Source organism: Rhodococcus sp. 2H158, assembly GCF_053764755.1.
The window spans coordinates 112,431-225,363 of record NZ_JBSNCE010000008.1; the positions used below are offsets into that span (position 1 = coordinate 112,431).

At 70.9% G+C, this 112,933-nt stretch carries 99 protein-coding genes, 1 rRNA gene, 4 pseudogenes and 1 riboswitch (1 of these 105 running past the window's edge); of the genes and pseudogenes, 43 read left to right on the forward strand and 61 right to left on the reverse strand.

What is annotated here, in order from left to right; genetic code table 11:
* Together ACWPOB_RS09880 and ACWPOB_RS09885 are read left to right on the forward strand one after the other, a co-directional pair.
* On the forward strand, positions 1-1,315 hold the 3' portion of the coding sequence (locus tag ACWPOB_RS09880; protein ID WP_455400696.1) for an acetoacetate--CoA ligase. Its footprint begins 674 nt before the window's first position; the window shows 1,315 of its 1,989 coding nt (coding positions 675-1,989); its start codon lies beyond the left edge, outside the window; it ends in the stop codon at positions 1,313-1,315.
* Positions 1,316-1,323: 8 nt separating this feature from the next.
* The gene (locus tag ACWPOB_RS09885; RefSeq protein WP_100055848.1) at positions 1,324-1,950 is read left to right on the forward strand and encodes a malonic semialdehyde reductase; all 627 of its coding nucleotides are present in this window, start codon (positions 1,324-1,326) and stop codon (positions 1,948-1,950) included.
* Between the two features lie 11 nt (positions 1,951-1,961).
* Here ACWPOB_RS09885 and ACWPOB_RS09890 read toward each other — a convergent pair whose 3' ends face one another.
* On the reverse strand, positions 1,962-2,438 hold the full coding sequence (locus tag ACWPOB_RS09890; protein WP_100055860.1) for an Lrp/AsnC family transcriptional regulator: 477 nt from the start codon (positions 2,436-2,438) through the stop codon (positions 1,962-1,964).
* A 268-nt stretch (positions 2,439-2,706) separates the two neighbouring features.
* Here ACWPOB_RS09890 and ACWPOB_RS09895 point away from each other — a divergent pair, with 268 nt between their 5' ends.
* The 5 genes and pseudogenes from ACWPOB_RS09895 to ACWPOB_RS09915 all read left to right on the forward strand — a co-directional run.
* Positions 2,707-5,058 (forward strand): transketolase-like TK C-terminal-containing protein, encoded by a 2,352-nt coding sequence (locus ACWPOB_RS09895; protein ID WP_455400697.1) that lies wholly within the window; start codon positions 2,707-2,709, stop codon positions 5,056-5,058.
* Positions 5,059-5,098: 40 nt separating this feature from the next.
* Entirely contained in the window at positions 5,099-6,238 is a 1,140-nt protein-coding gene (locus ACWPOB_RS09900) for a 2-oxo acid dehydrogenase subunit E2 (protein WP_455400698.1), read from the forward strand.
* Between the two features lie 32 nt (positions 6,239-6,270).
* The gene (locus tag ACWPOB_RS09905) at positions 6,271-6,567 is read left to right on the forward strand and encodes a DUF3263 domain-containing protein (RefSeq protein ID WP_455400699.1); all 297 of its coding nucleotides are present in this window, start codon (positions 6,271-6,273) and stop codon (positions 6,565-6,567) included.
* Positions 6,568-6,578: 11 nt separating this feature from the next.
* Positions 6,579-8,411, forward strand: a complete 1,833-nt coding sequence (locus ACWPOB_RS09910) for an acetolactate synthase large subunit (protein ID WP_455400758.1) — start codon at positions 6,579-6,581, stop codon at positions 8,409-8,411.
* Positions 8,412-8,488: 77 nt separating this feature from the next.
* Positions 8,489-8,821: pseudogene (locus ACWPOB_RS09915) on the forward strand (ATP dependent DNA ligase); the annotation flags it as partial.
* Positions 8,822-9,568: 747 nt separating this feature from the next.
* On the opposite strand, the gene ACWPOB_RS09920 reads toward ACWPOB_RS09915, so the two are convergent.
* On the reverse strand, positions 9,569-10,285 hold the full coding sequence (locus ACWPOB_RS09920) for a MerR family transcriptional regulator (RefSeq protein WP_455400700.1): 717 nt from the start codon (positions 10,283-10,285) through the stop codon (positions 9,569-9,571).
* 112 nt (positions 10,286-10,397) lie between these two features.
* Between ACWPOB_RS09920 and ACWPOB_RS09925 the strand changes: the two genes are divergently transcribed.
* Positions 10,398-11,615: an erythromycin esterase family protein gene (locus ACWPOB_RS09925; RefSeq protein ID WP_455400701.1), complete on the forward strand. Its 1,218-nt coding sequence runs from the start codon at positions 10,398-10,400 to the stop codon at positions 11,613-11,615.
* Positions 11,616-11,809: 194 nt separating this feature from the next.
* Here the strand turns inward: ACWPOB_RS09925 and ACWPOB_RS09930 are convergent, their stop codons facing one another.
* The 4 genes and pseudogenes from ACWPOB_RS09930 to ACWPOB_RS09945 form a co-directional block, all read right to left on the reverse strand.
* Positions 11,810-12,181, reverse strand: coding sequence for a COG4315 family predicted lipoprotein (locus ACWPOB_RS09930; protein WP_455400702.1), 372 nt, complete (start codon positions 12,179-12,181; stop codon positions 11,810-11,812).
* Between the two features lie 134 nt (positions 12,182-12,315).
* Entirely contained in the window at positions 12,316-13,062 is a 747-nt protein-coding gene (locus ACWPOB_RS09935; RefSeq protein WP_455400703.1) for a flavodoxin family protein, read from the reverse strand.
* A 205-nt stretch (positions 13,063-13,267) separates the two neighbouring features.
* The gene (locus tag ACWPOB_RS09940) at positions 13,268-13,558 is read right to left on the reverse strand and encodes a hypothetical protein (RefSeq protein WP_455400704.1); all 291 of its coding nucleotides are present in this window, start codon (positions 13,556-13,558) and stop codon (positions 13,268-13,270) included.
* Positions 13,559-14,000: 442 nt separating this feature from the next.
* Positions 14,001-15,239 (reverse strand): annotated as a pseudogene (locus ACWPOB_RS09945) (apiosidase-like domain-containing protein); the annotation flags it as partial.
* 275 nt (positions 15,240-15,514) lie between these two features.
* Between ACWPOB_RS09945 and ACWPOB_RS09950 the strand changes: the two are divergent.
* The 6 genes from ACWPOB_RS09950 to ACWPOB_RS09975 all read left to right on the forward strand — a co-directional run bounded on the left by ACWPOB_RS09950 (position 15,515) and on the right by ACWPOB_RS09975 (position 20,699).
* Positions 15,515-15,751, forward strand: coding sequence for a hypothetical protein (locus ACWPOB_RS09950; RefSeq protein WP_100057792.1), 237 nt, complete (start codon positions 15,515-15,517; stop codon positions 15,749-15,751).
* Between the two features lie 102 nt (positions 15,752-15,853).
* Positions 15,854-17,419, forward strand: coding sequence for an FAD-dependent oxidoreductase (locus ACWPOB_RS09955; protein ID WP_455400705.1), 1,566 nt, complete (start codon positions 15,854-15,856; stop codon positions 17,417-17,419).
* Complete coding sequence (locus tag ACWPOB_RS09960) at positions 17,416-18,453, forward strand: DUF5914 domain-containing protein (RefSeq protein ID WP_455400706.1); 1,038 nt, start codon at positions 17,416-17,418, stop codon at positions 18,451-18,453. Before ACWPOB_RS09955 ends, ACWPOB_RS09960 begins: the two co-directional genes overlap by 4 nt.
* Before the next feature lie 105 nt (positions 18,454-18,558).
* The gene (locus ACWPOB_RS09965; protein ID WP_455400707.1) at positions 18,559-19,632 is read left to right on the forward strand and encodes a patatin-like phospholipase family protein; all 1,074 of its coding nucleotides are present in this window, start codon (positions 18,559-18,561) and stop codon (positions 19,630-19,632) included.
* A gap of 111 nt (positions 19,633-19,743) precedes the next feature.
* Positions 19,744-20,091 (forward strand): hypothetical protein, encoded by a 348-nt coding sequence (locus ACWPOB_RS09970; protein WP_455400708.1) that lies wholly within the window; start codon positions 19,744-19,746, stop codon positions 20,089-20,091.
* A 206-nt stretch (positions 20,092-20,297) separates the two neighbouring features.
* Positions 20,298-20,699 (forward strand): TIGR02611 family protein, encoded by a 402-nt coding sequence (locus ACWPOB_RS09975; protein ID WP_455400709.1) that lies wholly within the window; start codon positions 20,298-20,300, stop codon positions 20,697-20,699.
* Positions 20,700-20,714: 15 nt separating this feature from the next.
* Here ACWPOB_RS09975 and otsB (ACWPOB_RS09980) read toward each other — a convergent pair whose 3' ends face one another.
* Together otsB (ACWPOB_RS09980) and ACWPOB_RS09985 are read right to left on the reverse strand one after the other, a co-directional pair.
* A complete protein-coding gene (gene otsB / locus ACWPOB_RS09980) occupies positions 20,715-24,674 on the reverse strand; it encodes a trehalose-phosphatase (protein ID WP_455400710.1) in 3,960 nt (1,319 codons plus the stop codon).
* A 337-nt stretch (positions 24,675-25,011) separates the two neighbouring features.
* On the reverse strand, positions 25,012-26,619 hold the full coding sequence (locus ACWPOB_RS09985) for an SLC13 family permease (protein ID WP_072634247.1): 1,608 nt from the start codon (positions 26,617-26,619) through the stop codon (positions 25,012-25,014).
* 132 nt (positions 26,620-26,751) lie between these two features.
* On the opposite strand from ACWPOB_RS09985, the pseudogene ACWPOB_RS09990 reads away from it, so the two are divergent.
* Positions 26,752-26,946, forward strand: a pseudogene (locus tag ACWPOB_RS09990) (pyruvate kinase alpha/beta domain-containing protein); the annotation flags it as partial.
* A gap of 117 nt (positions 26,947-27,063) precedes the next feature.
* On the opposite strand, the gene ACWPOB_RS09995 reads toward ACWPOB_RS09990, so the two are convergent.
* The 10 genes from ACWPOB_RS09995 to ACWPOB_RS10040 form a co-directional block, all read right to left on the reverse strand.
* The gene (locus ACWPOB_RS09995; RefSeq protein WP_010594538.1) at positions 27,064-27,867 is read right to left on the reverse strand and encodes an ABC transporter permease; all 804 of its coding nucleotides are present in this window, start codon (positions 27,865-27,867) and stop codon (positions 27,064-27,066) included.
* Positions 27,864-28,847, reverse strand: coding sequence for an ATP-binding cassette domain-containing protein (locus tag ACWPOB_RS10000; protein ID WP_100056971.1), 984 nt, complete (start codon positions 28,845-28,847; stop codon positions 27,864-27,866). Before ACWPOB_RS10000 ends, ACWPOB_RS09995 begins: the two co-directional genes overlap by 4 nt.
* Positions 28,848-28,924: 77 nt before the next feature.
* Entirely contained in the window at positions 28,925-29,743 is an 819-nt protein-coding gene (locus tag ACWPOB_RS10005) for an SDR family oxidoreductase (protein ID WP_455400711.1), read from the reverse strand.
* A gap of 58 nt (positions 29,744-29,801) precedes the next feature.
* On the reverse strand, positions 29,802-30,521 hold the full coding sequence (locus ACWPOB_RS10010; protein WP_455400712.1) for a TetR/AcrR family transcriptional regulator: 720 nt from the start codon (positions 30,519-30,521) through the stop codon (positions 29,802-29,804).
* A gap of 81 nt (positions 30,522-30,602) precedes the next feature.
* The gene (locus ACWPOB_RS10015; RefSeq protein WP_455400713.1) at positions 30,603-31,775 is read right to left on the reverse strand and encodes a lipid-transfer protein; all 1,173 of its coding nucleotides are present in this window, start codon (positions 31,773-31,775) and stop codon (positions 30,603-30,605) included.
* Entirely contained in the window at positions 31,772-32,179 is a 408-nt protein-coding gene (locus ACWPOB_RS10020; RefSeq protein WP_455400714.1) for a MaoC family dehydratase, read from the reverse strand. The genes ACWPOB_RS10015 and ACWPOB_RS10020 overlap by 4 nt, the downstream gene beginning before the upstream one ends.
* Positions 32,176-33,213: a bifunctional MaoC family dehydratase N-terminal/OB-fold nucleic acid binding domain-containing protein gene (locus ACWPOB_RS10025; protein WP_455400715.1), complete on the reverse strand. Its 1,038-nt coding sequence runs from the start codon at positions 33,211-33,213 to the stop codon at positions 32,176-32,178. Before ACWPOB_RS10025 ends, ACWPOB_RS10020 begins: the two co-directional genes overlap by 4 nt.
* A gap of 14 nt (positions 33,214-33,227) precedes the next feature.
* Positions 33,228-34,379: an acyl-CoA dehydrogenase family protein gene (locus ACWPOB_RS10030; RefSeq protein WP_100058210.1), complete on the reverse strand. Its 1,152-nt coding sequence runs from the start codon at positions 34,377-34,379 to the stop codon at positions 33,228-33,230.
* Positions 34,364-35,422: an acyl-CoA dehydrogenase family protein gene (locus tag ACWPOB_RS10035; protein WP_455400716.1), complete on the reverse strand. Its 1,059-nt coding sequence runs from the start codon at positions 35,420-35,422 to the stop codon at positions 34,364-34,366. Before ACWPOB_RS10035 ends, ACWPOB_RS10030 begins: the two co-directional genes overlap by 16 nt.
* Before the next feature lie 65 nt (positions 35,423-35,487).
* A complete protein-coding gene (locus tag ACWPOB_RS10040; RefSeq protein WP_455400717.1) occupies positions 35,488-37,632 on the reverse strand; it encodes an acyl-CoA dehydrogenase family protein in 2,145 nt (714 codons plus the stop codon).
* A gap of 92 nt (positions 37,633-37,724) precedes the next feature.
* Here ACWPOB_RS10040 and kstR point away from each other — a divergent pair, with 92 nt between their 5' ends.
* Positions 37,725-38,387 carry a cholesterol catabolism transcriptional regulator KstR gene (gene kstR / locus ACWPOB_RS10045; RefSeq protein ID WP_100057622.1) on the forward strand — a complete coding sequence of 221 codons (663 nt, stop codon included), beginning with the start codon at positions 37,725-37,727 and terminating at the stop codon, positions 38,385-38,387.
* Positions 38,388-38,481: 94 nt separating this feature from the next.
* A complete protein-coding gene (gene otsB / locus ACWPOB_RS10050) occupies positions 38,482-41,079 on the forward strand; it encodes a trehalose-phosphatase (protein WP_455400718.1) in 2,598 nt (865 codons plus the stop codon).
* Here the strand turns inward: otsB (ACWPOB_RS10050) and ACWPOB_RS10055 are convergent.
* The gene (locus ACWPOB_RS10055) at positions 41,067-42,176 is read right to left on the reverse strand and encodes a LacI family DNA-binding transcriptional regulator (protein ID WP_100057620.1); all 1,110 of its coding nucleotides are present in this window, start codon (positions 42,174-42,176) and stop codon (positions 41,067-41,069) included. The genes otsB (ACWPOB_RS10050) and ACWPOB_RS10055 overlap by 13 nt on opposite strands.
* 156 nt (positions 42,177-42,332) lie before the next feature.
* Between ACWPOB_RS10055 and ACWPOB_RS10060 the strand changes: the two genes are divergently transcribed.
* From ACWPOB_RS10060 to ACWPOB_RS10075, 4 genes are all read left to right on the forward strand, one after another.
* The gene (locus tag ACWPOB_RS10060; protein WP_455400719.1) at positions 42,333-43,373 is read left to right on the forward strand and encodes a metal ABC transporter solute-binding protein, Zn/Mn family; all 1,041 of its coding nucleotides are present in this window, start codon (positions 42,333-42,335) and stop codon (positions 43,371-43,373) included.
* A gap of 135 nt (positions 43,374-43,508) precedes the next feature.
* Positions 43,509-44,321 (forward strand): metal ABC transporter ATP-binding protein, encoded by an 813-nt coding sequence (locus tag ACWPOB_RS10065; RefSeq protein WP_202917110.1) that lies wholly within the window; start codon positions 43,509-43,511, stop codon positions 44,319-44,321.
* Positions 44,318-45,232 (forward strand): metal ABC transporter permease, encoded by a 915-nt coding sequence (locus tag ACWPOB_RS10070; protein ID WP_455400720.1) that lies wholly within the window; start codon positions 44,318-44,320, stop codon positions 45,230-45,232. The genes ACWPOB_RS10065 and ACWPOB_RS10070 overlap by 4 nt, the downstream gene beginning before the upstream one ends.
* Positions 45,233-45,284: 52 nt before the next feature.
* Positions 45,285-48,941 (forward strand): hydantoinase B/oxoprolinase family protein, encoded by a 3,657-nt coding sequence (locus tag ACWPOB_RS10075; RefSeq protein ID WP_455400721.1) that lies wholly within the window; start codon positions 45,285-45,287, stop codon positions 48,939-48,941.
* Here ACWPOB_RS10075 and ACWPOB_RS10080 read toward each other — a convergent pair.
* On the reverse strand, positions 48,929-50,194 hold the full coding sequence (locus ACWPOB_RS10080; RefSeq protein WP_455400722.1) for an MFS transporter: 1,266 nt from the start codon (positions 50,192-50,194) through the stop codon (positions 48,929-48,931). The genes ACWPOB_RS10075 and ACWPOB_RS10080 overlap by 13 nt on opposite strands.
* 266 nt (positions 50,195-50,460) lie before the next feature.
* Between ACWPOB_RS10080 and ACWPOB_RS10085 the strand changes: the two genes are divergently transcribed.
* Entirely contained in the window at positions 50,461-50,892 is a 432-nt protein-coding gene (locus ACWPOB_RS10085) for an STAS domain-containing protein (protein ID WP_100058514.1), read from the forward strand.
* Positions 50,893-50,941: 49 nt separating this feature from the next.
* Positions 50,942-51,811, forward strand: coding sequence for a 5-oxoprolinase subunit C family protein (locus ACWPOB_RS10090; protein WP_455400723.1), 870 nt, complete (start codon positions 50,942-50,944; stop codon positions 51,809-51,811).
* 12 nt (positions 51,812-51,823) lie between these two features.
* On the opposite strand, the gene ACWPOB_RS10095 is transcribed toward ACWPOB_RS10090, so the two are convergent.
* The 6 genes from ACWPOB_RS10095 to carD all read right to left on the reverse strand — a co-directional run bounded on the left by ACWPOB_RS10095 (position 51,824) and on the right by carD (position 56,507).
* On the reverse strand, positions 51,824-52,309 hold the full coding sequence (locus ACWPOB_RS10095; protein WP_455400724.1) for a hypothetical protein: 486 nt from the start codon (positions 52,307-52,309) through the stop codon (positions 51,824-51,826).
* Positions 52,310-52,453: 144 nt separating this feature from the next.
* Positions 52,454-53,416, reverse strand: coding sequence for a 23S rRNA (guanosine(2251)-2'-O)-methyltransferase RlmB (rlmB, locus tag ACWPOB_RS10100; RefSeq protein WP_455400725.1), 963 nt, complete (start codon positions 53,414-53,416; stop codon positions 52,454-52,456).
* The gene (gene cysS, locus ACWPOB_RS10105; RefSeq protein WP_029540772.1) at positions 53,416-54,810 is read right to left on the reverse strand and encodes a cysteine--tRNA ligase; all 1,395 of its coding nucleotides are present in this window, start codon (positions 54,808-54,810) and stop codon (positions 53,416-53,418) included. The genes rlmB and cysS overlap by 1 nt, the downstream gene beginning before the upstream one ends.
* A gap of 11 nt (positions 54,811-54,821) precedes the next feature.
* The gene (gene ispF / locus ACWPOB_RS10110; RefSeq protein WP_455400726.1) at positions 54,822-55,298 is read right to left on the reverse strand and encodes a 2-C-methyl-D-erythritol 2,4-cyclodiphosphate synthase; all 477 of its coding nucleotides are present in this window, start codon (positions 55,296-55,298) and stop codon (positions 54,822-54,824) included.
* Entirely contained in the window at positions 55,299-55,991 is a 693-nt protein-coding gene (gene ispD, locus ACWPOB_RS10115) for a 2-C-methyl-D-erythritol 4-phosphate cytidylyltransferase (RefSeq protein ID WP_100058143.1), read from the reverse strand.
* A gap of 27 nt (positions 55,992-56,018) precedes the next feature.
* Positions 56,019-56,507: an RNA polymerase-binding transcription factor CarD gene (gene carD / locus ACWPOB_RS10120; RefSeq protein WP_003935974.1), complete on the reverse strand. Its 489-nt coding sequence runs from the start codon at positions 56,505-56,507 to the stop codon at positions 56,019-56,021.
* 287 nt (positions 56,508-56,794) lie between these two features.
* On the opposite strand from carD, the gene ACWPOB_RS10125 reads away from it, so the two are divergent.
* From ACWPOB_RS10125 to dinB, 3 genes are all read left to right on the forward strand, one after another.
* Complete coding sequence (locus tag ACWPOB_RS10125) at positions 56,795-57,433, forward strand: copper chaperone PCu(A)C (protein WP_100058144.1); 639 nt, start codon at positions 56,795-56,797, stop codon at positions 57,431-57,433.
* A gap of 92 nt (positions 57,434-57,525) precedes the next feature.
* The gene (gene radA, locus ACWPOB_RS10130) at positions 57,526-58,944 is read left to right on the forward strand and encodes a DNA repair protein RadA (protein WP_455400727.1); all 1,419 of its coding nucleotides are present in this window, start codon (positions 57,526-57,528) and stop codon (positions 58,942-58,944) included.
* A 25-nt stretch (positions 58,945-58,969) separates the two neighbouring features.
* Positions 58,970-60,217, forward strand: a complete 1,248-nt coding sequence (gene dinB / locus ACWPOB_RS10135) for a DNA polymerase IV (protein WP_455400728.1) — start codon at positions 58,970-58,972, stop codon at positions 60,215-60,217.
* Between the two features lie 9 nt (positions 60,218-60,226).
* On the opposite strand, the gene ACWPOB_RS10140 is transcribed toward dinB, so the two are convergent.
* Positions 60,227-60,787 carry a PaaI family thioesterase gene (locus ACWPOB_RS10140; RefSeq protein WP_100058175.1) on the reverse strand — a complete coding sequence of 187 codons (561 nt, stop codon included), beginning with the start codon at positions 60,785-60,787 and terminating at the stop codon, positions 60,227-60,229.
* A 97-nt stretch (positions 60,788-60,884) separates the two neighbouring features.
* Between ACWPOB_RS10140 and disA the strand changes: the two genes are divergently transcribed.
* Positions 60,885-61,970: a DNA integrity scanning diadenylate cyclase DisA gene (gene disA, locus ACWPOB_RS10145; protein WP_006947908.1), complete on the forward strand. Its 1,086-nt coding sequence runs from the start codon at positions 60,885-60,887 to the stop codon at positions 61,968-61,970.
* A gap of 36 nt (positions 61,971-62,006) precedes the next feature.
* Here disA and ACWPOB_RS10150 read toward each other — a convergent pair whose 3' ends face one another.
* On the reverse strand, positions 62,007-62,768 hold the full coding sequence (locus ACWPOB_RS10150; protein ID WP_455400729.1) for a hypothetical protein: 762 nt from the start codon (positions 62,766-62,768) through the stop codon (positions 62,007-62,009).
* A gap of 58 nt (positions 62,769-62,826) precedes the next feature.
* The gene (locus tag ACWPOB_RS10155; protein ID WP_100058177.1) at positions 62,827-63,453 is read right to left on the reverse strand and encodes a carbonic anhydrase; all 627 of its coding nucleotides are present in this window, start codon (positions 63,451-63,453) and stop codon (positions 62,827-62,829) included.
* A 95-nt stretch (positions 63,454-63,548) separates the two neighbouring features.
* Between ACWPOB_RS10155 and ACWPOB_RS10160 the strand changes: the two genes are divergently transcribed.
* Entirely contained in the window at positions 63,549-64,439 is an 891-nt protein-coding gene (locus ACWPOB_RS10160; RefSeq protein WP_455400730.1) for an A/G-specific adenine glycosylase, read from the forward strand.
* Here the strand turns inward: ACWPOB_RS10160 and ACWPOB_RS10165 are convergent, their stop codons facing one another.
* Positions 64,440-65,180: an alpha/beta fold hydrolase gene (locus tag ACWPOB_RS10165; RefSeq protein WP_100058864.1), complete on the reverse strand. Its 741-nt coding sequence runs from the start codon at positions 65,178-65,180 to the stop codon at positions 64,440-64,442.
* A gap of 32 nt (positions 65,181-65,212) precedes the next feature.
* On the opposite strand from ACWPOB_RS10165, the gene ACWPOB_RS10170 reads away from it, so the two are divergent.
* Positions 65,213-65,539, forward strand: a complete 327-nt coding sequence (locus tag ACWPOB_RS10170; RefSeq protein ID WP_006947900.1) for an antibiotic biosynthesis monooxygenase family protein — start codon at positions 65,213-65,215, stop codon at positions 65,537-65,539.
* Positions 65,540-65,549: 10 nt separating this feature from the next.
* A complete protein-coding gene (locus ACWPOB_RS10175) occupies positions 65,550-66,053 on the forward strand; it encodes a DUF1990 family protein (protein ID WP_100058866.1) in 504 nt (167 codons plus the stop codon).
* A 79-nt stretch (positions 66,054-66,132) separates the two neighbouring features.
* On the opposite strand, the gene ACWPOB_RS10180 is transcribed toward ACWPOB_RS10175, so the two are convergent.
* A complete protein-coding gene (locus ACWPOB_RS10180; protein ID WP_006947898.1) occupies positions 66,133-66,573 on the reverse strand; it encodes an OsmC family protein in 441 nt (146 codons plus the stop codon).
* Between the two features lie 110 nt (positions 66,574-66,683).
* Between ACWPOB_RS10180 and ACWPOB_RS10185 the strand changes: the two genes are divergently transcribed.
* Both ACWPOB_RS10185 and ACWPOB_RS10190 read left to right on the forward strand, forming a co-directional pair.
* Positions 66,684-67,301 (forward strand): YrhK family protein, encoded by a 618-nt coding sequence (locus ACWPOB_RS10185; protein ID WP_100059172.1) that lies wholly within the window; start codon positions 66,684-66,686, stop codon positions 67,299-67,301.
* A gap of 48 nt (positions 67,302-67,349) precedes the next feature.
* Complete coding sequence (locus ACWPOB_RS10190; protein ID WP_455400731.1) at positions 67,350-70,208, forward strand: ATP-binding protein; 2,859 nt, start codon at positions 67,350-67,352, stop codon at positions 70,206-70,208.
* Positions 70,209-70,232: 24 nt separating this feature from the next.
* On the opposite strand, the gene ACWPOB_RS10195 is transcribed toward ACWPOB_RS10190, so the two are convergent.
* Positions 70,233-71,432, reverse strand: a complete 1,200-nt coding sequence (locus ACWPOB_RS10195; RefSeq protein ID WP_455400732.1) for an acyl-CoA dehydrogenase family protein — start codon at positions 71,430-71,432, stop codon at positions 70,233-70,235.
* Between the two features lie 106 nt (positions 71,433-71,538).
* Between ACWPOB_RS10195 and ACWPOB_RS10200 the strand changes: the two genes are divergently transcribed.
* Entirely contained in the window at positions 71,539-72,303 is a 765-nt protein-coding gene (locus ACWPOB_RS10200; RefSeq protein WP_455400733.1) for a PIG-L deacetylase family protein, read from the forward strand.
* Positions 72,304-72,312: 9 nt separating this feature from the next.
* Here the strand turns inward: ACWPOB_RS10200 and ACWPOB_RS10205 are convergent, their stop codons facing one another.
* Complete coding sequence (locus tag ACWPOB_RS10205) at positions 72,313-73,260, reverse strand: helix-turn-helix transcriptional regulator (protein ID WP_455400734.1); 948 nt, start codon at positions 73,258-73,260, stop codon at positions 72,313-72,315.
* Between the two features lie 93 nt (positions 73,261-73,353).
* Here ACWPOB_RS10205 and ACWPOB_RS10210 point away from each other — a divergent pair, with 93 nt between their 5' ends.
* Positions 73,354-73,947 (forward strand): TIGR03086 family metal-binding protein, encoded by a 594-nt coding sequence (locus tag ACWPOB_RS10210; RefSeq protein WP_455400735.1) that lies wholly within the window; start codon positions 73,354-73,356, stop codon positions 73,945-73,947.
* 70 nt (positions 73,948-74,017) lie between these two features.
* Here the strand turns inward: ACWPOB_RS10210 and ACWPOB_RS10215 are convergent, their stop codons facing one another.
* The 16 genes from ACWPOB_RS10215 to ftsH all read right to left on the reverse strand — a co-directional run bounded on the left by ACWPOB_RS10215 (position 74,018) and on the right by ftsH (position 90,555).
* Positions 74,018-76,543 (reverse strand): ATP-dependent Clp protease ATP-binding subunit, encoded by a 2,526-nt coding sequence (locus tag ACWPOB_RS10215; RefSeq protein WP_100057516.1) that lies wholly within the window; start codon positions 76,541-76,543, stop codon positions 74,018-74,020.
* Between the two features lie 256 nt (positions 76,544-76,799).
* Positions 76,800-78,230: a phospholipase D-like domain-containing protein gene (locus ACWPOB_RS10220; protein ID WP_100057517.1), complete on the reverse strand. Its 1,431-nt coding sequence runs from the start codon at positions 78,228-78,230 to the stop codon at positions 76,800-76,802.
* A gap of 290 nt (positions 78,231-78,520) precedes the next feature.
* Positions 78,521-78,877 (reverse strand): histone-like nucleoid-structuring protein Lsr2, encoded by a 357-nt coding sequence (locus ACWPOB_RS10225; RefSeq protein ID WP_006930387.1) that lies wholly within the window; start codon positions 78,875-78,877, stop codon positions 78,521-78,523.
* A 102-nt stretch (positions 78,878-78,979) separates the two neighbouring features.
* A complete protein-coding gene (gene lysS, locus ACWPOB_RS10230) occupies positions 78,980-80,488 on the reverse strand; it encodes a lysine--tRNA ligase (protein ID WP_455400736.1) in 1,509 nt (502 codons plus the stop codon).
* A gap of 82 nt (positions 80,489-80,570) precedes the next feature.
* Entirely contained in the window at positions 80,571-81,014 is a 444-nt protein-coding gene (locus ACWPOB_RS10235) for a rhodanese-like domain-containing protein (RefSeq protein ID WP_455400737.1), read from the reverse strand.
* A gap of 87 nt (positions 81,015-81,101) precedes the next feature.
* Positions 81,102-81,944 (reverse strand): type III pantothenate kinase, encoded by an 843-nt coding sequence (locus ACWPOB_RS10240; RefSeq protein WP_006930394.1) that lies wholly within the window; start codon positions 81,942-81,944, stop codon positions 81,102-81,104.
* Positions 81,945-81,946: 2 nt separating this feature from the next.
* A complete protein-coding gene (panD, locus tag ACWPOB_RS10245) occupies positions 81,947-82,384 on the reverse strand; it encodes an aspartate 1-decarboxylase (protein ID WP_029540720.1) in 438 nt (145 codons plus the stop codon).
* Positions 82,385-82,416: 32 nt separating this feature from the next.
* Positions 82,417-83,358, reverse strand: a complete 942-nt coding sequence (gene panC, locus ACWPOB_RS10250; RefSeq protein ID WP_455400738.1) for a pantoate--beta-alanine ligase — start codon at positions 83,356-83,358, stop codon at positions 82,417-82,419.
* Complete coding sequence (locus ACWPOB_RS10255) at positions 83,351-84,286, reverse strand: Rossmann-like and DUF2520 domain-containing protein (RefSeq protein ID WP_455400739.1); 936 nt, start codon at positions 84,284-84,286, stop codon at positions 83,351-83,353. The genes panC and ACWPOB_RS10255 overlap by 8 nt, the downstream gene beginning before the upstream one ends.
* Before the next feature lie 129 nt (positions 84,287-84,415).
* Positions 84,416-85,294: a DUF6779 domain-containing protein gene (locus ACWPOB_RS10260; RefSeq protein ID WP_455400740.1), complete on the reverse strand. Its 879-nt coding sequence runs from the start codon at positions 85,292-85,294 to the stop codon at positions 84,416-84,418.
* Positions 85,295-85,361: 67 nt separating this feature from the next.
* Entirely contained in the window at positions 85,362-85,826 is a 465-nt protein-coding gene (locus tag ACWPOB_RS10265; RefSeq protein ID WP_037200442.1) for a DUF3180 domain-containing protein, read from the reverse strand.
* Complete coding sequence (gene folK, locus ACWPOB_RS10270; RefSeq protein ID WP_100058552.1) at positions 85,826-86,350, reverse strand: 2-amino-4-hydroxy-6-hydroxymethyldihydropteridine diphosphokinase; 525 nt, start codon at positions 86,348-86,350, stop codon at positions 85,826-85,828. The genes ACWPOB_RS10265 and folK overlap by 1 nt, the downstream gene beginning before the upstream one ends.
* The gene (gene folB, locus ACWPOB_RS10275) at positions 86,347-86,715 is read right to left on the reverse strand and encodes a dihydroneopterin aldolase (RefSeq protein WP_100058551.1); all 369 of its coding nucleotides are present in this window, start codon (positions 86,713-86,715) and stop codon (positions 86,347-86,349) included. The genes folK and folB overlap by 4 nt, the downstream gene beginning before the upstream one ends.
* Positions 86,712-87,533 carry a dihydropteroate synthase gene (folP, locus tag ACWPOB_RS10280; protein ID WP_100058555.1) on the reverse strand — a complete coding sequence of 274 codons (822 nt, stop codon included), beginning with the start codon at positions 87,531-87,533 and terminating at the stop codon, positions 86,712-86,714. Before folP ends, folB begins: the two co-directional genes overlap by 4 nt.
* A 32-nt stretch (positions 87,534-87,565) precedes the next feature.
* Positions 87,566-88,213, reverse strand: a complete 648-nt coding sequence (gene folE, locus ACWPOB_RS10285) for a GTP cyclohydrolase I FolE (protein ID WP_100058554.1) — start codon at positions 88,211-88,213, stop codon at positions 87,566-87,568.
* Positions 88,214-88,251: 38 nt separating this feature from the next.
* Entirely contained in the window at positions 88,252-90,555 is a 2,304-nt protein-coding gene (gene ftsH / locus ACWPOB_RS10290) for an ATP-dependent zinc metalloprotease FtsH (protein ID WP_455400741.1), read from the reverse strand.
* 224 nt (positions 90,556-90,779) lie between these two features.
* On the opposite strand from ftsH, the gene ACWPOB_RS10295 reads away from it, so the two are divergent.
* The gene (locus tag ACWPOB_RS10295) at positions 90,780-92,900 is read left to right on the forward strand and encodes a protein kinase domain-containing protein (protein ID WP_455400742.1); all 2,121 of its coding nucleotides are present in this window, start codon (positions 90,780-90,782) and stop codon (positions 92,898-92,900) included.
* Here the strand turns inward: ACWPOB_RS10295 and hpt are convergent.
* Genes hpt through dacB form a run of 4 tightly spaced genes read right to left on the reverse strand, consistent with a single transcriptional unit; the run spans position 92,888 to position 96,901 of the window.
* Positions 92,888-93,442 (reverse strand): hypoxanthine phosphoribosyltransferase, encoded by a 555-nt coding sequence (gene hpt, locus ACWPOB_RS10300; RefSeq protein ID WP_100058254.1) that lies wholly within the window; start codon positions 93,440-93,442, stop codon positions 92,888-92,890. The genes ACWPOB_RS10295 and hpt overlap by 13 nt on opposite strands.
* 20 nt (positions 93,443-93,462) lie before the next feature.
* Entirely contained in the window at positions 93,463-94,461 is a 999-nt protein-coding gene (tilS, locus tag ACWPOB_RS10305; protein ID WP_455400743.1) for a tRNA lysidine(34) synthetase TilS, read from the reverse strand.
* 2 nt (positions 94,462-94,463) lie between these two features.
* Positions 94,464-95,504: a zinc-dependent metalloprotease gene (locus ACWPOB_RS10310; protein ID WP_455400744.1), complete on the reverse strand. Its 1,041-nt coding sequence runs from the start codon at positions 95,502-95,504 to the stop codon at positions 94,464-94,466.
* A complete protein-coding gene (gene dacB / locus ACWPOB_RS10315) occupies positions 95,495-96,901 on the reverse strand; it encodes a D-alanyl-D-alanine carboxypeptidase/D-alanyl-D-alanine endopeptidase (RefSeq protein WP_455400745.1) in 1,407 nt (468 codons plus the stop codon). The genes ACWPOB_RS10310 and dacB overlap by 10 nt, the downstream gene beginning before the upstream one ends.
* A 170-nt stretch (positions 96,902-97,071) precedes the next feature.
* On the opposite strand from dacB, the gene ACWPOB_RS10320 reads away from it, so the two are divergent.
* Positions 97,072-97,563, forward strand: a complete 492-nt coding sequence (locus tag ACWPOB_RS10320) for an inorganic diphosphatase (protein WP_003938269.1) — start codon at positions 97,072-97,074, stop codon at positions 97,561-97,563.
* Between the two features lie 54 nt (positions 97,564-97,617).
* Here ACWPOB_RS10320 and ACWPOB_RS10325 read toward each other — a convergent pair whose 3' ends face one another.
* Together ACWPOB_RS10325 and ACWPOB_RS10330 are read right to left on the reverse strand one after the other, a co-directional pair.
* A complete protein-coding gene (locus ACWPOB_RS10325; RefSeq protein WP_455400746.1) occupies positions 97,618-98,727 on the reverse strand; it encodes an SRPBCC family protein in 1,110 nt (369 codons plus the stop codon).
* Positions 98,728-98,738: 11 nt separating this feature from the next.
* Positions 98,739-99,569, reverse strand: coding sequence for a crotonase/enoyl-CoA hydratase family protein (locus ACWPOB_RS10330; RefSeq protein ID WP_455400747.1), 831 nt, complete (start codon positions 99,567-99,569; stop codon positions 98,739-98,741).
* 147 nt (positions 99,570-99,716) lie between these two features.
* Here ACWPOB_RS10330 and ACWPOB_RS10335 point away from each other — a divergent pair, with 147 nt between their 5' ends.
* Both ACWPOB_RS10335 and ACWPOB_RS10340 read left to right on the forward strand, forming a co-directional pair.
* A complete protein-coding gene (locus tag ACWPOB_RS10335; protein ID WP_455400748.1) occupies positions 99,717-100,238 on the forward strand; it encodes a 2-oxo-4-hydroxy-4-carboxy-5-ureidoimidazoline decarboxylase in 522 nt (173 codons plus the stop codon).
* A gap of 65 nt (positions 100,239-100,303) precedes the next feature.
* Positions 100,304-100,777 carry a YbaK/EbsC family protein gene (locus tag ACWPOB_RS10340; protein WP_100058348.1) on the forward strand — a complete coding sequence of 158 codons (474 nt, stop codon included), beginning with the start codon at positions 100,304-100,306 and terminating at the stop codon, positions 100,775-100,777.
* 55 nt (positions 100,778-100,832) lie between these two features.
* Here the strand turns inward: ACWPOB_RS10340 and ACWPOB_RS10345 are convergent, their stop codons facing one another.
* A complete protein-coding gene (locus tag ACWPOB_RS10345; RefSeq protein ID WP_455400749.1) occupies positions 100,833-102,152 on the reverse strand; it encodes an aminotransferase class V-fold PLP-dependent enzyme in 1,320 nt (439 codons plus the stop codon).
* A gap of 66 nt (positions 102,153-102,218) precedes the next feature.
* Positions 102,219-102,334: riboswitch (SAM riboswitch) on the reverse strand.
* 248 nt (positions 102,335-102,582) lie between these two features.
* Between ACWPOB_RS10345 and ACWPOB_RS10350 the strand changes: the two genes are divergently transcribed.
* Entirely contained in the window at positions 102,583-106,497 is a 3,915-nt protein-coding gene (locus ACWPOB_RS10350; protein WP_455400750.1) for a Pls/PosA family non-ribosomal peptide synthetase, read from the forward strand.
* The gene (locus ACWPOB_RS10355; RefSeq protein WP_455400751.1) at positions 106,494-107,855 is read left to right on the forward strand and encodes a M1 family metallopeptidase; all 1,362 of its coding nucleotides are present in this window, start codon (positions 106,494-106,496) and stop codon (positions 107,853-107,855) included. The genes ACWPOB_RS10350 and ACWPOB_RS10355 overlap by 4 nt, the downstream gene beginning before the upstream one ends.
* A 4-nt stretch (positions 107,856-107,859) precedes the next feature.
* On the opposite strand, the gene ACWPOB_RS10360 is transcribed toward ACWPOB_RS10355, so the two are convergent.
* From ACWPOB_RS10360 to ACWPOB_RS10370, 3 genes and pseudogenes are all read right to left on the reverse strand, one after another.
* The gene (locus ACWPOB_RS10360; RefSeq protein ID WP_455400759.1) at positions 107,860-109,041 is read right to left on the reverse strand and encodes an MFS transporter; all 1,182 of its coding nucleotides are present in this window, start codon (positions 109,039-109,041) and stop codon (positions 107,860-107,862) included.
* Between the two features lie 83 nt (positions 109,042-109,124).
* Positions 109,125-109,766 (reverse strand): GntR family transcriptional regulator, encoded by a 642-nt coding sequence (locus tag ACWPOB_RS10365; protein WP_100058515.1) that lies wholly within the window; start codon positions 109,764-109,766, stop codon positions 109,125-109,127.
* Between the two features lie 56 nt (positions 109,767-109,822).
* Positions 109,823-109,987: pseudogene (locus ACWPOB_RS10370) on the reverse strand (transposase); the annotation flags it as partial.
* 213 nt (positions 109,988-110,200) lie between these two features.
* On the opposite strand from ACWPOB_RS10370, the gene ACWPOB_RS10375 reads away from it, so the two are divergent.
* The gene (locus tag ACWPOB_RS10375) at positions 110,201-110,542 is read left to right on the forward strand and encodes a YciI family protein (RefSeq protein WP_056627301.1); all 342 of its coding nucleotides are present in this window, start codon (positions 110,201-110,203) and stop codon (positions 110,540-110,542) included.
* Between the two features lie 352 nt (positions 110,543-110,894).
* Positions 110,895-111,320: a hypothetical protein gene (locus ACWPOB_RS10380; RefSeq protein WP_455400752.1), complete on the forward strand. Its 426-nt coding sequence runs from the start codon at positions 110,895-110,897 to the stop codon at positions 111,318-111,320.
* A gap of 106 nt (positions 111,321-111,426) precedes the next feature.
* Here the strand turns inward: ACWPOB_RS10380 and ACWPOB_RS10385 are convergent, their stop codons facing one another.
* Complete coding sequence (locus tag ACWPOB_RS10385) at positions 111,427-112,059, reverse strand: dihydrofolate reductase family protein (RefSeq protein ID WP_455400753.1); 633 nt, start codon at positions 112,057-112,059, stop codon at positions 111,427-111,429.
* Between ACWPOB_RS10385 and ACWPOB_RS10390 the strand changes: the two genes are divergently transcribed.
* On the forward strand, positions 112,040-112,507 hold the full coding sequence (locus tag ACWPOB_RS10390) for a hypothetical protein (protein ID WP_455400754.1): 468 nt from the start codon (positions 112,040-112,042) through the stop codon (positions 112,505-112,507). The two genes, ACWPOB_RS10385 and ACWPOB_RS10390, sit on opposite strands and share 20 nt — an antisense overlap.
* Positions 112,508-112,813: 306 nt before the next feature.
* On the opposite strand, the gene rrf is transcribed toward ACWPOB_RS10390, so the two are convergent.
* A 5S ribosomal RNA gene (rrf, locus tag ACWPOB_RS10395) occupies positions 112,814-112,930 on the reverse strand.
* Between the last annotated feature and the right edge of the window lie 3 nt (positions 112,931-112,933).

A 112,933-nucleotide genomic window follows, 5' to 3' on the forward strand; every position in this document is an offset into this window, starting at 1 on the left:
CACCGTCATGGTCCGCAACCTCGACAGCACGACACCGCTTCCCGACGGTGTCCTCGATTTCGCCGAGCTGATCACCGGTGACGCCGAGCCCCGGTACGAGCAGGTGCCGTTCGACCATCCCCTGTGGATTCTCTACAGCTCCGGCACCACCGGACTGCCCAAGGGCATCGTGCACTCCCACGGCGGCATCCTGCTCGAATCCCTCAAGGCCAACGCCCTGCACTACGACCTCGGCCCCACCGATCGGGTGTTCATCGCCGCCAGCACCGCGTGGGTGGTGTGGAACATGCTCGTCGACGCCATGGTCACCGGCGCGACCATCGTCACCTACGACGGCAGCCCCACCGCCGACGGCCCGGACACCCTGTTCCGTATCTGCGGTAAGGAACGCGTCACCCGCTTCGGCACCGGAGCCGCCTACCTGACCCTGTGCGAAAAGGCCGGCGCCACTCCCGGTGCGGACGTCGATCTGAGTTCGCTGCGGTCGATCATGAGCACCGGCTCCCCACTGCCCGACTCCACCTGGACCTGGGTCTATCAGGCGGTCAAGTCCGATGTGCACCTCGGTTCCGACAGCGGAGGGACGGATGTGGCTACCGCGTTCGTCGGGGCCAATCCCCTCCAGCCGGTGTACACGGGCGAGCTGCAGGGACCGTGCCTGGGAGTCGCAGTCGAAGCCTGGAATGCCGACGGACACCCGGTCACCGACGAAGTCGGGGAAATGGTCATCACCGCGCCGATGCCGTCGATGCCGATCTACTTCTGGAACGACCCCGACGGTCACCGCTACCACGACGCGTACTTCGACACCTTCCCCGGAGTGTGGCGGCACGGCGACTGGATCACCATCACCGACCACGGCAGCTGCCGGATCCACGGCCGCTCCGATTCGACCATCAACCGCGGCGGCGTGCGGATGGGCTCGGCCGACATCTACCAGGCCATCGAAGCCCTCCCCGAGATCGCCGACGCCCTGGTCATCGGCGCCGAACTCCCCGACGGCGGCTACCACATGCCCCTGTTCGTCGTGCTCCACGACGGTCACGACCTCGACGACGCACTGGTGGACAAGATCCGCACCACCATCCGCACCGAGGTTTCACCGCGACACGTTCCCGACGAGATCGTTGACGTCCCCGCCGTACCCATGACCCGCACCGGCAAACGCCTCGAGGTGCCGATCAAGAAGCTCATCCAAGGGGCCCCGCCGGAAAGTGCACTGAACCGGGCCACCGTCGCCGATACCGATGCCCTGGACTGGTACATCGACTACGCCAATGCCTTTCACCGCTCTCGCCAGACACAGGATCAGTGAGGACTGTCGTGACCGACACCGTAGAGAACCCTGCACCCCACCGGCTCGCGCCTGTCGAAGAACGGGCGCTCGATGTGTTGTTCACCTCGGCGCGGACTGCTAACACCTTCGCGCCCATCCCGGTGTCCGACGAGCACCTGACCGAGATCTGGGAGTTGGCGCGGTGGGCACCGACAGGGGCGAACACCCAACCGCTGCGAATAGTTTTCGTTCGCACGGAATCCGGGCGCGATCGGCTGGTCACCCACATGAACGACGGCAACAAGGCCAAGACCGCTTCGGCTCCGGCCGCGGCGATCCTGGCCGTCGACACCCGGTTCCACGACCATATGGGCACCCTGCTGCCGTTCAAGCCCGAACTCGGGCAGCTCTACGAATCGAACGAGGCAGTCCGGTCGGCCACCGCCCAACTGAACGCGGCGCTGCAGGCCGGCTACTTCATCCTCGCCGTCCGTGCCCGCGGTCTGGCGGCCGGGCCGATGAGCGGGTTCGACGCCGCCGCACTCGATGCCGACTTCTTCCCCGACGGGCAGTGGCGGTCGCTGCTGGTCGTCAACATCGGACATCCGGGTGAGAACCCGTGGTTCGAGCGGCTTCCGCGCCTCGAGCACACCACGTGCCTCCGCTGGGAGTGATCGTGAGTTGCTTACTCCGCAAGCGTGTCGAGCAGTGGTCGGACCCGGTAGTCCACCATCTCGCGCATCACCAGGGCCGTGGTGGTGCGTTTGACGCCCTTGATGTTCAGGATGTCCCCGGCGACGCGATACAGATCGTCCGCGTCCCGGGCCGCGACGTGCACGAGCAGGTCGGCGACGCCGCTGAGGCCGTGCACTTCCAGAACTTCGGGTATCGCGTCGAGCGCGGCCCCGACCCGGTCGAGTTTGCGCTGGGTGACGTTGGTGAGCACGTACGCCTGCAGCGGATAACCGAGCACGGCCGGGTCGATCCGGCGTTCGAACGAGCGCAGCGCTCCGGCATCGTCGAGCTTGCTCAAACGTGCTTGAACGGTGTTGCGGGACAAACCTGTTCGATCAGCCACGGCCATGACGGTGGCACGCGGGTCCTTCGACAGGGCGGTCAGGATTCGCGCGTCGATTCGGTCGGCTCGGTGTGTGCTTGGCAAAGTGCCAACCTCGCTTTCGTCCACACCCTCCAGCGGGGTGCATAGTGCTCAATTTTCGGTTCCAGTATTGCGCAAACAGTCGTGCACTGGTGGACTGTTGTCACACCCCGCAGGTCGGGCAAGCCTCCCCAGACACAATCCGGTTGGCATCCCCATTCCTTCGCCGCTCGGCCGCTTCTCATCCGTCGTCGGCCGAGCCGGCTCCCCTCGGCACCTGATGCAGTAGCCCTGCCCGGTTCCGCGTTGTTGTCTTCCAAGGAGAATTCCGATGTCCCAGCCTGTATCCCTCGACTCCGTGACCTCACACCCCACCGGCCACATCGGAGCGTCCGAGGACCTCGCCCCCCTCGAGGCGATCCGGCAGCGGGTGCTGTGGCTGTCGACCTCGATGATCCACCACGCGAACCGGGTTCGCCCCAACCCCACCGGCCTGAAAGTCGGTGGCCATCAAGCGTCCTGCGCGTCGATGGTCTCGATCATGACCACCCTGTGGTTCGAGCACCTGCGTCCGGGGGATCGGGTGTCGGTCAAGCCGCATGCCTCGCCGGTGCTGCACAGCATCAACTACCTGCTCGGTGAACTGGACGAGAAGTACCTGACCACCCTGCGCGAGTTCGGTGGCCTGCAGTCCTACCCGAGCCGGTCGAAGGACCCGGACACGGTCGACTACTCCACCGGGTCGGTCGGGATCGGCGCCACCGCCCCGATCTGGGGTGCGATGGCCCGCCGCTACGTCGACACCCACCTGGGCGACACCGGTCGGGGCCGGCAGTACTCGCTGGTCGGCGACGCCGAACTCGACGAGGGCGCGGTCTGGGAGGCCATCCTCGATCCCGGCATCGCCGACCTCGGTGAGGTGGTGTGGATCGTCGATTTGAACCGCCAGTCCCTGGACCGGGTGGTGCCCAACATCGCCGCCCGCCGCCTGGAGAAGATGTTCGACGCCGCCGGCTGGCAGGTCCTCACCGTCAAATTCGGGCGGCTGCTCGAATCACTGTTCACCCGTCCCGGCGGGGATGCGCTGCGCACCCGGATCCTGGACATGCCGAATCCGGAATACCAGCGGCTGCTGCGCTGCACCGCCGCCGAGGTCCGGCACCGGCTGCCCGGCGACGGCCCCGGCAGCACGCGGATCGCCGAGTTGATCGCCACGCTCGACGATGCGACGCTCACCGCCGCGGTCCGCAACCTCGGCGGGCACGACCTGGCCGCCCTCTCGCAGGCGTACCGGCAGATCGACGACACCCGCCCCACGGTGATCATCGCCTACACCATCAAGGGCTACGGCCTGCCCACCGAAGGGCATCCGCAGAACCACTCCGCGCTGCTGACCGTCGACGAATACCACCAGCTCGCCGACACGTTGGGGATGGACCCGAACCACCCGTGGGGTCGATTCGCCGACGACAGTCCGGCGGGCCGGCTGTGCCAGAGCACCGCCGACCGGCTGCGGCGCGAACCCGTTCCGACGGTGCCGGAGCTGACGATTCCCACCGACATCGGCCGCACCCCCAAGGGCACCGCCACCACCCAGGCCGCACTCGGCCGGGTACTGCTGGACCTGACTCGTGAATCCCCGGATGCGGCCCAGCGGGTGGTCACCGTCAGTCCCGACGTCAGCTCGACCACCAACCTCGGCGGCTGGGTGAACAAGGTCGGGGTGTGGTCGGCGGCCGAGCGGCACAACTGGTTCGCCGACGACGCCGAAACGATCATGCACTGGAACGAGCGGCCCACCGGGCAGCACATGGAACTCGGCATCGCCGAAACCAACCTGGTCGGGCTGATCGGCGAACTCGGCGCCACCTGGAGCCGCTGGGGCCAGCCGCTGCTGCCCATCGGGGTGCTCTACGACCCGTTCGTCGAACGCGCCCTCGAGCCGTGGTCGTACGGCATCTACGCCGGCGGACAGTCCATCCTCGTCGGCACCCCCTCCGGGGTCACCCTCGCCGCCGAAGGCGGTGCGCACCAGTCGATCAAGACCCCCTCGATCGGTCTCGAACAACCCGGCTGCATCAGCTACGAACCGGCCTTCGCCCTCGACGTCGAATGGACCCTGCTCGCCTCGCTCGCCCGGCTCGGCCGCCCCGACGGCACCTCGGCGTATCTGCGGCTCTCGACCCGCCCGGTGGATCAGACCCTCGCCGCCGTGCCCACCGACCCGGCCGCGCGCGAACGCCGCCGCCGGCAGGTCGTCGCCGGTGGCTATCCGATCCGGCGCCGGGACAACGCCCAGGTGACGATCGTGGCGATGGGCGCGATGATCACCGAGGCGCTCGCCGCCGCCGACCGGCTCGAGGCCTCCGGGGTGCCGGCGGACGTGCTGTGCATCACCAGCCCCGGATTGCTGTTCGAGGCCTGGCAGGCCCGCCAGGGCCGAGGCTCGGGTGCGAGCTGGATCCTCGATCAGCTCTTCCCCACAGATCGGGCCACCCCGATGGTCACCGTCCTCGACGGCCACCCGCACACCCTGGCCTTCCTCGCCGGCATCAACCAGGTGCGCAGCACCTGCCTCGGGGTATCCCGGTTCGGGCAGGTCGGCGGGCTCGACGATGTCTACCGCTATCACGGTATCGATACCGACAGCATCGTCGCCGCTGCCCTCGACATCCTCCCCTGACCGGCCACCGTTCGCGCATCACCAGAAGCCGAGAGACCCCATGACCACCGAACAACTCACCGGTACCACTGTGCGCATGCCGGCCCTCGGGGAAAGCGTCGACGAGGGCATCGTCACCCGCTGGCTCAAACAACCCGGCGACCACGTCGCCGCCGAAGAACCCCTACTCGAAGTCGCCACCGACAAGGTCGACACCGAAATCCCTTCCCCCCTCACCGGTGTCCTGCAGCACATCCTCGCCGAGGAGAACGACGTCGTCGCCGTCGGCGCCGAGCTCGCCGTCATCGCGGACCCCGGTTCCGGTTCGGTGACCGTGACTCCTGTTCCTCCTGTAACGGCACCGGCTGTGGATCCGACACCCTCTGCCGCAGCAGTGCCTCCGGTTCCGGTGACGACCGCCCCTTCCCGTCCGTCGTCACCGGAACCGGCCGACCCGGTTGCTGCACCCCACGCTCCCACTTCGGGCGGCATCGTCGTGGAGAAACTACCCCGGATCCGGCGGACGATCGCCCACAGGATGGTCGAATCCCTCCAGATCGCAGCGCAATTGACGTCGGTGGTGGAAGTCGATGTCACCGCGATCGCGGCTTTGCGGGCGGCGCACAAGGATGCCTTTCACGCGCGGACCGGTATCAAGCTCTCGTTCCTACCGTTCTTCGCCAAAGCCGCCGTCGCAGCGTTGGCGCAGCACCGCGTGCTCAACGCCTCGCTCGACACGGAGGTCACCGAAGTGACCTACCATGAGCACTGCCATCTCGGTATGGCTGTCGACAGCGAACGCGGGTTGATGGTGCCGGTCATCCGCGACGCCCACCGGATGAGCATCGAACAGCTCGCCCGGGCCATCGCCGACAAGGCCGAACGTGTCCGCACCGGCACGATCTCCCCGGACGAGTTATCCGGCGGCACATTCACCCTCACCAACACCGGTAGCCGCGGGGCTCTGTTCGACACCCCGATCATCAACCAACCCCAGACCGGAATCCTCGGCACCGGCGCCGTCGTCGAACGACTCGTCCCCACCCGCCAGGACGGACAGTTGCGCATCGACGTCCGCTCGATGGCCTATCTGTCGCTGAGCTACGACCATCGCATCGTCGACGGCGCCGACGCGGCCCGCTTCCTCACCGCCGTCAAGAACACCCTCGAACACGGATTCACCGCAGCCGACCTGCCGTGACACCCTGGCGCCTCCGCCGGAGAGGAGAAACGATGACACCCGACGAACGGGCCATGGTCGACTTCGCGCTCCGCTGGTCTCCCTTCGGCGACGGAGACGAATACATCCTTCCCCAGTTCGGCCTGACCCCCACGGCGTTCTATCGCCGTGTGTTCGCCCTCGCCACGACCTCCACCGACGAGATCGACACTGCGACAAGTTCGTTGCTCCGCGACATCTGCACCTCCAAGCTGCCCCGGCCGACGCGACGTCCACACACCGCTCCGACGAACACGGCGAACCGATCCGACCGTCCTCCCCTCCGGGCGACTGCAGAAAGACTCCCGTGAACCTACCCACCATGCTCGTCCCGACCGCGCCGGCCGACGCCGCCCCGGCACGACCTGCAGAAACAGCTGCCCGCACGCTCCCGAACCCGTCCTCCGCGCCGGTCCCGGTCACCGGTGCCCAATCGGTGGTGCGGTCCCTGGAAGCGCTCGATGTCGAGATCGTCTTCGGCATCCCGGGCGGGGCGATCCTCCCGGTCTACGACCCTCTGCTCGACTCCCCGCAGGTCCGGCACGTCCTGGTGCGGCACGAACAAGGCGCCGGTCACGCCGCCACCGGCTACGCCCAAGCCACCGGCAAGGTCGGGGTGTGCATGGCCACCTCCGGGCCCGGAGCGACGAACCTGGTCACCGCGCTGGCCGACGCCCAGATGGACTCGGTGCCCGTCGTGGCGATCACCGGACAGGTCGGACGCCCCCTCATCGGCACCGACGCCTTCCAGGAAGTCGACATCTGCGGCATCACCATGCCGATCACCAAACACAACATGCTCGTCACCGAGCCGTCCGAGATCCCGAAAGCCCTCGCCGACGCCTTCCACATCGCCTCCACCGGACGGCCCGGCGTGGTGCTGGTCGACATCCCCAAGGACGTCCTGCAAGCCCGCACCACCTTCACCTGGCCCCCGGAACGCAATCTGCCCGGATACCGCGTCGTCACCCGGCCCCATCCCAAACAGGTCCGGGCCGCCGCCGATCTGATCGCCGCAGCCGAACGCCCCGTGCTCTACGTCGGCGGGGGAGTCATCAAAGCCGACGCAGCAGCAGAGCTTCGCGAACTCGTCGCACTGACCGGCATTCCCGTCGTGACCACGCTCATGGCCCGCGGAGCCTTCCCCGACAGCCACCGGTTGCACTACGGCATGCCCGGCATGCACGGCACCGTCGCCGCCGTGGCCGCCCTGCAACGCAGCGACCTGTTGATCGCACTCGGTGCCCGTTTCGACGACCGGGTCACCGGCGACCCGACATCCTTCGCCCCGCACGCGCGTGTCATCCACGTCGATATCGACCCGGCGGAGATCGGCAAGAACCGACACGCGGACGTACCGGTCGTCGGAGACTGCAAGAACGTCATCAGCGCTCTGAACGATCAGATCCGTGCCGACAGAACTGGTTGTTCGGCAACAGATCTCGACTACTGGCACGACGAACTCGACCGGATACGCGAGAGTTACCCGCTCGGCTACACCCGCCCGCCCACCGGCGCTCTCGCACCCGAACGGGTCATCGAGGCAATCGGCCGAGCCGCCGGCCCGGACGCGATCTACGTCGCCGGTGTCGGACAACACCAGATGTGGGCGGCGCACTTCATCACCTACGACCAGCCCCGCACCTGGCTCAACTCCGGGGGCCTGGGCACCATGGGCTACGCGGTCCCCGCCGCCCTCGGCGCCAAACTCGGCACACCCGACCGCGAAGTCTGGGCGATCGACGGCGACGGCTGCTTCCAGATGACCAACCAGGAACTCGCTACCGCCGCCATCGAAGGCGTCCCCCTCAAAGTCGCCGTCATCAACAACGGCAACCTCGGCATGGTCCGGCAACTGCAGCACGTCCACTACCAGGGCCGCTATTCGAACGTCGACCTCGCCACCCACACCCGGCGCATCCCCGACTTCGTCCTGCTCGCCGAAGCACTCGGCTGCGTCGCTCTGCGCTGCGAACGCGAAGACGACCTCGAGGCCACCATCGCCCGGGCACAAGCCATCACCGATCGACCCGTCGTCATCGACTTCATCGTCGACGACACCGCCCTTGTCTGGCCGATGATCGCAGCCGGCGCCAGCAACGAACACCTCATGCTCGCCGACGGAATCCGGCCCCTGTTCGGAGAGTCCGACTGACGAGCCTCGCACGAGAATAGGAACAGCCGCTCCGCGCGTACCCTTTCGACAGGTTCCAACATTTCGACCTACCGACACCGGGCACCGGCATGCACCGCGCGACTGTCGGCTCCCTCGTCCTCGGCGCCCACGACGACGACGGCCGTCTCGTCCACATCGGCAACCTCGGCACCGGCTTCACCACCGCCGGCCGGCGCTCCCTGTGGGAGCGGCTCGACGCACTCGAGCGGCCCAGCGATCCGTTCGACGTGACGCCTCCGACGCCCGTCGTCCGGGCCGCCCGATGGGCCGAGCCGGTGCTGGTCGGGGACGTCGAGTATCGCGAGTTCACCGGCGGCAGTCTGCGCCACCCGAGTTGGAAGGGTCTGCGGCCGGACAGCGAGCCGGACGAGGTAAAGTCGCCGAAATAGGACTGGATGCAACATTGCTGAGGTTGACGAGGCCCCCGGTTCGGCGCGACGGGTTCTGGCACGCAACGTCGTGCACTTGGCACGCTGGGCAGACTGTGATCGAGGCGATGCTGGAGGGACGGGCGCGTGAGCAGCGTGCACGGTTTCTGCATGAGAACGGCACGATCCGCCCGCAATTGCGGCTCGCACGGAATTGTATCCGTGACAATGGAATCCGGACGATACGGAGGCAGAGGCATGGGCAGGTCATATGCGCTCGGGCGAGACGCCGGTGATGCTGTCGACGCTGCGGAACCACGCGATCGGGATCGGGCTGTTCTGAAAGTATCTGCTCGATCCGCCCTACGGGTGGATCGAGGGATGTCGGCGGCGGGAGCTGGGCACGCCCACGCCTCGACCACCGCGATCTACAGCGGCGCGTCCGAGACCTATCTCAATCGGCTGCCGCAGAACGCTTTACGTCATCGACTCGGCCAGAGGCGGAGCGAGGACAGAGCCTCCGGAAGATGGGTCACCGGCGGCATCCACGCCAGCGAATGGCCGACCGGCGCGTGGTCCCGCAAGGCAGTCGCGTACTCGACGAGCACCGAGCCGCTCGTCCCGACGCCGTCCACACACCCGATCCTGGTCTTTCCCGCCGCGTTCAGCCGCGTCGCCCACGAGCTCGCAAGCGCGTTCACCGGGGCGCGCGGTGTAGTTCCTGGGCAGCATTGCGCGGATGGTCCCAGGATCCGGCCCTTGCCCTCACTACGTCGTCGGCCACCCCTGCTGTGTCCGATCGAGCATGGTGAGGTAGGTATCGAGCTGGGCCGCGCCGGCGAGAAGGTTGCGGCTGCGCGTGGTCAGCCGGTCCTGCCAGGAGCCGAGGAAGGCGGTCAACGCGTCCGCCCCGCCCGCCGTGCGCAGCGACTCGAGGAACCGGGTGACCTGGGACAGCGGGTAGCCGCCCTGGCGCAGTTGCCGTGCGATCTCGGCGTCGCGCACGCAGTCCGGTCCGTATTCGCGATAGCCCGTTGCCCGGTCGCGGTCGGGGCGCAGGATGCCCTGGGTCTCCCAGGTGCGCAGCGTGGCCGGGTGCACGCCGAGTCGGCGGGCGAGTTCGCCCACGGTCAGCGGTCGACCGCGGACAGCAGTCGGTGCCGTGGTGGACAGGGCGCCCAGGGCCGTTGCGACCTCGGTGCGGGTGCCGCGTTCGGCGAGCAGCGCGACGTGCGCGGCGTCGATCAGCCGGTAGGCGGACTCGGTGTCGCCGCGGTGGACTGCGCGCATGATGTCCGTTGCCTGCTGGTGTCCGTGGCCACCGCGCAACGCGAGGAAGGCGCGTAGAGCCTGCGCGTGCAGGGTCGTGTAGCGCCGGTAGCCGGTCTCGCTGCGCTCGGCCGGCGGGAGGATGCCCGCGTCGTCGTAGTTGCGGATCGCCTGTGCGGACAACCCGTGTTCCCGGGCGAGGTCGATGGGTCGCAACGTGCACCTCCGATTGAGGCTTCCACCTCCGGATTCCTGGTCGGAATCGCGGAAGTTTCACTTGATTCTTCAACGATATCGTCGAGGGCAGTTCCTTCCGAAAGGGGTGTTCATGTCTACTGCCGCAGCACTGCGTGGAATCGGCCGCCAACTCGACGACCCGGCAAGCCTGGGCCGCGCCCTCGACGAACTGCTCGCCACGCGGACCGAACCGCCGACCCTGCTCGCACTCGGCGAGCCGACCCACGGGATCGAGGCGTTCCCGTTACTGCGCAACGAACTCCTCGGTCACCTCGTCGAACGGGGGTACCGGTCGATCGTGCTGGAGACCGATGTCTTTGCCGCGTCCGTCGTCGACGACTACGTGACCGGGGGAACGGCGGAGATCGACACGGTGCTCGCGACCGGGTTCAGCCACGGGTTCGGCGCCGTGCCGGGCAACCGCGAACTCGTCGAATGGCTCCGCGCCCACAATGCCGGCCGCGCGCCGCAGGATCGGGTTCGCTTCCACGGCTTCGACGCGCCGTTGGAGTTCGCCGGTGCGCCGAGCCCGCGACGCGCACTGTCCTCGGCCAACGACTACCTGCCCGCGGCGCTGCGGCCCGCATCGGTCCGCGACCTCGACGCGCTGCTCGGCGAGGACGCGGACTGGACGAACCAGGCGGCCATGTTCGACCCGGCAGCGTCCATCGGCGACTCCGATCGCGCTCGCGCCCTGCGCATCGTCGCCGACGACCTCGCCAGCGCGCTGCGCCGCGCGGCACCCGGCCTGCGCCCCGCCGACCCGACCGGCTACGACCACGCCGTCGCGCACGCGCGCACCGCCCAGGGCCTGCTGCGCTATCACGCCGCCATGGCCAGTCCCGCACCCGATCGCATCGCGACCTTGCTCAGCCTGCGCTCCGAGATGATGGCCGAGAACCTGCTCGCGATCGTCGCCCAGGAGCAGCGACGCGGGCCGAGCCTGGTGTTCGCGCACAACGTTCACCTCCAGCGTGCGCAGTCCCACATGCCGGTCGGCGAGGACGAGGTGAGCTGGGGAAGCGCCGGCGCGCTCGTCGGGCTCACCCTCGGCGAGCGCTATGTGTTCCTGGCCTCCGACGCCAACCCCGCCAGCGATCCGGGCACCCTCCAAGGCGTGTTGGCCGAGGCGACCACCCGCCGCGCCCTGTTCCCGGCACCGGCCCTGCGCGCCGCGCTTGCCCCGTCGATCGGCACGGGCGAACCGCTCGTGCCCGGCCACATCCCGCTGGGCCCGGCAGACCTGGACGGCGCCGACGCGGTCATATTCGTCGCCGACACCGACGGAAGACGGCATCAGTACTGGTAGCCGCACTCGACGCGGAGGCTACGGTCCGCGGAAGCCCCTCACCGAACGAGGACCGTCGCGCGAGATACGCTGCGCCACAAGGCATCTTTCGCTCATCCCGATATCGCGGGTTCGAATGGTTCGCATCCGCCACTCCTGGTACCCGCTCACGTTCGCTCGGGCGACGGTAGAACACCACCGGACGGTCACCCCGGTCACGGGAGTGGCACGCCGGCCTCGTCTATCGCCAGCCACAGGCCGCCGAACTCCTCGACCTTGTGGCACAGCACCTGTCCGGGCTCCTCGTCGGCATAGAAGTACAGCGGGTGCCCGGCGTAGGTGACCTGGGTGGTCCCGTCGGAGCGCGACGTGGTGCCCAGCAGCCCCTGGTCGGCGTCTCCGGCCGCGACGGGAGCACCGACGGTGAGCACCGGCGGCCACGCCACGGCACAGTCGCCGTAGCAATCGGGGACCGTGCTTGCCTCCCGGTCGAAGATGTAGATCGCCTGGTCCCTCCGGTCGAAGAGCATTTCACCGATGGGGCCGTTCGCCGTGGTGATCACCGTCGGCTCTCCGGCCGTGGTCACCGCAGGTTCCGACGCCGGGACGACATCGTAGGAGCTCTCGCCCGTCGCCCCACAGCCTGTGGCTACGAGCACCGCGAGCGGGAGGACCGCGCACCACACAGCCCTCGGGCCACGCTCGCCGATCTGCGCCGGCATCACCGATGCTCGGGGTTCTCGAACGACGGATGACACCCGGCGTCCCACAGCGATCGTTGGTTGCCACCCACGGGAAAGCCACCGGCTCGCACGAGTAGTGCGGCGGTGTGCATGAGGTTGTAGGTCATGAACGTGGTGTTGCGATTGGTGAAGTCGTTCTCCGGGCCGCCCGACCCCGGATCGAGGTACGAGGGACCCGGGCCGGCCTCCCCTATCCAGCCGGCGTCGGCCTGCGGCGGGATCACGTATCCGAGGTGCTGGAGGCTGTAGAGGATGTTCATCGCGCAGTGCTTGACGCCGTCCTCGTTGCCGGTGATCAGGCAACCGCCCGCGCGGCCGTAGTACGCGTACTGGCCGTGCTCGTTGAGCAGCGAGGAACAGCCGTAGAGACGTTCGACGACCTTCTTGGTGACCGACGAATTGTCACCCAGCCAGATGGGCCCGGCGATGACGAGGATGTGCGCGGCGAGGATCCGGTCGAACAACTGCGGCCATTCGTCGCTCGGCCATCCGTGCTCCGTCATGTCGGGATACACGCCCGTCGCGATGTCGTGGTCGACGGCCCGGATCTGGTCCACCGTGACGCCTTCGCGTTCCATCAACGCCACACTGCGATCGATCAACCCCTGCGTGTTGCTGGTCTCGGGCGACCGTTTGAGCGTGCAGTTGACGAACATGGCGCGCAGTCCCTCGAACTGCGGCGGTCCGCCCGCGCCCTGCGACTCCTCGAACACCGGTTCGGTCATGGGTCCTCCCATACGAGATCCGCACGCCTACGATAGGCCGCGACGACGCCCCGCGGAGGCGGTTCCGTGTCCTCTCTGCTGCCGGAGACCTCCGGTAACGTTCGGAACATCGTTGCCGGGGAAGGGATCGGCACCCGTGACCGACGAACTCGCGCAGCGAGGACGCGTCGTGAGCGTGCGACTCGAACCCGCCGGGGACCGAGCGTCAGGCCGCCTGTGCGACCTCGGCTTGGACGTCCGTGGCCACCAGGACCGACTTCTGCTTCTCCGGCTGCGTGACCGCGGAGCGCGAGGGCGCACCGCAGTTCCCCGTGGCCCGGCACAGCAGGTGCGTGGCCGCGCAGAACGCCCCGCCGAGTGCCGCCCACAGGAGCGAACCGAACATCCACATCCCCACCACGGCCACGGCCAGCACCAGCATGCCGTCCAGCACGAAAGCCACCACGGGGTGCGCGACCAGGGGCTCGTCGTTGCCGCCCTGTCGTTCCGTCTCCATACGCCCGTCTCCTTCCCTGCCGACTCCGTATCCGATACCCAGCCCGGACGGAATTCACACCCTCGGTGCACGAACAGGGGACGAGAGGAGCACCGCGACGATCCGGATACGCGTTCGACCGGCGAAATCGTTTTGTGATGCGATACATATAAGTGCATAATGTGAGAGCGATCACACTGTGGTACGGCAGGGGGTACATCAGTGGTCCATACATGCGAGGGTCGGCACCGGTTACGGACCGATATCGACGACGACGCCGGCGAGTCCTACTCGCGTCTCCGGCACACGTCCGGCACGGCGGCAGGTGCGTGCGTGGTGGCGGCAGCCATGGCGGTCGCCGTCACCGGTTCGGTGCTTCTCGGGCTGGCAGTCGCAGCGTCCGTTCTGGTGGCCGTAGCCATCGCCGCCATCATGATCTGACGCGCCGACCCGGCCTCCCCGTTCACGCCTCGACCACCAGGAGCCAATCCTGGTCGCCGTCGACGTTCGTCCCCGGGGTGGCCACGTTTCCGTCCCGATCGATCTCCGCCGGCAGCGAAGACGCGGCGGCATCGGCGGGATCGATCCAGCCGAGTGTCGCGCCCGGCGGAATCAGCGCACGGTCGAGCCGGATCGTGCGCTGCGTCGGCACATAGACGACGGCGAGCGAGCCGTCCGGGGTGCGTGCAGCGGTGACGTAGTCGTCGGCCAGGACGTCCACCATCTCGTCGTCCGCCGATCGGGTGCCTCGCCCGTCGAGGACGAACGGCTCGTCGACGTCCGGCACCAACTGCCACCAGGCCCACGACGCCCACAGATCGCGAATGGCCTCGAGCTGCGTGACGGCGGGTGTGTCGAGGCGCGATTCCCAGCCGTCTCGGAACTCCCAGTCGTCGGAGCCACGAAACTCCCCCGGTGATCCGGAGGTCAACGCCCACAGAGCTTGGCGCCGAAGGGTCTCGTCGGTTGTCGGCGCCGTGTCGGGCTGGTTGTTCTCGCCCTCGTAGTTTCCCTCCGAGAAGACGGCGGGACGCGGGTCCCTGGCGCCCGCCGGTCGCTCGTAACCGTCCAGTACTGCCCTGTACGTCGGCAGATATGTGTAGACGAAGTTCCAGTCCACCAACGGTTCCCAGAAGGGGTTGTCCGTCGAGAGCGATTTCTGAGGTCCCAGCTGTATCGAGAACGGCCTGTCCGAGCCGGCCGCCCTGATCCCTTCGAGCATGCCGCGCAACACGTGGTCGGATTCGGAACCGGCAGCGGGATCGTCTGTCTCGGGAGAGTAGTCCCCGCCGGTCATCCAGACGATGTTCGGAAACCGAGCGTATCGCTGGGCGAACATCCGGCCGTAGACCGCGGCCTGTTCGGGAGTCGCCGACGCGAACACGTCGGAAATGTTCCACCCGTCCATCGGGTAGAGGAACAGCGTGTTCCCGTGCCGGCAGGCGATCCGCAGGTACTCGTCGACACGTGTCCAGTGCCGCTCGTTCCACGCCGTGATGTCGCCGTCGACGAACGGTCGGATGCCGTCGAAGGTCGCTCCCTCCTCGCTCGGCCCGCCGTTGTCGGGGACGGCGACCGCAGAGATTGTCGATGCGTTGAACCCGTGCGCCTCACGATTCGCGAAGTACGATTCGGCTTGCTCGGGCGACCAGTCCGCCAGGCCGGACCACGGCGAGTCTCCGAGAATCAGGATCGGGTCGCCCGGCGGTTCTCTTCACCTTTCTCCCACCCGGTGTCGGCTACGCGCCCCGGAGAAGTCCACGCCCTCCGGGACTTCAGCCGTTCCACTGCCTTCGTCTTCACCCGGTTGCCGCATGCGCTCGCCGACACACGCGCCCAGTCGAGCCTATCTCGTGACGTCACTTCCCGGACCGCCCGTTCCGCCTCGAAGGTCCCCGGTTCCGGCTTACCGTGAGCGTGCGGCCGAATGTTCGCGCCCGGACGGTCGCCGGCCGCACAGCACGGGGAGGGAGCACGATGAACGATCTCCTCCGGCAGGTCGCCGAACTACGCACGGATCTGCAGGCCCTGGACCGGCGCGTGCGCTCCCTCGCCGAGGCGTTCGACCTGGTGGATCCGGTACCGGACGACGCCGCCGCCGAGGCCAACCTGCGGGAGGTCATCGACGGCCTCAGCGACGCCCACCTGGATCTGAGCACCGCGGACAAGCATCTCGAGGCCGTCGCGTCGCACGCGGCCCGGCTCGGCGCCTGACCGCGTCGGCCGTCGCCGGGGGCCTTGCCACGGTAGGCTCGGCCTCGCCACTGTTCGACCAGGACGGCCGGATTCGGACCGGCGCCGCAGGAGGGCAGCTATATGAACGGTGTCGTCGGCAGCGATCGGCGGATCGCCCACCACGCCGCCTCTCGGGGTGCGCCGGACACCGGGCATCTGCCGCAGCGGCCCCGAGTGGTGGTCGTCGGCGCGGGCATCGCGGGGCTGACCGCCGCCACCGCCCTCGCCGAGCGCGGCGTGGAGGTCGAGGTGCTCGAACGCGAGGCTCACCTCGGCGGGCGGGTCGGCGGGTGGCACGAACGGCTCGACGACGGCACCGGGATCGCGATGAACCGCGGGTTCCACGCCTTCTTCCGGCAGTACTACAACCTGCGCCGGCTGCTGCGCCGCACCGACCCGGATCTGCAGCGGCTGACGGCGGTCGACGACTATCCGCTCATCGACGGCGAGGGCCGGCGCGACACCTTTCGCGGGATCCCGAACACCCCTCCGTGGAACGCGCTGGTGTTCGCGTTGCGCAGCCCCACGTTCCGGCTGCAGGACCTGGTGCGCATCGACGTGCGGGCGGCGGCCCCGCTGGCGACCGTGTCCGTGCCGGAGATCTACGACCGGCTCGACGACGTCGACGCACAGACATTCCTGCAGCGCATCCGCTTTCCGGAGGCGGCCAACCACCTGGCGTTCGAGGTGTTCTCGCGCAGCTTCTTCGCTCCCCCGACCGGCATGTCGGCCGCCGAGCTGGCCACGATGTTCCACATCTACTTCCTCGGCTCCGCCGAGGGACTGCTCTTCGACGTGGCCACCGGCAACTTCGACACCACCTTGTGGGAGCCGCTCGGCCGGTACCTCGCGGGACACGGCGCGCGCATCCGTACCTCCACCGCGGTGACCGGCGTCGAACTCGGAGGTACCCGGACCTTCCGCGTCCACGACGACACCGGCGGCAGCATCGACGCCGACGGCCTCGTCCTCGCGCTCGATGTGGCCGGACTGCGCGCCCTCGTCGACGCCTCGCCGGATCTCGGCGATCCCGGATGGCGTTCCCGGGTGGACCGATTGCGTTCCGCGCCCCCGTTCCTGGTGCAGCGTCTGTGGCTGGACCGTCCCGTCGCCGCGGACCGCCCGGCATTTCTCGGCACCGGCGGCCTGCGCCCGCTCGACAATGTCAGCGTGCTCGACCGCTACGAGGAGGAGGCCCGGGCCTGGACTCGCCGCACCGGCGGCTCGGTCGTGGAACTGCACGCGTACGCCGCGACGGGAGACGCTGTCGGCGGGGCACATTCGCCCGAGGACGTGTGCGCCCAGGTGCTCGCGCGCCTGCACGCGATCTATCCCGAGACCGCCGCGGCCCGCGTCGTCGAGGAACGCACGCTCTGGCGCCAGGACTGCCCGTTGTTCGGGGTGGGCGATTTCGCGCGACGGCCCACCGTCCGCACCCCGCACGAGCGGCTGATGCTCGCCGGCGACGGCATCCGGATCGACCTGCCGGTGGCCCTCATGGAACGCGCGGCCACCACCGGGTGGCACGCCGCGAATTCCCTTCTCGCGCAATGGGGTGTGGCCGGCCACGACCTGTACACGGTGCCCACGCAGGGCCGTTCACCCGTCCTGCGCCGGCTAGCCGCCCTGGAAAGGCACCCCGCATGAGCGTGCTCGATCCGCTGTACCGGCGCTGGCCCGACACCTGGCCCGTCCGGCCCATCGACCCGGACCGCTGGGCCGCGCAGCAACCCACCTACCGCGGGGCACGGCCCGAGCTGATCTCCGCCGTCCTCGACCGCGCCCAGCGCCGGCCGTCCGGCAACTGGTACGTCGTGGCGGCCGGCCGTGAGATCGGCGCGGACCGGCCCTTCGGCATCACGATCGCCGGCATCGAGCTCGTCGCCTGGCGCGACGGCGACCGGGTGCTCGTCGGCCCGGGCGCCTGCCCCCACCTCGGCGCCCCGATGGCGCTGGCCGCGGTGGACTGCGGCGGGCTGGTCTGCCGCTGGCACGGGCTGCGCCTCGACGCCGACGGCGCCTACGGCTGGAAGCCCTTCCCCAGCCACGACGACGGGGTGCTCGTGTGGGTCCGTCTCGATCACGTCGGCGGCGAGGAGCCGACGGAACTGCCGATCGTCCCGGCGCGCCCGACCGCCGAGTCCCGCATCGCCGCGGTGGCCACCCTCGTCGGTGTGTGCGAACCCGCCGACATCGTCGCCAACCGCCTCGACCCGTGGCACGGCGCCTGGTTCCACCCGTATTCGTTCGCCCGCCTGGAGGTGGTCGAGGCGCCCTCCACCCGCGGCACGGCGGACGGCGAGGACCGGTTCCTCGTCGACGTCACCTTCCGGGTCGCCGGCCGGATCGGTGTGCCGGTGCGCGCCGAATTCACCAGCCCGGAGCCGCGCACCGTCGTCATGCGGATCGTGTCGGGTGAGGGCGTGGGCAGCGTGGTCGAGACCCACGCGACGCCCCTCGGCGCCGGACCGGACGGGCGGCCCCGGACCGCGATCGTCGAGGCCGTCGTCGCCGATTCCCCTCGCCCCGGGTTCGGCATCGCCACCCGGCGCGCCGCCGCCGCCCTCCGCCCCCTCATGCGGCATACGGCCACCCGGCTGTGGCGCGACGACCTGGACTACGCCGAACGGCGCTATCAGCTCCGCACCGCGGCCCAACCGGGCCGCGTCCCTGGCCGGTAGCCGCTGCGCGGCCGTTAGCCCACCGCCGCACCGCGGCGGGCATTCCGCACGGATTCGGGACCGAGGACCCTGGCCCGCGGTGTGGCACGCGCGCACAGTCGAGGCATGCTCGACACCGTCCTCGACATCTTCCGGGTGCGCCAGTACTTCGACCTCCTCTCCCGCGGTCGTGACGTGGTCGAAGGCGTGCGCAGCGACGCCGGTTTCCTCGTCGACGTCACGCGGGCGGCCCTGCAGCGGCCGTCGGGCCCGCCGGACCGGGAACTGCACCCGTTTCCCCGGTTCGAGCCCTTCCGGGTCCGGCTGCAGAAGGGCGACCGGATCGCGGTGGCCGCGACGGGGGGCAGCGGAGCGCTGGCGTCTCTGGTCGGTGTGGCCCGGGCGATGGAGGAGGGTGGGATCCGGCCGGCGGTGATCTCCTTGTGCTCCGGTTCCGCACTGTTCGGCTTCCCGATCGCGGCGGGAGTCCCCGCCGAGGAGGTCGCAGAGTTCACCCTCGCGCTGGATCCCGAGGACTATCTCGACGTCGACTGGCGTCGGCTGCTCGCCGTCGCACCGACGGTGGGCCGCGGATTCGCCGGCATCCTGCGCGGCGATGCGATCGAGGCCACGTACCGGCGCCTGCTCGGCGACATGACACTCGCCGCGATGCCCGTACCCGCCTACACGCCGATCTGGAACATCGAACAGAACCGGCTCGAATACCTCGGGCCACGAACGTATCCCGACCTGCCCGTGGCCCGGGCCGTGCACATGGCGGTCGCGCTGCCGCTGTTCGTCGCGCCCGTCGAGCTCGGCGGATTCCACTGGTGTGACGGCGGGATCGTCGACATCTTCCCCGTCCACCCGCTGCTCGACCTCGAGCAGCCGTGCGAGGTCACCCTCGCCGTCAACGGCTTCTACCCACCCGGCTTCGAAGGCGAGGACGCCACCGGCTGGGCCGAGCGCCGCGCGAGCATCCTCTACATCGCCGGTCAGGTGCGCACGTCCCAACAGGTCGAGCTGGCGCGGGAGAACCTGGCGCGGCTGCGCTCGGCGTCGCGGGTCACGATGATCGAGCCGGTCCCGTACGAGAAGGTGCGGGGCGTCGGCTTCTACCGGCAGTTCATCGGCACCCGGGACTGGCCGGAGTTCATGCGGGCCGGACGTGCCGATGCCCGGCGCGTCCTGGCGGCGTGACGAGTCGCTCGCCGCCACCGAACTTGTCGGTCCCCTCGGGCACTGTGTACAGCGTGCCCGCACGGGTACCACTCGACAGAACGGCTCGGGAGATTCCACGGGAGGTTCGACATGGCGAACGTAACGATGTTCCGTCGGGTGATCGCTCCGGCTGCGGTGGCGTTCCCCTCCTCCGCGCTGGCGGACGCCCTGATCGCCGCGGCGGCCGCGGTGCCGCTGCACGGATCGGTGGCCGGCGCGGTGGAAGGCAGCGTGGACGACGCGGTGCGGGTGCTGACCGCCGACGAGGGCGGGTTGTTCCCGTCGCAGGCAGCGGCCATCGTCTACGAGTCCTTCGTGGCGGCGATACGGGGGCTCGACACGATCGAGACCGCGGTCGCCCTCGGCACCGTCTTCACCGCCTACCTGGACCGGCTCACCGCCGCGAATCCCACCCCGACGGACGCCGCGGCAGCCTGACCACACGGGTCGCAGCGGCCCGCGACGTGCGGGTCCGCGTTCCGGGGCCCCGCCGTACCCGCGGGTCGTCGGTAGACTGGAAGACGACCCTGCCGTGCACGGCACCCAGGTATGACGAGAAGCAGGCTCGGTAGATCGTGAGTGAAGGACGGATTCGGCACGCGGTTGCGCCCGACCGGGTCGGGGCCCGGACCCACATATCCCCGTTGCGTCGGCTGAAGCAGCGGTGGCTCCGCTGGCGCCGGCGCATCGAGACGCGCCCGTCGCTGAATCTGACGTACCGCATCACCGTCGGGACCTTCGGAACACTCGTGTTCCTGGCCGGCATCGTGGCCATCCCCTACCCCGGCCCGGGCTGGCTGATCGTCTTCGCCGGCCTGGGGATCCTGGCCTCGGAGTTCGCCTGGGCTCACCGGCTGCTGCACTTCGCGCGGGGCCGCTACGACCGGTTCATGCACTGGTTCGGGCAGCAGTCGCTGGTGGTGCGGGGCGCGGGAGCGCTCACGACCGGCGCGGTCGTGGTCATGACGCTGTGGCTGCTGGGCACGCTCAGCCTGGCCGGCGGCTGGATCGGGGTCGACTACTCGTGGCTCGACAGCCCGCTCTAGCCGACTGCCGGACCGTCAGAGCATCCGGACCGTGTCGCCCGGATGCAGGCGTTCGACCCGGCCGCGGCATTCGATCTCGATCGGACGCTGGATGCCCGCACCCGCGCTGACCTCGACCTGCCGACCGGAGATCCGCACCTGCAGGTGGTGCCCCCGATAGAAGATCGGGAATTCGAGCGCGCCGAGTTCCTCCGGCCACTCCGGGCCGAAGACCAGGCGGTCCCCCCGCGCCTCGAGCCCGGAGAAGCAACGCTGCAGCAGGTCGACGCTGCCGGCCATGGCCGCGAGATGAATCCCCTCCGAGGTGGTGCCACCCTGGATGTCGGCGATGTCGGACGCCAGCACCCGGTCGAAGAACTCCATGGCCTGACCGCGATGCGCCCGGGCCAGAACCCACGAGTGGACCACCGCGCTCAGCGTCGACCCGTGTGACGTCCGCGCCATGTAGTAGTCGATCGTCCGCGGGATGGTTTCGCCCGTCAGCTGGTAGCCGAGCCGCTCGAACAGCTCCCGCAGTTCGTCCGCCGACAGCAGGTAGAACAGCATGAGCACGTCGGCCTGCTTCGACGCGCGGTAGCGGTTGACGTCGTCGCCCTCGGCCTCGAGGAGCCGGTCGAGACGCTGGATGTCGCCGTGCCGGCGCCGGTATCCCTCCCAGTCGAGTTCGGCCAGGTCCCCGTACCCCTCGAACTGGCTGATGACCTGATCGTGGAAGGGCACGAACATGCGGCGGCTGACGTCCTCCCAACGCGCCGTCTCGCGAGCGGTCAGACCGAGGGTGTCGACCAGTTCGGTGCGGATCCGCAGCGGGATGATCTCCAGCGCCTCGAGCGCGCGCAGGATCACCCACACCGCCATGACGTTGGTGTAGGCGTTGTTGTCGATCCCGTCGAAGGGCGCGTCGGGATAGCCGGAGTGGAACTCGTCGGGGCCGATGACGCCGCGGATGACGTACCGGTCGCGGGCGCGGTCGTACGTGGCGAGATCGGCGAAGAACCGGGCGATCTCCACCAGCATCTCGGCCCCGTACTCCGCGAGGAACCCCAGATCCCCGGTCACCTGGTAGTACTGCCACACGTTGTGCGCGACCGCGACCCCGATGTGGTGCTGGCGCCAGCTCGCGTCGGGATTCCACCGTCCCGACTTCGGATTGAGGTGCACCTGCTGGCTCTCCTCGCGGCCGTCGCTGCCGGACTGCCACGGGAACATCGCCCCGCTGTGACCCGCCTCCCGCGCCGCGCGGCGGGCCTCGTCCAGGCGGCGGTGGCGGTAGCGCAGGAGCGAACGGGTCAACCCCGGCAACCTCAGATTCAGCACCGGCAGCACGAACAGCTCGTCCCAGAAGATGTGCCCTCGATACGCCTCGCCGTGCAGGCCACGCGCCGGAACGCCGACGTCGAGATCCGCGGTGTTCGGCGACAGCGTCTGCAGCATCTGCAGCAGGTGCAGCCGCACTATCCGCAGGCCTTCGCCGTCGCCCCCGAGGAAGATGTCCACGCGGTCCCACAGGTGCACCCAGGCGAGTACGTGCCCCTCGAGCGTTTCCTCGAAGCGCCCCGTGCGGGCCAGCCAGCGCGCGGCCTCCTCCGACGGCTCGGACACCGCCTGGTCACGCCCGGTGAACAGGGTGGCCATCTTCTCCAGGGTCACGGGCTCCCCGGCCGCGACATCGAGCGCGATGATGTGCCCGACCCGCCCGCCCGAGTCGAGGAGGGTGTACTCGGCGGGGATCCGTTCGTCGTCGCGCCAGAGCGTGCTGCGAGCCGCCACGGCGACGGGGATGCGGGACTGGTTGGTCTGCACCGTCAGGCACACCGAGTCCTCGGACAATCGGGCGGTGTGCAGCAATCGGAGATGATCGCCGGCCAGGTGCCGGTAGCGCTCGACGAGCGTGTTGCGGACCGCGCCGTCGACCTCCGACCGGATCTCGAGCCGCCCCGACCAGTCCTCCGGGACGATCGTCGTCTCGAGGCCGCACACGTGCGGCTGGTGCATCGCGACGAACCGGCGCTGCACGACCGTCGTCGTGCGGCCCGCACCGTCGCGGAATCGGAACCGCCGGGTGAGCACGGCCCGACGCAGATCGAGGTACTGGCAGTACTCCCGCACTTCGACGCAGTCGATGTCGAACCACTCGCCGCCGTCGATGCGGAAGGTGACCGGCAGCCAGTTCGGCAGGTTCACCATGCTCTCGTTGTCGATGGTGCGGCCCGCCACCTCGTCCGTCAGGCGGTTGAAGATCCCGGCGGCGTACGTGCCGGGGTAGTGCACGGCACCGGCACGGGATTCGGGGGCGCAGCCACGAGTGGCGAAGTACCCGTTGCCGACCGTGCACACGGCCTCGCGCAGTTTCTCGGCCGGCGGATCGTAGCCCTCGAAGTACAGGGTCCAGGCGTCGTGGCGCGGGCCGACCTCCTGGTCCTCGCCCCACAGCTCGGCGAGCCGCTGCAGCAGCCGCCGGACCTGTTCGGGATCGTCCACCGAGAACTGTGCCGCCGAGCGACGGTCGCCGTCCTCGGTGTGGCGCACCACGATTCCGAGTCCGGTGCCGGCCAGCGCGTCGAATGCGTCCTCGTCGGTGATGTCGTCACCGATGTAGACCGGGATCGGGTTGTGCTCGTCGCGCACGTGCTCGAGCACCCATTCGAGAGCCCGGCCCTTGTCCCAGTCGACGTCGGGGCGGATCTCGACGACCTTGCGACCGGTCGTGACCCGGAGGTGGTCCTCGGCGGCGGCGACCTCGTGCACCGCGGCGACGAGTCCCTCCTCGCGGTCCGGAGCGACGTTGCGGTAGTGCACGGCGACGGTGAACCGCTTGTGTTCGATCACCGCGCCCGGCACGTCGTCGAGCCGTTCCTGCAGAGCGGCGGCGGCCCGCTCGAGGTAGGGCACGGCGGCCAGGGCCGCGTCGTTCTGCTGGTGCTGCCCGTCGGGGCCGATCAGTTCGAAGCCGTGGCTTCCCGCGTACCACAGGCCCGGAAGACCGACCCGGGTCTGCACGTCGGCGAGGTCGCGTCCCGAAATGACGGCGACGGTGCATTCGCTCGCCAGGGAAGACAGCACCGCCGCCGCACCGTCGACCAGCGTGGCGGCCGCGGGATCGTTCACAATCTCGGAGAGCGTGCCGTCGAAGTCGAGGAAGACGGCGGGCCGGCGTGTGCCGAGCAAGGCGGTCAGCTGCTGGAACGACGCCAACGCATCCGGGATCTCCGACATGCGCCGGTCGCCGGTGCGCACCGCCAGCTCGGCGAGGTCGTCGACCACCACGTCGGCGCCGCGGCGCCGCAGTTCGTCGCGATGATGGACCCGGTCCACACCGACGACGAGACCGAACCCGCCGTGCCGGCCCGCGGCGACGCCCGCCTCCGCGTCCTCGACGACGACGGACCGGGCCGGGTGGACCCCGAGCCGGTGGGCGGCCTCGAGCATCGCCGCCGGATCGGGCTTGCCGGGCAACCCGAGTTCGTCGGAGACCACGCCGTCGACCCGGACGCCGAACAAGTCGGCGAGCCCGGCGGCCTCGAGCACGAGCGTGCAGTTGCGGCTCGAGGTGACGACCGCGGTGCCCAGCCCGAGGCTCTGCACCCGGCGCACGAGATCGACGCTGGACTCGAACACCGGGACACCGTCGCGGTGGATGCGCTCGCGGAACATCTCGTCCTTGCGGGCACCGAGCCCGCACACGGTCTCGACGTCCGGGCCGTCGTCGGGTTCCCCCCACGGCAGCGTGATTCCGCGCGAGGCAAGAAAATCCGCGACGCCGTCGACGCGCGGCTTGCCGTCGACGAACTTGCGGTAGTCCTCGTCGGTGAACTCGCGATGCTCCTCGCCGTCGCGTTCGGGACGACGCGAGAGATACCGGTCGAAGAGTTCTTTCCACGCCGCGGCGTGGACCGCCGCGGTGTCGGTGACCACCCCGTCGAGGTCGAAGATCACCGCGTCGTGGCGGCGGGGGTCGATCACCGGTCCGCTCATCGTCATCTCCCGGTCGATTCGTGCATGTGGGCCTGCTCCCTGTACTCGCTCGACAGGCCCACTATCCCACGGCGACCGGCATCGCTCCGGGCCGTTCACTCAGGCTCTTTCGGGTGGAAGGGCCGCGGCACGCAGCGATCGCCTCCCTCGGCAACGACGACCCCGGCCTCCTGAACGAGGTGCGAGCGCTGCCCTACCGAAGCTGCACGCCAACGGCATCCACATCCACCGCACCGACGACTACACCCACGGACCCGCAACCGCATCGCGGCATCGATGACCACCACCGTCGCGTGCAGTCTCCGGAGGTCGACCTTCGCGACGACGGTGTGTTCGATCATGCAGCGCCGAGGCCGACCAGGGCGATCGTCAAGGGCAGGAGAACGATGATCAGGATCGCACCCACGATGTCGAAGACCACCCCGCTTCGAATCATCGTGGTGATCGGGACGGCCCCGGAGCCGTAGACCACGGCGTTCTGCGGCGTCGAGACCGGAAGCATGAAGCCGAACGACGCAGCGAACGTGGCCGCGAGCGCCGGCACGAAGGGGTTGACACCGGCCGCCACCGCCACCGGAATCACGATCGGCACCACGACCGCCGCCGACGCCGTGTTGCTCGTCGTCTCCGATACGGCGATGGCCAGCACGACGGCGAAGACCGTGATGGCGACGACGCTCGTCAGGCCCAGCGAGTCCGCGACGGATGTGCCGATCGTCTCGGCGAGGCCGGTGTCGGCGAGCAGGGAGCCGAAGATGATGCCGGTGCCGAACAGCACGATCGTGCCCCAGTCGATCTCCGCTGCGTCTCGCCAGCGCAGCGTGAACTCGCGATTCTCCCAATCGGTCGGCAGAAGGTAGAGCAACGCCGCCCCGAAGACCGCGACCATACCCTCGTCGAGTCGGTCGCTGATCGTGCTGTAGAGGTCCGAGTCGTTGCCGGCGATCACCGCGACGACACCGGGCAGGATCCACAGCGTCACCGTGACTCCGAAGGCGATGAGAGTATTCTTCTCGGCACGAGACAGCGGACCCATTTCCGCGCGCTGCTGCGCCAGGTAGTCGGCGACGCCTTCGATACGTCGGATCTCGGGCTTGTTCAGGCGCAGCAGGATGACGGCGAGCGCGATGAACATCGACAGACAGATCGGGATGGCGATCACCATCCACTGCCCGAAGCTGATCCGCTCCCCCGTGGCCTCCTCGATGAGCCCGCGTCCGATGAGGTTGGGAGGGCTCCCGACCGGCGTCAACAGGCCGCCCACGCTTGCTCCGTACGCAAGCATCAGCATGATCGCGGCCCCCACCCGGACACGCAGCGGGTCGAAGTCGGGTGCGACGACGCCGCGGTTCTGCATGAGCTTCGCGATGACGCCGAGGATGCCCAGCGCCGTGGGCAGCAGCATCGCGACGGTCGCGGTGTTGGATACGAAGGCCGAGAGCCCGCACGTGATCGCGCCGAATGCGATGATCACCCCGGTGGTGGACTGGCCCACACGCGGCAGGGTCAGGATGCGGAACGCGAACCGACGCGCCACGCCGTGTTTGAGCATCGCCTGAGCGAGGATGAACGCTCCGATGAAAGTGAAGATCGTCGACGACCCGAATGCTGCGAGGACTTCGTCGGCCGGCGCCACCCCCAGAAAGACCACGACCGCCACACCGAGCAGCCCGGTGATCGGGATCGGCATCGCCTCGCTCACCCACAGCAGGATGACGCCGAGCAGCACGCCGGCCAACGTCTGCTGTTGCGGCGGTATGTCGATCGGCAGGGCGAGGAAGACGATCGCAATCAGCGGCGCGAGAAACAGCCCAATCGTGCGGCGGCCCTTCTCGAACCGCTCCTCGGCGGGTGAGAGCCGCTGTTCGCCGAGGCTGCGATAGGTGGCGTGCCCGAGCAACGCCTTGTCGACGTCGGTTCGGTCGCCCTGGTTCTCAGCTGTCATGGCCCCTTCCCCACGACATGGATCGGTACGGACGGAGTACCCATCCCCCGAGCGCGCTAGTCGTACTGCGGCATGATTTTCCGAGTCCATCAGGGTGCGTGCGGGTGGCGTGAGGTGCGTCCGCCGGGAGACGCCCGCGACATCGGGGAGTGATTGCACGCGAAAGCCCTCGTCGCGTTCACCCAAGCCGGGGACACCGTCCGCCACCTCGCCCGCCTGCACACCCCGCTGCCACTACTGGCCTTCACCCCGCTGCCCGAAGTGCGCAATCAACCCGCCCTGGCCTGGGGCACCGAAACCTTCCTCGTCGACCCCGTCCGCACCTCCCACTGACCATCGGATCGGGGGGCAAGTGCACCAGTCCGGCCACGATCACCGCATAGGCGCGTTCGACGGCTGGGGCCGCGGCCCGTGCGCGACCCCAGCGCGGTCGACCAAGGTCCCTCAGCGGCTGACGGCCTTCTGGTAGCGACGGATCGCGAAGGGCACGAACACGATCAGCATCGCGGCCGTCCACAGCAGCGACGCCAGGATCGGGTTCTGCAGCGGCCACGCGTCCGACACAGGCATCGTCGGATTGGTGTTGCCGAACAACTCCCGCACAGCCTGCGTCAGGGCCGACACCGGGTTCCATTCCGCGATCGTCTGCAGCACCGGCGGCAGCGAGGAGATGTCGACGAACGTGTTGGCCACGAACGACAACGGGAAGATCACCATGAAGCTCGCATTGTTGAACACCTCCGGCGTGCGGATCCACATCCCCACCACCGCCATCACCCAGGACAGCGCGTAGGCGAACAGCAACAGCAGCGCGTACCCGGCAAGGGCCTCCCCGAACGACGAGTGGATCCGCCACCCGACGAGCAGGCCCGTCAGCGACATCACCACCAGGCTGAGCACGTTGATGAGCACGTCGGTGGAGGTGCGGCCGACCAGCACCGCGGACGGCGCCATGGGCAGCGAGCGGAACCGGTCGATGATGCCCTTCTGCAGGTCCTCGACCATGCCCAGACCGGTCCAGGTCGCCCCGAAGATCACCGTCTGGGTGAAGATGCCGGCGATGAGGAACTCGCGGTAGGACATCCCCGGAACCTGGATCGCGCTGCCGAAGACGTACGCGAACAGCAACACGAACATGATCGGCGAGAGCATCGTGAAGACGATGAGGTCGGGCACGCGCTTGATCTTGATGACGTTGCGCTTGGCGATGGTGACCCCGTCCGACACCATCATCTGAGCCGTGTTCATCCCACCGCCTCCTCGATCTTCTCGTCCGCCTCGTGCCCGGTGAGGGCGAGGAACACGTCGTCCAGTGTCGGTTTGCGCAACGCCACGTCGGTGACGCGGATGCCCGCCGCGGACAGGCGGCCGAGCGCCGTGGCCAGCACATCGGCGCCGCTGCCTGTCGAGCCGGTGTCGCTGACCGGCACGGTGACGCGACCGGATCCCGCGTCGGCCTGGATCTCGCCGACCGCGAGGTCGTCGAGCTCGCGGCGCACGGTCGGGATCGTGGCGGCGTCCGCGACCCCCAGCTCGATGCGTTCCCCGCCGACGAGGCTCTTGAGTTCGTCGGCGGTGCCGCGGGCGATCACGACGCCCCGGTCGATCACCGCGATCCGGTCCGCGAGCCGCTCCGCCTCCTCCATGTACTGGGTGGTGAGCAGCAGCGTCGTCCCCCGCGCGACGAGCTGGTCGATGACCTCCCACAGCTGGAGCCGGGCCCGCGGGTCCAGACCGGTGGTGGGTTCGTCCAGGAACAGCACGGGTGGTTGCGCCACCAGCGCACCGGCGAGGTCGAGCCGGCGCCGCATGCCGCCGGAGTAGCCCTTGACCGGACGGTCCCCGGCCTCGATCAGGTCGAACTGCTCGAGCAGCTCACGCGCCCGCTCGCGGCTGCGCTTGATACCCAGATGGTAGAGGCGACCGACCATTTCGAGATTCTCGAACCCGGTGAGATACTCGTCGACCGCGGCGTACTGGCCCGAGGCGCCGATGTGCGAACGCAGAGCCCGCGCGTCGGCGACGACGTCGAGTCCCGCCACGGTGGCCCGGCCCTCGTCCGGTACGAGCAGGGTGGTGAGCACCCGCACCGTGGTCGTCTTGCCGGCGCCGTTGGGCCCGAGCAGCGCCGTCACCGTCCCTTCCGGGACTCGCAGATCGATTCCGTCGAGGGCCGTGACCCGTCCGTACCTCTTGATCAACCCCTCGGCGACTATGGCGTCGGCCATGAGTCCTCCCCGTCGTCGGATGTGCGCCCCAGTGTGCTACAGACCTCCGACAGGTTTCGAGCGGTTTTCCCGGCTCGTCAGATTCCGGCCAGCAGTCGTTCCTGGTAGCGCCGCATTCCGGTGAGCCAGCGGTCGTAGTCGGTGCCCTTCATCCGGTACATGTCGAGGACCTCGGGGTGCGGCAGGATCAGGAACTGCTCGGCCTCGACCCCCGCGAGCACCACCTCCGCGACGTCGGCCGGTTCGAGGACCGCCCCCGCGGAGGTGACGGCCCGCGCGGCCGCCACGCCCAGCCCCTCGCCGGAGGTCTCCCCCTCGTGCAGCAGCTGGGTGTTCACCCCCATGGGGCACACGCAACTGACGCGGATTCCCTTGTCGAAGTAGGTGACCGACAGCCATTCGGCGAATCCGACGGCGGCGTGCTTGGTGGCCGAGTAGGTGGCCGAACCGATCTGGGTGAGCAGCCCGGCGGCGGAGGCGGTGCTCACGAAGTAGCCCTCGCCGCGCTCGAGCCACCGCGGCACCATCAGCTGCGCGGCCCGCACGTGTGCGCGCAGGTTCACGTCGAGCGCGAGGTCCCAGGCCGACTCGTCGGCGCCGAGCCCCGCTGCCCCGGCGACTCCGGCGTTGGCGAAGTACAGCGCGACGGGACCGAGGTCGGCCTCGGCGCGGTCGACGATCTCCCGGATGCGGTCGGGGTCGGCGACGTCGGCGCCGACGCCGACGGCGAGACCGGCGCCGTCGGGATCGAGTTCGCGGGCCACCCGCTGCGCGGCGTCGCCGTCGAGGTCGGCGACGAGCACCCGCGCTCCCGCGGCCACGAGCCGGGCAGCGAGTGCGGCGCCGATTCCGTTACCGGCTCCGGTGACAACGGCGACCTTGCCTTCGACGTGCACTGGCGTTCCTCTCGTCGGGGGATGATGCCTCTCTGTTTAGTTGAATCAGATCTCGAGTTCAAGTGGTTGCCGCGGCGGCGCGCTCCGGGATCCGCAGCGCATTGGCCCACAGCCGCGTCAGCGTGGTCACCAGGACGTCGAAATCCACCGGCTCGGCGTCGCCCAGCGCGAGCGTCGAGTAGGCCAGGCGGCTGACCATGCCCGACAGCGCGCGCGAGGCGAGCATCGGATCGAGTTCCGGATCGGCGATGCCCCGCTTCTGCAGCTCCGCGATGCTGCGCGCGTTGCGCCGGATGAAGGTCTCGCCGCGCCGGCGCCGCAGCTCGCGGAAGCGCGGATCGATGCTCGCGACCTGCTCGAGCAGCACCATGAGGCGGGCGTTGCGGCGATACGCCTCGAGGTACGCCCGGTTGCTGGCCTCGAGCACCGCGTAGGGGTCGTCGGTGCCCGCGACCCGGCCCATCCCCGGGTGCAGCATGTCCTCCTGGGCCTCCTGGAGGACGGCCGCGAACACCTCCTCCTTGTTGTTGAAGTAGGTGTAGAAGGACCCGGTCGAGCACTTCGCCTCACGCGTGATGTCGGTGAGCTTGCTGTCGAGGAACCCGGACCGTTCGAAGACGACCCGGGCCGCCGCGATCAGCTCGGCGCGGCGGCGCGCCCCGCGCTGGGTGACCGGCGGGTCGTGCAGCAGGTCCGCCGGCGCCATGGACGGCGCCGGTCCGTCCCAGTCGGCGTCGCGGCCCGCGTCGCCGCGGCCTGAGTGTGAGGCGGAATTCATGTCCTACTTATACCGTCCCGGTCGGCTCGTGGCCGTGATGTCCTGCCGGATCCTCGCGGGTCCGGGCGGACACCTCCGCCCTCAGCTCCTCGCCAGCACCAGTCCCGACGTCGGCACCCCGGTGCCCGCGGTGACCAGTACGTTCTCCACGTCGGGAACCTGATTGACGGATGTGCCGCGAAGCTGGCGCACCCCCTCGGCGATGCCGTTCATCCCGTGGATGTACGCCTCGCCGAGCTGGCCGCCGTGGGTGTTGAGGGGCAGCCGGCCGCCGAGCTCGATCGCCCCGTCTGCGACGAAGTCCTTCGCCTCGCCGGGCCCGCAGAACCCGAGTTCCTCGAGCTGCATGAGCACGTACGGCGTGAAGTGGTCGTAGAGCACCGCCGTCTGCACGTCCTGCGGGCCGAGGCCGGACTGCTCCCACAGCTGGCGGCCGACGATGCCCATCTCGGGCAGCCCCGTCAGGCCGTCACGGTAGTAGCTGGCCATGATGTACTGGTCCGGTCCGCTGCCCTGGGCGGCCCCCGCCACCACGGCCGGCGGCTGGGACAGGTCCTGCGCCCGTTCGGTCGTGGTGACGACGAGCGCGACGCCGCCGTCGGACTCCTGGCAGCAGTCGAGCAGGTGCAGCGGTTCCGCGATCCACCGCGAATTCTGGTGGTCGTCGAGGGTGATCGGCCTGCCGTGGAAGAAGGCGTGCGGATTCGTCGCGGCGTGCCGGCGGGCCGCGACGGCGACCTTCCCGAAGTCCGCGCTGGTGGCGCCGGTGGCGTGCATGTAGCGCCGGGCGGCCATCGCCACGAACGACGCCGGGGTGCCCAGGCCGTGCGGATAGGAGAAGGCGTAGTCGGTGCCGGAGGAGTTGACCTGCGCCGACAGCGCGGTGTTGACCTGACCGTACCGCGCCCCGGAGCGCTCGTTGAACGCCCGGTACACCACCACCACGTCCGCGACGCCGGTGGCGACGGCCATCGCCGCCTGCTGCACGGTGGCACACGCCGCGCCGCCGCCGTAGTGGACGCGGGAGAAGAACTTCAGGCTCGGGATCCCCACCGCACGTGCGACGGCGATCTCGGTGTTGGTGTCCATCGTGAAGGAGGTCAGGCCGTCGACGTCCGCCGGGCGCAGGCCGGCGTCGGCCAGCGCCGCCCGCACCGCCTCCGCGGCCAGGCGCAGTTCGCTGCGGCCGGAGTCCTTGGAGAAGTCGGTGGCGCCGATGCCGACGATGGCGGCGCGACGGGACAGTTCGCTCATGCGGAGCCTCCGATCACGAGGACGGCCTTCGCGGTGATGTGGTCGCCCAGACCGTTCTTCCCGACGACGTCGACGGTGATGCGCCCGTCGTCCTCGACGGCGGCGACGGTCCCGGTCAGGGTCAGCGAGTCGTACGCGTACCAGGGCACCCCCAGCCGCAGCGAGACCGACTTCAGCACCGCGCGCGGACCGGCCCAGTCGGTGACATAGCGCTGCACCAGCCCGGTGTCGGTGAGGATGTTGACGAAGATGTCCTTCGACCCGCGCTGCTGCGCCTTGTCGCGGTCGTGGTGCACGTCCTGGAAGTCCCTGGTGGCCAAGGCCGTCGAGACGACGAACGTCGGATCGGCCCGGATCGTCAACGGCGGCAAGGATTGCCCCACGGTGACCGTTCCCGCGTTCATGCGCGCTCCTCGCTCGGCCGCCAGGCGTACAGGGTCCAGGGGTCGCCGCCGGTCTCGTCGTCGCCCGGGAAATCGAGAAAGATCGCCTCGACCGGCATCCCGATGCGCACGTCGCCGGGGTCCACCCCGCGCAGTTCGCCGAGCATACGGACACCTTCGTCGAGTTCGACGAGGGCGACGACGAACGGCACCGTCCGCCCCGGCACCTTCGGCGCGTGGTGCACCACGTAGCTGAAGACGGTGCCGCGGCCCGACGCGACGACGTAGTCGGTCGTCTCGTCCTTGTCCAGCCACAGCGCCGGCACCGGCGGGTGCTGCGGCGTGCCGTCGGGGCGCCGCTGGATACGCAGTTCGTGCGCGGCGACACCGTCCCAGAAGAACCGCGTGTCCTGCGACGCGGACGGCCGCAGCATGCGAGTGGGGTCGAGGTCCGCCGGAACCGTCGGGACCGAATGTGACACCGGTTCGGTTGAATCGACAGAATGTGACATTCGGCCGGTCTCGCGGGTGGGCGGCGCGAACTTGAGGATGCGGAAGAGCATTTCGGCGACCACCTCGTCGCCGACCTTCCACACGCTGCGGGTGGTGAAGAACCAGCCCTCGCCGAGGCCGGTCTTCTTGGGTCCGGCGAGGTCTTCGAGGGTGGACTCGATGGTCACCTCCTCGCCGTGGCGCAGATAGCGGTGGTAGACCTGATCGCAGTTCGTGGCGACGACCGACGTGTAGCCCGCCTCGTCGAGGATCTCCGTCATCCGGCGGAGCGGATCGTCCTCCTCGCGCTTGGCGCCGAGGCCCCGCATGGTCCACACCTGCGCCATCGCGGGTGGCGCGACGAGGCCGCCGTGCCCGGCCGCGATCGCGGCGGATTCGTCTGTGTAGATCGGGTTCTCGTCGCCGATCGCCTCGAGCCAGTTGCGGATCAGCGGCAGGTTCACCCGGTCGCGGCCCGCACGCGGCTTGGACGGCCCGTCGGCGCGGACGCGTTCGGCGGCCGCGCGGATCTCGTCGTGGGGGCCCGGCACGCCGGCGCTCATCGACACGTCCCCCTTCACCGCGGGACCCGGGGCATGGCCAGGCCCGCCGTCGCGATCAGCTCCCGCATCACCTCGTTGACACCGCCGCCGAAGGTGATCACCAGGTTCCGCTTGACCTGCATGTCGAGCCAGCGCAGCAGGTCCGCGGTCTCCGGGTCGCCGGGATCCCCGAACCGGCCGACCATCTCCTCCGCGAGCCGGCCGACGCGCTGGATGCGTTCGGTGGCGAACACCTTGGTGGCCGACGCGTCCGCGATGTCGACCGCCTCGGATTCGCTGGCGGCGACCTGCCAGTTGAGCAGTTCGTTGAGCCGGAACGTCGCGTGGATCTCGCCGAGCCCGCGCCGCACGTCGGGTTCGCCGAGCAGGCCGCGGGAACGGGCCCAGGCGAACACCCGGTCGTAGAGCCCGCCCACGCGGCCGGCGGGGCCGAGCATGACGCGTTCGTGGTTGAGCTGGGTGGTGATCAGTCTCCAGCCCTCGTTCTCCTCGCCGACGAGCATCTCGACCGGGACGCGCACGTCGCTGTAGTACGTGGCGTTGACGTGGTGCGCGCCGTCGCAGGTGATGATGGGCGTCCAGCCGAAGCCGGGGTCCTTGGTGTCGACGATGAGGATCGAGATGCCGCGGTGCCTCGAGTCGGCGCTGCCGGTGCGCACCGCAAGCCAGATGTAGTCGGCGTCGTGGCCGCCGGTGGTGAAGATCTTCTGCCCGTTCACCACGTAGTGGTCGCCGTCGCGCACGGCCGTGGTGCGCAGTGCGGCGAGGTCGGTCCCGGCGTCGGGCTCGGAATAGCCGATCGCGAAGTGGACCTCGCCGGCGAGGATGGCGGGCAGGAACTTCCGCTTCTGTTCCTCGGTTCCGTAGACCTGCAGGGTCGGCCCGACCGTCTGCAGGGTGACACTGGGCAGCGGCACGTCGGCGCGCACGGCCTCGTTGACGAAGATCTGCTGCTCGACCTCACCGAAGCCGCGGCCGCCGAATTCGACGGGCCAGCCGACGCCGAGCCAGCCGTCCTTGCCCATCCGGCGCACGACCTCCCGGTAGGTGGGGCCGTGGCGCTCGGTGCGCATGATCGCGGCCTCCTCGGGGGAGATCAGGTCCGCGAAGTACCGTCGCAGTTCCGCCTGCAGCGCGCGCTGCTCGTCGGTCAGATCGATGAACACCGGGCCCCCACGAGGTCGAGTCGGTACGAGGCGCCGCCGAGCAGGCGCGCCAGATCCTTTGCGGTCGAGGAATAGCGGTGCAGCGGATAGGTCTCGTCCACGCCGAGACCGCCGTGCAGGTGGTGCAGCACGCGCACGGCGGGCGGCAGCTCCGTGGCGATCCAGTACGCCGTGACGTCGAGGTCGTCGTCCGCGGCGGCGCTGCGGGCGTCCTGCGCGACGCGCCAGGCCGCGGCGAGCGCGGCGACGTGCAGGGTGCGGGAGGTGACGTAGACGTCGGCGATCTGCTGGGCCACCGCCTGGAAGGTGGCGAGCGGCTTGCCGAACTGGTGCCGGGTGCTCACGTGCTGCGCGGTGAGCTGCGTTGCGCCCGAAAGCAGTCCGTCCGCGTAGGCGCCGACCGCGGCGAGGGCGAGGCGGTACAGGACGGCGACGTCGGCGGCCGGGTCGGCGCCGTCGCCGAGGAGCAGGCCCGGCGCGGACTCGAGCCGCACGGAGCACTCGGGGGCGTGGGCCGACGACGGGCTCTCGGTCAGGGTCACGCCCGGTGCCGTGGGTTCGACGGCGATCACACCGGCGTCGGTGGGCACCAGGATCTTTCGCGACGTCGCCGCGTAGGGCACGCCGACGAAGTGCCCGGTGACGGCGTGGCGTTCCCCGTCGGGTACCGCCGTGGCGGCGGGGGACGCCGGGAAGGCGCGGCCGACCTCGGCGAGGGCGGCGGTGAGGACGGCACCGTCGGCGACGCCCGCGAGCAGCTCGTCCTGCTGCGCGTCGGCGGCGAGGATCCGGACGGGCAGCACACCGAAGCCGAGGGTGGCCAGGGCCGGGACGGGTGCGGCACGTCGCCCGATCTCGGTGAGCAGTGCGGTGACCTCGGCGACGCCGAGGTCGTCGCCGCCGAGCCGCGCGGGCAGGGCGAGGGAGAGCAGGTCGGCGTCGGCGAGGGCGCGCCACAGTTCGTCCGGGCCCAGGTCGCGGGCGAGCAGGTCGACGGCGACCTGGGCCACGGCCTCCTGCGTGTCGTCACGAGCGAAGTCCACGTTTCCACCTTCGATTAGAACGTGTTCTAGTTGTATCACCTCGGCAGGGCGGGTGGAAGCACCCGTCAGCCGCGCGGCAGGCCCAGCAGGCGCTCCGCCGCGAGGGTGAGCAGGATCTGCTCGGTGCCGCCGGCGATCGTCAGGCAGCGCGTGTTGAGGAACTCGCGCGAGAGGGGGCCCTCGACCCAGCCGGCCGCACCGGCGAGATCCATCGCGAGCTCGGCGGTGTCCTGGCGCTGCCGCACGCCGACCAGCTTGCGCACGCTCGATGCCGGGCCGGGGTCCTGACCGTCGAGCTGCGCGAGGGTGGTCCGCAGCTCGAGCAGCGACCCGGCCGTGGCCTCGGCGACGAGCCCGCCGATCCGGTCCTCGGCGACCGGGTCGCCGGGTGCCACCAGGTCCAGCAGTTGTTCGACCGCCTTCCCCAGCGACGATCCGCCGCTCATCGCGACCCGTTCGTTGGCGAGCGTGGTGCGGGCGAGCCTCCACCCGCCGCCGAGCGGGCCGACGACGCACTCGTCGGGGACGAACACGCCGTCGAGGAACACCTCGTTGAAGAGTGCGTCGCCGGTGATCTCCCGAAGCGGCGAGACGGTGATGCCCGCGGACTTCATGTCGACGAGGAAGTACGTGATGCCCTTGTGCTTCGGGGCGTCACGGTCGGTGCGGGCCAGGCAGATCGCCCAGTCGGCCTCCTGGGCCAGCGACGTCCACACCTTCTGCCCCTGCAGGCGCCAGCCCCCGTCGACCTTCTCCGCGGTGGTGCGCAGCGACGCCAGGTCGGATCCGGCGCCCGGCTCCGAGAACAGCTGGCACCAGACGATCTCACCGCGCAGGGTCGGCAGGGCGAAGCGGTCGATCTGCTCGGCGGTGCCGTGCTCGAGGATGGTGGGCACGGCCCACCATCCGATCACCAGATCGGGCCGGTCCACGCCGGCGGCCGCGAGTTCCTCCTCGATGAGGATCTGCTGCGCGGCGTGCGCGCCCCGGCCGTACGGCGGCGGCCAGTGCGGGGCCAGGAACCCGGCCTCGGCGAGCGCGGCCCGCCGCTGCGGCCCGGGCCGGTCGAGGAGCTGCGCGATCTCGGCGCGGATGCGCGCGCGTTCGTCGTCGAAGGCGCTCAGGTCGACGGTGAGGTGACGGCGGGCGCCGGAGCGGGCGAGGCCGGCGACCCGGGCCCGCCAGGCGGTGGAGCCGCCGAGCAGCTGACGGGTGACGACCGCGCGGCGCAGGTACAGGTGGGCGTCGTGCTCCCACGTGAAACCGATACCACCGAGCACCTGGATGGCATCCTTGGCGTTCTGCACGGCGGCGTCGAGGGCGACGGCGGTCGCGACGGCCGCGGCCAGTGGCAGTTCGTGCGGGGCCGCGTCGGCCGCCACGGCGGCGTCCCAGGCCGCCGCGCGGATCTTCTCGGTACGGCAGAGCATCTCGGCGCACAGGTGCTTGATCGCCTGGAACGAGCCGATGGGCTTGCCGAACTGTTCGCGGATCTTGGCGTACTCCACGGCCGTGGTCAGGGCCCAGTCGGCGACACCGGCGAGTTCGGCGGCGGCGAGCGTGGCGGCGAGGTCGCGCACCAGGCCTGCCGGGACGCAGACGACCCGGTCGGTGGCGACGGCGACGCCGGCGAGCCGCACGCGGGCGAGCGCCCGCGACTTGTCGAGAGTGTCGAGGGGTTCGAGGTTCAGTCCGGGGGTGTCGGCGTCGAGCAGCGCCCAGCGTTCGGTCCCGCCGTCGGTGCCGATGCGGACCAGGACCGCGACGCCCGGCTCGCCGCCGAGCGCCGGGCCCGCATCGCCGTCGAGGTCGTACCCGCCCTCCCGGCTCGTCGCGGTGAGCGCGCCGCCCACCGCGACGGCGGCCGGCAGGGTGCCCTCGGCCAGGAGTTCCGTCCACTTGGCGCCGTCGGCGCCGGCGGCGCGGCCGAAGACGAGCGCGGCCAGGGCGGTGGGAAGGACGGGGCCGGTCGCGAGGTGGTGCGCAGCCTGTTCGAGCATCGTCGCCAGGTCGACGACGCCGGCGCCGGCGCCGCCCGCGGCCTCGGGCACGGCGACGGCGAAGATTCCGAGTTCGGCGAGCGATTCCCACCCCGGTCGCCACGTGGTCGCCGGTCGTTCGCGTAGGTTCTGGATCGGCGCTGTGGCGCGCGCCCAGGCCTGTACAGAGGCCTGCGCGGCCTGCTGTTCCTCGGTGGTGGCAATGCTCACAGCGGGTTTCCGCCTTTCGGGAATGACACGATGCCTAGAACGTGTTCTAATATGACAGCCGGTTCAGAGTCAAGGCAGAGGAAGACATCTCGATGACGACATCGTCCCGCTCACGTTCCACCGGCGGCGGAACTCTGACCGCCCTCACCGAGGACGATCTCAGTTCCAACGCCCAGAAGGAACGGCGCAAGCGGATACTCGACGCCACCCTGGCGCTCGCCTCCAAGGGTGGGTACGAGGCCGTACAGATGCGCTCCGTCGCCGAGAAGGCCGACGTGGCCGTCGGCACCCTGTACCGGTACTTCCCCTCGAAGGTGCACCTGCTCGTCTCGGCCCTCGGCCGCGAGTTCGCGCGCATCGAGGGCAAGGGCAAGATCCCGCCGGGCCACACGCCGCTCGAGCGGATGCAGCTGATCCTGAGCCTGATCACGAAGGCGATGCAACGTGACCCGCTGCTCACCGAAGCCATGACCCGGGCGTTCATGTTCGCCGACGCCTCGGCCGCCGCCGAGGTCGATCAGGTCGGCCTGCTCATGGACCGGCTCTTCGCCCGCGCGATGAACGAGGGCGAGCCCACCGAGGAGGAACTGGCGATCGCCCGCGTCATCAGCGACGTGTGGTTGTCGAACCTCGTGGCGTGGCTGACGCGACGCTCGTCCGCGACCGACGTCGCGCGCCGGCTGGAGCTGACCGTCGAGCTGCTGCTCGGCGACGGATCGCAGCGTCCGGCCTCGATTCCGGTCCAGGAAGGCTGACCTGCGCCGCGAGGAGCGGAACTGTAACGGGAAACACGTCCCGAACCGGACAGGGGAGACGACGCCGGGCGCCGGATCACCTACCTTTGAGTGAGTGAGCGCCCAAGACCTCCCGATCGACCTGCGCCGCGCCCTCGTCGCGCTGGCGCGGACCCCGCGGCTCCTCGTGGCCTCCGACTACGACGGTACCGTCGCGCCGATCGTCTCGGATCCGGACAAGGCGTTCCCGAACGCCGAGTCGGTCCGCGCCCTGCGCGCGCTCGCCGGCCTGCCGTCCACGGCCGCAGCCGTGATCTCCGGTCGCGCCCTGAAGGATCTCGCGGCCCTGTCCCGCCTGCCCGCCGAGGTGCAGCTCGTCGGCAGCCACGGCTCGGAGTTCGACATCGGCTTCGTCCACGCCATCGACAGCGACGCCCGGCAGCTGCTGCGCGATATCGTCGCCGAGCTCGAGGCGATCGCCGCCCGCTACGACGGCGTGCACGTCGAGGCGAAGCCGGCGAGTGCCGCGCTGCACGTGCGCAACGCCGACCCGGCCGACGCCGAGCAGGCACTGTCGCTGGTCCGCGGCGACCTCGCCCGGCACCCGGGTGTGCAGGTCACCGAGGGCAAGGCCGTCATCGAGCTGGCGGTCGTGCCCACCGACAAGGGCCACGCGCTGGACATCATCCGGCACCAGGAGTCGGCGAGCGCCGCGGTCTTCTTCGGCGACGACGTGACGGACGAGAAGGCCTTCGCCTCCCTCCACGGCCCGGACGTGGGCGTCAAGATCGGGGACGGCGAGACCGCCGCCCAGTACCGGATCGGCACGGTCGAGGACGTCGCGGCCGCGCTGGCGTTCCTGCTCGACCAGCGCCGCACGTGGCTCTCGGGCGCGGAGGCCTGCCCGATCGAGCGGCTGACGATGCTGGCGAGCCCGCGCGCGAAGGCGCTGCTGACGCCGGACGGAACGGTGACGTGGCTGTGCCACCCCGAGCCGGATTCCGCGGCGGTGTTCGCGCATCTGCTCGGCGGCGAACCGGCCGGGCACTTCACCATCGGTCCGAGCCGGGAGGCCCTGCCCCTGAGCCAGCGCTACATCGACGGCACCATGACGGTGGTGACCCGCTGGGCGAGCCTCGCGGTGATCGACTACGTTCCGCACGACGTCGAACCGGGCCGCACCGACCTGACCCGGGTCATCACCGGCAAGGCCAAGGCGGTGGTGACGTTCGCGCCGCGCCCGGAGTTCGGACAGGGCCAGGTCGGGCTCGAGCCCGTGGCCGACGGCCTGCGGATACTCGGATTCAACGAGCCGTACGTGCTGCGCTCCCCCGGCGTCGAGTGGAACATCACCACCGACGGCGCCCATCAGACCGCGCACGCCGTCGTCGATCCGTCCGACGGCGACATCATCCTCGAATTCCGTTGCGGCACCGATGATATCGGACCACACCCCGTCGCGGAGGTGCAGCGGCGCGCGTCCGCGGAGGAGTACTGGTGGAAGTGGGCGGCGGGCCTGGACCTGCCGCCGCTCAAGCGGGACCTGATGAAGCGGTCGGCGCTGACCCTGCGCGGCCTCGTGCACGCACCCACGGGATCCATCATGGCGGCCGCGACCACGTCGCTGCCCGAGGAGATCGGCGGCGTCCGCAACTGGGACTACCGCTACTGCTGGCTCCGCGACGCCGCCCTGACCGCGCACGCCCTGGTGAGCGTCGGGTCGCTCGCCGAGGCGGACGCCTATCTGGACTGGGTGCACCGGGTGCTCGACACCGTGCCGGGCCCCGAGCGCCTGCACCCGCTGTACACGCTGGCCGGCGGCGCGCTGCCGCCCGAGGCGGTCATCGACACGCTGCCCGGCTACGCCGGCTCCCGGCCCGTCCGGGTCGGCAACGCCGCGAGCCAGCAGGTCCAGCTCGACGTGTTCGGCCCGATCGTGGACCTGATTGCGGCGCTGGCGCACCGCCGCGAGGAGCGCGGCGTCCCGCACGATCAGGCCCTCACCGACCGGGACTGGGAGCTGGTGTGCGCCATGGTCACCGCCGTCGAATGCCGCTGGTTCGAGCCCGACCACGGCATCTGGGAGATCCGCGACAACCCGCGCCACCACGTGTACTCGAAGGTCATGGGCTGGCTGACCGTGGACCGCGCGCTGACGCTGGCCGAGAAGTTCGGGCGCACCGCCGGCGACAACTGGGCCGGGCTGCGCGCGGAGATCGCGGAGGAGGTGCTGGAGAAGGGCTGGAACGACGACGTGAGCTCCTACACCGCGGCCTACGACGGCACCGACCTCGACGCGGCGACGCTGTTCATCGGCCTGTCCGGGCTCATCGACCCCGACGACCCGCGGTTCCACGCGACGGTCGTCGCGACGGAGGCGGAGCTGCGCAGCGGTTCGACGGTGTACCGCTACCTGCACGACGACGGCCTGCCCGGAACCGAGGGCGGCTTCCACCTGTGCGCGGCGTGGCTGGTGGAGGCGTACCTCCTCGTCGGTGCCCGTCCGCAGGCGGAGGCGCTGTTCGCACAGCTCGTCGACGCGGCGGGGCCCACGGGGCTGCTCAGCGAGGAGTACGACCCGGTGGCGGAGCGGTCACTCGGCAACCATCCCCAGGCGTACAGCCACCTCGGGCTGCTGCGGTGCGCCCAGCTGCTGGCGGCGGCGCCGGCGGAGGCGGATCGGACGCTGTCGGCCGTCGATCACTCGGCGTAGATCGACGTCTCGTCGTGCACGCCGGTGGTCTGGCCGATGAGCAGTTCCGTCGCAAGGGTCTCCACCGTCGCGACCCCGGAGTGTGACGGCGCGGCCATGAGCAGGGCGCCGGTGCGCCGGCCCTTCTCCTCCTGGGGCTGGCGCACGGTGGTCACGCCCTCGCGCAGGGCCTCGCCGATCCCGTCGAAGCCGGTGATCGACAACCGCCCGGGGACCTCGAGGCCGGCGCTGCGTGCCCACGCCAGCGCGCCGAGCGCGAGGACATCGGTGGTGCACATCAGGGCGGTGATCGCCGGGTTCGCCGCCAGCGCCTGCGCGGCGGCGGACGCGCCGTCCTCCGCGGTGTGCGCGTAGCGCTCGACGACGGTGAGGCTCGCGGGGTCGAGGCCGGCCGCGCGCAGGGCCTCCTGCACGCCGAGGATCCGCTCGTGCTGGACGTGGAAGCGGTCGGACTCGAAGCGGGCGGGGTCGACGACACCGTCGTGCCGGTCGCGGCCGAGTCGCATGCACAGCACCCCGATCCGGCGGTGGCCGAGGGCGATGAGGTGCTCGGCGAGCCTGCGCATCGCGCCTCGGTCGTCGATGCCGACCAGTGGCGCGCTCGCGATGCCGCGGGGCTGGTCGCACACCACCAGGGGCAGGTTCCGTTCGAGGACGGCGGCGAGATACAGATCGTCGGACGGAACCGAGTAGACGACGAAGCCGTCGACCGCGGCGGCGTGCACGACCTGCGCCGCCTCCTCCTCGTCGCGTTCCGGTCCGGCGGGGATGAGCAGAAGGCCCTCGCCGGCGGCCTCGCAGGATTCGGAGAGGCCGGACAGGAAGCTCATCGCGGCCGGGTCCCGGAACGAGTAGCTCAGCGCCTCGGTGAGCAGCACGCCCACGGCCCCGGCCCTGCGGGTGCGCAGGGAACGGGCCATCGGGTCCGGACCGGCGTAGCCGCGACGCTTGGCGACCTCGAGGATCTGCTCGCGAAGCTCGGCGGACAGCTGGTCCGGCCGGTTGTAGGCGTTGGAGACGGTGGTGCGGGAGATCTTCAGCTCGGCAGCGATCGACGCCAGGGTGGCCTGGGGACGCGGCTGACGAGACCTGGGCATGAACGGACGGTAGCGGGTCCGCGCCGTCCCGACGAATCGGGCCGGAGGGGCGCCGATCCGGACATCCGCTAAAGTGGAACGGTAACGGTTTCCAATAAGGTGGGAACCGCGACATCCCCGGCCGTCCGGCCGAACGTGATCACAGGAGATGGAACCGTGCGACTGCCCCGCCGAATGCGCGCCGCCACCGCGACCGTGGGCTTGACCTGCGCCGCCGCGCTCACCCTCGCCGCCTGCGGCAGCGACTCGGGGGACGGGGCGGACACCGGCTCCGGCGAGATCCGCATCGTCGCCTCCACCAACGTGTGGGGCTCGGTCGCGCAGGCCGTCGCCGGGGACCGCGCCCAGGTGCAGTCGCTGATCACCGAGCCGTCCGCCGACCCGCACTCGTACGAGGCCAGCCCCGCCGACGCCGCCGCCGTCAGCGACGCCACCCTCGTCGTCTACAACGGCGGCGGCTACGACCAGTTCGTCGACGACATCCTCGAGTCCACCGGAACCGACACCGCCACGGTCGACGCCCTCGCGCTGTTCGAGTCCGGCACCGGAAGCGACCTCGAGGACGGCCACGACCACTCGGCCGGCACCGCACCCGAAGGCGACACCCACGAGGGTGAGTCCCATGCCGCCGAGGAAGGCGACGCGCACGCCGGGCACGACCACAGCGGCATCAACGAGCACGTCTGGTACGACCTGGCCGCCGCCGACGCCGTCGCGCACACCGTCGCCGACCGGCTGGCCGAACTGGATCCGGCCGGGGCCGACACCTACCGCGCCAACGCCGAGGCCTTCCACTCGCAGCTGCACGAAGTCACCGACGTGACCGCCGAGATCGCCGCCGCGCACGCGAACACCCCCGTCGCGCAGACCGAATCCATCGGCTACTACCTCCTCACGTCCGCGAAGCTCGAGGACCGGACGCCCGCCGACTTCACCAATGCCGTCGAGAACGGCACCGACCCGTCGCCCGCCGCGATCGCCGCGACCCGGCAGCTGCTCCTCGACAAGCAGGTCGCCGTCCTGCTCCACAACCCGCAGACCGAGGACAAGGTCAGCCGCGACATGCGGGCGACCGCGGAATCCGCGGGCATCCCCGTCGTCGAAGTTGTGGAGACCCTGCCCGCGGGCGTGGACTACATTCAGTGGCAGAAGCAGACGGCCGAGGCGCTCGCCGCCGCCCTCGACGCCGCCCGCTGACCCTTCGAGCAGGGCAAGGACATCACTCCCGTGACCACACCGGCCGACGTCACACCGGGCGGCACCGCCGCGGCACCGGGCGCGCCCGCCACGGCCGCCGGCCGCACCGCCGCCGTCGAACTCCGCGACGCCCGCATGGCCTTCGGCGACCGCGTCCTGTGGCGGGGCCTCGATCTCACCGTCGAGCCCGGCGAGTTCGTCGCGGTGCTCGGCCCCAACGGGGCGGGCAAGTCGACGCTGCTGAAGGTCCTGCTCGGTCAGCTACCTCTCAGCGGTGGCACCGCCACGATCGCCGGCGCGCCCGCCCGCACGGGCAACTCGCACGTCGGCTACGTGCCGCAGCAGAAGTCGCTCGACGAGGGCGTGCCCCTGCGCGGCCGCGACCTCGTCGGGCTCGGCGTGGACGGCCATCGCTGGGGCACCGGCCTGCGCTACTGGAAGACCCGCCGCAGCGCCGTCGACGCCGCGATCCGGCAGGTCGGCGCCGAAACCTACGCGAACGCCCCGATCGGCTCCCTCTCCGGCGGCGAACAGCAGCGGCTGCGCATCGCGCAGGCCCTCGTCGGCGACCCGCGGGTCATGCTCTGCGACGAACCGCTGCTCAGTCTCGACCTGGCCAACCAGCACCTGGTGTCGTCCCTCATCGACCGCCGTCGCCGCGAACACGGCACCGCCGTCCTGTTCGTCACCCACGAGATCAATCCGATCCTGCCCCTGGTGGACCGCGTGCTGTATCTCGTCGACGGGCAGTTCCGCATCGGCACCCCCGCCGAGGTGATGACCTCCGAGGTGCTCTCCGAGCTGTACCGCACCGACGTCGAGGTCCTCGAGATCCGCGGCCGTCTCGTCGTCGTCGGCACCGGCGACGCCATCGACGCGCTCGGCAGCGCCGGCGGGCTGCGCCCCGGCGAGGGCGTCCACCACGACCACCACGAGGATCAGCATTGAGCAGCAAGTTCACCGACGCGATGGGCCGGATGTTCGACGTGCAGGCCACCGTCGACCTGCTCCAGTACGACTTCGTGCAGCAGGCCCTGCTGGCCGGCGCGATCCTCGGCCTGCTCGCGGGCGTGATCGGGCCGCTGGTGATCAGCCGTCAGATGGCATTCTCCGTGCACGGCACCTCCGAGCTCTCGCTCACCGGTGCCGCCGCTGCCCTGATCATCGGCGTCTCCGTCGGGCTCGGCGCCGTGCTGGGGGCGGTGGTGGCGGCCATCCTCTTCGGTGTCCTCGGCACCCGCGCCCGTGAACGCGACTCCGTCATCGGCGTCGTCATGGCGTTCGGGCTCGGTCTGGCCGTGCTGTTGCTGTGGGCCTACGACGGCCGCACCGGCGCCGCGTTCTCCCTCCTCACCGGCCAGATCGTCGCGCCGGGCGGCACGGGCATCGCGCTGCTCGCCGCCTGCGCCGTCGGCGTCGTCGGCACCATGCTGTTCATCTACCGCCCGCTGCTGTTCGCCAGCACCGACCCCGAGGTCGCCGCCGCGCGCGGGGTGCCGGTGCGGGCGCTGTCCATCGTCTTCGCCGTGCTGGTCGGAATCACCGCCGCCCTCGGCGTGCAGATCGTCGGGGCCCTGCTGGTGATGGCGCTGCTCATCACCCCGGCCGCCGCGGCGGCCCGGGTGGCCGGCGGCCCGCTCGCCGCGACGGTGCTGGCCGTGATCTTCGCGGAGGTCTCCGCGGTCGGTGGGATCCTGCTCGCCCTCGCGCCCGGCGTGCCGGTCTCCGCGTTCATCACGGCGATCGCGTTCGTCATCTATCTCGTGTGCCGGGGAATCGGCGCGGCCCGCACCCGGCGCGGCACCGGACGCAGGGCGCCCGCGCCGGCCCCGGACAGGGCCGCGGCCGTCACCGCCTGAGCCCGGGAGCGGCGGTCTGGGCCGTCCCGCACCCGGTGGCTAACCTGCTGTCATGGCGACAGCGGAGCAGGCGAGCGAACGAGACCGGACACCCGGGCGCTGGGAGTTCTGGGTGGACCGCGGCGGCACCTTCACCGATGTCGTCGCCCGCCGGCCCGACGGCGCCCTGGTCACCCACAAGCTGTTGTCGGAGAACCCGTCCCGGTACCGGGACGCGGCCGTCGCCGGGATCCGGGAGCTGCTCGGGGTGCCCGCCGGCGAACCCGTCACCGCCGACCTCGTCGAGCAGGTGCGCATGGGTACCACCGTCGCGACCAACGCACTGCTCGAGCGCAAGGGCGACCGGACCGCCCTGGTGATCACCGCCGGTTTCCAAGACGCGCTGCGCATCGGCTACCAGAACCGCCCGCGGATCTTCGAGCGCAACATCGTGCTGCCCGAACTGCTGTACGAGCGGGTGCTCGAGGTCGACGAACGCATCCGGGCCGACGGCACGGTGCTGCGTGCCCCCGACCTCGACCGGCTCGAGCGGGACCTGAGGCGGGTACGCGACGACGGCATCGACTCCGTCGCCGTGGTGTGCATGCACAGCCACCTGTACCCGCAGCACGAGCACGCGATCGGTGAGCTCGCCGAGCGCCTCGGCTTCGGGCAGATCTCGCTGTCCGCGGTCGCCAGCCCGCTGATGAAGCTCGTGCCCCGCGGCGACACCACCGTCGTCGACGCGTACCTCTCGCCCGTGCTCCGCCACTACGTGGACCGCGTGGCCGAGGAACTGCCGGGCGTGCGGCTGATGTTCATGCAGTCCAACGGCGGGCTCACCGAGGCGATGCACTTCCGCGGCAAGGACGCGATCCTCTCCGGTCCGGCCGGGGGCATCGTCGGCATGAGCCGGATGTCGGCGCTGGCCGGGTTCGACAAGGTGATCGGGTTCGACATGGGCGGCACGTCGACGGACGTGTCGCACTTCGCCGGGGAATACGAGCGCGTCTTCCACACCGTCGTCGCCGGGGTGCGGTTGCGTGCCCCCATGATGGACATCCACACCGTCGCCGCCGGCGGCGGCTCGATCCTGCACTTCGACGGCAGCCGGTACCGGGTGGGGCCCGATTCCGCCGGCGCCGACCCCGGCCCGGCCTGCTACCGCGGCGGCGGCCCGCTCACCGTCACCGACGCCAACGTCATGCTCGGCCGCGTGCAGCCCGCGCACTTCCCGCACGTGTTCGGCCCCGGCGGCGACGAACCGCTGGACGACGAGACGGTGCGGGCCCGGTTTGCCGCCCTGGCCGCCGAGATCCGCGAGGCGACCGGCGACGACCGCAGCCCCGAGGAGGTCGCCGCCGGCTTCCTGCAGATCGCGGTCGCGAACATGGCCAACGCCGTCAAGCGCATCTCGGTGCAGAAGGGACACGACGTCACCGAGTACGCGTTGACGACCTTCGGCGGCGCCGGCGGGCAGCACGCCTGCGCGGTGGCCGACTCGCTCGGCATCCGGACCGTCCTCGTGCCGCCGCTGGCCGGTGTCCTGTCCGCGCTCGGCATGGGTCTCGCGGACACCACCGCGATGCGCGAGCAGTCCGTCGTCGTCGAACTGAACGCCGAGGCGATGCCGCGCCTGCGCGACGTCGCCGCCGAACTCGAGGCCGCGGCGCGTGCGGAACTGCTCGACGAGGACGTGCCCACCGAACGCATCGACGTGGCCCTCCGGGCACACCTGCGCTACGACGGCACCGACACGTCCGTGCCCGTCGCGCTCGCCGACCCGGCGACGATGACCGCGGAGTTCGAGGCCGTGCACCGGCGCACCTACTCCTTCCTCATGGACCGTCCGCTGATCGTCGACGCCGTCGCGGTCGAGGCCGTCGGGGCGACGCGCCGGCCCGACCTGTCCGGGCTCGGACGCGGCCGCAGCGACGACGGCGGCGCACCCGAGCCCACCCGCCCGCCGCGCGGCACCGTCCGGATGTTCGTCGACGGCGCGTGGCGCGATGCCCCCCTGCATCGTCGCGAGCACCTCTCCCCCGGCGACGCCGTGGCCGGCCCGGCAATCGTCGCGGAGGACAACTCGACCACCGTCGTCGAGGCCGGCTGGGCGGCGACGATGTCGGAGCAGGGCCATCTCGTGCTCACCCGGGTGCACGCCCACGACGACACGGCGGTGAGCACCCACGCCGACCCGGTGATGCTCGAGATCTTCAACAACCTGTTCATGTCGATCGCCGAGCAGATGGGCACCACCCTCGAATCCACCGCGCAGTCGGTGAACATCAAGGAGCGCCTCGACTTCTCGTGCGCGCTGTTCGATCCGGACGGAAACCTGATCGCGAACGCGCCGCACATCCCCGTCCATCTCGGCTCGATGGGCACGAGCGTGCAGGAGGTGGTGCGCCGCCGGCACGGGTCGATGAAGCCGGGTGACGTGTACGCGGTCAACGACCCGTACCACGGCGGTACCCACCTGCCGGACGTCACGGTGATCACGCCCGTCTTCGGCCCCGGGCCGGACGGGTCCGGCGAGCACATCCTCTTCTTCGTCGCCTCCCGCGGTCACCACGCCGAAATAGGCGGATCGACACCGGGTTCCATGCCCTCCGGCAGCCACGACATCCGCGAGGAGGGCGTGCTGTTCGACAACTGGCTGCTCGTCGAGAACGGAACCTTCCGGGAGGCCGACACTCGCGCGCTGCTCACCGGCGGTCCGTACCCGTCCCGGAACCCGGACACCAACCTCGCGGACCTGCGCGCACAGATCGCGGCCAACGCCCGCGGGGTGGTCGAGGTGGGCCGGATGATCGACCACTTCGGTCTCGACGTCGTCCAGGCCTACATGCGCCACGTGCAGGACAACGCCGAGGAGGAGGTGCGCCGCGTCGTCGACCGCCTCCACGACGGCGAGTACCGCTACGAGATGGACTCCGGTGCGGTGATCGCGGTGCGGGTCACCGTCGACCGGCAGGCGCGCTCGGCGACGATCGACTTCACCGGCACGTCACCGCAACTCGCCTCGAACTTCAACGCGCCCTCGTCCGTCACGCGGGCCGCGGCGCTGTACGTCTTCCGCACGCTCGTCGCCGACGACATCCCCCTCAACGACGGGTGCCTGCGTCCGTTGCACATCGTCGTCCCCGACGGGTCGATGCTCGCCCCCGAGTTCCCCGCCGCCGTCGTCGCGGGCAACGTCGAGACGTCGCAGGCCGTCACCGGCGCGCTCTACGCGGCGCTGCGGGTGCAGGCCGAGGGCGCCGGCACGATGAACAACGTCACCTTCGGCAACGAGCGATACCAGTACTACGAGACGCTCGGCTCCGGGTCGGGCGCCGGCGAGGGGTTCGACGGGACGTCGGTGGTGCAGACCCACATGACCAACTCGCGACTCACCGATCCGGAGGTACTGGAGTGGCGCCTTCCGGTGTTGCTGGAGGCCTTCACGATTCGTCACGGCAGCGGCGGCGACGGCCGGTGGCGCGGCGGCGACGGCGCCGTGCGCCGGCTCCGGTTCCTCGAGCCGATGACCGTCAGCACGCTCTCCGGGCACCGGCGCGTGCCGCCGTACGGGATGGCCGGTGGCGAGCCGGGAGCCCTGGGCAGCAACCGCATCGAGCGCGCCGACGGCACCGTCACCCGCATGGCCGGCTGCGACTCCGTCGAGGTCGGGATCGGTGACGTGCTCGTGGTCGAGACGCCGGGCGGGGGCGGCTACGGCCGGTAGGACGAACGGGACTCCGGGGTGGGATCCAGTTCCCGCAGGACGGGCAGCGCGAAACACACCGCGGCGACGAACATCATCGGCAGGGCCAGCGCGAAGAACGTCGTCCGCACACCCGTCGCGTCGATCAGGGGCCCGGCGACCAGGATCCCGACCGGGCCCGCCGCGTACGCGGTCGAGGTCATCACACCGACGACGCGGCCGCGCATGTGCTCCGGGCTGCGGGTCTGCATGGCCCAGTTCCCGATCGGCCCCACCGGGCCGAACACCAGGCCGATGAGGACGCCCAGCAGCACGAGGACCCCCAGCGGCGGCAGGAACGCCATGCCGGTCGTCGCCGCGCCCAGCACCGTGACCGCGACGAGCATCAGGCTGCGGCGCCGCAGGCGCGGTGCGAAGGCGCCGTAGGCCAGGGCACCCACCAGGCCACCGACGCTCAGCGACATCAGCACCCAGCCGAGCTGAGCGGGTGCGTCCAGGCCGGTGAAGTAGGCGGGCAGCAGCACCGACTCGATCGGCAGGAACAGCGCCATGATGACCATGTCGACCAGCGCGAGCGTGCGCAGCAAGCGGTCGCGCCACACGAACCGCAGCCCCTCGAGGGTGCCGGCCCACAGCGAGGCGGGCCGGGTGGCCCGGTCGGGCCGGCCGGCGTGCTCGAGCCGGAGGAAGGCGACGGTGACGAGGGAGAGCACGAAGCACGCCGACGTCACCCACAGGGTGTTCTCGGGACCGACCGCCGCGATGAGGACACCGCCGACACCCGGTCCGATCAGATAGGCGAGGTTGTAGTTCGCCTCGTAGAGGCTGTTGACGCGGTCCAGCGACCACCCGGCGGCGCGGGTCGCCGCCGGCAGCATCGACTCCCGCGCCGAGATTCCCGCCGGGTCGAACACGGCACCGAGCGCCGCGAGCGCGGCGAGCAGGGGCACCGAGAGTCCGACGGTGGCCGCGAGCACGGGGATCGTCGCGACCGACAGCGCCGAGAGCGCATCCGAGACCACGGCGGTGCGCCGCCGGCCGAACCGGTCCACGACGGTCCCGGTGAGCAGGCTTGCCAGCAGCAGCGGCACGGTGGCCGCGCCCGCGACGATCGCCGCGTCGGTGGCCCGGCCGGTCTGCTCGAGCACCAGCCACGGCAACGCGACGACTACGATGCCGTTGCCGGTGGCGGACAGCAGGGTGGCGATGTTGAGGAGGATCAGCGGCGCGAAGCGGCGGGTGGTCCGGTCGAGGGTGGTCACGGCGGTCGGCATTCATTCGGAGGAGGCGGTGCCGCGACGCTAGCAGGAGCACGGCGGCCGGCACGAGCGATTTTCGGGCGGCTGAGCGGTCGGCTGAGCGCAGTCCGGTCTGCTCCTTTTCCAGGCGTTTCCCGCGCCGTTATTTCATCGCTATCTTTTCGAGATCATTTCGCTACGGCTCACGCCCCGGGGCCGTTATCGAACAGCGACATGCTTGCTTTTGCGAAACAGCGTCGGATCCACGGCGTCGAGACATCCCGAGCGAAAGGTTCGTGCCGATGATCGACCCCGCTACTCCCGAGACTTCGTCCGATTCCCCCGCACCGTCGCCGGCCTTCGGAGCCACCCTGTCGGAACGTTCCGGATACGCCGTGCTGTCGGTCGCCGGCGAGGTCGACATGACCACCGCGCACCTGCTGCGCTCCGCGCTCGACAACGCCCATCGCGGACGTGCCCTCGTCGCCGACATGGGCGGTGTCACCTTCTTCGGCGCGGTGGGCCTCACGATCCTCCTGCGCGCGACCTCCGCCCATCCCGGCACCGTCGCCGTCGTCGCCCCGGCAGGACGCGTCCGCCGGACGATCGCCGCGGCCGGGGTCCGCTCCCGCCTGAATCTGCACGACAACCTCGATTCGGCCGTCGGCTCCCTGGTTTCGGCCGTCGGCTCACTGGTCACCGCCGTCGATCCGCCCTGCTCCGCGGCGAGCTGATTCGCGAAGACGCCCCCGGCACCCCCGCCGTTCCGGGGACAATTTCCCCATGCAGGGGCTCGAAGTCGTCCACAGCGGGATGTTCACCACCGTCCAGGACCGCGGCCGGCCGGAACACGAGGACCGCGGGCTGGGCACGTCCGGCGCCGCCGACCGCGCGGCGCACGACGCCGCCAACCGGCTGGTCGGCAACGAGCCCACCGCCGCGACCCTCGAGATCGCCGCCGGCGGGCTGACCGTGCGCAGCATCGGCGCGAACGTCGTCGCGGTGACGGGCGCCCGCGTGCCGGTGACCGTCGACGGCCACCCCGAGGCCGACTACGCGATGCTGAGGCTGAACGACGGTGACGTGCTGGCCCTGGGCAGCCCGTCGAGCGGGCTGCGCTCGTACCTGGCGGTGCGCGGCGGAATCGACGTGCCCGAGACCCACGGCAGCCGGTCCACCGACACCCTGACCGGGACCGGCCCCGCCCCGCTCAGGGACGGTGACCGGCTACCGGTCGGCACCCTGGCGGGCGAGCTGCCCATCGAGGAGCAGATCCCGCCACCGGCCCCGATCGAGGATCCGGCGATGCTGCGTGTGCGTCTGAGCCGGCACTCCGAGGTGTTCAGCGCCGGTTCGGTGCACGCGCTGCTGCACGAGACATGGACCGTGACGCCGCAACTGGACCGCGTCGGCATCCGGTTGCACGGCCCGGGCAGGCTGCATCTCGCGCGGGGCGGGACCGACCGCCCGGAGCCGACCGTCGCGGGCTCGGTGCAGGTCCCCCCCGACGGCAACCCCATCCTGTTCCTGGCCGACCATCCCGTCGTCGGCGACCACCCGGTGATCGCCGTCGTCGTGCCCGCCGATCTTCCCGTCGCCGCGCAGCTCGAGCCGGGGCACCGGGTGCGGTTCGTCGCCACCCTCACGCGGTGACTCCGAAACCGGTCAGGACACCGCCGCATCGGACGACGACCGGACCGCGAGGCCCGGGCCCGCAACGACGTGTTCCTCGACGCGATTGTCCCGCACGGTGATTCGTCGCAACGTGCCGGCCGGCGTGCGAACGTCGACCGTGCCGTCGAGCACGTGGTCGAACGTGAAACCCGCGCATCCGGACGGGACCGTCGCACGCGGGCCCCGCGACGCGCGGCGCAACCGCGCCCGGCGCGAGAGGAAGGTGTCGATCAGGTAGGCCAGCCACTCCGTGTAGAAGTAGAAGCAGTCGCCGCCGTTCCACACGAGTGCGGTGCCGTCGGCGGTGGGCACCCACTGGCACCACGACAGCGGGCGCCCCCGCCTGGGCAGTCCGTCGGCGGGCGACCGGTGCGGGCCACTCGCCGGGCCGGCGAACGCGACGAGAAAGTCGATCTCGTGCCGGTTCAGCGGAGGATCGATCTCGATCCGTCCGGTGAATTCGGTTCGATGTGCCATGTGTCCCCCGTCCGCGGTCGATCGCTCTACCCGATTCGACGCAGTCGGGGACGGAACCGTTCCCCGGAACATCCGGCCGCGTGGTCCCCGGTCGGCCGCCACCTCGATCGGTGTCGCGGCCGACCGTCGGCGCGGATCCGGGGACTACTGCAGGCGGCGCTGACGCGCGATGTCCGCGAGCACGACGCCGGCGGCGACGGACGCGTTGAGCGACTCCACGTCGCCGGCCATCGGGATCGACAGGATCGAGTCGCACGTCTCGCGGACCAGGCGCGAGAGCCCCTTGCCCTCGGAGCCGACGACGATCACCACCGGATCGGTGCCGTCGAAGTCGTCGAGGTTGGTGTCGCCCCCCGCATCCAGCCCGACGACCCGGACGCCCCGGGACTGCCACTCCTTGAGGGTGCGCGTCAGGTTCGTCGCCCGGGCGACGGGGAGGCGGGCCGCGGCACCCGCGCTGGTCCGCCACGCCACCGCCGTGACCGCGGCGCTGCGCCGCTGCGGGATCAGCACGCCGTGCCCGCCGAACGCGGCCACCGACCGGATCACCGCGCCGAGGTTCCGCGGATCGGTGATGTTGTCGAGGGCCACCAGCAGCGGCCGCTCGTGGTTGTCGTGGGCGACGGCCAGCAGGTCGTCCGGATGGGCGTAGCGGTACGGCGGGACCTGCAACCCGATGCCCTGGTGCATGCCGTTGGCGGTGAGACGGTCGAGCTCGCCGCGCGGAACCTCGAGGATCGAGATGCCCGCGTCCCCGGCCCGCTGCACGGCCTCCTTGAGCCGCTCGTCCGCCTCGGCACCGACCGCGACGTACAGCGCCGTTGCGGGAACGTCCGCGCGCAGGCACTCCACGACCGGGTTGCGGCCGAGCACCATCTCGGGACCGTCCTCGCCCTTGCGGCCGGCGGTGCTGCGGCCGCGCTTGTCGGTGGCCTTCGCCGCGGCGCGGGCGCGCCGCGCGGCGGGATGGTACGGCCGGTCCTCGGCCTTGGGGGTGGCCCCGCGGCCCTCGAGGCCGCGGCGGCGCTGCCCGCCGGACCCGACGACCTGGCCCTTCTTGGTGCCGCCCTTGCGGACCGCACCTCGTCGCTGAGAATTACCAGCCATCACTGCCCTGCTTTCAGGGACCACTCGGGTCCGTTCGGCGTATCGGTCACCTCGATGCCCGCCGCCGTCAATCGATCGCGCACCTCGTCGGCGAGCGCCCAGTTCTTCGCGGCCCGCGCCGCCTGCCGGCGGTCGAGTTCGGCGGCCACCAGCACCTCGAGGGCCTCGAGGGCCGCCGAGTCGCGGCCGGCCACCTCGGCCCAGTGCGGGTCGAGCGGGTCCACCCCCAGGATGCCAAGCATGGCGCGTACCTGCGCGGCGATGTGCACCGCGGTGTCCAGGTCGCCGGCGTCGAGCGCCTTGTTGCCCTCGCTGCGCCGGCCGTGGATCTCGGCGAGCGCCTTCGGCACGCCGAGGTCGTCGTCGAGCGCCGCGGCGAACTCCTCGGTCCACGTTCCTACCGGGATGTCGCCGGCCCGGTCCCGGGTCTTGAGGACGAACGCCTCGAGGCCGCGGTACCCGGCCGCCGCCTCGTGCAGCGCGGCGTCGGAGTATTCGAGCATGGACCGGTAGTGGGCGCTGCCCAGGTAGTACCGCAGCTCCTGGGGCCGCACCCGGGCGAGCACGTTCGGGATGGACAGCACGTTGCCGAGCGACTTGGACATCTTCTCGCCGCCCATCGTGACCCAGCCGTTGTGCAGCCAGTACCGCGCGAACCCGTCGCCGGCGGCCTTGGCCTGGGCGATCTCGTTCTCGTGGTGCGGGAAGACGAGATCCATTCCGCCGCAGTGGATGTCGAAGGACTCGCCGAGGTAGTACTCGGCCATCGCGGAGCACTCGAGGTGCCAGCCCGGGCGGCCGCGGCCCCACGGCGTCGGCCACGACGGCTCGCCCGGCTTCGCCGCCTTCCACAGGGTGAAGTCCCGCGGATCCCGCTTGCCGCTCCCCGCACTCTCCCCCTGATGGACGTCGTCGATCCGGTGGCCCGACAGCCGGCCGTACTCGGGGTAACTGAGCACGTCGAAATAGACGTTGCCGTCGGCCGCGTAGGCGTGCCCGGCGTCGATCAGGCGCTGCATCAGCTCGACCATCTGGGTGACGTGACCCGTCGCGCGAGGCTCCACGGACGGCGGCAGCACACCGAGCTGGTCGTAGGCGCGGGCGAAGGCCCGCTCGTAGGTCGTCTTCCACTCCCACCAGGGCCGGCCCGCCTCGGTGGCCTTGCGCAGAATCTTGTCGTCGATGTCTGTGACGTTTCTCACAAAGGCGACATCCAGGCCCTTCGCCATGAGCCAGCGCCGCAGCACGTCGAAGGCGACGCCGCTGCGCACATGACCGATGTGGGGCTCACCCTGGACCGTCGCGCCACAGAGATACACCGAAGCCCGGCCGGGGACCAGCGGAACGAAATCCCGCACGGCCCGCGATTCGGTGTCGAACAAGCGCAAGGTCACGACCGGCCATCCTACCGGTCGTCGTCGCGCGGAAACACGAGTGCCGTCGCGACGGCCGCGACGCCCTCGCCGCGCCCGGTCAGGCCGAGGCCGTCCGTCGTCGTCGCCGACACCGACACCGGCGCCCCGAGCACCTCGGACAGCACCCGCTGCGCCTCGTCGCGGCGGGGACCGATCTTGGGCCTGTTCCCGATCACCTGGACGGCGGCATTCCCGATCGCGAAGCCCCCGCCGTCGAGCAGGCGCCGCACCTCGGCGAGCATGGACGCGCCGCTCGCGCCGTCCATCTCCGGCCGGCCGGTGCCGAAGACGGAACCGAGGTCGCCGAGACCGGCCGCGGAGAGCAGGGCGTCGCACAGCGCGTGGGCCGCGACGTCACCGTCCGAATGCCCCGCACACCCGTCGGCGTCCTCGAACAACAGACCGGCCAGCCAGCACGGCCGTCCGGGCTCGATCGGATGGACATCGGTTCCGATCCCGACGCGCACTCAGCTCTCCTGTTCGACGGGGGCCCCGGCCGCGAGCACGGCGCGGGCCAGGACCAGATCGAGCGGTGTGGTGATCTTGAAGGCGAGCGGTTCGCCCGGGACGGTGTACACGCCCTCGCCGAGGCGCTCGACGAGACCGGCGTCGTCGGTCGCGTCCCCGGCGCCGGCGTTGGCGCGGCGCAACAGGCCGGCGTCGAATCCCTGCGGGGTCTGTACCGCCCGGAGGACGGACCGGTCGGGGGTGCCGGTGACACGGCCGTCGCGGTCGACGCTCTTGACGGTGTCCGCGACCGGCAGCACGGGGATCACCGCGGACCGTCCGCCGCGCAGTTCCACCACGATCCGGGCGAACAACCGCGGCGGAGTGAGGGCGCGTGCGGCGTCGTGCACCAGGACGTAGGCTGCGTCCTCCGCCGCCGCCAGTCCGGCGCGCACCGAATCGGTGCGTTCTGCGCCGCCCGCCACCACGCACACCCGCGCCGGCGCCGTGGCCGCGACGGACGCCACCAGCTCCGGCGGCACCACCACGACGACACGGTCGACCACCGCCGAGGCCAGCATGGCCTCCACCGCCCGGTCCAGCATCGTGCGCCCGTCGAGTTCGACGAACGCCTTGGGCAGCGATTCGCCCAGACGTACACCACGGCCGGCCGCCGGAATGATTCCGACGACCGGCCCGTTGCGATCGTTCATCTGTAATTCTGCAGTTCGCGTGGCCGCTCAGGAAGCGGCGGCGAGCACCTCGTCCAGCAGGCTGTCGGCCTTGACGTCGTCCGTGCCCTCCGCGAGCGCGAGCTCGCCGACGAGGATCTGCCGCGCCTTGGCCAGCATCCGCTTCTCACCTGCGGACAGGCCGCGGTCCTGCTCCCGCCGCCACAGGTCGCGCACGACCTCGGCGACCTTGTTCACGTCTCCGGAGGCCAACTTCTCGAGGTTGGCCTTGTACCGCCGCGACCAGTTGGTCGGCTCTTCGGTGTGCGGTGCACGCAGCACCTGGAAAACCTTGTCGAGGCCTTCTTGCCCGACCACGTCGCGAACACCGACGTATTCCGCATTATCCGCAGGTACCCGAACCGTCAGGTCGCCCTGGGCGACTTTCAGAACCAGATATTCCTTCTGCTCACCCTTGATGGTGCGCGTTTCGATAGCTTCGATCAGCGCCGCACCGTGATGGGGGTATACGACGGTATCTCCGACCTTGAAAATCATGTGTCCCGTGCCCCTTTCGATTCTTCGAGTTTAACACGTGCTTACGTCCGGCTCTTATCAACGGCGCAGGTCAGGGGCACAGACGCGTGCGCGTAGGACTTGACAGCCAACTGGTTACGTGCATCCGGTGATGTTCGACACATCACCCGGAGCGGCCCCTCGCAGCCCCGCGGACGCGGCCCGAGCGGGACGAAAGCCCCGACTTCTGCCCCCGGCGCAGACTCGGCGCCGTTCGACTACTACTCTGCCTAGTGGATTGCGAGCCTTACTCGAGTGGAGGACAACCCGTGACTGCTCCCAAAGCGCCGACTCGCCGAGTCGCGACCGCTCTCGCCCTGGCCGCGGGTGCGGCGCTCACGCTGTCCGCCTGCGGCGCCGGTCAGATCAGCCAGACCGCCACCCAGGTGGCCGCGGTCAACGGCAACAGCGCCGAGCTCGGAAACATCGCGCTGCGCAACGTGCACGTGATCTACCCGGACTCCGAGGAGTACAGCCTCGAACCCGGCGGCAAGGCCGCGCTCGGCTTCACCGTGGTGAACCTGAGCGAGACCACCCCCGACGAGCTGACCCGCATCACCACCGACTTCGCGTCCTCCGCCACCGGCGTGTCCGGCCTGCGCATCGAGCCGCAGGCCTCGATCTCGGCCGGCCTGACCGGTGAAGCCCTCGCCGAGGACGCGACCGCCGAGGCCTCGACCGACGAGTCCCCGCGTCCCGCCGAGGCCGCCGAGTCATCCGACACCCCGTCCGTGGCCCAGGTCGAGCTCACCGGACTGAAGGAGGGCGTGCGCCCCGGCCTGACCATCCCGGTCACGTTCACCTTCGCCGAGGCCGGCGACGTCACCATGCAGGTCCCGGTCGACGCCGGCACGGACGTCGAGCGCAACGTCTCCGAGAAGTCGCCGGTCGAGGGCGAGGGTCACTGACCGGCACCCCCGAGGCACCCGGGGCCCGGGGCGAGCACTCCGCTCGCCCCGGGCCCCGTTTTCGTGTCGGCCCCCGGCCCTAGGCTGACGCGGTGGCAAAGACGAAGTCGATCTACCGCTGCACCGACTGCGGGCACACCGTCGCGAAATGGGTCGGCCGCTGCCCCGAGTGCGGGACGTGGGGTTCGATGGACGAGGCGCCGGCCCTGCCCGCCGCGGTGTCGTCGCGGCCCGGCACCTCGCTCGCCCGCGCCGGGGCCTCGGCAGTTCTCCCCACGACCCCGGCCACGCCGCTGACCCTCGTCGACAGCCGGACCACCCACGCGAAGCCCACCGGCATCGAGGAACTCGACCGGGTGCTCGGCGGCGGCGTCGTTCCCGGCTCGGTGGTGCTGCTCGCCGGGGAGCCCGGCGTGGGCAAGTCCACCCTGCTGCTCGAGGTGGTCCACCGCTGGGCGCGGCGCGGCAGCGACGACCGGGCCCTCTACGTCACCGGGGAGGAATCGGCGGGACAGGTACGGTTGCGCGCCGACCGCACCGGTTCGGTGCACGAACGCGTCTTCCTCGCCGCCGAGTCGGATCTGGCGACCATCCTCGGACACATCGAGCAGGTCAAGCCGACGCTGCTGGTGGTGGACTCCGTGCAGACGATGCTCGCCGCCGACGTGGAGGGCGTGTCCGGCGGCGTCACCCAGGTCCGGGCGGTGACCAGCGCGCTGACCTCCCTCGCCAAGGCCAGCGGCGTCCCGGTGCTGCTCATCGGGCACGTCACCAAGGACGGTGCGGTGGCGGGTCCGCGTTCGCTCGAGCATCTGGTCGACGTGGTGCTGCACTTCGAGGGCGACAAGCACTCCACCCTGCGCATGGTGCGGGGTGTGAAGAACCGCTTCGGCGCCGCCGACGAGGTGGGCTGCTTCGAACTGACCGAGGGCGGCATCGTCGGTGTCAGCGACCCGTCGGGCCTGTTCCTGCACCATCGGACCGAGGAAGTGGCCGGCACGGCCGTCACGGTCACCATGGACGGCAAGCGGCCGCTGCTCGGCGAACTGCAGGCGCTGGTGGTGCCGACGCAGAACCCCGCACCCAGGCGCGCGGTCAGCGGCCTGGATGCGGCACGGGTCGCGATGGTGCTGGCGGTACTCGAGCGGCGATGCCGGCTGCCGCTCGGCAAGTGCGACGTCTACGCCTCGACCGTCGGCGGCATGCGCATCACCGATCCGGCCGCAGATCTGGCCCTGGCCCTGGCGGTCGCGTCGGCCGCACGTGAGCGCCCCCTGCCGCCGGGCACAGTGCTGCTCGGCGAGGTCGGCCTCGCCGGCGAGGTCCGCCGGGTCACCGGGGTCGGGCGACGCATCGCGGAGGCGGGGCGGCTCGGATTCACCCGCGCGATCGTGCCGCACGAACCCGCGGCGGCCCCGGCGGGCGGCCGCACGTCGCGGTCCCCGGCCTCCGACGGGGATCCGATCGAGGTCGGCAACGTCGGTCAGGCGCTCGCCGCGCTGGGCATGTAGACGTGTCGGCACCGGGTGCGAACATGTGTTCGTGTCCGGTCACGCGACCATCCTGCACGCCGACCTCGACTCGTTCTACGCGTCGGTCGAGCAACGCGACGACCCGGGCCTGCGCGGCCGGCCCGTGATCGTGGGCGGGGGTGGCGTCGTGCTCGCCGCCAGTTACGAGGCCAAGGCCTGCGGCGTCGCGACGGCCATGTCCGGGCGCGCCGCCCGCGCCCTGTGCCCGGCGGCGATCCTCGTTCCTCCCCGCATGCACGCGTACGCACGGGCCAGCCGCGCCGTGTTCACGGTGTTCGAGCAGACCACGCCGCTCGTCGAGGCCGTCTCCATCGACGAGGCCTTCCTCGATGTCGCCGGGCTGTGGCGAATCGGCGGCACCCCGGCGGACATCGCGGCCCGGCTGCGGCGCGACGTCGCCGAACAGGTGGGGCTGCCGATCACGGTGGGGGTGGCCCGGACCAAGTTCCTCGCGAAAGTCGCGAGCGGCGTCGCCAAGCCGGACGGGCTGCTGGTGGTGCCTCCCGACCGGGAACTAGAGTTCCTCCACCCGCTGCCTGTCGAACGACTGTGGGGCGTCGGCAAGGTCACCGCCGCGACCCTGCACGCGCACGGCATCCGCCGCGTGGCCGACATGGCGCGGGAGAGCGAGGCCGAGCTCGTCGCCCTGCTCGGCAAGTCCATGGGACGTCACCTGCATGCGCTCGCGCACGGGCACGATCCGAGACCGGTCCGCCCCCACCACCGGCGCCGGTCCATGGGCGCGCAGCACGCCCTCGGCCGGCCCCACAGCGCCGCCGGACACGATCCCGAGAAGGTCGACGCGACGCTGCGGATGCTGGTGGAACGGGTCACCGGCCGCATGCGCGCGGCCGGGCGGCCCGGTCGCACCGTGGTGCTGCGCCTGCGCTTCGCCGACTACACGCGGGTGACGCGGTCGCACACGCTGCGCGGACCCACCGCCCGGACCGACGTCGTCCTCGGCGCCGCGCGGGAACTGCTGGTCCAAGCGGGGCCGCTGGTCGCCGACCGGGGGCTGACCCTGATCGGCGTGGCCGTGTCGAATCTCGACTCCGCGGACACCGAACAGCTCGAGCTGCCGTTCGACGAACCGGCCGCCGAAGGTGCGGCGGCCGGCCATCCGCCCGTCGACCGCCACGCGCTGGACGCCGTGCTCGACGATGTGCACGGCCGGTTCGGCACGCGCGCACTCACATCGGCCTCACTGCTCGGCCGGCGTCCGCACCCGGCCGTTCCCCTCCTGCCGGAGTGATTGCGGCGGCTACACGGACGAGGTGCCGTGCGGCGACCTGGGTACCCCGTCGACGAAGTCCTTGGCCTTGTCGAAGTGCTGTGCACCGACGGTGACGAACAACCCGCGCGACGTCGCGACGACGACGTCCGGGTCGGCGAACGGTCCCTCGACGATGCGGGCCTCCGCGCTGGTGTACACCTTGCGGCGCACCGTCCCGTCGATCCGGGCGCGCAGCTCGAGCACCGATCCGAGGGGGATGGGCTCGGCGAAGTCGATCTGCAGGTGGCCGGTGACGACGGGCCGGCGCAGCACCATGCACGCCATGCCCTGCGCCTCGTCGAACGCCGTGGTCAGGATCCCGCCGTGGATGAAGCCGGGACCACCCTGGTAGCGGTTCGCGACGTCGAGCATGCCGGTGATCTCGAGACCCTCGCCGAACGTGAACTGCATCGCCATTCCCGCGGGCTGGTCGTCGCCGCAACCGAAGCACTTGCTCCAATGAGACGGAATCGGCGCGCCCGCCCCGGGATGGTCGTCGGGAAGCTTGGGAAGGGTGAGGTCGTCGGGCAGGGTCCAGGTACCGCTCATGGGGCAGTAATCTAGTCGGCGGTTCGGTCGGCTCCCCCGAGCGGACCGACACGAAGTGACGTTCGCCGCACCGGCCGGACACGGGAAGGATCCATCGATGACCGATGTGGCACCGTCCGTGACGCTGCGCGAGACCATCGCCCGGCTCGCGCCCGGCACCGCCCTGCGCGACGGTCTCGAGCGCATCCTGCGCGGCCGCACCGGGGGCCTGATCGTTCTCGGGTTCGACGACGACGTGGCAGCGCTGTGCGACGGCGGCTTCGAACTGGACGTGGAGTTCGCCCCCACCCGGCTGCGGGAGCTGTCGAAGATGGACGGCGCGGTCGTGGTGTCCACCGACGGCGGCCGCATCGTCAGAGCCAACGTGCAGCTGGTACCCGATCACCGGATCCCCACCGTCGAGTCCGGCACGCGGCATCGCGCCGCGGAGCGCACCGCGATCCAGACGGGCTACCCGGTGGTGTCGGTGAGCCAGTCGATGAGCATCGTGACCGTCTACGTCGACGGCCAGCGGCACGTGATCAACGATTCGGCGACCATCCTCTCCCGCGCCAACCAGGCCGTCGCGACGCTCGAGCGCTACAAGTCGCGGCTGGACGAGGTCACCCGGCAGCTGTCGGTGGTGGAGATCGAGGACTTCGTGACGCTGCGCGACGCGCTCACCGTCGCACAGCGGCTCGAGATGGTGCGCCGCGTCTCGGTGGAGATCGAACAGGAGGTGCTCGAACTGGGCACCGACGGCCGGCAGCTGGCACTGCAGCTCGAGGAGCTGGTGGGCGACAACGACCTGGCCCGGCAGCTGATCGTGCGGGACTATCTGGCCGGCACCGAGGCGCCGCAGCTCGTCGCCGTCGAGCAGACCCTCGCCGCGCTGGATCGGCTCACCGACGTCGATCTGCTGGATCTGACGACGTTGGCGCGCGTGTTCGGGTATCCGGGCACGATCGAGGCGCTGGACGCGGCGACGAGTCCGCGCGGTTACCGCGTGCTGCATCGGGTGCCGCGGCTGCAGTCGTCGCAGATCCATCGGCTGGTCGGCTCGTTCGGGAGCCTGCAGGGCCTGCTGGCGGCGACGGCGGCGGACCTGCAGTCCGTGGAGGGCATCGGCGGGCTCTGGGCCCGCTACATCCGCGAAGGGCTGTCGCGGCTGGCGGAATCGTCGATCAGCGGCCCGTACGACTGATCCGCGACCGCGGCGCGGTCGGGCGACGTCGGCCCGTCAGGCGATGTTGAACGGCTCGGGCGTGCTGCGCAGGCCCCCGAGCTGGCCGACCACCGTGTAGGCGCCGGCCGGAACCCGCTCCCGCGGCGCCTGGCAACCGGGCTCGGAGGTCGTTCCGGACCACTTCACCGCGAAGGCGGCCTGCCCACCCGGCGGCAGCTCGCGCACATCCGCGGTGGACTCGGGGAAGCAGTCGGTGTTCGACCACAGCCGCCGGCTGCCGTCGAGCGAGAAGACCAGCACCTGCTGCAGGCCCGCGCCGAGGTCGCGCTCGCAGGCGGTCGTGCCGATGTTCGTGATGACGATGGTGAACTCGGGCTCCTCGCCCAACTGGTAGTTGGGCCGGTCCGCGGTCACCCGCACGGCGAGCGACTGGTCCGGGCACTGCCCGGCCGCGACGGCGGACGCACTCGCCGCCGCGGAACCCGAGGACCCGGCGGACCCCGACGTCGTGCTCGACTGGGACGACCCAGACTGGGACGACCCCGAATCGGAACCACCGGAGGACCCGCCGGGGCCGGCGGCGGCGACGCCGTCGGCCTCGTCGCTCCCGGTGCTGCTGGTGGGTGTGCGGGTGGTGCTGGTCTCGGACGTCAAGACGCCGGCGGCCGCCGGGTCGGGCTCCGGGTCGTCGCCCCCGCCGGTCAGGGACAGGACGAGCCACACGACGAGCGCGAGCACGACCACGCCGACACCCACGGCGAGCGCGCGTCGACGCCAGTAGATCTCGGGGGGCAGCGGCCCGGTCGGTTCAAGCACGCCTCACACGGTATGTGCCACCGGCGAGGCGCCGCCGCACCGAAGTCGGCGTGTCGCGTCAGTCGACGGTCACACCGATGTCGCCGACGTGCCCCTGCAACTGGACGTGACCGTCGGAGAGCTTGTAGGTCACGCCCGCGATGGCGCACTGCCCGTTGGCGATGCGCTCGGCGATGATCTGGGACCGCTGGCTGAGCAGCTTCCCGGTCTCCACCACGTGGCGGCCCTCGAGCTCGTCGACCGTGGACAGCCCGTCGTTGCGGCCCATGAGGATCGACGGCGCAACGCGCTCGACGATGTCCCGGATGAATCCCGGCGGAATCTCGCCCTTGTCGAGGGCGTCCAGGGTGGCCTTGACCGCGCCGCAGCTGTCGTGACCGAGCACGACGATCAGCGGCACGTTCAGCACGCCGACCGCGTACTCGATCGAGCCGAGCACCGCGCTGTCGATCACGTGCCCGGCGGTGCGCACGACGAACATGTCGCCGAGGCCCTGGTCGAAGATGATCTCGGCGGCCACCCGCGAGTCGCCGCATCCGAAGAGCACCGCGATGGGGTGCTGCTCGTTGACGAGGGTGGCACGGTGGTCGATGCCCTGGCTGGGGTGCAGCGGGGTACCACTGACGAACCGCTGGTTACCCTCGGTCAGGGCCTTCCACGCGGATATGGGGTTGGAGTTCGGCATAAGGGCATTATCCATCCCTTACTGTGACGCATCCCGCTCGGTGGAGTTACCGCGGGGCTAAATCGGGCCGACAACGGGACGGGAGGATGTGAGAGATGCCGGTCGACGCGACCGCCCTGCTGCGCTGGTACGCCACCGAGGCGAGGGATCTGCCGTGGCGCGAGGAGGGCGTCACCGGCTGGCAGATCCTGATGAGCGAGGTGATGCTGCAGCAGACGCCGGTGGCCCGCGTGGCACCGATCTGGCTGGAGTGGGTGCAGCGGTGGCCGGTGCCGTCGATGATGGCCGCCACGAGCCAGGCCGACGTGCTGCGCGCCTGGGGCAGGCTCGGATATCCGCGCCGGGCGCTGCGGCTGCACGAGTGCGCCGGGGTCCTGGCCACCGAGCACGGCGACGTGGTCCCTGCCGACGTGGACGTGCTGCTGTCGCTGCCGGGCATCGGCGCATACACGGCGCGGGCGGTCGCCTGTTTCGCGTACGGCCGGCGCGTCCCGGTGGTGGACACGAACGTCCGTCGCGTCGTCGCGCGGGCGGTGCACGGTGCCGCCGAACCCGGTAATCCGTCGGTCACCCGGGACCTGGCCGACGTCGAGTCGCTCCTGCCGCGCACCCGCGAGCGGGCGGCGACGTTCTCCGCAGCCCTGATGGAACTCGGTGCGACGATCTGCACGGCCCGCTCGCCCGACTGCGCCCGGTGCCCGCTGCCGCGGTGCGCGTGGGTGGAGGCCGGCCGGCCCGCCCACGACGGCCCGCCGCGACGGGTGCAGAAGTTCACGGGCACCGACCGTCAGGTGCGGGGCAAGCTGATGGCGGTGCTGCGCGAGAGCGACGTCCCGGTCGAACGGCCGGTGCTGGACCGGGTGTGGCTCACGGATCCGGGGCAGCGCGACCGGGCGCTGCACTCGCTGCTCGTGGACGGCCTCGTGGAACAGACCGACGACGGACGTTTCGCGCTCGCCGGCGAAGGCTTCGCCGGCCAGGCGTGATCAGGCGAGGGCGCGGAGGAATCGTTCGACCTCGGCGCGGTATTCGTCGGGGCGTTCGTCGTGCACCAGGTGCCCTGCGCCCGGAATCCGGGCGTACCGGGCCCCGGGATGCTCGTCGGCCATCCGCCGCATCTGCCCTGCGGGAGTGATGGTGAACTCCCCCTCGACGAGCAGGGCCGGCACCGAGATCGACCGCCACTGGTCCCAGAAGTGCCGGGCGCCCCACTCCTCGGAGATGTCGCGGAAGGTGGCCACCTCGCCGTGCAGGTACCAGCCGTCGGCGCGACGCTCGAAGGAGTCGAGGAAGTACCGGCCGGCGACGTCGCCGAAGTAGCCGACGACCGCCTCCTCGTCCGGGAACGGCTGCGGCCACCGCGCGATCATCGCGGCCCAGTCCGCGGCGGTGCGGCCCCGGAAGTCGGGGGCCATGTCCTCGACGACGAGCGCGGCCACCCGGTCGGGGTGCGCGGCGGCGAAGCACCACCCGTGCAGGGCGCCCATCGAGTGCCCGATCACCACCAGCGGTTCACCGATGCCGTCGAGGTACCCGGCGAGGTCTGCGACGAACGCCTCGGTGGTGAGCCGATCCGGGGCGGGACGGCCGTGGCCGGCGGCGTCGAAGGTGTGGACATGGCCGTGCGCGCGCAGCCACGGTAACTGCCGGCGCCACGTGCGGGAGCTGCCCATCAGGCCGTGCAGCAGCAGGATCGGCCGCCCGGAACCACCTTCGTCGTGCAACACAACCGCCAAGGTAGCGGAGTACGCTCGCCGCCATGGCAGTGGTGAAGATCAATGCAATCGAGGTCCCCGAGGGCGCCGGCCCGGAACTGGAGACGCGCTTCGCGCATCGCGCGCACACCGTGGAGAACTCGCCCGGCTTCCTCGGTTTCCAGCTCCTGCGGCCGGTGCAGGGCGAGACGCGCTACTTCGTGGTGACCCAGTGGGAGTCGGAGGAGGCCTTCGCGGCGTGGCGGGACGGCCCGGCCCGGCAGGCGCACGCGGGTGAGGCGAAGCGCCCGGTCGCGTCGGGGGCGTCGCTGCTCGAATTCGAGGTCGTGCTCGACGTCAAGGCCGCCGGCGAGGACACCGATCAGGGCTGAGCGCGCCGCCGTGAACGCGCAGCGCTCGTTCAACTACCCGCACGTCGGCGCCACGCGCGGCGCGGTTCCGGCAGGGTTCCGGCACGCGCACCTCACCCGCCGCCTCGGCTCGGGCGACGTCGCGTTCCGCACCGCCGTTCGGGCACTCGAAAGCTGGAACATGCAGCGGCATGCGGGGTTTCGCGTCGATGCGACAACTCCGCCACCGCGGGCGGGGCTGGAGGTACGGCTGGATCCACCGTTCGGTCCGGCGCGCTGGGGTGCGTGGTGCCGCGTGGTCTACGTCGTCGACGAGCCGGATCGCCGCGGTTTCGCGTACGGCACCCTCGACGGTCACCCCGTCAGCGGTGAGGAGGCGTTCGTCGTCGAGCGACGGCCCGACGGCGCGGTGTTCGGCCACATCAGCGCCGTCTCCCGCCCCGGCCGATGGTTCACCCGGCTCGGCGCGCCGGTCCTGCCGCTCGCTCAGCGGTGGATGATGGGCCGCTACCTCGACGCGCTCGCCAGCCGGTGACCCACACCGCGGGTGCGCGGGTGCCGGGGACGACACGGTCGTCGCCGCAGCGGGTGCGCACCCGCGGTGGTGGAATCGCTCAGGATTCGAGTGCCGCGTCGAGCGTGATGTCCACCCCGGTCAGTGCCTTGCTGACCGGACAGCCCTCCTTGGCCCCCTGCGCGGCCTTCGCGAACCCGTCGGCATCGAGGCCGTCGACCTCGCCGCGCACCGTCAGCTTGATGCCGGTGAGCCGGAAACCGCCGTCCGGGTCGGGGCCGAGCGAGACGTCGGCCGTGACGTCGAGGCTCTGCGGCGTGCCGCCGGCCTCGGCGATCAGCGCCGAGAGCTGCATCGCGTAGCACGACGAGTGTGCCGCGGCGATGAGCTCCTCCGGGCTGGTGGTGCCGCCGGCGTCCTCGGCGGCCCGCTTGGGGAACGAGACGTCGAACGTGGCGCGGCCGGAACTGGTGAGTTCGACCTGTCCGGCGCCGTCCTGCAGGCCACCGTTCCAGGCGGTGCGAGCGGTACGTGTGGGCATCAATCGGTCCCTTCGTCGTGGGGTGTTCTCCCCCGCCGAACCTACGCCACGTCGCGCGGCCCGGCTCCGGTTCCGCACGGCGGCGGGCCGCGCCCGCTACGTTCGCGGGTGTGTTCACCCGGCCGACGCTGCGCCGCGAATCGCGGCTGTTCGTCATCGGCTCCGCCCTGTTCGCCGCCGGTTCCGGCGGCGTGCTCGTCCTCCCCGCCGCCACCTCGAATCTGCTCTACTTCGTGGGCTCGTGGTTCTTCACCGCGGCAGCGACCGTGCAACTGCTGCTGACGCACCGCCCGCCCGCGGCGACGCGCGTGGACCGGTACGACTGGTGGTCGGCCGCGGTGCAGTGGGCGGGCACACTCGCATTCAACGCGAGCACCGGATTCGCGCTCGTCGCCGGCTTGACGGCGTCCGAGGAGCGGAACCTGGTGTGGCGGCCCGACGCCGTCGGCTCGGTGTGCTTCCTCGTCAGCAGCGCACTGGCGGTGGTGGCGACCACCGACACCGACGCGCTGTGGGATCCGCACGCCCGCAACTGGCGCAGCACGTGGCTGAACATGCTCGGTTCGCTCGCATTCGGCGCCTCGGCCGTCGGCGCCCACGTCGATCCGGCCGGCGAAACGCTCGCGCCGCGGCTCGCCGACCTCGGCACGTTCGTCGGGGCGGTGTGCTTCCTCGTCGCGGCGCTGTGGATGCGGCCCGCCGATCCGCCGGAACCGCATCGCACGTGAAGGCCCCGGGTCTCGGCAGGAGACCGGCGGGAGTGGTCCAATGGTTCCGTGGTCACGGGTGGCGACCGGGTGCGAGTCGAGGTACTCGGCCCGCTCCGCGTGCTGGATGCGGGTCGGCGCGACATCACTCCCGACGGGCTGCTGCAGCGACGCCTGCTGGCACTGCTGGTGCTCCGGCGGGGCCGGGTGGTGCCGGCGCAGTCCGCCGTCGATGCCCTGTGGCCGTCCAGGCTGCCGGCGGACCCGGCCGCCGCCCTGCAGAACCACATGTTCCGGCTTCGCCGTGGTCTGCCCGACGGCCTGATCGAGTCCGTCGGTGAGGGTTATCGGCTCGATCCGGCCGGTGTCGAGGTCGACGGCGACCGCCTCGTGGCGGCCCTGAGCGCGGGGACGACCGGGGATGCGGGCGTGCCGGCCGAGATCGACGCCGTGCTCGCGCGCTGGCAGGGTCCCGCCTACCCCGAACTCGACGAGGTGGACGAGGCCCGAGCGGAGGCGACGCGGCTGGAGGAGCTGCGTTCCCGGGCCCACGAGGTCCGGGCCGAGGTGCGGCTCGCGCGGGGCGATACCGACGGCCTCGTTGCCGAACTGGTGGCGCTCGCCGACGCGCAGCCGTTGCGGGAACGGCCGCGCGCGCTGCTGATGACGGCGCTCGCGGCAACCGGGCGCCGGGCCGAGGCGCTACGGGTCTACGACGACTTCCGGCGGCTGCTCGGCGACGAGCTGGGGATCGAACCGTCGCCGGCACTGGCGGCCCACCACGCGGAACTGCTGGCCGGTGCCGCCGACCGGGTGTGGGCGCCGGTGGGCCGGTTGCCGGTTCCGGCGACGTCGCTCGTCGGCCGGGACGCCCTGGCGGTGGCGGTGACCGAGCTGGCGGAGTCCGGGCGCCTGGTGACCCTGGTCGGTCCGGGCGGGGTCGGCAAGACCCGGTTGCTCCTCGAGGCCGGGCACCGGCTCCGGGCCGCCCGACCGGACCGGCCGGTGGTGCTGTGCGAATTGGCCACTGCCGACCCGGACTCCGCGGTCGACGTGGTCGCCGCCGCCCTGCGGATCGACGCCCGTCCCGGCACCTCCCTCGCCGAGCGGGTGGCCGACGTGCTGGGCGACACCGAGATCGTGCTGCTGCTCGACAACTGTGAGCACGTGCTCGATCCGATCGCCGCTGTCGTCGAACGCCTGCTCACCACCTGCGCGAACGTGCGGATCGTCGCGACGAGCCGGGAGCGGCTCCGAGTTGTGGGTGAGCACGTCCGCCAGGTACCGACGCTGTCGTACGACGGCGAGGACGCACCGGCCGTGCGGTTGTTCGAGGAGCGGGCGCGGGCCGTCGTCCCCGGCTTCGAGCCGGACGGGAGAGAACTCGCCTGCGTCGCCGAAATCGTGCGGCGCCTGGACGGGTTGCCGTTGGCGATCGAGCTGGCAGCCGCGTGCCTGCACACCCACGAGGTCGCGGAGGTCGCCGCGGGCCTGGACCACCGCTTCGAGCTGCTGGCGTCGGGGTACCGCACGTCGCCGCGGCACGGGTCGTTGGCCGCGGCGGTGTCGTGGTCGTTCGGGCTGCTGGCGGAGGATCTGCAGCGGACCTTCGCGGAACTGTCGGTGTTCTCGGGTTCGTTCGACGCGGCCGACGCCGCGGCGGTCTGCGGCACGGATTCGGGGACGGTCACCGCGGCGTTGACGCACCTCGTGGAGCGCTCGCTGGTGATGCGGATACCCGGCCGCCGGTACATGCTGCTCGAGACGCTGCGGGCGTTCGGCGCCGAACAGCTCACCCGCGAGGGCCGGGTCGACCTCGTCGCGGAGCGGCACGCCCGGCACCTGGTCGACTGGGTCGACCGCGCCGATCGACGACTGCTGCAGCCGGGTGAGCCGGTCCTGTCGCAGATCGATGCCGCCGTACCGGAGTTGCGCAGCGCGCTCGGCTGGTTGCTCGACCACGACGAGGTCGCGCTCGCCGGTCGTCTCGTCAATGCCCTGCTGGACTACGGGATCTTCCGGCTGCGACCGGACGTGCTGGGCTGGGCGCGGATGGTGATCGACGCCGATCCGGAGGGCCGGAGTCCGTTCGCGGCGCGCGTGCGGGTGGTGGCCGCCTACGCAGCATGGATGTCCGGCGACGTGGCCGAGACGGGCCGGCTCAGCGCCGCTGCGCTGCGCGCCGTCGAGCGGGCGAAGACCGAGCCGGCAGCGGAGGCGATGACCGTTCGCGGAAGCTACGAGTTGTTCGAGGGGCATCTCGACGAGGCCGCCGCCTGGTATCGGCGGGCCGCCGCGGCAGCCGCGACCGACCCGGCGCAGCGGCTCATGGCGCGTGCCACCGAGCTGCTGCCGTTGGGCTATGCGGGTGACCCGGCCGCCGTCGAGCAGGCCGAGGCACTCCTCGCCGAGGTCGCCGACGCACGCACACCGCACGCCGCGTATGTCTGGCACTGCGCCGGGGAGGCGGACCTGGCAGTCGACGTCGAACGGGCCCGCGCCCGCTTCGCTCGGGCGCTGGACATCGCGGAGCAGACGAACGCCTCGTTCGTGACCGGTCTCGCCGGTGCGTCGAAGGCGTCCATCGACGCCCGGATCGGTGATCCGGCGGCCGCCGCCGACGAGTACCGGCGACTGATCCCGCACTGGCGGCGCGCCGGGATGTGGTCGACGCAGTGGACGATGCTGCGCTCGATCGCCGGACTTCTCGAACGCCTGGACCGCTACCGCGACGCCGCGGTGCTCGAGGGGGCCGTGCGCGCGACCGCGGCCGGTCATCGCATCTTCGGCGCCGACGAGGTGGCCCTGGACGAGCTCGGCGCGCGACTGCGCGCCGCGCTCGGCGACGACGCGTACGAGGCGGCGCGACGACACGGCGCGATGCTCGACGGCGAGGCCGCCGCCGAGCATGCGCTCCGCGCGCTGTAACCGCCCGGGCCGGGAGCCGGGACCTCACCACCTGGGCTGTTCGCCGAGAATGCCGAGCAACGACTTGCCGACGAGTTCGTGGGTGAGCGCGTCGTTGCCGGGGTGGAATCCCCCGCACCGCACGTCGCGGTAGAGGCGTTCGAGCTCGTTCCCGGTGAACATGCCGGCGCCACCGGCCACGTCGAGGGCGATGTCGACGACCCGTTTGGCCGCCTCCACCGCCCGCCACTTCATCGCATACACCTTCGGCACCCACTCGTCGCCGTGGTCCGTGCCGGCCACCCAGTCCGCGACGAACCGGTCGAGCGTCGCCGAGGCGGCGTCCAGCTCGAGATACATCTCCGCGACCTGGTGCTGCACGAACGGGTTGTACGCGTACGCGCCCCGTTCGATCGCCACCGAGGTCTTACGCCGGGCGCTGCGGACGGCGAGTTCCAGGGCACGGTCGGCGATCCCCAGGTACACCGCCGCCATGAGCGAGAGCGGCCACATCGTCATCGCCACGAGGAACGGGTCGCTGCCGTCGCCCGCGGGGACGACCCGCCCGATGCGGTCGTCGGGCACGAAGACGTCGTCGAGAACCGTGTCGTGGCTCTGCGTCGGCCGCATGCCGAGGGTGTCCCACGTCTCCACGACCTTCACCCCCGCGCTGCCTCGTTCGACGAACGCGTGCACGATGTGCGGCCCGCCCGCCGCGTCCGCGTCGACGGCGTGCGCGCCGAGCCACCGCCACGCCGGACCGTTGGAGCCGAACTGTTTGCGGCCGGTGAGCCGGTAGCCGCCCGCCACGCGCTGCGCCCGGCACGTCGACAGCAGCACCGGGATGTCGTTGCCCGTCTCGGCGTGTCCGGCGGCGAACACGTCGCCGGCCACCGCGGCCTCCAGGATCCAGCGGAGCGACGTGTCGCCCGTGCGTTCCAGTTCGGTGGCGATCCCGATCCAGTAGGAGTGCATCGTCATCGCGAGCGCGGTCGCCGGGGCGTAGCGGGCGAGGCGCCGCTGGCTCGCGGCCAGCCGGGCCAGATCGAGGCCCCATCCCCCGTAGCGCGTGGGTACGGCAGCGCCGAGATAGCCGGCGGCCCGCAGCTCGGCGAGGTCCTCGTCGAAGTAGGAGTTGGACCGGTCGAGGTCGCCGGCACGGGATCGGAACCGCTCCAGCATCTCGGTCGGCAACTCGGCCGCGGTCCGGTTCCGGGTGGGGTTCATGGTGAGTGTGGTGTCCATGGCCACGACGATGCGCCCGCCTGCTCTCACCGCGCTCCCACCGGATCCCAGCGCGCCGAGAGCGCGCGGGAGCGCCGGGGCAGGGCCCGCACGGACCGTGACAGGCATGAACGCGACGACATCCCTGCCCCTGTCCGGGACGATCCTGTCGATCTGGGCCCACCCCGACGACGAGACCTACCTCGCCGCCGGCGTCATGGCCGCCGCCCGCGACGACGGCCGGCGCGTCGTGTGCGCCTCGGCCACCGCCGGCGAGCACGGGACCGCCGACCCCCGCTCGTGGCCCCCGGAGCGGCTGGGCCGGGTCCGCCGCTGGGAAGCGGCCGCCGCCATGGCCGTCCTCGGTGTCGAGGAGCACCACGTCCTCGGCCTGCCGGACGGTGCCCTCGCCGAGCACGAGGACACCGGTCTCGCGTGGGCCGGACGGCTCCTCGACGACGTCCGCCCCGGCACGATCCTGACCTTCGGTGCCGACGGGATGACCTACCACCCCGACCACACCGCCGTGCACCGCTGGGTCACCCGGGCCTGGCGTGACCGCGGCTGCCGTTCCCGGCTGTTGTACGCCACCCCCACCGTGGAGCATCTCGACCGGTTCCGGGACCTCTACGAGGAATGGGGCATGTACATGAGCGACGAGCGCCCCACGGGCGTGCGCGAAGAGCGGCTCGCGGTCCACGTCCGGCTGCACGGGCTCGCGCTCGACCGCAAACTCACCGCGCTGCGGGCCATGGCGACCCAGACCGCCGACCTCGTCGCGCAGATCGACCCGGCGATCTACGCGGCCCAGATCGCGGAGGAGGCGTTCGTCGACGCCCCTCGCGTCCCGGACCGCGGCGATGCGGCGACGAGAACCGCGGTGGCGCTGTGACGGGCCGGGCTACCGGTGCCGCTCGGCGAGGCGCTCGGCCGACGACCGGACCTGTTCCCGGAGTTCGGGCGGCCCGAGCAGCTCGGCGTCGTCGCCGAGTTGCCACATCGCGGCGCCGGCGTGGGTGGCCCCGCCGAACTCCGCCTCGGCCTCCCACCAGCCGTCGCCGATGGGCCGCTGCGCGACGACGCGGATCGCGATCGCCGCGAGGTCTTCCCGGCGCCGGTCCCGGATCCGCACCGCGGCGGTGACCGTGTCGAGGCCGGCCCGGAACTCGGTGCGGCGCCGCTGCCAGATCCGGGCGAGGTCGACGTCGGGTGGGCGGTGAGCCGCGGTGTCGAGCAGTTGCACCCGTTCCATGCGGGAGAGGCGGTAGGTGCGTTCGGCGCCGCGATGCAGCGCCACCAGATACCAGCGGCCCGCCGCGCTGACCAACCCGAGCGGGTCGACCGTCCGCCACCGCGCCTCGGCGCCACGGGAGCGGTAGCGGATGCGCAGGCGGCGATCGGTGAACACGGCCTGCTGGACGACGCCGAGGTGCTCGTCCCGCCGGTGATCGACCACCCACCCCGACGAGCTGACGACGATCCGCTCACCGACCCGCGCCGCGGCGGTGCGCTGCGCCTCGGGCAGCGCGACGGTCACCTTCCGCATCGCCGACGCGAACGCGGAGGCCATGCCGAGCGAGTCGGGGGTGGCCGACGCGCTCGCCGCGAGCAGGGCGGTCGCCTCGTCGACGGTCAGGCCGGTCAGGTCGGTGGTGAAGCCGGGGAGCAGCGCGAAACCGCCGTCGCGTCCGCGTTCGGCGTAGACGGGGATCCCGGCCGCCGACAGGGCCTCGACGTCGCGCAGCACGGTGCGCACCGAGACCTCGAGTTCCCTGGCGATCGCGGGCGCGGTCATCCGGCCGCGGTGTCGCAGCAGCAGGACGAGGGACAGCAACCGATCGGCTCGCACCTGCCGAACTCTCCCAGAAATACATGACAGAAGGTGTCGTGTTTCGCGCGCAGGATCGTGTCCGGCAGCAACCACACGACCGAAAGGCCCGACATGAGCACCGCGTCCGACCCCCGTCCCCTCTACCGCGACGCCCTGGCGTGGGTGGCCTCGCTGATCGACGAGGTCCGCCCCGAGCAGATGACCGACCCGACGCCCTGTCCGGACTACGACGTGCGCGCGCTGCTCGGCCACCTCGTCGCCACCGTCGATCGCGGCCGCGTGATCGGCAGCGACGGCGACCCGCTGAGCGTTCCGGAGTTCCTGACCGGCGTGCCCGACGACGCGTGGCACGCCGAACTCGAGCGGGCGCAGGCCCACTACCGGAAGGTGTGGAGCGACGACGACCTGCTCGACCGGCCCGTCGTCGCGCCGTGGGGAACGGTGCCCGGCCGTGCCGCGGTGCTGAGCAATCTCAACGAGGCCCTCGTGCACGGCTGGGATCTCGCCGTCGCCACGGGACTGCCGGCCGAGCCGGATCCGGTGCTCGTGGAGGCCGCGTTCGTCGTCGCGCGCAGCAAGATCCCCGCCTCCGTGCGCGGCGGACGGGTTCCCTTCGGCGCGGCCGTCGAGCCGGCGCCGGACGCGAGCCCCGTCGAGCGGCTCGCGAACTGGTCCGGGCGGGACACCGCGGCCTGGCGGCGCTGATCCGGACACACGAACGCCGACGGGCGGCACCCGCAGTGGGTGCCGCCCGTCGGCGTTCGGCGGAGCAGGACTACTCGGCGTCCTTGGCCAGGGCCACCGCCGGGGTGTCGGGCACCGCGGCCGGCTTCTCGCTCGGGGTGAAGGTGAACTTCACGTTCTCTCCGGCACCCTCGCCGTCCCAGCCTTCGACGTCGACCAGGACGATCTGGCCGGGGCCGATCTCGTTGAAGAGGATCTTCTCCGAGAGCTGGTCCTCGATCTCGCGCTGGATCGTGCGGCGCAGCGGCCGGGCGCCGAGGACCGGATCGAAGCCGCGCTTCGCGAGCAGCGACTTCGCCTTCTCGGTGAGCTCGATGCCCATGTCCTTGTTCTTCAGCTGCACCTCGACGCGACCGATCATCAGGTCCACCATCTGGATGATCTGATCCTGCGTGAGCTGGTGGAAGACGATGATGTCGTCGATGCGGTTGAGGAACTCGGGCCGGAAGTGCTTCTTCAGCTCGTCGTTGACCTTGAGCTTCATCCGCTCGTAGTTCGACTCGGCCCCGGAGCCCTTGGTGAAGCCCAGGCCGACCGCCTTCGAGATGTCGGCGGTACCGAGGTTCGAGGTGAAGATCAGCACGGTGTTCTTGAAGTCGACCGTGCGTCCCTGGCCGTCGGTGAGGCGGCCGTCCTCGAGAACCTGCAGGAGGGTGTTGTAGATCTCCTGGTGGGCCTTCTCGATCTCGTCGAACAGGACCACGGAGAACGGCTTGCGGCGCACCTTCTCGGTGAGCTGGCCGCCCTCTTCGTAGCCGACGTAGCCCGGAGGGGCACCGAAGAGCCGCGACGCGGTGAACCGGTCGTGGAACTCGCCCATGTCGATCTGGATGAGCGCGTCGTCCTCGCCGAACAGGAAGTTCGCGAGCGCCTTCGACAGCTCGGTCTTACCGACACCGGACGGGCCGGCGAAGATGAACGAACCGGCGGGACGCTTCGGGTCCTTCAGGCCGGCGCGGGTACGCCGGATCGCCTTGGCGACAGCCCTGACGGCATCCTCCTGGCCGATGATCCGCTTGTGCAGCTCGTCCTCCATGCGGAGCAGACGGGTGGTCTCCTCCTCGGTGAGCTTGAACACCGGGATACCGGTCCAGTTGGCGAGGACCTCGGCGATCTGCTCCTCGTCGACCTCGGCGATGACGTCGAGATCACCGGCGCGCCACTGCTTCTCGCGCTCGGCGCGCTGCGCGACGAGCTGCTTCTCCTTGTCGCGCAGGTTCGCGGCCTTCTCGAAGTCCTGCGCGTCGATCGCGGACTCCTTCTCCCGGCGCGCGTCGGCGATCTTGTCGTCGAACTCGCGCAGGTCCGGCGGCGCGGTCATCCGGCGGATGCGCATGCGCGCACCGGCCTCGTCGATGAGGTCGATCGCCTTGTCCGGCAGGAAGCGGTCGTTGATGTAGCGGTCGGCCAGGCTCGCCGCGGCGACCAGCGCCTTGTCGGTGATGGACACGCGGTGGTGCGCCTCGTACCGGTCGCGCAGGCCCTTGAGGATCTCGATGGTGTGCTCGACCGTCGGCTCGCCCACCTGCACCGGCTGGAACCGGCGCTCGAGCGCGGCGTCCTTCTCGATGTACTTGCGGTACTCGTCGAGGGTGGTGGCACCGATGGTCTGCAGCTCGCCGCGCGCCAGCTTCGGCTTCAGGATCGACGCCGCGTCGATGGCGCCCTCGGCGGCACCCGCGCCGACGAGTGTGTGCAGCTCGTCGATGAACAGGATGATGTCGCCGCGGCTGTTGATCTCCTTGAGCACCTTCTTCAGGCGTTCCTCGAAGTCACCGCGGTAACGGCTGCCCGCGACCAGCGAACCGAGGTCGAGGGTGTACAGCTGCTTGTCCTTGAGCGTCTCGGGGACCTCGCCGTTGACGATGGCCTGCGCCAGGCCCTCAACGACGGCGGTCTTGCCGACGCCCGGCTCGCCGATGAGCACCGGGTTGTTCTTGGTGCGACGGCTCAGGACCTGCATGACGCGCTCGATTTCCTTCGCGCGACCGATGACGGGGTCGAGCTTGCCCTCGAGCGCGGCCTGCGTGAGGTTGCGGCCGAACTGGTCGAGCACCAGCGACGTCGACGGGGTGCCGGCCTCGCCACGGCTGGTGCCGGATTCCTGGGGCTCCTTGCCCTGGTACCCGGAGAGCAGCTGGATGACCTGCTGGCGCACCCGGTTCAGGTCCGCACCGAGCTTGACGAGCACCTGCGCGGCGACGCCCTCGCCCTCGCGGATCAGGCCGAGGAGGATGTGCTCGGTACCGATGTAGTTGTGTCCGAGCTGCAGCGCCTCACGCAGGCTGAGCTCGAGCACCTTCTTGGCACGGGGCGTGAACGGGATGTGGCCCGACGGGGCCTGCTGTCCCTGGCCGATGATCTCCTCGACCTGGCTGCGGACGCCTTCGAGGGAGATCCCCAAAGATTCGAGCGACTTGGCCGCTACGCCCTCGCCTTCGTGAATGAGGCCCAGGAGAATGTGCTCCGTGCCGATGTAATTGTGGTTGAGCATCCTGGCCTCTTCCTGAGCCAGGACGACGACGCGCCGCGCGCGATCGGTGAACCTTTCGAACATCGCACTCCCTCACACTCTCCGGCCGACAGGTCCGGTACGCGGATCGTTCCGGACCCGGCTGCCGCGTTTCGCTCCGGCACTCGAGTCGTCGAGTGGAACCAGGTTCCACGACCCCACTTGACACTCTAGTTGCCGCCGTTTCGAGGCGCTGCCCCTCCACCCGATCGGCGCCGGCGGCAACTCCGGCTACGAGGGGTAACGCTGCACGTCGGCACGGCGTTCCCGCCCCCGTGTACGCCAGCAGCGAACACGCTGCTCAGCGGGGCATCAGCTGGCGAATGCGCCGTCCGAAGCGCTGCGGGGCGCGTTCCGGGTCGAAGAGTTCGTTCTCCGCGAGGGGGCTGTCCTCGTCGGCGACGGTGCCCGGCTCGAATCGCGCGAGGGTCCGACCGGGTCCGCGCAGCCGCTCCACCGCGGCGACGAGCGAACCTTCGGACCGGACGGCGGACGCGACGTCGTCCGGGGACACCCCGAGGTGCTCGGACAGCAGGCGCTCCCGCATCTCGACCACCGCGCGGCTGATGTGGTCGCCCTCGTGGTCCGCTTCGACGAAGAGATCGCACTCGGTGTCGAAGCCCAGGGACCGGTTGTTCAGGTTCGACGAGCCGATGCGCAGCAGCACGTCGTCCATCACGACGACCTTGGCGTGCACATAGATCGGCGCCCCGCCCGCGGTGACGGGGTAGTAGGCGGCGAACCGGCCGTGGACGTCGGCGTTCCACAGCAGGTGCAGCAGCTTGCGGCGGGCGCCGTCCATCGCCTTCTGCTCGAGCCAGCCCTCGGCGTTGCGCGGCAGGACCAGCACGATCTGCGGGCCGTCCGGTTCCCGCAGCCGCTCCGCGAGCGCCTCGGCGAGGGTCCGGGACGCCAGGTACTGGCTCTCCAGGTAGAGCGTGCGGCGGGCGCCGGCGATCACCGCCAGGTAGAGGGCCTCGATCTCCCGGACCTCCGCCCGGTCGCCGAGTTCGGGGAGGGTCCGTGCGAGGGCGACCTCGACGTCACGCAGAGCCGGGCGCAGCCCGTCGGGCCAGATGGTGTGCCCGGTGTCGACCGGCTCGAGGTCCTCCCCCGTGGCAGCCTTCCACCGGGCGCGTGCCTGTTCGCCGATCGCGCGGGCGGCCGCGCCGTCCACCGCGGTGGTCACGTCGTGCCAGGGTCCGTACCGACGGCCGTTCGGCTCCCGCCGGTAGCGACTGTGGTCGGGATGCTCGCTGGTGTCCCAGCGGTCGACGGTCATGTCGATGCCCCCGCAGAACGCGACGGCGTCGTCGATCACGATGATCTTCTGGTGGTGTGCCGCTCCCACGGGGTGGGCGCCGTCGATCTCGAGCCGGAGCCGCGGGTCGCTCATCCAGTTGAGCACGAAGACCGGTGTCATCCCACGCCCGATGGCCGCGAATGCGCCGATGTTCCACTTCAGCAGGAACACCTCGAGATCCGGGTGCCGGTGCGGCAGCCATTTGAGGAATGCGCCCAGCCGGTTCGGACCCTCGAGGGTCTTCCGGTCGGGTTCGAGCTTGATCCTCGTGTCGAAGTCCCACCCGATCAGGAGAATCCGCCGGCGCGCCTGCAGCATCGCCGACTTGGCGTATCGGAAATAGTCGGCGGCGTCGACTATGCAGGCGAGGCGATCGGCACGATCGACCCGCCAGCACGTCTCACCCGGGACGGCAATCCGCTCTCCCATGGCCGACACGCTACCCGGGAGATACCGCCGTTTCCGCCGCGACGGACGGGATACCGAGCGGGTGTGACCCTTGTCTCCGCTTCCCGACTGTCTCCGCTTCCCGACTGTCTCCACTTCCCGACTGTCTCCACTTCCCGACTGTCTCCACTTCCGGCGGCGCCCCGTTCCAACCGACCGTTTCTTTTTTTCGAACGAATAACAAAGGATTCCGCGGGGCACGACGACGAGGCGATATCCGCGACAGTTGTCGCGGATATCGCCTCGGTCGGACGGAAGGCGACGCTTCCGGCTCAGTGCGCCTTGTTGTAAGCCTCGATGATTTCGGCGGAGATACGGCCTCGGGCCGAGACGGGCATGTCGTTGTTGCGGGCCCATTCCCGAATTTCCGCGGTACGTTCCCTGTCCGTGCCGCCGCGAGAAGACTTGCGGGGAGCGGGCGCGGTGGGCACGACCTTCGCGCGCTTACGGCCACCCACCTTGCGGGCATGAGTGACCCAGAACTCCAATTCCTCCCGGAGCTTGGCCGCGTTGTCTTCCGACAGATCGATCTCGTAGGTGACTCCGTCGAGCCCGAATTCCACGGACTCGTCCGCCGCCGTCTCCCCGTCCACGTCGTCGATCAGGGTAACGGTGACCTTCTTTGCCATGTGCTGCAAATCCTCTCGAATGAAGAAGCGCGGCCCCCCGCGGTACGAGACAACAATACCCGGGAATCAATTCATGGCAATACGGAAAACGAATGCGATCAATTACCTCGCCGGGCGAACAATTGGGAACAGGATTGTTTCCCGGATTCCGAGGCCTGTCAGCGCCATCAGCAAACGGTCGATTCCCATGCCGGTTCCGGTCGTCGGCGGCATACCCTGTTCCATCGCCGCGAGGAAGTCCTCGTCGAGAACCATCGCCTCCTCGTCACCGGCCGAGGCCAGCCGCGCCTGGTCGACGAACCGCTCCCGCTGGATGACGGGGTCGACGAGTTCCGAGTAACCGGTGGCGAGTTCGAAACCGCGCACGTACAGATCCCACTTCTCGGTCACGCCGTTCTTGCTGCGGTGCTGCCGCGTGAGGGGCGAGGTCTCGACGGGGTAGTCCCGCACGAACGTCGGCTCGTGCAACTGGTCGCCGCACTGGTGCTCCCACAACTCCTCGACGAGCTTTCCGTGGCCCCAGCCCTTGCCCTCCGGGACCTCGAGACCCACCCGATCGGCGAGGGCGTGCAGCTCCTCCAGCGACGTGCCGGGCGTGACCTCGGTTCCGATGGCCGCCGACAGCGACGGGTACATCTCCATCGTCTTCCACTCGCCGCCGAGGTCGTATTCGGTGCCGTCGGCGAGGGTGACGACGTGGGTGCCGAACACCGCCATCGCCACCTCCTGGATGAGCTCGCGGGTCATCGTCGCCGAATCGTCGTACGTGCCGTACGCCTCGTACGTCTCGAGCATCGCGAATTCGGGCGAGTGCGTGGAGTCGGCACCCTCGTTGCGGAAGTTGCGGTTGATCTCGAAGACCTTCTCGATGCCGCCCACCACGCAGCGCTTGAGGAACAGCTCCGGCGCGATGCGCAGATACAGATCCATGTCGAGGGCGTTCGAATGGGTGACGAACGGACGGGCCGTCGCGCCGCCGTGCAGGGTCTGCAGCATCGGGGTCTCGACCTCGAGGAAGCCGCGCCGCTCGAGCGCGTTGCGCAACTCGCGCACCACCGCGACACGCATGCGGGCGTTGGCGCGGGCCTCGGGGCGCACGATCAGGTCGGCGTAGCGCTGCCGGACCCGGGTCTCCTCGTTCATCTCCTTGTGCGCCACCGGCAGCGGCCGCAGGGCCTTGGCGGCCATCTGCCACGAGTCCGCCATGACGCTGAGCTCGCCGCGCCGAGAGCTGATCACCTCGCCGTGCACGAACACGAAATCGCCCAGGTCCACGTCGTGCTTCCACGCCGCAAGGGACTCCTCGCCGGCGCCGTTGAGGCTGATCATCGCCTGCAACTGGGTGCCGTCGCCCTCCTGCAACGTGGCGAAGCACAGCTTGCCCGTGTTGCGGAAGAAGATGACCCGGCCCGCGACGCCGACCTGTTCCCCGGTCGTCGTGTCGGGCTCGAGGTCCGGATACTTCTCCCGGATCTCCGCGAGGGTGTGAGTGCGGGGCACGACGACGGGGTACGCGTCCTTGCCCTGCGCCAGGATCCGTTCGCGCTTCTCGCGGCGGATGCGGATCTGCTCGGGGGTGTCGTCGGACTGCTGAACGGGTGCATCACTCACGGGTGACCAGACTATCGGACCGCCTCGAGCGCCTGCGCAGGACCAGCGCCTGCGCAGGGCCGAGGCGCCGGCGCCCGCCGGGTCAGTGCGCGGTGACGCGCGCCACGTCGTCCTCGACGTGCGGGGCCGCGGTGATCGCACCGGTCGCCCCGGCCGCCGCGAGGGCCGCGTACCCGCCGACGAGACCAGTGACGCGGCGCAGTCCGAGCGCCTGCAGCACGGCGACGACGGTGTCGGTCTCCGCGCCGGAGGCCGAGACCACGACCCACTCGACGTCGCGGTCGACGGCCACCGCCAGACGCTCGTCACTGGTGGGATGCAGACGCCGGGGCAGCAGGTCGGCGGAGATGGCCAGCGCCCCGGGCAGGGTGCCCTGGACGGCGCGTTCGGCGTGGGTGCGGATGTCGACGACCACCGCGCCGCGCGCGACGGTCGCGGCCAGCCCGGCCGGATAGGTGCGCTCGGTGGTAAGCGGGAGCGGGTGAACGGGTGCGGCGACGAAGGATGCAGCAAGCGCAGTGCGCATGAGGGTGACTCCAGGTATGTGTGAACGATCGAGGCGGACGTCAGCCTCGACAACACTCCTGGGCGCTCATGCAGCGGATCACGGCGACTATTCTTGCACAGGATCGCGGCGGGCGGAACCCACGGCGGCGGATCGGGCGCCGCGCCGTGCGAGATTGCGCTCGTACACCAGGCGCAGGCCCTCCAGCGTCAGGTCCGGTTCGTGGTGCTCGAGCGTCTCGGACTCCGGCATGATCAAAGGCGCACGGTCGCCGGTCCCGATGACCGCGACGTCGTCACCCTCGAACCCACGCTGCTCGGCACGCACCAGGCGCACCAGCCCGTCGACCATCCCGGCGAAACCGAAAACCGCACCGGACTGCATGCATTCGACGGTGTTCTTGCCGACCACGGCGCGCGGGCGCAGCAGTTCCACCTTGCGCAGCGCCGCGGACTGCGACGCCAGCGCGTCCATCGACACCTCGATGCCGGGGGCGATGATGCCGCCGAGGAACTCGCCCTTCGCCGAGACCACGTCCACGCACGTGGACGTCCCGAAGTCGACCACGATGCACGGCCGGTCGTAGAAGTGATGTGCCGCAAGGCTGTTGACGATGCGATCGGCGCCGACCTCCTTGGGGTTGTCGACGAGCAGCGGCACCCCGGTGCGCACGCCCGGCTCGACGACCACGTGCGGCACGTGTTCCCAGTAGCGGCCCAGCATCACCCGGATCTCGCGCAGCACCGACGGCACCGTGGACAACGCGGTCACGCCGGTGATCTGGTCGGCGTACCCGCCGAGCAGACCACGGAAGATGAGCGCGAGTTCGTCGGCGGTCATGCGCGGATCGGTGCGCATCCGCCAGTCCCGCAACAGCTTCGCGTGCGAGCCGCTGCCGGTGAACAGACCCAGGACGACGTTCGTGTTCCGGACGTCGACAGCGAGGAGCACTGCTACACCAACGAACCGGAGTCGAGAGTGGCGAGCATGCGCGGGGTGATCAGGCCGGAACCCTCCGGCGCGTGCGCCGGGTCGTTGCCGAGCTCGACCTGCCGGTTGTCCGCGTCGACGAACACCACGCGCGGGTCGTAGTCGCGGCACTCCTGCTCGTTCATCACGCCGTAGGCGATGAGGATGACGAGATCGCCAGGACTCACGAGACGCGCTGCCGCACCGTTGATCCCGATGATGCCGGAGCCGCGCTCGCCCGCGATGACATAGGTTTCGAGACGGTTGCCGTTGTCGATGTCGACGATGGCGACCTGCTCGCCCTCGAGCAGGTCGGCGGCGTCCATCAGGTCCTGGTCGACGGTTACCGAACCCACGTAGTGCAGATCGGCGTGGGTCACCGTGGCGCGGTGGATCTTCGACTTCATCATCGTGCGGAACATGGTGTCTCCTCAGCTTTTTCGGGCCGGTCGCGCTATCGGCGGGTGAGCAGGTCGTCGGGGATGGACGCGTCGACCGGGCCGGTCTCGCGTTCGAGGAATCCGGTGCCGATCGCGACACCGACGTTGTCGATGAGCCGGGTGGTGCCGATCCGCGCGGCGATCAGCAGCCGGCCGTCGCCGCGTTCCGGCGCGGGCCCGAGGTCCACGCCGCGCAGCTCGAGGTAGTCCAGCTCCACCTCGGGCGCGGCGGCGAGCACCTCGCGCGCGGTGGTGAGCACCGCCTCGGGACCGCCGGCGGCGGCGTGCGCCCCGGCGACCAGCGCCGCGGACAGCACGGTGGCGACCCGGCGCTGTTCCGGATCCAGGTAGCGGTTGCGTGAGGACAGCGCCAGCCCGTCCTGCTCACGCACCGTGGGCACCCCCACGATGCGGACGTCGAAGTTCAGGTCCTCCACCATCTGCCGGATCAGGGCGAGCTGCTGGTAGTCCTTCTCGCCGAAGAAGGCGACGTTGGGGGCGACGATCTGCAGCAGCTTCGCCACCACCGTGAGCATCCCCGCGAAATGCGTCGGGCGGCTGCCACCCTCGAGCTCCGCCCCCAGCGGCCCCGGGTGGATCACGGTCCGCCGGCCCTTCGGGTACATCGCGGACACCGGCGGCACGAACGCCAGCTCGACGCCGGCCTCCCGCAGCAGCTCCAGGTCGGCGTCGAGGGTGCGCGGGTAGGCGTCGAGATCCTCACCGGCCCCGAACTGCAACGGATTGACGAAGACGGACACCACCACCACGGCACCGGTGAGCTTCGCCTGCCGCACGAGCTCCAGGTGACCGGCGTGCAGGGCACCCATCGTCGGCACGAGGGCGACCGTGCGGCCGACGCCACGTAGCGCCTTGGTGACCTTGGTCAGGGCGGCGGGGTCGTGGTGCACGGTCAGTTCGCCGCGCACGTAGCCGCCCTGTTGCGTTTCACTCACCGTGATCAGCCCCTTCGAGGATCTCCATCAGTTCGGGTTTCGCCGCGGCGCGCTGCGCGGATCGCAGGGACATCGCGCGGTATCCGGCAGCGATCCGGGGATCGACCTCCGCGAGCACCCGCAGGTGCGTGGCCACGGCCTGCGCGTCGCCGCGGGCGACGGGTCCGGTCAGCGCGGACGGCCCGCGGCGCAACGCGTTGTCGAGGGCCGCCGACAACAGCGGCTGCAGCACCCGCTCGGCGACACCGCCGGGCGCGTCGTCGACGAGTTGCTGGCCGAGCAGTTCGTCGCCCTCGAGCGCCACCCGCAGCGCCTCCACCGCATCCACCACGAGGGTGACGAGGTGGTTGCTGCCGTGCGCGAGTGCGGCGTGGTACAGCGCGCGCCGCTCCTCACGGACGCGCACCGGTTCGCCACCGATCTCGAGCACGAGGGACTGGGCGATCGCGTAGCCGATGTCGTCGGCGGCCGTGATGCCGAAGCACGCCGACGCGAGCCGGGCCGTGTCCTCGTCGTGGCCGGTGAAGGTCATCGCCGGGTGGATGGCGAGCGGCACGATGCCCTGCTCGGTGAGCGGACCGAGGATGCCGACGCCGTTCGCGCCGGACGTGTGGGCGACGATCGTGCCGCGCGAGACGGAGCCGGTGGCGGCGAGCCCGCGGACGAGCGAGTCGAGTTCCGAGTCCGGAACGGCGAGGAGCAGCAGGTCGCAGCGGGCGGCGACCTCGTCGACAGGGAGAATCTCGGTGTCCGGAAGCCGCGTGCGGGCGCGGTGCTTGGACAGTTCGGATACGGCGGAACAGGCCACGACCAGGTGGCCGACGCGTTCGAGTGCCGCGCCGATCGCCGTGCCCACCCGCCCGGCGGAAACGATTCCGACCGTCAGTCGTGCAGGCGCAGGCTCGTTTGTGATCCCGAAGGAGGTCACGGGAGTCCTCTCGTTCGTTCCAGTCCCGCTCGGCGGGTACCAGACGTTCCGACCGACAATAGCGCGGTCCGAGCAACCCCGGCCATGGCAGGGGAACGTGATCTGCGCCTCACCCGGCGCGGCGAACGCTCAGCGCTCGGCGGACAGGGCGGCGAGGATCTCCGCGACCGTGCGGCCCTGGCTGTGCGCCCCCTCGCCGGCACCGTCCGGCCGCCGACGCCGGGCGCGTCGGCCCGTGGGCTCGGCGTCGTCGTCCGCCTCGGGGGCCTCGGCCTGCTCCTCGGGCTCCCCCGGCTGCGACCCGGACTCGGCCCGGTCCTCCGGCTCGACCGGTTCCTCCGGCTCGGCCCGGTCCCGCCGTTCCGTGTCCTCGGATCCGCCGGGAGCGGCCGTCGCGCCCGCCGGCCGGCGGGGCACGGCCGTCGTCGTGTCGCCGTCGGTGACCACCGTGGTCTCGGCGGTCACCGGCTCGTCGTCGGGCGAGGCGAAGAACGGGCCCGCCGGACGGGGCGCGGCCGTCACCCGGAAGTTCCCGCCGCCGAGCTCCTGCAGTTGTCCCCGGCCCGCCCACAACGCCGCGCGGTCCTCGGGCAGCCTGCCCTCGAAGAGCACCTCGAGGTTGCGGCGCAGGGCACCGAGCTCGGCGCGCAGGGCCGCCATCTGGTCGGCATCGATCCGCAGCTCCGACCTGACCTTCTCCTCGACGGTCAGCTCGTACTCGCGCCGCGCCGCGATCTCCCGTTCGAGCTGCAACTCGTACACGGTCTGCAGATCCCGGACCTTGGCACGGTCCAGCGCCGACTCGCGACGGTACTTCGTCATCGCGATCGCGCCGACGGTGGCGGCCCACAACGCGACGACCAGACCGACGCGCAGCAGCTGGACGCTGTCGCTGAAGACCAGGAACAGCGACGCGATCAACGCCAGGGCGAGCAGCGCCGCCACGATCACAGAACTCGCGCTGCGCCGCGACCGACGGCCCTTCCTCGTTCGCACCGGAGTCCCCATGCGTTCCAGACTACTGGGCGCGGCCGCCGGGCCCCGAGAGTCGAGCGCACAGGCTCCGCCGCCCAGGTCAGGTCGCGGGCTCGTCCGGGTCTTCCGGTGTCCGGCAACAGTGTTCGAGCCACAGTGCGGCAGCCGCGAGCGCCACGCCGGCGAGCAGCCCGACGATCACCCCGGCGCTGTCCTCGACCGCGGCCTGCAGCACCGGCCGCTGCGGCACCAGGTACAGCAGGAATCCTGCCCAGATGCCCGCGCTGGCCGCCCCGACCAGAGCCGACGCCTTCGCCAGCGCCACCGCGCGGGCCGCCGTGATGGGATGCAACTGGTGCGGCCCGTCGCCGATCTCGTGCTTGCCCACCCGAGAACGGATCATGAACGCCAGCACCACCTCGACGATCGCGACCGGGTACAGCGACGCCCCCGCGTAGACGGGGATCGGCGGCAAGGTGCCGTACAGGCCGCGCGCCAGCAACCACGCCGCGACGGCGGCGAGCACCGCCAGCGCCAGCAGGTCCCGGATACGCGTCGCCTTCATCACCGCGGCGGCTCCAGCCGGTACTCGGTGCGGCGCACCCCTTCGCGTTCGTCGACGTCGAGAGCGGCGAGCCACTCCGTCAACGGCCGTCGCGTGCCGTCGACCGTCAGCGTCGCCTGGGGTTCGACGTCCCACCACGGGACGAGCACGAAGGCGCGCAGGTGGGCGCGCGGATGCGGCAGGGTCAGTTCGGCATCGGCGCTGAGAACCTCGTCACCGTCCGAGTCGTGGCAGGTGACCACGTCGACGTCGAGGCTGCGCGGGCCCCACCGCTGCTCCCGGACCCGGTCGGCGGCGGCCTCGAGCTGCCGGCCCAGCTCGAGCCAGCCGCGGCAGTCCAGCGACGGGTCCTCCGCGACGACGACCGCGTTGAGGAAGTCCTGCTGCTCGACCCCGCCCCACGGCGCGGTCGAGTACACCGGCGACACGGCCACGATCCGATCGGCGAGGGCCTCGGTGACCGAACGCAGGTGCGCCGGCCGGTCCCCGATGTTCGACCCGATGGACAGCACCGCCCGGCTCACGAGCCACTCCGGGTGCGATCGACCACCACCGCTACGTCCGCGAAGGTCAGCGGGATCGGCGCCGACGGCTTGTGGACGGTGACCTCGACCCGGGTGACCCGCGGATCGGTGAGGACGTCGTCGGCGATCTCTCCGGCGACGGTCTCGATGAGGTCCCGCGACGGGCCCGCGACGATCGCGGCGGCCCGCTCGGCAAGGATGCCGTAGTGCAGGGTGTCGCCGAGGGCGTCGCTCGCCGCGGCCGGCGCGAGATCGAGCCATGCGACGATGTCGATCAGGAAGTCCTGACCGTCGCGCTTCTCGTGGTCGAACACGCCGTGGTGGCCGCGTACGCGCAGTCCGCGCAGTTCGATCCGGTCGCTCACGCCGGGCCTCCCGCTGCACTGCCGCGCTGCCACGCGCCGACGACGGCGACGGCGTCGAGCGACGCCCGCACGTCGTGCACGCGCACCCCCCAGGCCCCGCGCTCCGCCGCGAGCGCCGACACGACCGCGGTGGCCACCTCGCGGCCGCCGGGTGGCCGGATCGTGCCGTCGGGGGCCGCGAGCAGGGAACCGAGGAACCGTTTGCGCGACGCGCCGATCAGCACCGGGTAGCCGAGTTCGGTCAGCTCGGGCAGCCGGTGCAGCAGTTCCCAGTTGTGGTCGGCGTCCTTCACGAAGCCGAGTCCGGGGTCGAGGATGATGTTCGCCGGCTCCACGCCTGCCGCGAGCGCGGCATCCACCTGCACCATCAGCTCATCGCGGACCTCACGGACCACGTCGTCGTAGTGGGTGGACCCGCCGGCGTGCACGAAGCCGCCCGCGGGCCGCCAGTGCATGAGGATCCACGGCACGCCGGCCGAAGCCACGACCGCGGCCATGCGGGAGTCGGCGCGCCCACCCGAGACGTCGTTGACGATGGTGACGCCGGCCTCGATCGCAGCCTCGGCCACGGACGCGCGCATGGTGTCGACGCTCGTGGGGATGCCGGCGGCGCTCAGGGCGGCGATGACCGGCGCGACGCGCCCGGCCTCGACCTCCGGGTCGACCCGCGCCGCTCCGGGACGGGTGGATTCGCCGCCGACGTCGACGATGTCCACGCCGAGGTCGCGCAGTTCCAGACCGTGCGCGATCGCCGCGTCGCGGTCGAGGTACCGGCCGCCGTCCGAGAACGAATCCCGCGTCACGTTCAGCACGCCCATCACCACCGGGCGCCCGGGGTTCGGGAGCGCGCTCACCGGCGGAGGATCAGATCCAGAGCCTCGGCGCGCGACGCCGAGTTGGTCTGCAGCAGCCCCCGCACCGCCGAGGTGGTGGTGCTCGCCCCGGGCTTGCGGATGCCCCGCATGGCCATGCACAGATGCTCGGCCTCGACGACGACGATCACCCCGACCGGATCGAGCTTGCGCACGAGCGCATCCGCGATCTGACTGGTCAGCCGCTCCTGCACCTGGGGGCGCTTGGCGTACAGGTCCACCACCCGCGCCAGCTTCGACAACCCGGTCACCCGGCCGGTGCGGCCGGGAATGTAGCCCACGTGCGCGACGCCGTGGAACGAGACCAGGTGGTGCTCGCACGTGGAGTACATCGGGATGTCACGCACCAGGACGAGTTCCTGATGGCCCTCGTCGAAGGTCTTGTCGAGGACCGAGTCCGGATCGGTGTACAGGCCGGCGAACATCTCCCGGTACGCCCGCGCGACGCGGGCCGGGGTGTCGAGCAGACCCTCGCGCTCGGGGTCCTCCCCCACCGCGATCAACAGTTCCCGGACGGCCGCCTCCGCGCGGGCCTGATCGAAGGTCCGGCCCGATGCCAGGCTGCGCAGGACCTCGCCGTCACCGCCCACCGACGCGGAATCCGTCTCGGAATCCAGGTGATTCACCGACACCAGACCGTACCTCCACTCTCGTTGACTCGGGCTCAGCGCGGACCGGTCGGCCCCTCCCACGGCTGTGTCGGCGGTGGCTCGGGAGCCACGTTCCTACCGGCCTGCCGCTCGTCGTCGGCCGGGCGCGCGGGCTGGGTCCATTGCGGATACCCAGGATAGGTGCTCTGCGGCGGCTGCTCGGACTCGGCAGGCGGCCAACCGGGTGCCGACCAGCCGGCCGGCGCGCCGTAGTCGGGCCGGGTCGCGTGGCGCGGCCCACCCGGGTGCGGCGGCTGCCCGAAGCCCGGCAGGGGCTCCGACGCGGGCGCCGGCACCGGCGCCGGATGCCCGTTCGTCGGCGCCGCGGGCTGCGGCTGCGGCTGGGCGGGCTTGGTGAAGGAGGGGCGCACCGCTTCCGGCGGCCACGGCTCGCCGCGTTCCTTCGCCAGCTCGGCCGGCGTCTTGATCGGGGGCTTGTCCGACGGCGTGCGTCCACCGAAGTCGTTGAACTCGGTGATCCGTGGCCGCTTCTCGACGGAGGCGAGGATCCGCTCGAGATCCTTGCGGGTGAGGGTCTCGTGCTCGAGCAGCTCACCGGCGAGCAGGTCCAGCGCGTCGCGGTAGTCGTTGAGGATCGCCCACGCCTCGGTGTGCGCGGCCTCGATGAGGTTGCGCACCTCCTCGTCGATCTCGCGGGCCACCTCGTGCGAGTAGTCGGACTGCACCCCCATCGAGCGGCCGAGGAACGGATCGCCGTGTTCCTGCCCGTAGCGGACGGCGCCGAGGCGGGCGCTCATGCCGTACTCGGTGACCATCGCGCGGGCGATCTTGGTGGCCTGGTCGATGTCGGAGGAGGCACCCGTCGTCGGCTCGTGGAACACGAGTTCCTCGGCGGCGCGGCCACCCATGGCCATCACCAGGCGGGCGATCATCTCCGAGCGGGTCATCAGGCCCTTGTCGTCCTCGGGGACGGTCATCGCGTGACCACCGGTGCGGCCACGGGCGAGGATCGTCACCTTGTAGACCGGCTCGATGTCCGGCATCGCCCACGCGGCGAGCGTGTGCCCACCCTCGTGGTAGGCGGTGATCTTCTTCTCGTGCTCGCTGATGATGCGGCTCTTGCGCCGCGGGCCGCCGATCACGCGGTCCACCGACTCCTCGAGCGAGGCCTCGGTGATGACGGTGCCGTTCTCGCGCGCGGTGAGCAGCGCGGCCTCGTTGACGACGTTGGCCAGGTCGGCACCGGACATGCCGACCGTGCGCTTGGCCAGCCCCTCGAGGTCGGCGTTCTGGTCGAGCGGCTTGCCCTTGGAATGCACCTGCAGGATCGCCCGGCGGCCGGCGAGATCGGGATTGCTGACCGGGATCTGCCGGTCGAACCGGCCCGGACGCAGCAGGGCCGGATCCAGGATGTCGGGACGGTTGGTGGCGGCGATGAGGATGATGCCCTGCCGGTCCCCGAAGCCGTCCATCTCGACGAGCAGCTGGTTGAGCGTCTGCTCGCGTTCGTCGTGGCCACCGCCGAGGCCGGCGCCACGCTGGCGGCCGACCGCGTCGATCTCGTCGACGAAGATGATGCACGGGCTGTTCTGCTTGGCCTGCTCGAACAGGTCGCGCACGCGGGACGCGCCGACACCGACGAACATCTCCACGAAGTCCGAACCGGAGATGGTGAAGAACGGGACACCGGCCTCGCCGGCGACCGCGCGGGCGAGCAGCGTCTTGCCCGTGCCGGGAGGTCCGTACAGCAGCACGCCCTTCGGGATCTTCGCGCCGAGGGCCTGGTAACGCGCCGGGTTCTGGAGGAAGTCCTTGATCTCGTACAGCTCTTCGACAGCCTCGTCCGCACCGGCGACGTCGGCGAACGTGGTCTTGGGCATGTCCTTGGACAGCTGCTTGGCCTTGGACTTGCCGAAGCCCATCATGCCGCCGCGGCCACCGCCCTGCATGCGGCTCATCACGAAGAAGAACACCCCGAGCAGGATGATCATCGGGAGCACGAACAGCAGGATCGACGTCAGCCAGCTCTCCTGGGTGACGGTGGTGTCGAACTTCTCGAGGCCCGCGCCGGCGACCTTGTCGAAGATCTGCTCGGACGCCGACTCCGGGTACTTCGCGAGGATCTCGGTGTTGTCTCCGGTCGCCTCGTTGCCGCTCTTCAGCCACAGGCGGACCTGCTGCTCGCGGTCGTCGATCTGCGCCCGGCTGACGTTGTTCGCGTCGAGCTGGGCGATCGCGACAGACGTGTCCACCTTGGCGAAACCGCGGGTGTCGTCGCCGAAGTAGCTGAAGGCGTAGATGACCAACAGGATGCCGGCGACGATCGCCAGATTACGGAACACTGCCTTGCGGTTCATACAGGTTCGGCCCGGCCGGCCGGTCCTTTCGATAGTGCGGTCATCATCGTGGTCGTCCCGAGGAGTCCGGCGACGAACCGGACACCGCAAGGTTACCGCGTGGACGCGCAGCGTTGCCCTCGCGCGGCCGCACGGTCCGAAGGATCAACGTCCGGGACCACCCGAGGGTTCCCGGTCGCGTCAGGTGCCTGCGGTCACGGGCCGCGGCGTGGTTATCATTTCGCATGGCCATGCAGGAGCCGGACGCTGCAACCGAGGCCGACCCGACCCGAACCACCGAGGCCGAGCCGACCCGAACGGTTGCGGCCGAGCCGACCCGAACGGTTGCGGCCGAGCCGACCCGAACGGCCGAGGCCGAGCCGACCCGAACGGTTGCGGCCGACCCCACCCGTACCGCCGCCGTGGACTTCACGCGCACCGCGGATGCGACCACCGAGCCGACCCGCACGGCCGCGGCCGTCCCCCCCGGCGAGTCGACGACCGAGCCCTTCCCGGTCCGCGTCCCTGCCGGCATCGACGACGTCGAGGCCGGGAACCGGATCGACGACTTCGACCTGCTCACCAACCTCGGCCGCGGCGCCTTCGGCCGCGTGTTCCTCGCCCGGCAGCACTCGATGCAGCGGCTCGTCGCAGTGAAGATCTCCCCCGACCGCGGCACCGAGGCGCAGACCCTCGCCCAGCTCGACCACGACTACATCGTCCGCGTCTTCGACCAGCGGATCCTGCCGGAACACGGCCTGCGGCTGCTGTACATGCAGTATCTGCCGGGCGGGACGCTGCTGCGGGTGCTGCACCGGGTGCGCACCACCCCGCCGGAGCAGCGCAGCGGCCGGCTCCTGCTCGACGTCGTCGACGAGACCCTCGCCGAGAAGGGCGAGATCCGGCCCGCCGAGTCGACCGTGCGCAGCCGGCTCGAGAGCCTGACCTGGCCCGAGACCGTCGCGTGGCTCGGCCGCCGGCTCGCCTCCGCGCTGGACTACGCCGACCGGCGCGGAGTGCTGCACCGCGACGTCAAGCCGGCCAACGTCCTGCTCACCGCGGAGGGCGTGCCCAAGCTCGCCGACTTCAACATCAGCTTCGCCGAGTCCGTCGGCGGCACGTCCGCCGTGGCGTACCTCGGCGGGTCCCTGGCCTACATGTCGCCCGAACAGCTCGAGGCGTGCCATCCCGGGCTCCCCGGCACCGCCGCGGACATGGACACCCGCAGCGACATCTACGCGCTCGGGGTGATGCTGTGGGAACTGCTCACCGGCGGCCGGCCCAACAGCGAGGACGATCTGGGCGCCGAGACCCTGCCCGCGCTCGAGACCATGCTCGCGCGGCGCCGCGCGGGACTGACCGCGGCTGCACGCGAGCGGGTCCCGGCCGACTGCCCCCAGACCCTGCTCCGGGTGCTCGCGAAGTGCCTCGAGCCGGATCCGGCGGACCGGTGGGCGTCGGGCGCGGAACTGGCCCAGCAGTTCGACCTGTGTCTCGATCCGCGGGCCCGGGACCTCGTCGACCCGCCGCCGCACAGCTGGCGGGCCCGGCTGCGCCGCCCCGTGGTGCCGATCCTCACGGCCGCGATCGCGATCCCGAACGTGCTGGCTGCCCTGTACAACTACCAGCACAACGCGAACCTGATCGTCGACCGGCTCCCACCGGACACCCATCGCGAGTTCGAACAGCTCGCGCTGATCATCAACGGGATCACCTTCCCCCTCGGCACGGTAATCATCGTGTACCTGTGCCGACGGCTGATCACCGTGCCGCGCGGCCTGCACCGCGGCCGCAGCTACGACGCGGTGGAACTCGCCCGGGCCCGGCACGACGCGCTGCTGATCAGCGACCGCGTCGCCGCGGTGGTGATGACCCTGTGGACGGTCGCGGGCATCGCGTTCCCCGTCGCGCTGCACTTCGTCGGCGGCAACATCGACGGCCCCTCGGCCGCGCACTTCCTCACGTCGATCCTGGTGTGCGGCGCGATCGCCGTCGCCTACCCGTTCTTCCTGGTCGCCTTCTACATGGTGCGATCGTTGTATCCGGCGTTCCTGCCGCACGGGGCGACCGACGCCACGGACGCCCGCGAACTCGAGGGGCTGCACCGGCGCAGTGTGCGTTACCTGGCGCTCGCGGCGGCCGTGCCGCTCGTCGGGGTCGCCGGCGTGACGTATCTCTCGCCCGAGGAGATCCAGCAGGTCCTCGTCGCGGTCCGGGTGCTGGCGGTGGGCAGCATCGCCGCGTTCGTGCTCGTGTACTGGTTGTTCCGCATCATGGAGGACGACCTGCGGGCACTGCAGCGCGGCATGGCCCCGACGCGGTCGACGCGCGAGCCGGTGGGGCCGAGCTCGGATCAGCCGGTGTAGACCTTCGGGTCGAGGGTGCCGATGTACGGCAGATCGCGGTAGCGCTCGTCGTAGTCGAGGCCGTAGCCGACGACGAACTCGTCCGGAATGTCGAATCCCACGTCGGCGACGTGGACGTCGACCTTCACGGCCTCCGGCTTGCGCAGCAACGTCACCACCTCGAGGGACGCCGGGTTGCGCGAGGAGAGGTTGCGCATGAGCCAGGACAGCGTCAGGCCGGAGTCGATGATGTCCTCGACGATCAGCACGTGCCGGCCGGCGATGTCCTTGTCGAGGTCCTTGAGGATGCGCACCACGCCGGACGAGGACGTGGACGACCCGTACGAGCTGACCGCCATGAACTCCATCTGGGTGGGGATCGGCAACGCCCGCGCGAAGTCGGTCATGAAGAAGATCGCGCCCTTGAGCACGCCGATGAGCAGTAGGTCACCCTCGGGTGCACCCACCGGGTAGCGCGTGGCGATGGTCTCGGCCAGCTCCTTCGTGCGCTGCTTGATCTGGTCCTCGGAGATCAGTACCGACGCGATGTCGTTCTCGTACACCGGGTTCTTCCTGCCTTCCCTCAGTCGTCCGCACCCTGTCGCCGGCCGACGAACTCGACGATCAGCCTGCCACGCCGACGCGTGACCACCAACCTGACGCCGGGCTCCGGCCCGCCGCCCACGGCCACCGCACCCTGCCCGCGCCACCGGCCGATCAGCTCGTCGGCGGCCCGCAGCGTGCGGTCCGTCGGCGCCGACGCCCCCGAGTCGAGCAGCCATCGCCGCAGGACCCGCCGTCGCACCGCCACGGGAGTGCCGGCGAGGGCGTCCACGGCCAGGCCGGTCCCGGCCCGGACGTCCGCGAGCCGGTGCAGGGCCAGCTCCTCGAGCGCGTCCTCGTCCTCGCGCAACTGCCGGGCCGTGCGCGCCAGGGCCGACGCGACCCCACCCCCGAGCACGTCCTCGAGCAGCGGCAGCACCTCCTCGCGCAGCCGCACCCGGGTGAAGCGCCGGTCGCTGTTGTGCGCGTCCTCGTAGGGCGCATACCCCAGTTCCGCGCATGCCCGGCGGGTGACCTCGCGGCGCACCCCGAGCAGGGGGCGGCCCCACGGATCGTCGAACTCGCACATGCCGCGGAGGGACCGGGCACCGGAACCGCGGCCCAGCCCGAGCAGCACCGTCTCGGCCTGATCGTCGAGCGTGTGCCCGAGCAGCACGGGCAACCCCGTCCGGGCCTCGCCGAGCGCCCGGTAGCGGGCCGCGCGCGCAGCCGCCTCGAGGCCGCCGGGGCCGGTCACCGCGACGCGGACGACCTGCACCGACCCACACCCGGCGGATCGCGCGAACTCCGCGGCCCGGGCGGCCACGTCGCCGGAGCCGGGTTGCAGGCCGTGGTCGACGACGACGGCCCGCACCGAATCCGCCTCGGCGACGGCGGCGGCGGTCAGGGCCGACGAGTCGGCGCCGCCGGACAGGCCGACCGCGACGGACCGGCCGTGGGCCGCGACCCAGCGCCGCACGGCCAGGCGCACCTCGTGGAGGGCAGGGGTCTCGGGCAGGAGCGGCCGCTCGGACGACACCGTCAGCCCAGCACCCGCGCGATCCACGCGTGGGGGTCGTCGATCTCGGCGAGGGTCGGCATCGCGTCCGGACCGCTCCAGACGGCGTTGAACCGGGCCATGCCCGCCCGCTCGACGACGGTGTCGACGAACTTCTTGCCCTGCACGTACTGGGCCATCTTGGCGTCCATCCCGAGCAGTGCACGGATGATGCGGTGGACGGGGTTCACGGCCCGGCGCCGGCGGTTGTCGAACGCCCGGCGGATCTGCGCGACGGCGGGCACCACGGTGGGCCCGACCGCGTCCATCACGTGGTCGGCGTGGCCTTCGAGCACGGTCCCGAGGGCCAGCATGCGGTCGAGTGCGGCGCGCTGGGGTTCGGACTGCACCGCTCGGACGAGACCGAGCACGCCGCGCTCGGCCATGGGTTTCTCCTCGCCCGGCCGGCGATCGCGCAGGACCCCGGTGATCCGGCCGGCCAGGTCGGTGAACGACTCTTCCGCGGTCCGGCCCAGCTCCGCCGCGGCCTCGCGCATCAGATCCGCCATCCACGGCGCCTCGGCGAACTGCACGCGGTGGGTGACCTCGTGCAGGCACACCCACAGCCGGAAGTCGGCGGTGGGCACCCGCAGCGCCCGCTCGACCGCGACGACGTTCGGCGCGACGAGCAGCAGCGACCGCGAGAACGGGTCGTACTGACCGAGCACGGCGGAGGAAAGGTACGCGAGCATCGCACCGGCCTGCACGCCGGCGGGCTTGCCGACCCAGCGGCCGTCGGCGGGCCCGGAACCGGTGAGGTCTGCCATCGACCTGGCGGCGGCGTGCACCCATCCGGACCGGTCGACGACCGCGGCGGGCGGCACGTCCCGCCCGCCACCGAGTCCGGTCAGCTCCCGCACCGGCGGCTCGGCGCGGTCGGCGGCCGACGCCAGCTCGGCGGCGACGGTCTCGGCGGTGTACTGCGACATCGCCGGGCCCGGTCGGGTCAGGCGCGCCCCGATCCCGGCCGCGAGCTTCCAGTCGATCGCGTCACCCAGCGTCCGGTCCTGGTCGGTCATCGGCATCCGCATCCTCGGAGGGTCGCCGCCACCGCGTCGAGGGCCGGCCGGCTCTCGCCCGGCGGACGGTCGTTGGACAACAGGGCGAACGTCAGCACCCGTCCGTCGGTGTCGACGACGAATCCGGTCAGGCCGCTCGCCTGTGACAGAGTGCCCGTCTTCGCGCGGACCCAACCCGCCCCGTCGCGGTTGGTCGAGGCGTAGCGCTCGGAAAGGGTGCCGGTGGCGCCGGCGACGGGCAGGTAGTCCAGCATCGGGCGCAGCGACGCCTGTTCGGTTCCGGCGGCGGCGGCCATCACCCCGTCGAGCAGTTGCGCGGGAATCCGGTTGTCGACGGACAGCCCGCTCACGTCGTGGAGGGTGAGCCCGGTCAGGTCGAATCCGGCCTCGCGCAGGACCGCGGAGACGCTGTCGACCGCGCCGCGGAACGACGGCTCGGCGCCCTCGGCCGCGGCGATCTCGCGGCCGACGGCCTCGGCGAGGACGTTGTCGGAGTAGCCCATCATCTGCCCGAGCCGGTCGCGCAGCGGCGCCGACTGGACCGCGGCCAGCGGGGCTGCTCCGGGCCGGGCGGTGCCGGCGGCGACCCGGGCGGGGTCGGCGCCGAGTGCTGCGGCGAGGGCCCGACCGGCGTCGAGGGCCGGGGTGGGCGTGCGCGGCGACTCGTCCGCGAGCGGGTTCAGGCGGCCGCCGTCGAGCATCACCGGTTCGATCGGTGCCACGGAACCGCCGGCGATGTCGGCCGGGAACCAGCCGGTGGCCAGGGGGTCGCCGGCGTAGGCGCCGGCGTCGACGAGCACCGTGTCGACGACGGTGCCGCTCCGCTGGATCTGCTGCACCAGGTCGGCGATGCGTGGGGCACCAGCGTAGAAGCCGGATTCGCCGACGGGCCGGGCGGTGAGGGTGGGATCGCCGCCGGCGACGAGCACGATCTCCCCCGGCCGGCCACCCTCGACGACCTTGGTGGTGACGCGGTGTTCGGCGGGCAGGGCGAGCAGCGCCGCGGCGGCGGTGAGGACCTTCGTCGTCGACGCCGGAATCATCGGCCGGGCGGGATCCTTCGACCACAGCACGGTGCCCGTGGCGGCGTCGGTGATCGAGCCGGTGAAGTTGCCGAGTCCCGCGTTCCCCAGCGCCGGTGCGAGCGTGGCCGCCAGCGCGGGAGCGGTGGGGGCGAGCGCGTCGGCGGGTACCGGCGCCACCTGCGGGGTCGCGGTGACGGGCGCCGGCGCGGGCGCTATCGCGGCGGCGGCCTCCCCGCTGCGGACGTCGGAGAGCGCGAAGGCTCCCCCCACGAGCAGCGCGACGGTTCCCGCTCCCCAGATGGTGAACAGGATCCGGAGGTTCCGGCGGCGCCGTCCCGCCAGTGTGCCCAGCTTCTTCTTGCCCTGCCCCGCCAACACGCCTCCGCTGTGTCGAATCCCGCGGCGTCCGCTCCGGCGAAACCCGCGCCCTGGTGGCCGCCCCGCTGGTCCGGCACCTGCGCCACCAGCCTAGCGCCGACCCGTTATCCTCTGTGCGGACCATCACCGCAGATACGGCAGTCGTATCGACTTACAAGTGAGGACACGGCGTGGAGTTCGAGGTCACCATCGAGATCCCCAAGGGACAGCGCAACAAGTACGAGGTCGATCACGAAACCGGCCGTGTGAAGCTGGACCGCTACCTCTACACCTCGTTCGGCTACCCCGCCGACTACGGCTACATCGAGAACACCCTCGGCGAGGACGGCGACCCGCTGGACTGCATGGTGCTGCTGCCCGAGTCGGTGTTCCCCGGCGTCATCGTCGAGGCCCGCCCGGTGGGCATGTTCAAGATGGTCGACGAGGCCGGGGGCGACGACAAGGTCCTCGCCGTGCCCGCGGGCGATCCGCGCTGGGACCACGTCAAGGACATCAGCGACGTCTCGCAGTTCGAACTGGACGCCATCAAGCACTTCTTCGTGCACTACAAGGACCTCGAGCCGGGCAAGCACGTCGAGGCCGCGGACTGGGTCGGCCGCGCCGAGGCCGAGGCCGAGGTCTCCGCGTCGATCGAGCGCCTGAAGGCCAACGGCGGGCACTGACACCACGCATCGTTCGGGCTCCGCGGCCGCCGGCTGCGGAGCCCGAACGCGTTCTCACACGTCCTGCTCGATCGCGTCCCGGACCTCGGCGAGCCGATCGAGCAGGCGCGGGCGGAGCCGGGCGTCCACCCGCGCCGACCACGAGCGCAGCGGGCGCGGCAACCGCAGGACGAAGTGCTGCCGCAGGAGACATCCCCCCGGGGTGGACTCGATCCGGTAGTCGAGGTGACCGGCGAACCAGGCGCTCCGGAAGTCCATCCCGAGCAGCTCCGGGTCCTCGATCGCGGTCACGACGCTGTCGACGGACATCCACCAGCCGGGCGCGAGCCGCACCCGCTCGTGCCACCGGGTGCCCTCGGCGGTCGGACCGGGTGGAGATTTGCTCATCCGGACGCCTGTCCGCGCCGGTACCCCCGCGTGTTCCTGAACGTCGGCGAGCAGCGCGAACGCCGCCCCGGGTGGTCGGCGCACCGGAATTCGTAGGCGGAAATCCATTGTGGTTCCAGGGCTTTCATCGACAGGCGGCGGCCCGCCCCGGCGCCGCCGGGCATGCCGCTCGGCCCGGTCCCGGATGCCGAGCAGCATCCGCCGGGACATCACGAAGTCCCCCGCGTCCATGAGGGCGGCCCAGCCGACAGCGAACGGCGACGGAGGGATGCGGAATCGCACACGATGCACCAGCCGGCTGCGGCCGGGGCCGTCCGGGCGCAGCACCAGCGCGGCGGTGACCGTGCCACCGTCGTGCGAGTGGGCATACACGAGCGAACGTCCGGGGTCGATCGACTCCACCCGGAAGGCGGCCGGGGAACCCGCGACGAGCCGGACCGGGTCGCCGACCTCGAGCCGCTGCAGTTCGGGCCGGATCTCGCGGGCGCTCGGCTTCCCGCCGTTGTCGGCGAGGTCGTAGCTGTACCAGCCGGCGCGGTCCCCCGCGCCCATCTGGACCAGCCAGGGCCACACGTCCTCGGGGTCGGCCGCGATCGACACCGCACGGGTCGCCGACCAGTGGGGACTGGGCACGATCTCGTCCCCCGGACCCCGCTGAGCCACTTCGGTCCTCGTCGCACCCCAGCGCAACTGCCACGGCCGATAGACCGTCAGATACAACAGTGGGACGACCGGCACCAGCCGGCCGCCCCACGTCAGGGCCGGATGCCGTCGCACCCGTCCATCCTCTACCGTCCCCGGAACTCCGGGGGCCGCTTCTCGAAGACTGCCGTGATGGCCTCGGTCAGGTCCTCCGACGGCAGGAACGCCGCGTTCCAGGCCGCCACGTAGCGCAGGCTGTCGTCGACGCGCGTCGAGCGGCTGTGGTCGAGGACGTCCTTGATGCCGTGCACGACCAGCGGCGGATTCGCCGCGATCTCGGCGGCGGTGGCCTGCGCGGCCGCCAGAACGGCGTCGGCGTCGGCGAAGACGTCGTTGACCAGACCGATCTTCTCCGCACGTGCCGCGTCGATGTCCTTGCCGGTGAGGGCAAGTTCGCGCACGTGCCCGTCGCCGATGATCAGCGGCAGGCGGGCAAGGCTACCCACGTCGGCGACCATCCCGACCTTGACCTCGCGGACGCTGAACTTCGCGTCGGCACTGGCGTAGCGGATGTCGGCCGCGGAGATCAGGTCCACGCCGCCGCCGATGCACCAGCCCTGCACGGCCGCGACGACGGGCTTGCGGCAGTCCGCGACCGCGGTGATCGCCGCCTGCATCCGCTTGACCATCTCGTGGAACTCGGTGCGCGGGGCGGCCAGCGCCTTGTCGGCCAGGACCTTGCCCAGGTCGCCGCTCATGGCGGGCAGGTCGAGGCCGAAGGAGAAGTGCTTGCCGGCGCCGGCGAGCACGACGGCGCGCACGTCCGGATCGGCGTCGAGCTCGCCGAACAGCACGGGCAGCTCGGTCCAGAAGTCGGGACCCATCGCGTTGCCCTTGCCGGGCCCGACCAGCGTGACGCGGGCGACGTGGTCGGCGACGTCGACGGTGAACGCTTTCCAGCGGGAATCTGCAGTCATTACTCAACAGTAATGTCTGCGCTTCGGACAGCCGACGAGGGCCGCTCGTTACAGCCTCGAAAATTCCCTGCTACCCCACTGGTGACCGCCGCGAACCGGACGGATCCTGAGGACACGAACGGTCCGACTCGCAAAGGAGCGACTGCCATGTTGATGCATCAGGGCATCGGTCTGGGCGCCTTCAACGCCCTGTCCCGGCGGGGCGCCACCCACGCGCTGTACGAGTGTTGCGCGTCGCTGACCTGGGCCCAGTCGGTGGCGGCCGGGCGGCCCTACGCGAGCTATTCGGAACTGTTCGCCCGAGCCGACGCCGCCCTGTTCTCGCTGGACGACGCGGAGATCGCGGAGGCCCTCGACTGCCACCCGGTGGTGGGACGCCGGCGCGGCAGCACCGCCTCGCGGCTCGAGCAGTGCTCGCTGTGGGACGAGGACGAGGCGCTGATGACCGCGATCACGGCCGCGGCGGCCGCATACGAGGAGCGCTTCGGCTACCGCTACCTGTGGTGCCCGCAGGGACTCGGGCCGGGGGAACTGCTGACGGATCTCCACCACCGCCTCGCGCACGAACCCGAGGCGGAGCGCAAAGCGTGCACAGAGGAACTGGCCAAGATCACCCGTACCCGGCTCGAGCGCATGCTCGGACCGGAGGACGGCTTTCCCCTGTATTGACCGCCGACTGCGGACAGCCCTGTCGATCGGGGCCACGGACGGCGGTGGGATCCTAGGCTGGAACCATGTCCGGGACACTGCATCCGAATGCCGCTCGGGTGGCCGACACGCTCATCGCGCGCGGTCACCACGGGCTGATCACGACCCAGCCGGAGTCGGTGCACACCGCGGAGCAGGCGGCGGCCGCGCTCGGGGTCGATGTGGGCGCGATCGTCAAGTCGCTGGTGTTCCTGCTCGACGACGAACCGGTGCTGCTGCTGGTCTCGGGTGCGCATCGGGTGAACCCGGAACGGACGGGCAAGCGCCTCGGTGGTGCGCTCGTTGCGGCGCCCCCGGAAGTGGTCACCGAGGTCACGGGGCAGCCCGTCGGCGGGGTGGCACCGCTCGGGCATCCGACGAACCTGACCACGTACGTCGACACCGCCCTGGCCGCTTTTCCCGAGCTGTGGGCCTCCGGCGGGCATCCGCGCACGCTGTTCCGCACGACGTTCCGCGAGCTGATGCGCATCACGGCGGCCGTCGACGTCGACGTCGACTAGACCCGCCGGATCGACCGGCGGGCAGTGCCTGTCCGGCGGTCCGCCCGGGGAGCGGTCAGCTGCACTGCGCGGCGCCGGCGGTGGGCTCCACCAGGCCCGGACGGGTCTCGGGCGACGGTCCCCACAGTCCGTCGGTCTTGGCGTAGGTCCAGCCGGGACCGGCGTCGACGAGCCCGCGCAGCGCGTCGAGCAGGCGGTCCACGTCGGCAGACGAGCTGCCGAGACCGAGGGAGGCGCGTACCGCACCGCCGGGCAGGCCGACCCGCGCGAGCAGCGGGTGCGCGCAGAACCGGCCGTCACGCACACCGATTCCGTGCTCGGCGGACAGGTACGACGCCACCTCGCCGGGTTCGAATCCGGCGACCGTGAAGGTGACGATGCCGACCGAGTCCGGCGAGTCGCTCCACAGCCGCAGGATCTCCACGCCGTCGAGGTCGCGCAGCCCGCCGAGGAGGCGCCGGCACAGCGCCTCCTCGTGCTCGGCGACGGCGTCGGCGTCGAAACCGGCGAGCGCGTCGCACGCCGCGGCGAGCGCCGCGACGCCGAGCACGTTCGGCGTGCCCGCCTCGTGCCGCGCCGGGGCGCACGCCCATTCGGTGTGACCGAGACGTACTTCGCGGACCGCACCGCCCCCTGCGAGATACGGTTCCGCGACGTCGAGCCAGTCCCGGCGTCCGACCAGAGCGCCGGCACCGAACGGGGCGTAGAGCTTGTGACCCGAGAACGCGAGGTAGTCGACGCCGAGAGCGGTGAGGTCGATCCGCCGGTGCGGAACCAATTGCGCTCCGTCGACGAGGATCCGGGCGCCGCAGGCGTGCGCCACGTCGGCGAGTTCGGCGATCGGGAGGACCTCGCCGGTCACGTTGGAGGCGCCGGTGACGGCGAGCAGCGCGGCGGGCTTGCTGCACAGTTCGGCGACGAGCCGGCGGACCGTCTCGGCGACGGTGTCCGCGGCCTCGACGACGCGGGCGTTCTTCCAGGGCAACAGGTTTGCGTGGTGCTCGACGTCGAGCACCACGACGTCGCCGGGTACGGCTCCGGCCAGGAGGTTGAGGGAGTCGGTGGTGTTGCGGGTGAACACCACCACCTGATCGTCTGCGGCGCACACGAATCGGGCCACCGACTCACGAGCCTGCTCGTAGCTCGAGGTGGAGATCCGGGAGGCGTAACCGGCACCGCGGTGCACGCTGGCGTAGTACGGCAGGAGCTCGGCGATCCGCTCGGTGACCGCTTCGAGGGCGGGGGCGCTCGCCGCGTAGTCGAAGTTGGCGTAGGTGCAGGTACCACCCTGGACCAGGGGTACCTGCAGGTCACATCCGGTGACCCGGGCGAACGGGGCGATGCAGGTGTCGGCGGTCAGTACGGCAGCAGTCATGACGTTCCCTCGTCGTTCAGGGATTCGCCGGTGGTCGCCTCGTCGCCCGAGTGCGATCACGGTCCGAATCCGCGCTTGCCGTGTCCGGTGTGGAAACACGGCCTGGTCGTCACCCGGAGCACCCCACCGCGGAGGAGGGTTGCCGACCAGCTAGCCGGGGCTTGTCGCTGGTTCTCGTGACCTGCCGAAGAGGATTGCAGGAGCGCGCACGGATGTCAAACCGGACTCGCAGCGGCCGTCGTCCCACAACCGAAAATTCCTGGGAGATAAGGTGTTTCGTGCGGAGACGGACGCCGCGCCGCGGAGCGCGACGCCGGGTCGAGCGGGAGATTCCACCGTCGGAGTGGGCACCGACACACCCAATGTTCACCCTCCGTCCATCTGACCGTGAGATAACCGGACGAACGCACCACCAGGCCGAGAGAAGGACATGCGATTGCCTGCCCAGCCCACGACGGATCCGGATCGGTCGTATCGCATCCCCGAGGAGTTCCTTCGCTCCTCCCACGCCCCGGCCCCCCGCACCCTCGTCGACATCCTGCGGGCCACCGCCGACACCCACCCGGACGCCCCGGCCGTCGACGACGGCACCGTCACTCTCAGCTACACCGAACTCGTCGAGGAGGTCATCGCCTGCTCGTACCGGCTCGCCGACGCGGGAGTCGGCGCCGGTGACCGCGTCGGCGTGCGCATGCCGTCCGGCTCCAAGGACCTGTACGTGACGATCCTGGGCATCCTCGCGGCCGGCGCGGCCTACGTGCCGGTGGACGCGGACGACCCCGACGAACGCGCCGAACTCGTGTTCGGGGAGGCGATGGTCACCGCCGTCGTCACCGCCGACGGCATCGGTCCGGGCACCGCGCCGCCGTCGCCCGCGCCACAGCTGCGCGGCCCGCGCCTCGACGACGCCGCCTGGATCATCTTCACCTCCGGCTCCACCGGCACCCCCAAGGGCGTCGCGGTCAGCCATCGCAGCGCCGCCGCCTTCGTCGACGCCGAGGCCCGGCTGTTCCTGCGCGAGAACCCGATCGGGCCCGGCGACCGCGTACTGGCCGGACTGTCGGTCGCCTTCGACGCCTCCTGCGAGGAGATGTGGCTGGCGTGGCGGCACGGCGCGTGCCTCGTGCCGGCGCCCCGCTCGCTCGTGCGGTCCGGGATGGACCTCGGGCCGTGGCTGGTCTCCCGCGACATCAGCGTCGTCTCCACCGTCCCCACCCTCGCGGCGATGTGGCCCGCCGAGGCGCTCGAAGCGGTGCGGCTGTTGATCTTCGGTGGCGAGGCCTGCCCGCCGGACCTCGCCGAGCGACTGGCCGTGCCCGGGCGCGAGGTGTGGAACACCTACGGGCCGACCGAGGCCACCGTCGTCGCATGCGCGGCAACCATGGACGGCAAGGGCCCGATCCGCATCGGCCTGCCGCTCGACGGCTGGGACCTCGCCGTGGTGGACGCCGACGGCCGGCCCGTCCCCGAGGGCGGTACCGGCGAACTCGTCATCGGCGGCGTCGGACTGGCCCGCTACCTCGATCCGGCCAAGGACGCCGAGAAGTACGCCCCCATGCCCACCCTCGGCTGGGACCGCGCGTACCGCAGCGGCGACCTGGTCACCCTCGACCGCAGGGGACTGCTGTTCCAGGGACGCGCCGACGATCAGGTCAAGATCGGCGGTCGGCGCATCGAGCTCGGCGAGGTCGACAACGCTCTGCAGAACCTGCCCGGCGTCGCCGGCGGCGCGGCCGCCGTGCGCAAGACCGCGGCCGGGCACTCGATCCTCGTCGGGTACATCGCCAGCACCGACCCGGAGTTCGACCTCGCCTCCGCGCGCGACCTGCTCGGCGAGCAGCTGCCCGCGGCCCTGGTGCCGCGGCTGGCGCTGGTGGACGAGCTGCCCACCCGCACCTCCGGCAAGGTGGACCGCAACGCGCTGCCGTGGCCGCTGCCCGGCGCCGAGGCCGACTCCGCCGAGGCCCTCGGTCTCGACCCGACCGCCGAGTGGGTCGCCGGACTGTGGGTGTCGATCCTCGGCACCCCGATCGAGAGCATCGACGACGACTTCTTCGAACTCGGCGGCGGCTCCCTCTCCGCGGCCCAGCTGGTGACCGCCCTGCGCGAGCGCTACCCCGCGATGACCGTCGCCGAACTGTACGACCATCCGCGACTCGGCTCGCTGGCCGGATACCTCGACGACCTCGCGCCGTCCGCGGTGGTCGCGCCGCGGCAGGTGGCCCCCGTCCCGCGCCGGGCGCAGCTGCTGCAGCTGGCCATCACGGTGCCGCTCACCACCCTGACCGGACTGCAATGGGTGACATGGCTGGCGACGGCGAACAACGTCTTCGCGCAGTTCGTCGACCTGCCGTGGCTCGCGCCGGTGTCGTGGTGGTGGGTGGCGCTCGGGATCCTGCTGTTCCTGACCCCGCTCGGCCGCATGTCCGTCGCCGTCGCCGGGACGCGGCTGCTGCTGCGCAACCTGGAACCCGGCACCTATCCGAGGGGCGGCAGCGAACACCTGCGACTGTGGACGGCGCTGCGGCTGTCGGAGGCCAGCGGCGCGGTGAACCTGTCCGGGGCGCCGTGGATGCTGTACTACGCCCGCGCCCTCGGCGCGAAGGTCGGTGAGGGTGTCGACCTGCACAGCCTGCCGCCGGTGACCGGCATGCTCGAACTCGGCGACGGCTGTTCCGTCGAACCCGAGGTCGACCTGTCCGGCCACTGGGTCGACGGCGACGAGGTCCACATCGGCACCATCCGGATCGGCGCCGGCGCCACCGTCGGTGCCCGCTCGACGCTCGCCCCGGGCGCCAAGATCGGCAAGAACGCCGAGGTCGAGGCCGGCTCCGCCGTCTTCGGCCGCGTCAAGGCCGGCCAGCACTGGGCCGGCTCCCCTGCGCGGAAGGTCGGCAAGGCCGTACATCCGTGGCCCGACGAGCCGCCGCGCCGCGCCGCGTGGTGGGTACCGGTCTTCGGCCTCACGTCGGTGGCGCTGGCCTCGCTGCCGATCGTCTCGATCGCCGCCGGCCTCACGCTGGTCGGATGGTGGATCCGCGACACCGCCGACCTGACCGACGCGTTGATCCGCAGCGCAGCGATCCTGCCGGTGGCCGCACTGTTGACCCTGTTCGTGTTCGCCGCGCTCACGGTGCTGTCGGTGCGCGCCCTGTCCCTCGGCATGATCGAGGGCCACCACCCCGTCCGCAGCCGCGTCGGCTGGCAGGTGTGGGCGACCGAGCGCCTGATGGACAGCTCGCGCACGTTCCTGTTCCCGCTCTACGCCTCGATGCTCACCCCCGGCTGGCTGCGGCTGCTCGGCGCCGACATCGGCAAGGACGTCGAGGCCTCCACCGTGCTGATGGTGCCCAAGTTCACCCGCGTCGCCGACGGTGCCTTCCTCGCCGACGACACCATGGTCGCCAGCTACGAACTCGGTGGCGGCTGGCTGTACATCTCCCGGGCCAAGGTCGGCAAGCGCGCGTTCCTCGGCAACTCGGGCATGGCCGCCCCCGGGCGCCGGGTGCCCAAGTATGGGCTCGTCGCCGTGCTCTCCGCTGCCCCGTCGAAGGCCAAGTCGGGTTCCTCGTGGCTGGGCAGCCCACCGGTGCGGCTGCGTCGCGCCGCGAACGACGGCGACTCGAGCCGCACGTTCGCGCCCCCGCTGCGGCTCCGGGTGGCACGCGGCTTCGTCGAGACCTTCCGCCTGCTTCCCATGATCGTCACGTTCGGCATCGGCCTCGGCGTCCTGTTCGCCCTGCAGGCGCTGGCGACCGCGGCGGGATACGGCCCGGCCGCGGCGCTGAGCGGCCTCGTGCTCATCCTTGCCGGCGCCGTGGCCGGCATCGTGTCCGTGACCGCCAAGTGGGTGGCCGTCGGGCGCATCGGCCACGAGGAACACCCGCTGTGGAGCTGGTTCGTGTGGCGCAACGAGGTGGCCGACACCTTCGTCGAAACCGTCGCGGCACCGTGGTTCGCCCGGCCCGCCACCGGAACGGCCGTGATGAACCTGTGGCTTCGGGGCCTGGGCGCGAAGATCGGCCGCGGCGTGTGGTGCGAGAGCTACTGGCTGCCCGAGGCCGACCTGGTGACCCTCGGCGACGGCGCGACGGTGGAACGCGGATGTGTTGTGCAAACGCACCTGTTCCATGATCGGATCATGTCCATGGACACCGTCACGCTCGGCGCCGGCGCCACCCTCGGCCCCCAGTGCGTCGCACTGCCCGCGGCCGGAATCGGAGCCGGTGCCACCGTCGGTCCCGCCTCGCTGGTGATGCGCGGCGACGTCGTTCCGGATTCGACCAGATGGCAAGGCAATCCGATCGCACCGTGGTCACACCCGAGCGATTGGTCCCCGCAGTGAAGCCGGGGAACGAGCCGAAGAAGTCGCGCGACAACGGCAGGACCGCGAAGCCGGACGCCCCGATCGATCCGTACCTGCCGCGGAGCGGCAACCGCGGGTACCGGGTGTCGCGGTACGAACTCGACCTGACCTACCGGGTGGTGGCCAACCGGCTCACCGGCACGGCCACCGTCATCGCCACGACCACCGACGCACGCGGCAAGTTCGCGCTCGACCTCGCGCCGACGATGCGGGTGACGAAACTGTCGGTCAACGGATCCCGGCCCGCCAAGTACGCCCAGCGCGACGGCAAGCTCGTCGTCACTCCGGCCCGGAAGATTCCCGTGGGCGGGGTGCTGACGATCGTCGTCCACTATCACGGAACACCGAAACCGATCCGCAGCCCCTGGGGCGAGGTCGGCTGGGAGGAACTCGAGGAGGGGTCGCTCGTCGCGAGTCAGCCCAACGGCGCCGCGTCGTGGTTCCCCTGCGACGACCATCCCGGCGCGAAAGCCAGCTACCGGATCACGGTCACCGCCGACTCGCCCTTCCAGGTGATCGCGAACGGCGCGCTGGTGCGCAGGACGACGAGGGCCAGCCAGACCACCTGGGAGTACGAACAGCCGGAACCGATGGCGACCTACCTGGCCACCGTGCAGATCGGGAACTACGAGACCCGCAGGGTGTCCGACGGGCCGGTGCCCCTCTACGCGGTGCATCCCCCGCGCCTGAAGGCGAACTTCGACCGGGACTTCGGCCGGCAACCACAGATGATGGACGTCTTCTCCCGGCTCTTCGGGCCGTACCCGTTCACGCACTACAGCGTCGTCGTCACCGCGGACGAGCTCGAGATCCCGATCGAGGCGCAGACCCTGTCGATCTTCGGCGCGAACCACTGCGACGGCAGCCGCAGCGAGGAGCGGCTCGTCGCGCACGAGCTCGCCCACCAGTGGTTCGGCAACAGCCTCACCCTGTCGCGGTGGCGCGACATCTGGCTGAACGAGGGCTTCGCCTGCTACGCGGAGTGGCTGTGGTCGGAGAACTCCGACGGCCCGTCGGCGCAAGCGATCGCCGCCGAGGCGCACCGTGGTCTCGGCCGCAAACCCCAGGACCTCCTCCTCGGCGACCCGGGCCCGGACCTGATGTTCGACGACCGCGTCTACAAGCGCGGCGCCCTGACGCTGCACGCGCTGCGCCTGCGCCTCGGCGACGAGAAGTTCTTCGCGTTGCTGCGGCAGTGGACCGCCGAGCACCGGCACGGGACCGTCACCACCGAGCAGTTCACCGATCTGGCGGCGCGATTCGCGGACGCACCGCTGCGTCCGCTGTGGGACGCGTGGCTCGCCGAGAAGGCACTGCCGCCGATGCCCGAGCCGTGAGGCGTCAGGCCTGTGCTCGTTCCGGCAGGTGTGCCCGCCACTTGACCAGGACGAGTACCAGGCACGCGGCCGCCGCGACGGCGCCCACGACGAACATCGCCGGGTAGGTCAGGACCGGGTACGTCTGCGACAGGTACACCATGGCGGCGGGCACCGCGAAACCGAGATAGCTCAGCGAGTAGAACACTGCGGTGAGCCCGGCGAGGTCGTCGGGGCCGGCGATGCGCTGCACCTCCTGCAGGCCCGACACCAGCGCCATGCCGTAGCCGCAGCCCAGGACGACCGCGGCCAGCAGCGCCAGCGGCACGGTCAAGGCCGCGGCCGCGACCGCCGCCGTGACCATCCCCACCACGAGCAACGTCAGCGCCACCACCACCGCCCGGGCATTGCGCGGGGTGTCGATCCGGCGGCCCAGCGACTGGATCGCGAAACCGGCACTGAGGGCGACGACGCACAGCAGTGCCGAGAACGCGACCGGCGCGTCGCCGCTGTGTCCGGTCATCAGCGCCGGAATGATCGCGTAGGCCGAACTCGCGGCACCGAACACCCAGGGGGCGACGGGGGCGATCACGAACAGGAAGCGGGCGTGCCCGGCCGCCGGGATCTTCAGATCCTCCCGCAGCGGGGTCCGTTCCGCGTCCGGCTGCGCCGGCCGGGTCTCCGGCGTCCGGAGCAGCGCCGCACCGGCGCCGACGCTCAGCCCGATGTGCACGAGGTAGGTCAGGACGCTCGGCATCGGCGCCCACTGCGCGAGGGCCCCCGCGACCCCGGCGCCGACCCCGAAGCCGGCGGTCAGGCTCATCGCGGCCCGTCGCGCACCGGCACCGGGAGTCGCGCGCGGATCCCAGCGCGGGTCGGACAGTTCCTTCAGCCAGCTGCCGCCGACGGCCATGCCGAGACCGAGGGCGATCCCGCAGAGGATGCGACCGAGGATGAGGAGCGGCGCGGAGTCCGCCCCGACGGCGAGCACCGCGGAACCGGCCAGGCCGACGAACGGCGCGGGCACCATGACCGGTCGCCGCCCGAGCCGGTCGGAGAGCGGGCCGCCGACGAGCAGGGCCGGCACGATGCCCAGGACGTACGCGAAGAGGAACAGGTCCACGACGACCGGCGCGAAACCGTGTTCGAGCCGGTACATCACGAGCAGCGGCGTGAACTCGTTGCCGCCCCAGGCGACGGTGAACATCGCGGCGGCCACGAGCAGCCACGTCCCGCGCGGGACCGTTTCCGTCAGCGTCGGCAGCCGACCGGGGTCGGTGGTAGTAACGGTCACAGTCGTCCCCCTCCGAGTCCGTGCACCTCACGCATGTGCACCTGAAGCGCCTCGTCGAACGCGTCGGCATCCCCGGCGGCGACGAGATCCGCCAGGTGCGTGTGGTCGGCGATGATCTTCTGCAGCTGCGCCGGATCACGAGCGACCGAACGCGCCGTCATCCGTCGCTGGCGTTCACGCAGGCTTGCGTAGAAGTTGTCGAGGAGCGGATTGCCGCCCGCCGCGACGATGCTGCGGTGGAAGTCCGCGTCGGCACCGCTGAAGGCGCCGACATCCCCGCGCTCGGCCAGCTCCCGCTGGGTGTCCAGGCATTCGCGCAACGTGCGCTCGAGCTGTTCCCGCGCCTGCGGAGCCGACGCGACGGCGCGCACGGCGTGCGTTTCCAGCAGCCGTCGCGCGTCGACGACGTGCTCGGCCTCCCCGTCCGCCACCGGGACGACGAGCGCGCCCCGCTTGGGGTACAGGCGCATCCAGCCCTCCGCCTCGAGCCGGAGGAAGGCCTCGCGCACCGGGGTACGGCTGCACGACATCCGCGCGGCGATCTCCCCTTCGCTGATCAGATCCCCGCCGGGCAGCTCGCCCGAGAGAATCAGCTCCTTGACCTCACGGTAGGCCGACTCGGCGGCTGAATACGACATAGACACAAGATGTATTTATACCGTAGGCCGACGGTGGGGCGCCACGCGGCTCTGCCGTGGAAGGGATCCATGACCGCGACCGCCTCGGGGAGCTCTTCGGCGGCGGCGGCGGCCTCGAATCCGGTGGACCCGTCCATCGCGGCCACCTCCACGGCGTCGCGCCAAGCCGTGGGTCGCTCGGCCAGCCAGGTCGTGAACGCCTGCTTGGAGCGGCCCTCGACCTCCAGACCCAGCTCGTCGAACCGACGGAACGTGGTCAGATCAGGACAGGCGAAAGCGGTCGTGGGGATAGCGTCGAGCAGGTTCTGCGGGTCGGTCGCGACGCCCTGCCTCGAGCACATGTCGGGCGCCGGAGCCACAATCGGGCTGGGCACTCGAGCGGTGCCGCAGAGAAGAACCGGCGGATGACGCCGCCGGAGCAGAGGAGTCCTCGAATGACGAAGTACCTGATCTCGTTCCCCGGTGAGGCCATGGTGTTCCCCGAGGAGGACTTCGAGGCGGTGGTCGAAGCCTCGCATGCCGTCATCGACGAGGCCAAGGCGGCGGGCGTGTACGTCTTCGGCGGCGGGATCGATGAGGACGTAGACCCGGTGCTCGTGGCCGGTGACGGCACCGTCACGGAGGGCACGTACCCAGGCCACAAGGTGCCCAACGGCGGCTACACCGTTCTCGAGCTGCCCTCGCGGGAGGCGGCACTCGAGTGGGCCGCGAAGATCGCCGTCGCCTGCCGCTGCTCGCAAGAGGTCCGGCAGTTCCAGTACGACCCGGCCAGCTGACGAGGGCAACCTCAGCCGGAGACGGTCGTGCGTCGCACGCTCATAATGAAAGGCGTGCAGCAGCGCATAGGGCGGGTGACCTCGGCCGACGGCACCTCGCTGGCCTACTCGCCGATCGGAGCCGGTCGGCCCCTGCTGTACGTCAGCGGCTGACTCAGCCATCTCGAGCTGAGTTGGGAGCTGTCGGAGGAGCGCGCCTTCTACGAGCGCCTGGCCGAGGGATGTCGGCTCGTACGATACGACCGGGCTGGATGCGGGCTGTCGCCCTACCCGGCCACCGACGCGCCGACCAGCCCTGCACCCTCAACTGCGAAGAGCCGCCGCCATACTCGGAGGCGATGAAGGGAGCGTGATGAGACCACCGCCGACGTGGGGCGACCGGCTGCACGCGGTTGCGATGGGCAGCGTCGCCGGCGGCGTCGCGGTGTACTGGCTCGACTACTTCACTGCCGGACATGTCAGGTCGTCCGACGATGCCGCCTATATCGCGTTCGAAAACGCCTTTCCGGCCGCCGACGGGCTGATGGCCGCGAGCTTCGCGACGAGTGCCTGGCACCTGACAAGAGGACGGGCGGTCGCCATCCCGCTGGGGATCGCGGCCGGCGGCGCGATGACATTCCTCGGGGCGATGGACACGCTGTGGAACCTCGAGCACGGCAGCTACCGGCACATGACTGCGGACATGGCGGTCGAGACCGGCATCAACATCATCTCGCTCGTGTTCGGACCATGGACGGTTGCCCGGCTGTGGCAGCGGCGCGAGGCACTGGCAGGCTGATCGGTCTGGAGAAGGTCGTCGACGCGCTGCACCCGAGCAGGCAGGCGCCGGCGGTCTGCGCTGCAACCCGCACCCCTCCCTGATCGACTCTCACCGACCGCGGCACCTATGTCCTGGGCTTCAGGTCGGCGGTGGCGGTGGCATACTGCGGGCGCCCGGTGGGCCGGTAGACCTGGATCGTGACGCCCTTCGGGGTGGCTCGCGAGTCGACCAGGTCGAGCGCCATGTCCGGCCCGGTGTCGGGGAACAGCCGCGTGCCCTGGCCGACGACCACCGGGACGATGAGCAGGGTGATCTCGTCGACAAGCCGGTGGTCGAACAGCCAGCGGCACAGGCTGCCGCTGCCGTGCACCTGCAGCTCACCCGCCGGCGTGGCTTTCAGCTCGCCGATGGCCGCTGCGACGTCACCGGAGAGGACCGTCGTGTTCGCCCAGCGCGGTTCGGTGAGTGTGGTCGATGCGAGGTACTTGGGCTTCGTGTTCAAGGCATCTGCGATGGGGTTGAGGCCCGGATCCCTTATCGCGCCCCAGTAGCCGGCGAAGATCTCGTAGGTCCGCCGGCCGAACAGGAACGCGTCGGCGCGCTGGTAGACCTGGGTGAGAAACGTCATGGCCTCGTTGTCGAACAGCAGCGTGGCCCATCCGCCGCGCTCGAATCCGCCGCTGCGGTCCTCGTCCGGCCCGCCGAGTCCCTGCATCACTCCGTCCACGGAGACGATCGTGACGGTCGTCAGTTTCATGGTTGCAGGTCCCTTCTCGCTGGGTTGTGTCGTCGTTCGATTCGACCGGACCGCGGCGCCGATCTCCTCGGTCGCAGCCCAGTTTGTCCGGCCGATTCATTCCCCACCCGAACACGGGCCGCGCGTCGGCGATGTCGTACTCCTGAACGGACACCGTGAGCATCGCCGGGCGCTGTCGCGTGTCAGGTCCGGTGCTGCGGAAGGTCTCCAGCGCCGCCGGCAACTCCCCGCGCTCGACGATGTCGACACGGCCGGGGTCGACCGGGTCCGCGCCGAGCGCGACGTCGAGGCATCCCACTGCCCGGCGAGCCTGTTCGACGAGGCACACACAGCCCGCAAGGTAGGACTTGCGCCGTCCCGGCTCGACGGTGAGGTGTCCTGCAACTATGACCATGGGCGCGCTCCAATCCTGTCGCCTCCAGCCCGCCGGGCTGTTCCGCTGAGATAGACCTCCAGGGCAGGAGAAACTCGTCGTTCGGCAACCCCGAACCAGCCGGCGAACACCAACACATCGCGCACAGTGGCGCGTCCCCTCATCGAGCGGGACTCGAGGAGACAATGGCCGTGGGCTACCAGCGGCACAACCTCGCGCCTGCACCCACCAATGACCGACTCTCACACGAGAAGGATCGGTTCACGGGGTCCGGTCACGGCCGTGAATGCAGGCTTCCGGAAGGGAATGGCAGCGCCGCGGAAAAGACACGAAAAATGCCGGAAGCCCCCCAACGAGGTTGGGGGGCTTCCGGTAACGGGTGTTCGGCGGTGTCCTACTCTCCCACACCCTGTCGGGTGCAGTACCATCGGCGCTGGAGGGCTTAGCTTCCGGGTTCGGAATGGGACCGGGCGTTTCCCCTCCGCTATGGCCGCCGTAACT

What these genes read in the sequence shown, in the direction of transcription:
- ACWPOB_RS09895 (WP_455400697.1), top strand. Translation starts at nt 2,707, where the DNA reads ATGTCCCAGCCTGTATCCCTCGACTCCGTGACCTCACACCCCACCGGC.
- ACWPOB_RS09900 (WP_455400698.1), top strand. Translation starts at nt 5,099, where the DNA reads ATGACCACCGAACAACTCACCGGTACCACTGTGCGCATGCCGGCCCTC.
- ACWPOB_RS09905 (WP_455400699.1), top strand. Translation starts at nt 6,271, where the DNA reads ATGACACCCGACGAACGGGCCATGGTCGACTTCGCGCTCCGCTGGTCT.
- ACWPOB_RS09910 (WP_455400758.1), top strand. Translation starts at nt 6,579, where the DNA reads ATGCTCGTCCCGACCGCGCCGGCCGACGCCGCCCCGGCACGACCTGCA.
- ACWPOB_RS09925 (WP_455400701.1), top strand. Translation starts at nt 10,398, where the DNA reads ATGTCTACTGCCGCAGCACTGCGTGGAATCGGCCGCCAACTCGACGAC.
- ACWPOB_RS09935 (WP_455400703.1), bottom strand. Translation starts at nt 13,062, where the DNA reads ATGACCGAACCGGTGTTCGAGGAGTCGCAGGGCGCGGGCGGACCGCCG.
- ACWPOB_RS09940 (WP_455400704.1), bottom strand. Translation starts at nt 13,558, where the DNA reads ATGGAGACGGAACGACAGGGCGGCAACGACGAGCCCCTGGTCGCGCAC.
- ACWPOB_RS09950 (WP_100057792.1), top strand. Translation starts at nt 15,515, where the DNA reads ATGAACGATCTCCTCCGGCAGGTCGCCGAACTACGCACGGATCTGCAG.
- ACWPOB_RS09955 (WP_455400705.1), top strand. Translation starts at nt 15,854, where the DNA reads ATGAACGGTGTCGTCGGCAGCGATCGGCGGATCGCCCACCACGCCGCC.
- ACWPOB_RS09960 (WP_455400706.1), top strand. Translation starts at nt 17,416, where the DNA reads ATGAGCGTGCTCGATCCGCTGTACCGGCGCTGGCCCGACACCTGGCCC.
- ACWPOB_RS09965 (WP_455400707.1), top strand. Translation starts at nt 18,559, where the DNA reads ATGCTCGACACCGTCCTCGACATCTTCCGGGTGCGCCAGTACTTCGAC.
- ACWPOB_RS09970 (WP_455400708.1), top strand. Translation starts at nt 19,744, where the DNA reads ATGGCGAACGTAACGATGTTCCGTCGGGTGATCGCTCCGGCTGCGGTG.
- otsB (WP_455400710.1), bottom strand. Translation starts at nt 24,674, where the DNA reads ATGAGCGGACCGGTGATCGACCCCCGCCGCCACGACGCGGTGATCTTC.
- ACWPOB_RS09985 (WP_072634247.1), bottom strand. Translation starts at nt 26,619, where the DNA reads ATGACAGCTGAGAACCAGGGCGACCGAACCGACGTCGACAAGGCGTTG.
- ACWPOB_RS09995 (WP_010594538.1), bottom strand. Translation starts at nt 27,867, where the DNA reads ATGAACACGGCTCAGATGATGGTGTCGGACGGGGTCACCATCGCCAAG.
- ACWPOB_RS10000 (WP_100056971.1), bottom strand. Translation starts at nt 28,847, where the DNA reads ATGGCCGACGCCATAGTCGCCGAGGGGTTGATCAAGAGGTACGGACGG.
- ACWPOB_RS10010 (WP_455400712.1), bottom strand. Translation starts at nt 30,521, where the DNA reads ATGAATTCCGCCTCACACTCAGGCCGCGGCGACGCGGGCCGCGACGCC.
- ACWPOB_RS10015 (WP_455400713.1), bottom strand. Translation starts at nt 31,775, where the DNA reads ATGAGCGAACTGTCCCGTCGCGCCGCCATCGTCGGCATCGGCGCCACC.
- ACWPOB_RS10020 (WP_455400714.1), bottom strand. Translation starts at nt 32,179, where the DNA reads ATGAACGCGGGAACGGTCACCGTGGGGCAATCCTTGCCGCCGTTGACG.
- ACWPOB_RS10025 (WP_455400715.1), bottom strand. Translation starts at nt 33,213, where the DNA reads ATGAGCGCCGGCGTGCCGGGCCCCCACGACGAGATCCGCGCGGCCGCC.
- kstR (WP_100057622.1), top strand. Translation starts at nt 37,725, where the DNA reads ATGACGACATCGTCCCGCTCACGTTCCACCGGCGGCGGAACTCTGACC.
- ACWPOB_RS10055 (WP_100057620.1), bottom strand. Translation starts at nt 42,176, where the DNA reads ATGCCCAGGTCTCGTCAGCCGCGTCCCCAGGCCACCCTGGCGTCGATC.
- ACWPOB_RS10065 (WP_202917110.1), top strand. Translation starts at nt 43,509, where the DNA reads ATGGCCTTCGGCGACCGCGTCCTGTGGCGGGGCCTCGATCTCACCGTC.
- ACWPOB_RS10075 (WP_455400721.1), top strand. Translation starts at nt 45,285, where the DNA reads ATGGCGACAGCGGAGCAGGCGAGCGAACGAGACCGGACACCCGGGCGC.
- ACWPOB_RS10080 (WP_455400722.1), bottom strand. Translation starts at nt 50,194, where the DNA reads ATGCCGACCGCCGTGACCACCCTCGACCGGACCACCCGCCGCTTCGCG.
- ACWPOB_RS10085 (WP_100058514.1), top strand. Translation starts at nt 50,461, where the DNA reads ATGATCGACCCCGCTACTCCCGAGACTTCGTCCGATTCCCCCGCACCG.
- ACWPOB_RS10090 (WP_455400723.1), top strand. Translation starts at nt 50,942, where the DNA reads ATGCAGGGGCTCGAAGTCGTCCACAGCGGGATGTTCACCACCGTCCAG.
- ACWPOB_RS10095 (WP_455400724.1), bottom strand. Translation starts at nt 52,309, where the DNA reads ATGGCACATCGAACCGAATTCACCGGACGGATCGAGATCGATCCTCCG.
- rlmB (WP_455400725.1), bottom strand. Translation starts at nt 53,416, where the DNA reads ATGGCTGGTAATTCTCAGCGACGAGGTGCGGTCCGCAAGGGCGGCACC.
- ispD (WP_100058143.1), bottom strand. Translation starts at nt 55,991, where the DNA reads ATGAACGATCGCAACGGGCCGGTCGTCGGAATCATTCCGGCGGCCGGC.
- carD (WP_003935974.1), bottom strand. Translation starts at nt 56,507, where the DNA reads ATGATTTTCAAGGTCGGAGATACCGTCGTATACCCCCATCACGGTGCG.
- ACWPOB_RS10140 (WP_100058175.1), bottom strand. Translation starts at nt 60,787, where the DNA reads ATGAGCGGTACCTGGACCCTGCCCGACGACCTCACCCTTCCCAAGCTT.
- disA (WP_006947908.1), top strand. Translation starts at nt 60,885, where the DNA reads ATGACCGATGTGGCACCGTCCGTGACGCTGCGCGAGACCATCGCCCGG.
- ACWPOB_RS10155 (WP_100058177.1), bottom strand. Translation starts at nt 63,453, where the DNA reads ATGCCGAACTCCAACCCCATATCCGCGTGGAAGGCCCTGACCGAGGGT.
- ACWPOB_RS10160 (WP_455400730.1), top strand. Translation starts at nt 63,549, where the DNA reads ATGCCGGTCGACGCGACCGCCCTGCTGCGCTGGTACGCCACCGAGGCG.
- ACWPOB_RS10170 (WP_006947900.1), top strand. Translation starts at nt 65,213, where the DNA reads ATGGCAGTGGTGAAGATCAATGCAATCGAGGTCCCCGAGGGCGCCGGC.
- ACWPOB_RS10180 (WP_006947898.1), bottom strand. Translation starts at nt 66,573, where the DNA reads ATGCCCACACGTACCGCTCGCACCGCCTGGAACGGTGGCCTGCAGGAC.
- ACWPOB_RS10195 (WP_455400732.1), bottom strand. Translation starts at nt 71,432, where the DNA reads ATGGACACCACACTCACCATGAACCCCACCCGGAACCGGACCGCGGCC.
- ACWPOB_RS10200 (WP_455400733.1), top strand. Translation starts at nt 71,539, where the DNA reads ATGAACGCGACGACATCCCTGCCCCTGTCCGGGACGATCCTGTCGATC.
- ACWPOB_RS10210 (WP_455400735.1), top strand. Translation starts at nt 73,354, where the DNA reads ATGAGCACCGCGTCCGACCCCCGTCCCCTCTACCGCGACGCCCTGGCG.
- ACWPOB_RS10215 (WP_100057516.1), bottom strand. Translation starts at nt 76,543, where the DNA reads ATGTTCGAAAGGTTCACCGATCGCGCGCGGCGCGTCGTCGTCCTGGCT.
- ACWPOB_RS10220 (WP_100057517.1), bottom strand. Translation starts at nt 78,230, where the DNA reads ATGGGAGAGCGGATTGCCGTCCCGGGTGAGACGTGCTGGCGGGTCGAT.
- ACWPOB_RS10225 (WP_006930387.1), bottom strand. Translation starts at nt 78,877, where the DNA reads ATGGCAAAGAAGGTCACCGTTACCCTGATCGACGACGTGGACGGGGAG.
- ACWPOB_RS10235 (WP_455400737.1), bottom strand. Translation starts at nt 81,014, where the DNA reads ATGCGCACTGCGCTTGCTGCATCCTTCGTCGCCGCACCCGTTCACCCG.
- panD (WP_029540720.1), bottom strand. Translation starts at nt 82,384, where the DNA reads ATGTTCCGCACGATGATGAAGTCGAAGATCCACCGCGCCACGGTGACC.
- ACWPOB_RS10260 (WP_455400740.1), bottom strand. Translation starts at nt 85,294, where the DNA reads ATGGGGACTCCGGTGCGAACGAGGAAGGGCCGTCGGTCGCGGCGCAGC.
- ACWPOB_RS10265 (WP_037200442.1), bottom strand. Translation starts at nt 85,826, where the DNA reads ATGAAGGCGACGCGTATCCGGGACCTGCTGGCGCTGGCGGTGCTCGCC.
- folP (WP_100058555.1), bottom strand. Translation starts at nt 87,533, where the DNA reads ATGGGCGTGCTGAACGTGACGCGGGATTCGTTCTCGGACGGCGGCCGG.
- ftsH (WP_455400741.1), bottom strand. Translation starts at nt 90,555, where the DNA reads ATGAACCGCAAGGCAGTGTTCCGTAATCTGGCGATCGTCGCCGGCATC.
- ACWPOB_RS10295 (WP_455400742.1), top strand. Translation starts at nt 90,780, where the DNA reads ATGGCCATGCAGGAGCCGGACGCTGCAACCGAGGCCGACCCGACCCGA.
- ACWPOB_RS10310 (WP_455400744.1), bottom strand. Translation starts at nt 95,504, where the DNA reads ATGCCGATGACCGACCAGGACCGGACGCTGGGTGACGCGATCGACTGG.
- ACWPOB_RS10330 (WP_455400747.1), bottom strand. Translation starts at nt 99,569, where the DNA reads ATGACTGCAGATTCCCGCTGGAAAGCGTTCACCGTCGACGTCGCCGAC.
- ACWPOB_RS10335 (WP_455400748.1), top strand. Translation starts at nt 99,717, where the DNA reads ATGTTGATGCATCAGGGCATCGGTCTGGGCGCCTTCAACGCCCTGTCC.
- ACWPOB_RS10340 (WP_100058348.1), top strand. Translation starts at nt 100,304, where the DNA reads ATGTCCGGGACACTGCATCCGAATGCCGCTCGGGTGGCCGACACGCTC.
- ACWPOB_RS10345 (WP_455400749.1), bottom strand. Translation starts at nt 102,152, where the DNA reads ATGACTGCTGCCGTACTGACCGCCGACACCTGCATCGCCCCGTTCGCC.
- ACWPOB_RS10350 (WP_455400750.1), top strand. Translation starts at nt 102,583, where the DNA reads ATGCGATTGCCTGCCCAGCCCACGACGGATCCGGATCGGTCGTATCGC.
- ACWPOB_RS10360 (WP_455400759.1), bottom strand. Translation starts at nt 109,041, where the DNA reads ATGTTCACCGTCGCCTGGGGCGGCAACGAGTTCACGCCGCTGCTCGTG.
- ACWPOB_RS10365 (WP_100058515.1), bottom strand. Translation starts at nt 109,766, where the DNA reads ATGTCGTATTCAGCCGCCGAGTCGGCCTACCGTGAGGTCAAGGAGCTG.
- ACWPOB_RS10375 (WP_056627301.1), top strand. Translation starts at nt 110,201, where the DNA reads ATGACGAAGTACCTGATCTCGTTCCCCGGTGAGGCCATGGTGTTCCCC.
- ACWPOB_RS10380 (WP_455400752.1), top strand. Translation starts at nt 110,895, where the DNA reads ATGAGACCACCGCCGACGTGGGGCGACCGGCTGCACGCGGTTGCGATG.
- ACWPOB_RS10385 (WP_455400753.1), bottom strand. Translation starts at nt 112,059, where the DNA reads ATGAAACTGACGACCGTCACGATCGTCTCCGTGGACGGAGTGATGCAG.